102 protein-coding genes and 2 pseudogenes (2 of these 104 cut by a window edge) are annotated in these 113979 nt (G+C 68.0%); 48 read left to right on the top strand and 56 right to left on the bottom strand.

What is annotated here, in order from left to right; genetic code table 11:
* Together POL67_RS04095 and POL67_RS04090 are read left to right on the top strand one after the other, a co-directional pair.
* Nucleotides 1-918, top strand: the end of a protein-coding gene (locus POL67_RS04095; protein WP_308789505.1) for a serine/threonine-protein kinase. Its footprint begins 1122 nt before the window's first position; 918 of the gene's 2040 nt are visible here — the last part of the coding sequence; its start codon lies off the left edge, out of view; its stop codon occupies nt 916-918.
* Nucleotides 915-2183, top strand: coding sequence for an FHA and sigma-54 interaction domain-containing protein (locus tag POL67_RS04090; RefSeq protein WP_271915713.1), 1269 nt, complete (start codon nt 915-917; stop codon nt 2181-2183). The genes POL67_RS04095 and POL67_RS04090 overlap by 4 nt, the downstream gene beginning before the upstream one ends.
* Nucleotides 2184-2187: 4 nt before the next feature.
* Here the strand turns inward: POL67_RS04090 and POL67_RS04085 are convergent, their stop codons facing one another.
* The 3 genes from POL67_RS04085 to POL67_RS04075 all read right to left on the bottom strand — a co-directional run bounded on the left by POL67_RS04085 (nt 2188) and on the right by POL67_RS04075 (nt 4029).
* Entirely contained in the window at nt 2188-3039 is an 852-nt protein-coding gene (locus tag POL67_RS04085; protein ID WP_271915712.1) for a viperin family antiviral radical SAM protein, read from the bottom strand.
* A gap of 201 nt (nt 3040-3240) precedes the next feature.
* On the bottom strand, nt 3241-3708 hold the full coding sequence (locus POL67_RS04080; protein WP_271915711.1) for an SRPBCC family protein: 468 nt from the start codon (nt 3706-3708) through the stop codon (nt 3241-3243).
* Nucleotides 3709-3711: 3 nt separating this feature from the next.
* Nucleotides 3712-4029 (bottom strand): ArsR/SmtB family transcription factor, encoded by a 318-nt coding sequence (locus POL67_RS04075; RefSeq protein WP_271930732.1) that lies wholly within the window; start codon nt 4027-4029, stop codon nt 3712-3714.
* Nucleotides 4030-4244: 215 nt separating this feature from the next.
* On the opposite strand from POL67_RS04075, the gene POL67_RS04070 reads away from it, so the two are divergent.
* From POL67_RS04070 to POL67_RS04050, 5 genes are all read left to right on the top strand, one after another.
* Nucleotides 4245-4676, top strand: a complete 432-nt coding sequence (locus tag POL67_RS04070) for a YciI family protein (protein ID WP_271915710.1) — start codon at nt 4245-4247, stop codon at nt 4674-4676.
* A 65-nt stretch (nt 4677-4741) separates the two neighbouring features.
* The gene (locus POL67_RS04065) at nt 4742-5170 is read left to right on the top strand and encodes a YciI family protein (protein ID WP_271915709.1); all 429 of its coding nucleotides are present in this window, start codon (nt 4742-4744) and stop codon (nt 5168-5170) included.
* Between the two features lie 48 nt (nt 5171-5218).
* Entirely contained in the window at nt 5219-6499 is a 1281-nt protein-coding gene (locus POL67_RS04060) for an RNA polymerase sigma factor (RefSeq protein WP_271915708.1), read from the top strand.
* Nucleotides 6500-6513: 14 nt separating this feature from the next.
* Nucleotides 6514-6786: a DUF2277 domain-containing protein gene (locus tag POL67_RS04055; protein WP_271915707.1), complete on the top strand. Its 273-nt coding sequence runs from the start codon at nt 6514-6516 to the stop codon at nt 6784-6786.
* A gap of 97 nt (nt 6787-6883) precedes the next feature.
* On the top strand, nt 6884-7909 hold the full coding sequence (locus POL67_RS04050) for a M23 family metallopeptidase (RefSeq protein WP_271915706.1): 1026 nt from the start codon (nt 6884-6886) through the stop codon (nt 7907-7909).
* A gap of 3 nt (nt 7910-7912) precedes the next feature.
* Here POL67_RS04050 and POL67_RS04045 read toward each other — a convergent pair whose 3' ends face one another.
* Complete coding sequence (locus POL67_RS04045; RefSeq protein ID WP_271915705.1) at nt 7913-10027, bottom strand: serine/threonine protein kinase; 2115 nt, start codon at nt 10025-10027, stop codon at nt 7913-7915.
* 185 nt (nt 10028-10212) lie between these two features.
* Between POL67_RS04045 and POL67_RS04040 the strand changes: the two genes are divergently transcribed.
* From POL67_RS04040 to POL67_RS04030, 3 genes are read left to right on the top strand one after another with little or no spacing between them, the layout of a single operon-like run.
* Nucleotides 10213-11343: a hypothetical protein gene (locus tag POL67_RS04040; protein ID WP_271915704.1), complete on the top strand. Its 1131-nt coding sequence runs from the start codon at nt 10213-10215 to the stop codon at nt 11341-11343.
* Between the two features lie 20 nt (nt 11344-11363).
* Complete coding sequence (locus POL67_RS04035; RefSeq protein WP_271915703.1) at nt 11364-12419, top strand: NAD(P)H-dependent flavin oxidoreductase; 1056 nt, start codon at nt 11364-11366, stop codon at nt 12417-12419.
* 9 nt (nt 12420-12428) lie between these two features.
* Entirely contained in the window at nt 12429-13262 is an 834-nt protein-coding gene (locus tag POL67_RS04030; RefSeq protein ID WP_271915702.1) for a hypothetical protein, read from the top strand.
* Nucleotides 13263-13310: 48 nt separating this feature from the next.
* Here the strand turns inward: POL67_RS04030 and POL67_RS04025 are convergent, their stop codons facing one another.
* Nucleotides 13311-13958 (bottom strand): YdeI/OmpD-associated family protein, encoded by a 648-nt coding sequence (locus tag POL67_RS04025; protein WP_271915701.1) that lies wholly within the window; start codon nt 13956-13958, stop codon nt 13311-13313.
* Between the two features lie 120 nt (nt 13959-14078).
* On the opposite strand from POL67_RS04025, the gene POL67_RS04020 reads away from it, so the two are divergent.
* A complete protein-coding gene (locus POL67_RS04020; protein WP_271915700.1) occupies nt 14079-15644 on the top strand; it encodes a hypothetical protein in 1566 nt (521 codons plus the stop codon).
* A gap of 43 nt (nt 15645-15687) precedes the next feature.
* On the opposite strand, the gene POL67_RS04015 is transcribed toward POL67_RS04020, so the two are convergent.
* Together POL67_RS04015 and POL67_RS04010 are read right to left on the bottom strand one after the other, a co-directional pair.
* A complete protein-coding gene (locus POL67_RS04015; protein ID WP_271915699.1) occupies nt 15688-16362 on the bottom strand; it encodes a tetratricopeptide repeat protein in 675 nt (224 codons plus the stop codon).
* 10 nt (nt 16363-16372) lie between these two features.
* On the bottom strand, nt 16373-16711 hold the full coding sequence (locus tag POL67_RS04010) for an NHL repeat-containing protein (protein WP_271915698.1): 339 nt from the start codon (nt 16709-16711) through the stop codon (nt 16373-16375).
* 319 nt (nt 16712-17030) lie between these two features.
* On the opposite strand from POL67_RS04010, the gene POL67_RS04005 reads away from it, so the two are divergent.
* Genes POL67_RS04005 through POL67_RS03995 form a run of 3 tightly spaced genes read left to right on the top strand, consistent with a single transcriptional unit; the run spans nt 17031 to nt 18652 of the window.
* Nucleotides 17031-17618 (top strand): zinc ribbon domain-containing protein, encoded by a 588-nt coding sequence (locus tag POL67_RS04005; RefSeq protein ID WP_271915697.1) that lies wholly within the window; start codon nt 17031-17033, stop codon nt 17616-17618.
* Nucleotides 17619-17678: 60 nt separating this feature from the next.
* Complete coding sequence (locus POL67_RS04000; protein WP_271915696.1) at nt 17679-18302, top strand: glutathione S-transferase family protein; 624 nt, start codon at nt 17679-17681, stop codon at nt 18300-18302.
* Between the two features lie 56 nt (nt 18303-18358).
* Nucleotides 18359-18652 (top strand): DUF6496 domain-containing protein, encoded by a 294-nt coding sequence (locus tag POL67_RS03995; protein WP_271915695.1) that lies wholly within the window; start codon nt 18359-18361, stop codon nt 18650-18652.
* Nucleotides 18653-18655: 3 nt separating this feature from the next.
* On the opposite strand, the gene POL67_RS03990 is transcribed toward POL67_RS03995, so the two are convergent.
* On the bottom strand, nt 18656-19066 hold the full coding sequence (locus POL67_RS03990) for a hypothetical protein (RefSeq protein ID WP_271915694.1): 411 nt from the start codon (nt 19064-19066) through the stop codon (nt 18656-18658).
* Nucleotides 19067-19182: 116 nt separating this feature from the next.
* Here POL67_RS03990 and POL67_RS03985 point away from each other — a divergent pair, with 116 nt between their 5' ends.
* From POL67_RS03985 to POL67_RS03975, 3 genes are read left to right on the top strand one after another with little or no spacing between them, the layout of a single operon-like run.
* Nucleotides 19183-19656 carry an ATP-binding protein gene (locus tag POL67_RS03985; RefSeq protein WP_271915693.1) on the top strand — a complete coding sequence of 158 codons (474 nt, stop codon included), beginning with the start codon at nt 19183-19185 and terminating at the stop codon, nt 19654-19656.
* Nucleotides 19657-19668: 12 nt separating this feature from the next.
* A complete protein-coding gene (locus POL67_RS03980) occupies nt 19669-20040 on the top strand; it encodes a hypothetical protein (protein WP_271915692.1) in 372 nt (123 codons plus the stop codon).
* Between the two features lie 22 nt (nt 20041-20062).
* Nucleotides 20063-20881: a hypothetical protein gene (locus POL67_RS03975; RefSeq protein WP_271915691.1), complete on the top strand. Its 819-nt coding sequence runs from the start codon at nt 20063-20065 to the stop codon at nt 20879-20881.
* A gap of 1 nt (nt 20882) precedes the next feature.
* Here POL67_RS03975 and POL67_RS03970 read toward each other — a convergent pair whose 3' ends face one another.
* Nucleotides 20883-22031, bottom strand: coding sequence for an STAS domain-containing protein (locus tag POL67_RS03970; RefSeq protein ID WP_271915690.1), 1149 nt, complete (start codon nt 22029-22031; stop codon nt 20883-20885).
* A 214-nt stretch (nt 22032-22245) separates the two neighbouring features.
* On the opposite strand from POL67_RS03970, the gene POL67_RS03965 reads away from it, so the two are divergent.
* The gene (locus tag POL67_RS03965; protein WP_271915689.1) at nt 22246-22833 is read left to right on the top strand and encodes a nuclear transport factor 2 family protein; all 588 of its coding nucleotides are present in this window, start codon (nt 22246-22248) and stop codon (nt 22831-22833) included.
* A gap of 9 nt (nt 22834-22842) precedes the next feature.
* On the opposite strand, the gene POL67_RS03960 is transcribed toward POL67_RS03965, so the two are convergent.
* Both POL67_RS03960 and POL67_RS03955 read right to left on the bottom strand, forming a co-directional pair.
* The gene (locus POL67_RS03960) at nt 22843-23898 is read right to left on the bottom strand and encodes a hypothetical protein (protein WP_271915688.1); all 1056 of its coding nucleotides are present in this window, start codon (nt 23896-23898) and stop codon (nt 22843-22845) included.
* A gap of 61 nt (nt 23899-23959) precedes the next feature.
* Complete coding sequence (locus POL67_RS03955; RefSeq protein WP_271915687.1) at nt 23960-24751, bottom strand: class I SAM-dependent methyltransferase; 792 nt, start codon at nt 24749-24751, stop codon at nt 23960-23962.
* A 48-nt stretch (nt 24752-24799) separates the two neighbouring features.
* On the opposite strand from POL67_RS03955, the gene POL67_RS03950 reads away from it, so the two are divergent.
* Nucleotides 24800-25360, top strand: a complete 561-nt coding sequence (locus tag POL67_RS03950) for a pyridoxamine 5'-phosphate oxidase family protein (RefSeq protein WP_271915686.1) — start codon at nt 24800-24802, stop codon at nt 25358-25360.
* Nucleotides 25361-25384: 24 nt separating this feature from the next.
* On the opposite strand, the gene POL67_RS03945 is transcribed toward POL67_RS03950, so the two are convergent.
* Both POL67_RS03945 and POL67_RS54085 read right to left on the bottom strand, forming a co-directional pair.
* Entirely contained in the window at nt 25385-26377 is a 993-nt protein-coding gene (locus tag POL67_RS03945) for a tetratricopeptide repeat protein (RefSeq protein WP_271915685.1), read from the bottom strand.
* Between the two features lie 64 nt (nt 26378-26441).
* Nucleotides 26442-27163: pseudogene (locus tag POL67_RS54085) on the bottom strand (MerR family transcriptional regulator).
* A 148-nt stretch (nt 27164-27311) separates the two neighbouring features.
* On the opposite strand from POL67_RS54085, the gene POL67_RS03925 reads away from it, so the two are divergent.
* The 3 genes from POL67_RS03925 to POL67_RS03915 all read left to right on the top strand — a co-directional run bounded on the left by POL67_RS03925 (nt 27312) and on the right by POL67_RS03915 (nt 37608).
* Nucleotides 27312-29090, top strand: a complete 1779-nt coding sequence (locus POL67_RS03925) for a vWA domain-containing protein (protein WP_271915684.1) — start codon at nt 27312-27314, stop codon at nt 29088-29090.
* A 346-nt stretch (nt 29091-29436) separates the two neighbouring features.
* The gene (locus tag POL67_RS03920; RefSeq protein WP_271915683.1) at nt 29437-32238 is read left to right on the top strand and encodes a YncE family protein; all 2802 of its coding nucleotides are present in this window, start codon (nt 29437-29439) and stop codon (nt 32236-32238) included.
* A 201-nt stretch (nt 32239-32439) separates the two neighbouring features.
* Entirely contained in the window at nt 32440-37608 is a 5169-nt protein-coding gene (locus POL67_RS03915; protein WP_271915682.1) for an AAA family ATPase, read from the top strand.
* Between the two features lie 79 nt (nt 37609-37687).
* Here POL67_RS03915 and POL67_RS03910 read toward each other — a convergent pair whose 3' ends face one another.
* Together POL67_RS03910 and POL67_RS03905 are read right to left on the bottom strand one after the other, a co-directional pair.
* Nucleotides 37688-40486 carry a YncE family protein gene (locus POL67_RS03910; RefSeq protein ID WP_271915681.1) on the bottom strand — a complete coding sequence of 933 codons (2799 nt, stop codon included), beginning with the start codon at nt 40484-40486 and terminating at the stop codon, nt 37688-37690.
* A 229-nt stretch (nt 40487-40715) separates the two neighbouring features.
* Complete coding sequence (locus tag POL67_RS03905) at nt 40716-41264, bottom strand: YaeQ family protein (protein WP_271915680.1); 549 nt, start codon at nt 41262-41264, stop codon at nt 40716-40718.
* 215 nt (nt 41265-41479) lie between these two features.
* On the opposite strand from POL67_RS03905, the gene POL67_RS03900 reads away from it, so the two are divergent.
* The 6 genes from POL67_RS03900 to POL67_RS03875 all read left to right on the top strand — a co-directional run bounded on the left by POL67_RS03900 (nt 41480) and on the right by POL67_RS03875 (nt 48575).
* Nucleotides 41480-41920 carry a BlaI/MecI/CopY family transcriptional regulator gene (locus POL67_RS03900; protein WP_271915679.1) on the top strand — a complete coding sequence of 147 codons (441 nt, stop codon included), beginning with the start codon at nt 41480-41482 and terminating at the stop codon, nt 41918-41920.
* The gene (locus POL67_RS03895; protein WP_271915678.1) at nt 41917-44016 is read left to right on the top strand and encodes a M56 family metallopeptidase; all 2100 of its coding nucleotides are present in this window, start codon (nt 41917-41919) and stop codon (nt 44014-44016) included. The genes POL67_RS03900 and POL67_RS03895 overlap by 4 nt, the downstream gene beginning before the upstream one ends.
* A gap of 205 nt (nt 44017-44221) precedes the next feature.
* Entirely contained in the window at nt 44222-45016 is a 795-nt protein-coding gene (locus POL67_RS03890; RefSeq protein WP_271915677.1) for an SDR family NAD(P)-dependent oxidoreductase, read from the top strand.
* Between the two features lie 97 nt (nt 45017-45113).
* Nucleotides 45114-46868 carry a cation:proton antiporter gene (locus POL67_RS03885; protein WP_271915676.1) on the top strand — a complete coding sequence of 585 codons (1755 nt, stop codon included), beginning with the start codon at nt 45114-45116 and terminating at the stop codon, nt 46866-46868.
* 168 nt (nt 46869-47036) lie between these two features.
* Nucleotides 47037-47720, top strand: coding sequence for a hypothetical protein (locus tag POL67_RS03880; protein ID WP_271915675.1), 684 nt, complete (start codon nt 47037-47039; stop codon nt 47718-47720).
* A 3-nt stretch (nt 47721-47723) separates the two neighbouring features.
* Nucleotides 47724-48575, top strand: coding sequence for a PP2C family protein-serine/threonine phosphatase (locus POL67_RS03875; protein ID WP_271915674.1), 852 nt, complete (start codon nt 47724-47726; stop codon nt 48573-48575).
* A gap of 9 nt (nt 48576-48584) precedes the next feature.
* On the opposite strand, the gene POL67_RS03870 is transcribed toward POL67_RS03875, so the two are convergent.
* Nucleotides 48585-50747: a right-handed parallel beta-helix repeat-containing protein gene (locus POL67_RS03870; RefSeq protein ID WP_271915673.1), complete on the bottom strand. Its 2163-nt coding sequence runs from the start codon at nt 50745-50747 to the stop codon at nt 48585-48587.
* 149 nt (nt 50748-50896) lie between these two features.
* Between POL67_RS03870 and POL67_RS03865 the strand changes: the two genes are divergently transcribed.
* Complete coding sequence (locus POL67_RS03865; RefSeq protein WP_271915672.1) at nt 50897-51352, top strand: hypothetical protein; 456 nt, start codon at nt 50897-50899, stop codon at nt 51350-51352.
* 24 nt (nt 51353-51376) lie between these two features.
* Here the strand turns inward: POL67_RS03865 and POL67_RS03860 are convergent, their stop codons facing one another.
* Nucleotides 51377-51523 (bottom strand): hypothetical protein, encoded by a 147-nt coding sequence (locus POL67_RS03860; protein WP_271915671.1) that lies wholly within the window; start codon nt 51521-51523, stop codon nt 51377-51379.
* A gap of 94 nt (nt 51524-51617) precedes the next feature.
* Nucleotides 51618-51893, bottom strand: a complete 276-nt coding sequence (locus POL67_RS03855) for a zinc ribbon domain-containing protein (protein ID WP_271915670.1) — start codon at nt 51891-51893, stop codon at nt 51618-51620.
* Between the two features lie 159 nt (nt 51894-52052).
* Here POL67_RS03855 and POL67_RS03850 point away from each other — a divergent pair, with 159 nt between their 5' ends.
* From POL67_RS03850 to POL67_RS03840, 3 genes are all read left to right on the top strand, one after another.
* Nucleotides 52053-53486, top strand: coding sequence for a vWA domain-containing protein (locus tag POL67_RS03850; RefSeq protein ID WP_271915669.1), 1434 nt, complete (start codon nt 52053-52055; stop codon nt 53484-53486).
* Nucleotides 53487-53553: 67 nt separating this feature from the next.
* A complete protein-coding gene (locus POL67_RS03845) occupies nt 53554-54342 on the top strand; it encodes a dienelactone hydrolase family protein (protein WP_271915668.1) in 789 nt (262 codons plus the stop codon).
* 73 nt (nt 54343-54415) lie between these two features.
* Nucleotides 54416-54682 (top strand): hypothetical protein, encoded by a 267-nt coding sequence (locus POL67_RS03840; RefSeq protein ID WP_271915667.1) that lies wholly within the window; start codon nt 54416-54418, stop codon nt 54680-54682.
* 9 nt (nt 54683-54691) lie between these two features.
* Here POL67_RS03840 and POL67_RS03835 read toward each other — a convergent pair whose 3' ends face one another.
* Together POL67_RS03835 and POL67_RS03830 are read right to left on the bottom strand one after the other, a co-directional pair.
* Nucleotides 54692-55075, bottom strand: a complete 384-nt coding sequence (locus POL67_RS03835) for a response regulator (RefSeq protein ID WP_271915666.1) — start codon at nt 55073-55075, stop codon at nt 54692-54694.
* 236 nt (nt 55076-55311) lie between these two features.
* Nucleotides 55312-56289 (bottom strand): methyltransferase, encoded by a 978-nt coding sequence (locus tag POL67_RS03830; protein WP_271915665.1) that lies wholly within the window; start codon nt 56287-56289, stop codon nt 55312-55314.
* Between the two features lie 101 nt (nt 56290-56390).
* Between POL67_RS03830 and POL67_RS03825 the strand changes: the two genes are divergently transcribed.
* Nucleotides 56391-57557 carry an acyltransferase family protein gene (locus POL67_RS03825; protein WP_271915664.1) on the top strand — a complete coding sequence of 389 codons (1167 nt, stop codon included), beginning with the start codon at nt 56391-56393 and terminating at the stop codon, nt 57555-57557.
* A gap of 6 nt (nt 57558-57563) precedes the next feature.
* Here the strand turns inward: POL67_RS03825 and POL67_RS03820 are convergent, their stop codons facing one another.
* From POL67_RS03820 to POL67_RS03805, 4 genes are all read right to left on the bottom strand, one after another.
* The gene (locus tag POL67_RS03820) at nt 57564-58409 is read right to left on the bottom strand and encodes a carbohydrate ABC transporter permease (protein ID WP_271915663.1); all 846 of its coding nucleotides are present in this window, start codon (nt 58407-58409) and stop codon (nt 57564-57566) included.
* A complete protein-coding gene (locus POL67_RS03815) occupies nt 58406-59329 on the bottom strand; it encodes a carbohydrate ABC transporter permease (RefSeq protein WP_271915662.1) in 924 nt (307 codons plus the stop codon). Before POL67_RS03815 ends, POL67_RS03820 begins: the two co-directional genes overlap by 4 nt.
* Before the next feature lie 11 nt (nt 59330-59340).
* On the bottom strand, nt 59341-60693 hold the full coding sequence (locus POL67_RS03810) for an ABC transporter substrate-binding protein (RefSeq protein ID WP_271915661.1): 1353 nt from the start codon (nt 60691-60693) through the stop codon (nt 59341-59343).
* Between the two features lie 63 nt (nt 60694-60756).
* Nucleotides 60757-61773, bottom strand: a complete 1017-nt coding sequence (locus POL67_RS03805) for a diacylglycerol/lipid kinase family protein (protein WP_271915660.1) — start codon at nt 61771-61773, stop codon at nt 60757-60759.
* A gap of 87 nt (nt 61774-61860) precedes the next feature.
* On the opposite strand from POL67_RS03805, the gene POL67_RS03800 reads away from it, so the two are divergent.
* Together POL67_RS03800 and POL67_RS03795 are read left to right on the top strand one after the other, a co-directional pair.
* Complete coding sequence (locus tag POL67_RS03800; RefSeq protein ID WP_271915659.1) at nt 61861-62880, top strand: radical SAM protein; 1020 nt, start codon at nt 61861-61863, stop codon at nt 62878-62880.
* A gap of 5 nt (nt 62881-62885) precedes the next feature.
* Nucleotides 62886-63623, top strand: coding sequence for a hypothetical protein (locus POL67_RS03795; RefSeq protein WP_271915658.1), 738 nt, complete (start codon nt 62886-62888; stop codon nt 63621-63623).
* A 9-nt stretch (nt 63624-63632) separates the two neighbouring features.
* Here the strand turns inward: POL67_RS03795 and POL67_RS03790 are convergent, their stop codons facing one another.
* From POL67_RS03790 to bla, 15 genes are all read right to left on the bottom strand, one after another.
* Nucleotides 63633-64538 (bottom strand): hypothetical protein, encoded by a 906-nt coding sequence (locus tag POL67_RS03790; protein WP_271915657.1) that lies wholly within the window; start codon nt 64536-64538, stop codon nt 63633-63635.
* Nucleotides 64535-66592: a TonB-dependent receptor gene (locus POL67_RS03785; RefSeq protein ID WP_271915656.1), complete on the bottom strand. Its 2058-nt coding sequence runs from the start codon at nt 66590-66592 to the stop codon at nt 64535-64537. The genes POL67_RS03790 and POL67_RS03785 overlap by 4 nt, the downstream gene beginning before the upstream one ends.
* The gene (locus POL67_RS03780; RefSeq protein ID WP_271915655.1) at nt 66589-67458 is read right to left on the bottom strand and encodes a hypothetical protein; all 870 of its coding nucleotides are present in this window, start codon (nt 67456-67458) and stop codon (nt 66589-66591) included. The genes POL67_RS03785 and POL67_RS03780 overlap by 4 nt, the downstream gene beginning before the upstream one ends.
* A 14-nt stretch (nt 67459-67472) precedes the next feature.
* Nucleotides 67473-68801 carry a hypothetical protein gene (locus tag POL67_RS03775; protein WP_271915654.1) on the bottom strand — a complete coding sequence of 443 codons (1329 nt, stop codon included), beginning with the start codon at nt 68799-68801 and terminating at the stop codon, nt 67473-67475.
* Nucleotides 68776-69057, bottom strand: a complete 282-nt coding sequence (locus POL67_RS03770; RefSeq protein WP_271915653.1) for a hypothetical protein — start codon at nt 69055-69057, stop codon at nt 68776-68778. The genes POL67_RS03775 and POL67_RS03770 overlap by 26 nt, the downstream gene beginning before the upstream one ends.
* On the bottom strand, nt 69054-70253 hold the full coding sequence (locus tag POL67_RS03765) for a hypothetical protein (protein ID WP_271915652.1): 1200 nt from the start codon (nt 70251-70253) through the stop codon (nt 69054-69056). The genes POL67_RS03770 and POL67_RS03765 overlap by 4 nt, the downstream gene beginning before the upstream one ends.
* Nucleotides 70250-71101, bottom strand: coding sequence for a helix-turn-helix transcriptional regulator (locus POL67_RS03760; RefSeq protein WP_271915651.1), 852 nt, complete (start codon nt 71099-71101; stop codon nt 70250-70252). The genes POL67_RS03765 and POL67_RS03760 overlap by 4 nt, the downstream gene beginning before the upstream one ends.
* 180 nt (nt 71102-71281) lie before the next feature.
* Nucleotides 71282-75988: an MYXO-CTERM sorting domain-containing protein gene (locus POL67_RS03755; RefSeq protein WP_271915650.1), complete on the bottom strand. Its 4707-nt coding sequence runs from the start codon at nt 75986-75988 to the stop codon at nt 71282-71284.
* A gap of 136 nt (nt 75989-76124) precedes the next feature.
* Complete coding sequence (locus POL67_RS03750) at nt 76125-76916, bottom strand: hypothetical protein (protein ID WP_271915649.1); 792 nt, start codon at nt 76914-76916, stop codon at nt 76125-76127.
* Between the two features lie 2 nt (nt 76917-76918).
* A complete protein-coding gene (locus tag POL67_RS03745) occupies nt 76919-77686 on the bottom strand; it encodes a hypothetical protein (protein WP_271915648.1) in 768 nt (255 codons plus the stop codon).
* On the bottom strand, nt 77683-78426 hold the full coding sequence (locus tag POL67_RS03740; RefSeq protein ID WP_271915647.1) for an ABC transporter ATP-binding protein: 744 nt from the start codon (nt 78424-78426) through the stop codon (nt 77683-77685). Before POL67_RS03740 ends, POL67_RS03745 begins: the two co-directional genes overlap by 4 nt.
* Nucleotides 78423-79094, bottom strand: a complete 672-nt coding sequence (locus tag POL67_RS03735; RefSeq protein ID WP_271915646.1) for a TetR/AcrR family transcriptional regulator — start codon at nt 79092-79094, stop codon at nt 78423-78425. The genes POL67_RS03740 and POL67_RS03735 overlap by 4 nt, the downstream gene beginning before the upstream one ends.
* 102 nt (nt 79095-79196) lie before the next feature.
* The gene (locus tag POL67_RS03730; RefSeq protein ID WP_136966128.1) at nt 79197-79529 is read right to left on the bottom strand and encodes a hypothetical protein; all 333 of its coding nucleotides are present in this window, start codon (nt 79527-79529) and stop codon (nt 79197-79199) included.
* Between the two features lie 190 nt (nt 79530-79719).
* On the bottom strand, nt 79720-81681 hold the full coding sequence (locus POL67_RS03725; RefSeq protein ID WP_271915645.1) for a chloride channel protein: 1962 nt from the start codon (nt 81679-81681) through the stop codon (nt 79720-79722).
* 102 nt (nt 81682-81783) lie between these two features.
* Complete coding sequence (gene bla / locus POL67_RS03720; RefSeq protein ID WP_271915644.1) at nt 81784-82785, bottom strand: class A beta-lactamase; 1002 nt, start codon at nt 82783-82785, stop codon at nt 81784-81786.
* A 126-nt stretch (nt 82786-82911) separates the two neighbouring features.
* Here bla and POL67_RS03715 point away from each other — a divergent pair, with 126 nt between their 5' ends.
* Entirely contained in the window at nt 82912-83409 is a 498-nt protein-coding gene (locus tag POL67_RS03715) for a hypothetical protein (RefSeq protein WP_271915643.1), read from the top strand.
* Nucleotides 83410-83419: 10 nt separating this feature from the next.
* On the top strand, nt 83420-83872 hold the full coding sequence (locus POL67_RS03710) for a DUF421 domain-containing protein (protein ID WP_271930730.1): 453 nt from the start codon (nt 83420-83422) through the stop codon (nt 83870-83872).
* A 25-nt stretch (nt 83873-83897) separates the two neighbouring features.
* Here POL67_RS03710 and POL67_RS03705 read toward each other — a convergent pair whose 3' ends face one another.
* Nucleotides 83898-84725 carry a hypothetical protein gene (locus POL67_RS03705; RefSeq protein ID WP_271915642.1) on the bottom strand — a complete coding sequence of 276 codons (828 nt, stop codon included), beginning with the start codon at nt 84723-84725 and terminating at the stop codon, nt 83898-83900.
* Nucleotides 84726-85090: 365 nt separating this feature from the next.
* Between POL67_RS03705 and POL67_RS03700 the strand changes: the two are divergent.
* Nucleotides 85091-85522: pseudogene (locus POL67_RS03700) on the top strand (transposase family protein); the annotation flags it as partial.
* A gap of 29 nt (nt 85523-85551) precedes the next feature.
* Here the strand turns inward: POL67_RS03700 and POL67_RS03695 are convergent.
* Nucleotides 85552-87102 (bottom strand): IS1182 family transposase, encoded by a 1551-nt coding sequence (locus tag POL67_RS03695; RefSeq protein WP_271930727.1) that lies wholly within the window; start codon nt 87100-87102, stop codon nt 85552-85554.
* Between the two features lie 276 nt (nt 87103-87378).
* Between POL67_RS03695 and POL67_RS03690 the strand changes: the two genes are divergently transcribed.
* Together POL67_RS03690 and POL67_RS03685 are read left to right on the top strand one after the other, a co-directional pair.
* The gene (locus POL67_RS03690) at nt 87379-88401 is read left to right on the top strand and encodes a methyltransferase (protein ID WP_271915641.1); all 1023 of its coding nucleotides are present in this window, start codon (nt 87379-87381) and stop codon (nt 88399-88401) included.
* 61 nt (nt 88402-88462) lie between these two features.
* Nucleotides 88463-89704: a cytochrome P450 gene (locus POL67_RS03685; protein WP_271915640.1), complete on the top strand. Its 1242-nt coding sequence runs from the start codon at nt 88463-88465 to the stop codon at nt 89702-89704.
* 3 nt (nt 89705-89707) lie between these two features.
* Here POL67_RS03685 and POL67_RS03680 read toward each other — a convergent pair whose 3' ends face one another.
* Entirely contained in the window at nt 89708-90742 is a 1035-nt protein-coding gene (locus POL67_RS03680) for a Rieske 2Fe-2S domain-containing protein (protein WP_271915639.1), read from the bottom strand.
* Between the two features lie 45 nt (nt 90743-90787).
* On the opposite strand from POL67_RS03680, the gene POL67_RS03675 reads away from it, so the two are divergent.
* Entirely contained in the window at nt 90788-91837 is a 1050-nt protein-coding gene (locus POL67_RS03675; RefSeq protein ID WP_271915638.1) for an AraC family transcriptional regulator, read from the top strand.
* Between the two features lie 4 nt (nt 91838-91841).
* On the opposite strand, the gene POL67_RS03670 is transcribed toward POL67_RS03675, so the two are convergent.
* From POL67_RS03670 to POL67_RS03645, 6 genes are all read right to left on the bottom strand, one after another.
* Nucleotides 91842-92468, bottom strand: coding sequence for a hypothetical protein (locus POL67_RS03670; protein WP_271915637.1), 627 nt, complete (start codon nt 92466-92468; stop codon nt 91842-91844).
* Nucleotides 92469-92592: 124 nt separating this feature from the next.
* Nucleotides 92593-94449: an IgGFc-binding protein gene (locus tag POL67_RS03665; RefSeq protein ID WP_271915636.1), complete on the bottom strand. Its 1857-nt coding sequence runs from the start codon at nt 94447-94449 to the stop codon at nt 92593-92595.
* Nucleotides 94449-94922 carry an MYXO-CTERM sorting domain-containing protein gene (locus POL67_RS03660; protein ID WP_271915635.1) on the bottom strand — a complete coding sequence of 158 codons (474 nt, stop codon included), beginning with the start codon at nt 94920-94922 and terminating at the stop codon, nt 94449-94451. Before POL67_RS03660 ends, POL67_RS03665 begins: the two co-directional genes overlap by 1 nt.
* 26 nt (nt 94923-94948) lie before the next feature.
* Entirely contained in the window at nt 94949-95929 is a 981-nt protein-coding gene (locus POL67_RS03655; protein ID WP_271915634.1) for a P1 family peptidase, read from the bottom strand.
* Nucleotides 95930-95945: 16 nt separating this feature from the next.
* A complete protein-coding gene (locus POL67_RS03650; RefSeq protein WP_271915633.1) occupies nt 95946-97160 on the bottom strand; it encodes a DmpA family aminopeptidase in 1215 nt (404 codons plus the stop codon).
* Between the two features lie 73 nt (nt 97161-97233).
* Nucleotides 97234-97893 (bottom strand): TetR/AcrR family transcriptional regulator, encoded by a 660-nt coding sequence (locus POL67_RS03645; protein WP_271915632.1) that lies wholly within the window; start codon nt 97891-97893, stop codon nt 97234-97236.
* A 162-nt stretch (nt 97894-98055) separates the two neighbouring features.
* On the opposite strand from POL67_RS03645, the gene POL67_RS03640 reads away from it, so the two are divergent.
* Entirely contained in the window at nt 98056-99321 is a 1266-nt protein-coding gene (locus POL67_RS03640) for a monooxygenase (protein ID WP_271915631.1), read from the top strand.
* 10 nt (nt 99322-99331) lie between these two features.
* On the opposite strand, the gene POL67_RS03635 is transcribed toward POL67_RS03640, so the two are convergent.
* Together POL67_RS03635 and POL67_RS03630 are read right to left on the bottom strand one after the other, a co-directional pair.
* Complete coding sequence (locus POL67_RS03635; RefSeq protein ID WP_271915630.1) at nt 99332-99973, bottom strand: response regulator; 642 nt, start codon at nt 99971-99973, stop codon at nt 99332-99334.
* Nucleotides 99970-101118, bottom strand: coding sequence for a sensor histidine kinase (locus tag POL67_RS03630; protein WP_271915629.1), 1149 nt, complete (start codon nt 101116-101118; stop codon nt 99970-99972). The genes POL67_RS03635 and POL67_RS03630 overlap by 4 nt, the downstream gene beginning before the upstream one ends.
* Nucleotides 101119-101237: 119 nt before the next feature.
* Here POL67_RS03630 and POL67_RS03625 point away from each other — a divergent pair, with 119 nt between their 5' ends.
* On the top strand, nt 101238-102479 hold the full coding sequence (locus tag POL67_RS03625) for an alpha/beta hydrolase family protein (RefSeq protein ID WP_271915628.1): 1242 nt from the start codon (nt 101238-101240) through the stop codon (nt 102477-102479).
* Nucleotides 102480-102486: 7 nt separating this feature from the next.
* Here the strand turns inward: POL67_RS03625 and POL67_RS03620 are convergent, their stop codons facing one another.
* A complete protein-coding gene (locus POL67_RS03620; RefSeq protein ID WP_271915627.1) occupies nt 102487-102846 on the bottom strand; it encodes a hypothetical protein in 360 nt (119 codons plus the stop codon).
* Between the two features lie 90 nt (nt 102847-102936).
* Here POL67_RS03620 and POL67_RS03615 point away from each other — a divergent pair, with 90 nt between their 5' ends.
* A complete protein-coding gene (locus POL67_RS03615; protein WP_271915626.1) occupies nt 102937-104022 on the top strand; it encodes a class I SAM-dependent methyltransferase in 1086 nt (361 codons plus the stop codon).
* A gap of 47 nt (nt 104023-104069) precedes the next feature.
* The gene (locus POL67_RS03610; RefSeq protein WP_271915625.1) at nt 104070-106073 is read left to right on the top strand and encodes a WD40 repeat domain-containing protein; all 2004 of its coding nucleotides are present in this window, start codon (nt 104070-104072) and stop codon (nt 106071-106073) included.
* Here POL67_RS03610 and POL67_RS03605 read toward each other — a convergent pair.
* Both POL67_RS03605 and POL67_RS03600 read right to left on the bottom strand, forming a co-directional pair.
* Entirely contained in the window at nt 106046-107992 is a 1947-nt protein-coding gene (locus tag POL67_RS03605) for a M56 family metallopeptidase (protein ID WP_271915624.1), read from the bottom strand. The two genes, POL67_RS03610 and POL67_RS03605, sit on opposite strands and share 28 nt — an antisense overlap.
* The gene (locus POL67_RS03600) at nt 107989-108375 is read right to left on the bottom strand and encodes a BlaI/MecI/CopY family transcriptional regulator (RefSeq protein ID WP_271915623.1); all 387 of its coding nucleotides are present in this window, start codon (nt 108373-108375) and stop codon (nt 107989-107991) included. The genes POL67_RS03605 and POL67_RS03600 overlap by 4 nt, the downstream gene beginning before the upstream one ends.
* Before the next feature lie 328 nt (nt 108376-108703).
* Here POL67_RS03600 and POL67_RS03595 point away from each other — a divergent pair, with 328 nt between their 5' ends.
* Nucleotides 108704-109327 (top strand): glutathione S-transferase family protein, encoded by a 624-nt coding sequence (locus tag POL67_RS03595; RefSeq protein ID WP_271915622.1) that lies wholly within the window; start codon nt 108704-108706, stop codon nt 109325-109327.
* 3 nt (nt 109328-109330) lie between these two features.
* On the opposite strand, the gene POL67_RS03590 is transcribed toward POL67_RS03595, so the two are convergent.
* A complete protein-coding gene (locus POL67_RS03590; protein ID WP_271915621.1) occupies nt 109331-109630 on the bottom strand; it encodes a LysR family transcriptional regulator in 300 nt (99 codons plus the stop codon).
* 106 nt (nt 109631-109736) lie between these two features.
* Between POL67_RS03590 and map the strand changes: the two genes are divergently transcribed.
* Nucleotides 109737-110519 carry a type I methionyl aminopeptidase gene (gene map, locus POL67_RS03585; protein WP_271915620.1) on the top strand — a complete coding sequence of 261 codons (783 nt, stop codon included), beginning with the start codon at nt 109737-109739 and terminating at the stop codon, nt 110517-110519.
* Nucleotides 110520-110571: 52 nt separating this feature from the next.
* On the opposite strand, the gene POL67_RS03580 is transcribed toward map, so the two are convergent.
* Both POL67_RS03580 and POL67_RS03575 read right to left on the bottom strand, forming a co-directional pair.
* Nucleotides 110572-110904 carry a hypothetical protein gene (locus tag POL67_RS03580; RefSeq protein ID WP_271915619.1) on the bottom strand — a complete coding sequence of 111 codons (333 nt, stop codon included), beginning with the start codon at nt 110902-110904 and terminating at the stop codon, nt 110572-110574.
* Between the two features lie 121 nt (nt 110905-111025).
* Complete coding sequence (locus tag POL67_RS03575; protein WP_271915618.1) at nt 111026-113203, bottom strand: catalase; 2178 nt, start codon at nt 113201-113203, stop codon at nt 111026-111028.
* Nucleotides 113204-113480: 277 nt separating this feature from the next.
* On the opposite strand from POL67_RS03575, the gene POL67_RS03570 reads away from it, so the two are divergent.
* A protein-coding gene (locus POL67_RS03570) for an NHL repeat-containing protein (protein ID WP_271915617.1) crosses the window boundary here: on the top strand, nt 113481-113979 show its 5' portion. The gene runs 401 nt beyond the window's last position; the window shows 499 of its 900 coding nt (coding positions 1-499); it begins with the start codon at nt 113481-113483; its stop codon lies off the right edge, out of view.

Raw genomic sequence — 113979 nt, 5'->3', positions numbered from 1 at the left:
GAGCACGGGGCCGCGCTCGCGTCGGTGCTGAAAACGGGCGCGCCTCCGCCGAGCCGGCGCGCGCCGCACGGCGCCCTTCCCTCGCGCACCGAGCCCCACGCGCCGGCCGCAGCACCGTTCGTCCCGCGCACGGAGCCCATGGCCCCGGTCGCGAGGACGGCTCCGATGCCAGCGCCGCGGCATTCGTCGGCGCCTGTGCGTCGGGACCAACCCGCGGGGCGCGGGGCGCGGGGCGCGATGTACGCACTGGCGGGGGCGATCGCGCTGCTCGCAGGAGCCATTTACATGAAGCCCCCCGGGAAGTTCGCCGCAGACGACGTTCCGCTGCTGTCGCTGCCGACGTCGAGCCCCAGCGCGACGCCGCTCGTGCAGTCGCCGCCCCCGAAAGCCGTCGAGCAAGACCGCGCCGGCGTCTGCTGCGGCGGGCCCGATTGCAATCCCGCGAGGAAGGACACGCGCGGGACATGGTGCGAGAAAAATCCAGATCAATGCGCGCAATGCAGCTCGGACCGGCCCTACGTCCCCGGACGCTGCGCGGAGATGTTACCTCACGCTCGGCCGTTCCTGCTGCGGCTCGCCCATCTCGGCGGCGGACAGGCGGACCTCTCGGTCTGCTTCCGCCGCGCGGACGATCCTCGAAGCGAAGTGCAATGTATCGCCGCGGCCCAAGGTGCGGACACTTCGCGAGACGGGACAATCGCCCGGGAGCGACGTCTCTCCGTGACGGCCGGCCAGCTCTCGCAGAAGCCGGGTCTGGAGATCACGATCAAGGATTCACGGGGCGAGACGGTCGCCCAAGGGAACCATATCTTTCACCCGAAAGGGCTCTTGACCTCCGCGCTGTGTGTCGGGACGGAGTTCCGTATTGGCGACAGGCAGATCCCCGTCGCGTTTTACCTCGACGATCCATCGCCATGAGCCAGACCACCACGGAAGAGCATCGACCGCCAGCGCGGGGCGATGGTCCGGGCGGTGAGCCTGTCCTGCTCGCTGCGTTCCCCACGCTCGCCGCCCTTCCACTGCCGGGCCCGCGTGAGCCTATGGGCCGCGCCTTCCTCGCCCAGCGCGGCCTGATCGACGGGGAGGTCTCGGGCCAGCACCTTCGATTCTCGCGACCCGGAGGACGCATCCACATCGAGGACCTCGGCTCCCGCAACGGGACGTTCATCGGCGGCCACGCGCTTCGCCCACGAGAAGCCGTGCCGCTCGAGGACGGCGCCGTCGTGCGAATCGGCCGCACGCTCCTCGTCTTCCGGGAGCGATTCGAAGGCCCGCTCGCCCCGGAGGCGCCGCTCGGGGCGCTCGTCGGGCCGTTCGGATTGCGGGGCGTGCGCAGAGACCTCGCGCGGCTCGCCCATCGGCCCATGCCCAACGTGCTCATCCTGGGCGAGACGGGAACGGGCAAGGAGCTCCTGGCCGAGCAGGTCACGGGCGCGCTCGGCCGTGCGGGGAAACCCTTCGCCGCGGTGAACGTCGCCGCAATGCCGGCCACGGTCTTCGAGGCGCACCTGTTTGGCTGGAAAAAAGGCGCGTTCTCGGGCAGCGCGGACGGGGGTGAGGGCATCCTGCGCGCCCACGCGCGCGGCACGGTTTTTCTGGACGAGCTCGGCGAGCTCGCGCCCGACCTGCAGCCGAAGATGCTTCGCCTCCTGGAGAACCGGGAGGTCTTGCCCGTCGGCGAGAGCAAGCCGCTCAAGGTGGACGTCCACCTCGTCGCCGCGACGAACCGCGACATCGAGGACATGATCGAAGCCGGGACGTTCCGGCGAGACCTGTATGCGAGATTTCTGGCGCGTATCGAGATCCCACCGCTCCGCGAGCGACCCGAAGACCTGTTTGCCATTCTGGAACATCTCTTTCGCAGGCGCGGGGTCATGCTCGATCCGCGACGGGTGGAAGTGGAAGCGCTGGAGCGGCTGATGCTCGCGCCCTTCCACGCCAACGTGCGCGAGCTCGACCTCCTCGTGACCTACATGGAGCCGAGCGGCGGAATCACCCTGCGCGCCGTCGCCGAAATCCTTGGCGGGGCCGCGGGAGACGCCGGCGCGCGGCCGCTCTCACGTGATCTGGTCAATCGCGTGCTCGCCGAGTGCAAAGGAAACAAGTCCGAAGCCGCGCGGAGGCTCGGGGTGGACAGGGCGAAGCTCCTGCGGCTCCTGCGCAAGATCGCCGAGGAGGGATGAGGCCTCAAAAGGCATAATCTCCCCCGCGCCCCTGGAACCGAGCGAGCGAGAAACGAACGCTGTCCCAGGCAGCCTCCAAGCCGACGTCGAGGATCGGGCGGCCGTAATGGTGCACGCTGTCCATGTCGTCGAAAAAGCGGCCGGCAGGATCCACCATGGCGTAGCTGCCGAGGATGTCCTCGTGGTCCTCGGGCACGAGGGTGATGCCGCGCTCCTGCACGCGCTCGTGCCGCGCGACGAATGCACGAAATACCTCGGCGGTGCACAGGAGCGGCTCGACGCGCCCGGCGTTCTGGCCGTCGATCGGCAGCACGCGCAAGACCTTCCATCGCTCCGGACGGAGGGCGAGGATCAAATCGGACATGTCCTCATCGGCATGGAGCGCCGTGACCACGGTGTTCACCTTGATGCGCATTCCCAGCGCGCGGGCTCGCTCGATCATCTCGACGTACCTCGTGGTGGGAATGGCGTTGCCTCGCACGGCGCGCCCGAGGGCGACGTGTGTATCCTCGGAGGCGCTGTCGATGCTCAACGTGAGCCAATCGAGCCGTCCCTGGAGCGACGCGAGAACCTCGTCCGCGAGGCGGGTACCGTTCGTGACGAGCATGGTCACGGCCCCACGCTCTTTCGCGACCCTGATGAGCTCCGGGAGCCAAGGGCAAAGCGTTGGCTCTCCCCCGGCAAACGTGATCTTGCGGAATCGTTCTGCGAGGAGCTCGACGACGCGGATGGAATCGGCACGAGGCAAGTGGCCGCGGGGCAGGTCCGTCGCTGCGATGTCGTCGAAGGTCGCAAAACAATGGCGGCACCGCATGTTGCACGGCTTCCACAGGTGGTAGTTGACGGAAGGGGGCATGGGTCGAGGCATGGCACCGGGCGTGCGGGGGCAAGAACGCACGCGGGCCCGGACGAGCGAAGGGCATGCCATCCCCATCAGCAGGAGAAGCGCTTGATATTCAACGCGTTTTTGCTTGGGCCGTGTGGTCGCGATCAGGTGGGCGGGCGCGCCTTTCCGATCGCGATCACAACGCGCCTCGACCGCACCGCCTGCGTCCTGTCAAGCGGCGGCGTGCGTCTCGCGCTCGAGCCCCTCGACGAGTTTGTCGAGGACGACCTTCGTCCCGTGCTCGCGCCCCTCCGGCGCGTCGTGTCCGTCGAGGAAAGCGCCCTGCTCCGTGAAAACGAGCCGCGTCCCTTTGCCCTCGGCCTTGAGCTCGATCGTCACCACCGACACCGAGATCCGCGTCTCGTCGCGGAGCATGTCGTACGTGTAGACGATACGCTGGTTCGGAACGATGTCCTGAAAACGCGTCTCATTCGTGTAGATCGGTCCGCCTTTCGGGCCGCCTCGATACGTCTCGCGGCCTCCGACGCGGAAATCGAGCTCGTGGGTTGCGCCCTCATGACAGCCGAACCACTTGCGCTTCTGTTCCGCCGTCGACCAGGCCGCGAAGACGCGCGCCGGCGAGACCTGGAAAAACCGCTCGATGACAAAAGTCGTATGCGTGACAGATCGTTCGGTCATGATTCAATCCTTCGATTCGGGTTCGTCAGGGTGCTCGGCGAGGTAATCGCCAAGCCGGTCGAAGCATCGCTCCCAGCTCGCGCGTCGTTCGGCGATCCATCGCTCGGCCGCCCGCAGCGCCGCGGGCTCGAGCCGACACGTGCGCACTCGCCCGGCCTTCTCCGAGCGCACGAGGCCGCTCGTCTCCAGCACTTGCAGGTGCTGCATCACGGCGGGAAGCGACATGGAAAGCGGCCCGGCGAGCTCAGTCACCGAGGCCGGTCCGCGGCTCAAGCGCTCGATCATGACCCGACGGGTCGGGTCCGCGAGCGCCTGAAACATACGATCGAGGGACGCGCTTTGGTTAAGCACGTGCCTAAGTATCGTTCCCGGGTCGGGGTTGTCAAGAAATAGTTTCGTAAACGGTTAAGTGTTTTGCCCGACAGACAAAAATAATTTTGGGGGCGTGTCGATCTGGCCTGCCCTGGTTCGTCGTGGCCATGAAGCCCGGTCGGGGAGCCCAGTCCGACCAAGCAGAGAAACAAGGAGACCCAACCATGCGATTCATGATCTGCGCCGCCCCCGACCCGAACGCCCCGAAGACCGAGGGAGCCCCGCCGAGCGACGAGCTCATCGCCGCCTACATGAAATTCAACGAGGACATGACGAAGGCCGGCGTGCTCGTCACGGCCGAGGGCCTGAACCCGGCCCAGGAGGGCGCGCGTGTGGCGAACAAGGGCGGAAAACGCGTCGTGCTCGACGGCCCGTTCGTGGAGTCGAAGGAGCTCGTCGGCGGGTTTTACCTGATCGACGTGAACAGCCGCGAGGAAGCGATCGAATGGGCCCTGCGCTGCCCCACGGGGATCGGCCACGACGACATCCTCACCATTTTGCCCATGACGGGCGCGGAGGACATTCCGCCCGAGATGATGGCCATCGTCGAGAAGGCCGCCCCGACGTGGCTTCGCACGTTCTGGAAAAAAAAGTAGAGGAGCGTGTCGATCCCAGGGACGTTCGTTCGACGTGTAGCTGAAGGCAAGAAGGAGAAACGACGATGAAGTTCATGATTCTGGTCAAGGCCACCAAGGACAGCGAGACCGGCGTTCTTCCGAGCGAGGAGATGCTCGCCGCGATGGGGAAGTACAACGAGGAGCTGGTGAAGGCCGGCGTGATGCTCGCGGGCGAGGGCCTGCACCCGAGCTCGAAAGGCGCGCGCGTCCGGTTCTCGGGGAATAGCAGGACCGTGATCGACGGGCCCTTCGCCGAGACCAAGGAGCTGCTCGCAGGCTTCTGGCTCTGGCAGGTGCGGTCGAAGGAGGAGGCCATCGAGTGGGTCAAGCGCATGCCGAACCCCATGCTCGAGGAGAGCGAGGTCGAGATCCGGCAGGTGTTCGCCACGGAGGACTTCGCGCCGAGTGATCCCACGGGCGAGCTCCGAGCGGCGGAGGAGCGCCTCCGCGCCCAGGTCGAAGGGAAGAAGTAACGGGACAAACCCTTGCGCGGGCGGAAGAAGATGCTCTGATCGGGGGCCGTGACGGCCTCCGCTACGCACCGAGCGATCGACGCAGTCTTCCGGATCGAGTCGGCCAAGCTCATCGCAGGTCTCGCGCGCATCGTGCGCGACGTCGGCCTCGCCGAGGAGCTCGCACAAGACGCGCTCGTCGCCGCGCTGGAGCGGTGGCCAGAATCGGGCATCCCGGACAACCCGGGCGCCTGGCTCATGGCCACCGCGAAGCACCGCGCGATCGATCTCGTGCGGCGGAGCAAGCGCATCGAGCGCAAGCACGAGGAGCTCGGCCACACGATCGAGGCCGATCGACATGCGGCCGTGCCCGACCTCGAAGCCGCGATCGACGAGGACGTGGGCGACGATCTCCTGCGCCTCGTGTTCACGGCCTGTCACCCGGTGCTGTCGACCGAGGCGCGCGTCGCGCTCACGCTCCGCTTGCTCGGCGGATTGACGACGGAGGAGATCGCGCGCGCATTCCTGGTCCCGGAGCCGACCGTGGCGCAGCGGATCGTCCGCGCGAAACGCACCCTCGCCGAAGCGAACGTCCCGTTCGAGGTCCCGCGCGGCGAGGAGCTCGGCGCCCGTTTGTCGTCGGTGCTCCAGGTGATTTATCTGGTCTTCAACGAGGGGTATTCGGCGACGGCCGGGGACGACTGGATGCGGCCCGCGCTCTGCGAGGACGCGCTGCGCCTCGGCCGCATCCTGGCCGAGCTGCTGCCGAAGGAGCCGGAGGTCCACGGGCTCGTCGCGCTCATGGAGATCCAGGCCTCGCGCGCGCGGGCGCGGGTCGGTCCGAAGGGCGAGCCGATCTTGCTGCTCGATCAGAACCGCGCGCGCTGGGACCACCTCTTGATCCGCCGGGGTCTCACGGCCATCGCGCGCGCCGAGGCGCTCGGAGGCGCGCTGGGACCGTACACGCTGCAAGCCGCGATCGCTGCCTGCCACGCGCGCGCGCGGACGGCGGAGGAGACGGACTGGAAGCGCATCGCGGCGCTCTACACGGCGCTCGTCGAGCTCACGAACTCGCCCGTGGTCGAGCTGAACCGCGCCGTCGCGTTCTCCATGGCGTTCGGCCCGGCCGCAGGGCTCGTGCTCGTGGACGCGCTGGTCTCGGAGCCCTCGCTCGCGAGCTACCACCTCTTGCCGAGCGTCCGCGGCGACCTGCTCGCGAAGCTCGGCCGCGACGCCGAGGCGCGCGTGGAGTTCGAGCGCGCCGCGTCCCTCACGCGGAACACCCGCGAGCGCGCGCTCCTGCTCGAACGCGCTGCCACCTGCGCGCGCACCTCGGTTCGTACGGATTGACCCTGGAGATCGCCATGTGCCGGAACATCAAGACCCTGTTCAACTTCGAGCCCCCCGCCACCGAGGAGGAGATCCGCGCGGCGTCGCTGCAGTTCGTCCGCAAGCTGAGCGGCTTCAACAAGCCATCGCGGGCGAACGAGGCGGCCTTCGAACAAGCCGTGGAAGACGTCGCCGCTGCCGCGCGCGTGCTGATGCAATCCCTCTCCACGACGGCGGAGCCGCGCGATCGCGCGATCGAGATCGAAAAAGCGCGGGAGCGCTCACGGCAGCGGTTTCACCGCGATTGAATATTTTTCCTTCTTTTGCCATTGCGCCCCGGACGACCGGGCGCAGACGTCGTGCTCTTGCCTCGTGCCCGTCCACGGGCTCTGGCACGATGCCCTCATGCGAATCACCGCTCTCCTCGCCTGCACCCTCGCCCTCACGGCATGCGAGCGCGGTGGTCCTTCGGGATCGCCCGCAGATTCGACGGCAGCGCCGCCCCCGAGTTCGGCCGCACCGGTCGTCTGGACATCGCCGTCCGCCTCGACCGAGCCCGCCGCCGCAGCGGCGCCCACGGCCAGCGCGAGCGCGGCCCCTTCTGCGGCCCCGGCCGCGGCGAGCGCCGAACCTCCGGACGCAGGCGCGCAGGACGCCGCCCCGCAGGCCGATCCGAGCCGCCTCACGCTCGAAGGGCGCGCCGTGCAAGGCGGGCTCCTCCGCGCGAAGCTCGACGGAAAATTGGGCAAAATGGCGTTCCCCGGGCATCGGGCCATCGTCAGCGACGAGGGCGACTTCTTGATCGCGTTCGGGCGCAACGCGCCGAAGCAGGAGAAGATCACCATCACGTTCGAGGACGGTCAGGTGCTCGAACGCGTGTTCGACGTGGAGCAACGCACGTTCGAGACCGACAAGATCGACAACCTGCCGAAGAACATGGTCGAGCTCGACATGCCCACGCGAGTCAAGCTCACGCAGGCCGAGCAAAAGCTCGACGCGGTTCGCAAGAAGTACACGAAAAAAACCTGCTTCAAGGAGCCGTTCATCTGGCCCTCGAAGGGCAAGGTCACCTCGCGGTACGGGCAGCCGCGCCTGCTCAATGGCACGGACGGCGGCATCCACTGGGGCGTCGATATCGCCGTGCCCACCGGGACGCCGGTGCGCGCGCCGGCCTGCGGTACGGTGGTGTTCGCCGAGAAAAACCTCCCGTTGAGCGGCGATACGCTCATCATCGACCACGGGCAGGGTTTGACCTCGACCTTCATCCACCTGAACGGCTTCGCCGCCAAGGTGGGAGACGAGGTGAAGCAGGGTCAGACCGTCGCGCGCGTGGGGATGACCGGCCGCACGAACGGCGCACACCTCGATTGGCGCATGAATTTCTTCGAGGTCCGGATCGACCCCGAGCTTTTGGTCACCTCCGAGAAATGACCGTCACCGCTTCGGGAACCGCGTCCGGAGGTCGTAAATGACCTTCTCGACGTTCGGGTTCTGAGGGAAACACGCGCGCCCGAGCGTCTCCAGCACGAGGCGCGCGCGGAAATCGCCGTCCTTTTGCGCGCGGTCGAGCAGGGTGAGTTTGTCCACGCACGTGGCATTCCGCAGGTCGAGCGCGATGCGCATCGCCGGCGACGCCTTCGTGAGCCGCGTCTCGTCCTGCAGGAGTTTCCCGGAGGCCACGGCGATCGGCGCTTTTCCTTGTCCCTCGACGAACGCGTAGAGCATGTCGAGCCCGTCGCTCCCGAGGTCGTTCGCGAAGAGATCGAGGAGCTCCGCGTCCGCGTTCTCCCGCGAGAGCTGAATGGCGAGGCCCTGCACGAGCTGCGAGAACTCGCGATCTTTGAACGCCTCGGGCGCGCTTTTGCCGAGATCGATCACCACGCGGCTCGCGCCCCTCCAGTCCTGGTACCGGAATGCGTCCTTGAATTTTCTCTTCGCGCCGTCGATGGCCTCCGCCGACATCGTGGACGCGGGGACCGCCGCGGACGCGGCCGGCTCGGGCGCGGCCGACGCCGTCGCCGCGGGGGCGGCCTCGGTCGCCGACGGCGCCGGCGTGGCCGTGGACGCGGTCGGCTTGGGCGCGGCCGACGCCGTCGCCGTCACCGTCGCTTGCGGCGTGACCGGCGTCGGCCCATTCCGCTTTTGCATCACGAGGGCCGCATACGCAGCGCCGCAACCGAGCGCCACACCCACCACGATGGTGAGCACGGTGGGCGCCTTCGACTTCTTCTTTCGCGCGGGCGACGCCGGCGCCTCCGTGAGCTCGATCGCGTCGGGCGGCGGCGGCTCGACTGCCCTTTCCTTCACCGGTTCGTCGGGCAGCGGCTGCGCCAATGGCAGAATCGGCTTCGGCATCGACGCCGCCGGCTTCGAGACGGGCGCGTCCATGCCTTCCGAGGGCAACGTCGGCGAGGCAGGCCTTTGCGATGGCGCGGGCGGCTTTTGCGACGACGTCAGCGCGGGCGGCCTTTGCGACGGCACGGGCGGCCGCATCGAGGGGACCGACGTGCGCATGCTCGGCTCGCCCTCGTACCCCTCGCTCATCGGGGGCGCGTCGTCCTCGCCTTCGGCCGGGGGGCCCATCTCGCGCAATGCCTCGTCGATCGCCCCCGCGAGCTCGAACCCCGACTGATATCGATTGTCCGGCTGCTTTTCGAGCAGCTTCCGCACGACGGCTTCGAGGGGCGCTGGCACCGTCACGCCCGGGCAGCGCTCGGAGATCGCCGGGGGCGGCTGAAAGCGGTGCTGCATGAAGAGCTCGACGGGGTTCACCGCGGTGAACGGGTGTTTGCCCGAGAGCATCTCGTAGAACATCAAGCCGAGCGCATACAGATCGCTGCGCGCGTCCACCGCGTCCATGCCGTCGGCGGCCTCCGGCGAGAGATACGCGATCGTCCCGAAGATCGTGCCGGCCACGGTCAGGGTGCCGTACTCGTCTTCGTCGCCGATCGAGGCGCGCGAATCTTGCCGCTCCCTGTCGCCCGCGGACAGCTCGTTGACCTTCACCTTCGCGAGGCCGAGGTCGATGATCTTCACGGTCTCGGCCGGACCGTCGACGATCATGATGTTGCGGGGCTTGAGGTCGCGGTGGACGATGTCGAGGCGGTGGATCGCGTCGAGGGCCGAGGCGAGCTGCCGCGTCAGGCGCGCGGCGCGGCGCGGCGGGAGCGGCCCGGCTTGCAAGAGCTGATTGAGCGTCTTGCCCTTGACGTACTCGAGGACGAGGAAGTAGCTCCCGTCCGGCAGCTTGCCGAAATCGGTCGCGCTCGCGACGTTCGGGTGCTGGATGTGCGCGCCGGCGATCGCCTCCCGCTCGAAACGCTTGACGAGCTCCGGGAGGTTTTCCGTCTCCGGGTGGAGGATCTTGATCGCGATGCGCTTCTTCAGCAGCAGGTGCTCGCCGCGGTAAACCGCGCCCATCCCGCCCATCGCGATGAGCTCACGGATGCGGTACCGATCCGAGATCACACGATCGATCAGGCCGCGTGCGCGGTCTTGGGCCGCCCGGTCCGCCTGCGCTGTGCCGCCTTGGGGTTGCTTGGAGGTCATGTCGGGGAGCGAGATCGAGCGTGGGGAGCGACCTCGGGGGTCGAGGTCGAGGATACGGTACCTGCTCGGCGCGCGGCCGCCTAGAGGGATCACGGTAGGGCGACCGTCTCGAACGATCCCGCCGCGCCGGGAGGCTTCCCGAGGAGCCCTGGTCGGCCTACCATCGAGCCGCTCTCCCCGCGCCCATGCCTGCCAATACCACCGCGTCCCTCGGCATCCTCACCGTGACGGCCTTCGTCGCCGCGTGCGCGAGCGCGCCGCATCCCGAGCGATCCCCGATCGCGAGCGCGCAAACCGCGCCGCCGCACGCGGCAAAACGCAGCGCCCCCGAAACGCCCGCGGGCCCGGGCGCCGCCGCGAACCCCCCGAACGCGCCGCTTGCGGAGGATTCGCCGTCGGGCACGTTCCGGGGCGCGAGCCCGTTCGAGGCGCCGCCTTCGGGGCCGCAGCCCTTGCTCTCGCCCACGCCCCCGCGACCTCCGGGCACGGACCCGACGCCCAAAGAGCAGGCGCAGGCCGCGGCCTCGTGCGGGGCGATCACGCAGTGCGGCGTGTGCAACAATTGGGGATATTGCGGCTTCTGCCTGTCGACGAAGCAATGCGTTCCGAAAGACCGCAACGGGCCCTATCCGGGCTCATGTGCGGTCGGCTTTTCGCCGTCGGATTGCCCGATGGCGCTTTACCTCGAAAAGGACGAGGTGGACATCCGCGAGCGCCTCGCCCGCCTCGTCGGCACGCTCGCGCCCGAGGGCATGCCGCTCGATCGGAAGGCCGAAAGCGTCTCGGTGTTGCGCATCCCCGTGCATCGAGGCCGCTGTTACGGGCTCGTCTTTCGAGGCAGCTACGACGTCGACGGCGCGATCGACGCCGAAGCAGCGGTGGAGGCGAAGTTTTTCGATGACGGCGGGATATGGGTGCCCGTCTACCGCGAAGTCTCGGCGATCACGCCTTTTTGCCCCCAGGAAGACGGGCGCATCCTTCTCCGCGTGACCCCAAGAAACACGACGAAAGGCACGTGGCGCGCCCAGCTCTTCAGCACGTCGATCACCGAGGAGACGCTCGAAGCGCAAAGGGAGCGTTACGAGGCCGAGCGCCGCGCCCTCGCCCTGCGGTATTCCTGCAGCTATTGCGCGCGGGTCCACCTCGGCTGTTTTCTCTCGGGCGAGCCCCAGTGCGACAACCGGTACGTCGTTTGTCTCGGCGCGTTCGGCTACACGCCGGACGATTGCGAGCGCGGGGACGTGCCCAAGAAAAAACCCGAACCGAAGCCACTCGAAGCGCTCCAGATGTGCTCACCGGACGAGCCCAAGGGTTGAGGGAACACGTGAGGGGACCGATGCGAATCCGCGATTTGCTGGGAATCGAGCACGACATTCTCCAGGCCCCCATGGCCGGCGTCCAGGGGAGCCGGCTCGCCGTGGCCGTGTCCAATGCGGGCGGGCTCGGCGCCCTCCCCTGCGCGATGCTCGGCCCCGACGCCTTGCGCCGCGAGCTCGAGGCCCTCCGCAGCGGGACGAGTCGGCCTTTCAACGTGAACTTTTTCTGCCACACGCCGGTCACGCCGAGCGCCGCCGAGGAGGCCCGCTTCCGGGAAAAACTCGCGCCGTATTACGAGGAGCTCGGCATCGATCCGAACCTCGCGCCTGCGGGCGCTGGGCGCGCGCCGTTCACGCACGACGTCGCCGACATCATCGCCGCATTCGCGCCGCCCGTGGTCAGCTTCCATTTTGGATTGCCAACGGCCGATTTGCTGGCCCGGGTCAAAGGTTGGGGCGCCAAGGTTCTCTCGTCGGCCACGACCGTGGAAGAGGCGCGCTGGCTCGAAGCCCACGGCGCGGACGTGATCATCGCCCAGGGCCTCGAAGCGGGCGGGCACCGTGGCCACTTCCTCCGCGCGGACGTCACCGAGCAAATGGGCACGTTCGCGCTCCTGCCGCAGATCGTCGACGCGGTGAAGGTCCCGGTGATCGCGGCCGGTGGCATCGCCGATGCCCGCGGTGTCCGGGCGGCGATGGCGCTCGGCGCGGCGGGCGTGCAGATCGGGACCGCGTATCTCCTCTGCCCCGAGGCCGATACGAGCGCCGTGCATCGAGCCGCCCTGAAGAGCGCCGCGCGCCATCACACCGCCCTCACGAACCTGTTTTCGGGAAGGCCCGCCCGCGGAATCGTGAATCGACTCATGCGCGAGCTCGGCCCCATGAGCCCGGACGCGCCGCCATTCCCGTGGGTGGTCGCCGCCGTCGCGCCGTTACGCGCCCAGGCCGAGCGCAACGGTAGCGGAGATTTCTCGCCCCTCTGGGCCGGTCAGAATACGAGCACCATCGCCGAGGTCGACGCCGCCACCTTGACGCGTGCGCTCGCCCCGCTCGACGCCCACCGGGAGATCGGATAGCCTCGAATCATGCAAAGCAGAAGCGTTGGTTCGATTTCGCGCGCGCCTCGGTACGCAGGCGTTTTCCTCGCGGCCGCGGCGTTCGTGTCGTGCTGGAGCTCGCTCGCGGCGGCCGAGCAGTTCGTCGTGGTCGACGAGACGTACGAGCACACGGCCGACATGCCGGACTCCCATTACCGCGTCGAGCCGCGCGCCGGATCGCCCTCGAACTGGAAGAGCCCGATCGATTACACGACCGGCACGGCACACATGCACCTCGAGGTCTACACGAAGCCGACGGAAACGCCCACGCGTTTCCAGGCCTGTTTCGAGGCGCAGCCGACGTATGCATGCGTCGGGCAGGCGCCCGCCTACACGACCGTGGGCGTCTACGACTGGGAAACGAAGTTCTCGGATTTCTGGTCGCCGCCCGGCACCGCCGTCGACTGGTCCCTCGGGTCGGGTAAAATTGCGCTCATCCTGAAGGACACGCAGAACGGAAAGCCGTCGGCGGACAACGTCGGTGCCGAGACGGCTGCGCAGTACACGCCCACGAAGGTGCGGTTCGTCGTGACGATCGTCTCCGCGGGGAGCACGTACGTGCCGCCCTCGCCGGTGGAAATGGACGCGGGCGTCCCCGACGACGCGGGCGCGGGCTCCTCCACGGGCGCAGGTGGCAATGGCGGCAGCGGCGGCAATGGCGGCAGCAATGGTGGCACGGGCGGCGATCCCGTGAACATCCATCCGGCGAATGATCCGGGATGCTCGCTCTCGACGACGAATGGCGCCGCGCAAGGTGCCTGGCTCCTCCTGGTGGCGCCGGCACTTCTCGCAATCCGGTCGCGCCGCAAGCGGTCCCGGTGAATCGACGCCGATCCCGGGCCTTCCGCGCCGCCGCCGCCCGAAGGCGCCTCAGGGGTGGAGCTTTTCGTGCTTCGCCAGCATCTCGACGAATTGCGTGATGCGCTTCTGACGCGTCTCGGCTTTCTTCGCGGTCTGGACGCGGAACAGGATAGCGTAGCGGTTCGTCGCGTTGAGCGTTGCGAAGAACGCGGCGGCGCGAGAATTTTTCGCCAGGGCGTCCGATAGATCGGGAGGCACGGTCGCGCGACTCGGGGAATCGTAGGCCTGGTCCCAGCGGCCGTCTTGTTTCGCGCGCTCGACCTCCACGAGGCCCGACGGCTGCATTTGCCCGGATGCGATGAGGGCCAGCGCCTTCTCCCGATTGATCTTCGACCAGATGCTCTTCGGTCCGCGCGGCGTGAACTTCTGGAGCCATGCCGCCTCGTCGAAGCTCTTCTTTTGCCCGTCGATCCAGCCCCACACGAGCGCGACGTCGAGCGCCTCCGGATAGGTGACCGACGCGACGCCGGAAGCCTTCTTCGCGAGCTTGAGCCACACGCCGCGTGACGAGGCGTGGTTCGAGGCGAGCCAGGTCGACCACGCGCGCGGATGCTCGAAAGCGACGATGGGTGCTTCCCCAGCGGAGGTCGCCTTCGCCGTCGTCTTCGTGGGCGCCGTCGTTTTTCCCGTCGTCTTTGTCGTTCCGGTCTTTTTCATGCAAATCGTCCCGCTCCCGCGCGCAGCGCCCCGACTCTACAGGAGACTGGGTTTGGAGGACAAGACCTGGCGGGCGGATCAGGATAGCCTTCCGCAGAAAGGTCGACTAGATTCGTGGCGATGCCTCCGGCCCGAGCCTCGACGATGTGCGCGCTGCTCCTCACTGCCGTATCGTGCGGGAAGCAGCCGCCGGCTTCGGGGCAGCACACGCCGACGTGGAACGAAGCGCCCGCCACGCCGACCTCCGCGGAAGCGCCCGCCACGGCGAAGCCAATTCCGAAGACCGAGCGTCCGTACGGCCCGCTGTCGATCACAGCACGGGTCGCCGAGACGCCATGGGCCGAGAGGAAACGCGCGATGCGGCGGAATGACGAGCGGCTCGTCGACCTCGCAGCGATGCGCGAGGACATCGCGGCGCTCTCCACCGCCATCGACCTCTTTTTCGTCCCGCGCACACCCGATCGAAAAGAAGCGCTGGCCTTCGAGCAGCAGCACTTCGGCTTGCTCCTGAAGCTCGCGCCTTATGCGGTGGACAGCACCCACCACGCCCTCCTCTCGATCGGCGAGCGCGTCGGCTTCTGCGCGCGTCCGCCCGACGAGATGTGGCATTGCGATCCGTACTTCACGCCGAGGCCGGCCGCTGATCCGACGAGCGCGCCCTACGAGGTCGGCGTCGCGCCGTCAGGCATTGCAACGCTCACGATCCGCGACCTTTCGAATGCCTACGATCCAGCATGGGCGCGGCTCTCGACCGACCTCACGCAAGGGGCGCGCGCGAGCGGCATCGTGATCGACATGCGCGCGGCGTGGGGCCACGATCCTCGGCCGCTCCTCCCGTGGCTCGAAGGTCTCACGGGACGCACGCCCCTCGCTCCTCTCCGCGAGATCCGCCGCCCCCCCGCGCTGACACGATATGTCGATGCCTATCGAGCGAAATACCGGGCCGAATCCCGGGATCCGGCCGTATGGCAGGCGCTCCTCGAAACACCCGCCACGACGAGCGCCCCGACGCCCCCGCCGATCGCGGTGGTGGTCGGACGGCATTGCGAATCGGCGTGCGAGCTCGTCGCCCGCGTGCTCGAGACGTACGCGGGCGCGTCGGTCGTGGGCGGCGTCGGCAGGAGCGGCCGGCTCCACCACGACGAGCCGGCAATGCTGACGCTCCCGCACTCGCGTATCGATGTGTATTTCCATGCGACCGAGTACCTGCTCTCCCCCGAGATCGAGGCGAAGACGGGCCCGACACACGCCTGGCGCTCCCTCGGGGCCGATCCGGTCGATTTTGATGGGACGGCGTACGCGACGCGCGAAGTCGAGATGCGTATCAAGAACCCCGCCGGGTGGCCCGCGCGTTGTGATGGGTATCGCGAATACCGGCAAAAGGAAGCGCTCCCCGAGCCATTCCGGAAGAAAATCCAGGGAGCGTTTTACCTGGACGCCCCGCGTTGCAGCGAGGGCTCCCTTTCGATCTCCGTCACGACGGACCTCCCGGCCAGCGCGATGCGCCGCTTCGTCGAGACCTGCCCGCCGCCGACGCCGAGGCTCGAGAGCTACGTGCTAGGCCAATTCGACATAGGCGCCCCCGCGAAGGACCTGTTCGCCGTCGTGTCCAGGCTGGCGCAGAGCGAGGTCGTGCAATCGATCCGGATTCAGTGCACCCGTCCTCCGAAGCCCGACGGAAGGTGAGCCCCCGAGCGCGTGGCGCGCGAGAGGCTCGAATCGTTCGCGTTTACCTGCGCTTGTCGCGCTCCTTGCACGCTTCCTCGTCGCCTTCCTGGCAGGCGCGGTCATACAACTTGCGCGCCTTCTCCGGATCCTGCGCGACCCTGTCGCCCTCCGCGAACGCCTTCGCCGCCGTGTTGCAGCCTTGCGTCGCGCCGAGGGCGCAGGCGCTCTCATAATAACGGATCGCTGCGATCCAATCCGCCGCAACATCGCGCCCTTCCTCGTAGGCCATGGCCACGTGCAGGCACGCCGTGCTCACCTCGCCCTCGCAGGCTTTTTTGTAGAGCTCCATCGCGCGACCGACATCACGGGCGACGCCCATTCCCTGGATGTAGATCACCCCGAGGCCGTTGCAGCTCGGCGCATATCCGCCCTGGCACCCCTTCTCGAAGGCCTCGAATGCGCGCTTGTTGTTGTGCCCCGCCTTGTCCTTCGGCGTCATCAGGGCGAGCCCGAGCGCATGGCAACTCGCGAGATCATTTTTCTGACAGCCTTCCTCGTGCGATGTGATCCCGTCGGCATTCTGGCCATTGCCGGCGCCATGAATGAACACCATCCGGCCCTTCTCCGACGCCGCGTCGGGCGCAGGCGGCGGAGGCGCGGACGGCGGGGAAGGGTCTGCGCCACAGCCGTTCAACAGGGTAGCTGCGGAGAAGAGGAACAGGAAGCGCAGGGTCACAGCGGTGAATCTACCAACCCCCGAGCCGCGTGGAAAGAGGCACCGGCAGGAATCGAGGCTTCACATTTTGGGGCGAAACTTCTGCACACGTCGCCCCCACCTGCTCGACCACGTACACGCTGCCGTCCGGCCCGACGGTGATATCGTGCCCCGTGTCGAACTGCCCTTCCTCGTGGCCAAAGCCGCCCCAACTCGTGATCACCTTGCCCTCGCGGTCGAGCTCGAGCGCGCGCCCCGACGGCGCGTCTTCGAGCGTTTCGCCGCCGTCGATCGCGAACACGTGCCCGTTCGGGGCCACCTCGACGCCCCAGGGGCGCCGAGGGTCTGTCCGGCCGGCAGCTTCAGCCATTGGGGCACGACCTCGTAGCCCGCGGCGGCGGCGCCCGTGGCGCGCGGGGTGGGCTCGTCCGCGCAGCCCACGCCCGCGACGAGGCTCCCGACGAGCGCGGCGAACACGAGCGCACGGTGGGTTGTGCGTACCTCTCATGAACGATCGACCTCCTCCGGGCAGAGGAGCAGACCTCGACGGCAGGGGCCATCTCCCGCTTGTGAAGTCAAGGCATCCTCGGTACGCTCCTCCGCGCTCCGCGTCGCATGGGTGGCGCGGGGAGGGCGACGCAGGCCGGTGCTTGCGCGCTTTTCTGCGAATCCCCCGAGGAGGTTGGTGCGTGTTCTGTCCGACCTGTGGTACGCCAAACGCCGATGGCGCGCCCACGTGCATCAAGTGCGGCAATCACCTCCAGGGAGCAGCTCCGCCCCAGGGGTGGGGCGCGCCGCAAGGGTATCAGGGCGCGCCGCAAGGGTATCCCGGCGCGCAGCAACAAGGGTGGGGCGCCCCTCCGCAGCAGCAGGGATGGGGGCCGCCTCCGCAAGGGTTCGGGAACTACACGGCCCCCGCGCAGTTTGGCCTGGCGCCCGCGGCGTACAGCGGGATGGCCGGCCCGAAGGGCACGACGCGGGACCCGGTGATGGTCCTCGTGTTCAGCTTCTTTTGCTTCTACGGCGTGTACGTCGCGTGGGCCATGCTGAGCGAGCTGCAGGCCTACACGCAGGACGAGAACTTCAAGCCGTGGAAGATCTTCATTCCAATCTACAACCTCTTCTTCTGGCACAGCGAGGTGCCGGAGCAGGTGAGCAAAGCCAAACGAATGGCAGGCTGCCCGAACCCGTACGCGAACGGGTTTTACGAGCACGCCAACGTGGCGCTCTACTCCCTCGCCAAGGACCTGAACGAGATCTGGAAGTGTAGCCCCTAGCGCACGGCGCCAACGTGCGGCGCGCTTGCATTGACCGTCGATCCGCGCGAAAACGCGCCCATGTTGACGATTCACGGATGCAAGGGGTGCGGCTCGGTGGTGATCGAGGCCGCGTGTGAGCTCCTCGGTGAAACCTACGAGCGCCGGGAGGTCGAGCCCTGGACGCCCGGCCCTGCGCTCGACGCGCTGCGCGCGCTGAACCCCCTCGCGCAGGTGCCCACGGTCGTGCTCCCGGACGGCCAGGTCCTCACCGAGAGCGCGGCCATCCTCCTCTGGCTCCTCGAACGCCACCCAGAAACGCACCTCGCCCCGCCGCCCGGCGACCCGAAAAGGCCGGCGTTCTTGCGCTGGCTCGTCTATTTCGTGTCCAGCATCTATCCGATGTACACCGTCGGCGATTTCCCCGCGCGGTGGGTGAAGGACGAGGGCGCGCAAAACGAGCTCAAGGCGGCGACCGTGCAGCGGACGCTCGATTGCTGGCGCTCACTAGAGCAGGGGATCTCGCCCGGGACCTATTTGCTGGGCGAATCCATGACGATCCTCGACGTCTACGCGGCAATGATCTCCCGCTGGCGCCCCGGGCGCGAGAAGATCCGCGAGGTCGCGCCGCGCTGCATCGCCGCGGCGGAGCGGGCCGAGGCGCACCCGATCGTGGCGCGCGTCTTCACGCAATTTCCGGCGTGAGCGGGTCGTGCCTTGCGGGCGCCGGCGCCGGGCCCCACGCGATAGGTGGAGGTCCCATGCCCGAGAAAAAGACCATCGAGCGAGCTCGGCAGGATCAGCGCGAGGGCAAGGCGCCCAGCACGCAGGCCTGCGAGTTTGTCCGCGAGGAGATCGAGCACGTCAAGGAGGGCAAACACGGGGTGAAGAACCCCCGACAGGCCATTGCAATCGCCCTCTCCAAGGCGCGCCGCGCCGGCGTGGCCGTGCCGCCGCCCGCTCCGGGCAAAGCCAAGGAGCGGACGCGGCGGCAGGCGAAACGTGATCTCGAAAAAGGGAAAAGAGAAGGCCCGCTCCGCAAGAAGGCGGCCTGACGATCACGCGATCGCCGCCCGACCCTCCACCCCCTTCGCGCCCGCGCCGATCCGCGCGCTCCGCAGCACGCCCACGGACACCACCAACGCGACCAGGGTCAAGAGCAGCCCGCCCAGCGTCCCGGGTCGGCCGGCCTCCTTCAAGCCCGTGAGCAAGATCCGCGTGATCTCCGCGTCGGGCACACGCGCTGGATCTTCGAGGAAGGACATCACGGCGCCGACGTTCGTCCACACGCCGGCGATCGTGGCGATCACCGTCGTCACGGAAAGGGCCGCGGTGAACGCGAGTTTGCCGCGGTCGGGGGCCGCCGCATATCGCACGGCCGCGCCAAGGGCCGCAGAGCCGGCTGCGAGAACCATCCACATCCCGAATCCACCCTCGCACATGAACTGAACCAGGCTGAAACCACTCATGGCTCGCTCCTCTCGTTTCATTCCGGACAGCGTCTTCGCCGTCCTTTCATGAGCAGAGAACCCGAGCCCCCGGCGGGCGTGACAGAACGAGGTCGATTTTTTTTCGAGGCGTCGGGTTGTGGTACGATGCGGACACGATCCCGCGGGGTGAGGCGATGACCGGCTGCTACGAACAGACGTTTTCCATGGCCGTGGAGAACCCCAGGAAGACGGCCATCGCCTTCTCGCTGACCATCGATCCGCTCGAACACATCACGGGCGACGTGGCGGGGCTCGTCGCGAATTTCGTCTTCGAGCTGCTCGGGATGTTTTTCGCACGGTCGATCGCCTCGAAGGCCAACGTGGCCGTCATCGAGATGGTCACCGACGTGATGGAGCATGGCTCGGACCGCCAAGGCCCGCTCGGCGTGCGCGTCCGGATCGAAGGCGACACGCTCGAGGTCACCGTCGCGGGCCCGGACGTCGAGCGGATCACGAACGTCGACGATCCGCGAAAACCGCTGGCCGATGCCGTGCACAAACGGAGCGTCGACAAGACGGATGGGGGCCTCGGGTTGATGCGTCTTATCAAGGCCTCGAAAAAAGGGTAGCCTCGGGGAACCATGTCCATCGATCCGGCCCGCCTCGCACGCATCCGGGCGCGTCTCGTCGCCGCAGCGGCCATCACCACGGCGGCGGCCGGCTGCGCGAAGCCGATCATCAACGATCGGATGGGCGGGCCGCCCGAGGAGACGATCAACCAGCCGCCCCGCGAGGAGCAACACCCGATCAACGAGCGGATGAAAGAGCCCCCCGCGGCCCCGACGACGGAGCCCGTAGAGCCCGTGCAGCCGCAGCCCAGCGCGACGACGCCCCCCGGCCGGAGCCCCATCCCGCCCCATCACGTCAACACGCCGAAACCCCCGGACGGCGGCGCCAAGTTCAACCCGCCGGATCCCGGCCAGACGATCAACACGGCGCCCGATCAGCGCTGACCCCGACAAACCCGAGCCCCCCATGCGAACGCCGGTTCCCCTCGGCACCACGGAGCGCCTCTTCGACACGCTCCACCGTCGCATGCTGGATCGCGGCTACGAGGTGCCGCCCTGGGATCGTTTGAGGGCCGACGATCTCGACGCCGAGGACGTGGAAATCGCCCGAAGCGCGTGGGCCGCGCGGACAGTCGCCGAGTACCGGTCGATGATCGTGTTCGGCGAGCTCATCGCGCGGTTCGGCGAGGTGGGCCTGCCCCTCGAAGTGACGACCGCCGCGTCGCGCCTGCTCTCCGACGAGGCCCGCCACACCGAGCTCTGCGCGCGCGTGGCCGACGCGCTCGGCGGGCACGAGGGCATTGCTTTGACGCCCAACGATCTCCGCCTGCACCGCAACGACCTGCCCGCTCACCTCTTCGTGGCGCGCTGGACGACGTCGATGTTCTGCGTCGGCGAGTCGGCCTCGGTCGCCATTCTGCGGGTCCTCCTGGCCCACGCGAAAAACCCATGTATCGAGGCGGTGCTCCGGATCCTGCTCCGCGACGAGATTCTGCACGACCGCTTTGGCTGGGCGCTTGCGCGCCTCGTGCTGCCGCGGCTCACGGACGACGAGCAGGAATGGCTGGCCGCCGACCTCGCGCACACGTTCGCCCACTACGATCGCGCGCACGGCGCCTCCGATTCCGATACCGGGGACGCAGCTCTCCGCGGCGACCTCGGCCTCGCGCCCGCGCGCGCACGCAGCGACGCTTTCCACCACCGGATCGATACGGTGATCCTCCCGTCGCTCGCGGGCCTCGGCGTACCCGCCTACGAGGCCTGGATGCTGCGGTCCGAGGTCTGAATCACTTTCCGCGCATGCAGATCTTGATGGCCTCGCGGAGGTTCGAGACCGTCCGCGCGCCGGCGAACCCTGCGCCGAGCGAGATCAAGGTCTGCGCCACGGCCGGCCGAATGCCCGTCACGATGCTCTGCGCGCCGAGGAGCTGGATCGAGCGAATGATCCGCACCACGTGATCGGCCGTCGCCTCGTCGACACTCTCCACGCCGGTCAGATCGAGGATCGCGTAGGTCGCCGCGTGCGCCACGACGGCGGAGAGCATACGCGCGGTAATCTCGGACGCGCGCGCCTCGTCGAGCATCCCCACCACGGGAAGCGCGAGCACGCCGTCCCATACCTGGATGATCGGCGCCGACATCGCGTGAATGGCCGAGCGTTGCTCCTCGATGATCGCGAGCTGCTCTTGCAGCTCGAGCTCACGCCGCTTGAAATCGTCGATGTCCTGGAAGGCCCCGACGAGCCGGACCACATTTCCGTCCTCGAACACCGGATGGCCCGAGGCACGCACCCACAGGCGTTTTCCCTTCGCTGTGAGGATTTGCAGTTCGAGGTCATACGCCTCCCCCCGCATGCAGCCCTCGACCGCGGCTGAAATGACGGGGATCGCCTCGGGCGTATAGAAATCGATGGCCGTCTCGATGACCGGCCGAAACCCCGCCGGCACCTCGTGAATGCGGTAGGTCTCCTCGGTCCAGGAAAGGTTTCCGGTCCGGTTGTCGACCTCCCAGCCGCCGACCCGGGCCGTCGCCTGCATCTTCTGGAGCACCTCCTCGCGCCGTCGGGCCGCGTCCGTGCTCTCCTGCGTGTATACCTCGCGCCCGGTCACGTAGATTGCTTTGTCCGCGGTCACGCGCCGGAGCGAAAGAGCGACCGCCCGGACGCCGAGGTCGCGATGCAGGAGCCGCTTCGTCACGCGGAGCGTTGCGTCCCCGTCGCCCTCGAAAAAGGCCCGCACCTCGGCAGCGTCGTCGGGGTGCACGATCGCGGAAAACGACTGCCCGATGAGCGCCTCCTCCACATATCCGAGCACGTCGCGGAATGCCCGGTTGCCCTGCACGAAGCGCCCGTCCCAAGCCAGCACGCCGAGCAGGTCGCCGGAGGTCTGGAAGAAGCGCTCGTAGGACGGCACGCGTACGTCTTGGACGGTTTCCATGCGTCGATGGACATTGCGCCGACGGGAGAACCGTTGTCAATCTAGGCGTTTCGAAGACGGCCTGGATTCGCGCCTGCTGTCGCACGAGGAGGCACGCCAACCATTTGACGCCCGAGCAAGGCGAAAGCTCGCTTTCACAATACGGCTCTTGTGTCGAGCACGGAAACAGGGCTATCTGGAAAACTCGGGGCATACGTTCCTAAAGGAGACCTCTATGATTAAGACCTCATTCACATCCGTAGGTCGGCGCGCGAAGGTAGCTCTCACGGTAGCTGGGGCAGCGGCGGCCGTGGCGCTGTTTGCAGGATTCATTACCCCCACCCCGAACGGGTGGAAGCTCGCGGCCGAGCTGGAAATCGCCAAACTGCCGGTCTGTTACGCGCTCGGGACCGACGCAATCGGGCGCGGGGATCTGCAGGCGGGCAAAAACATCTACGCCCCCTGTTTCAAGAGCGACACGGAGCTCGCGGTCTATTTCCCGGGGACCCCCTTCACTGGTCCGCCGAGCTCCACTGCGGTCGGCGCGAACGCCTGGGCCGACTTCGTCGAGGGCGTGTTCACCACGAGCGGCTACACGTCGACGCAGCACCTCATCGGCAGCATCGACATCAACGTGATCGACGAGGACGAGGCCACGATGACCTCGTACCTGCACGCGACGCACGTCCTGCCCGACGGCACGATCGACGTAGCCAATGGCACCTACGAGGACGAGGTCATCCGCGTCAATGGCGCCTGGAAGATCAAGCGCCGCACGCTGAAGCTCATTACCTTCCTGAACCTCGGCACGCCCACCCCCTGAAAATCGCCTTCAAGGGGAGGCGTGGGGCGGCGGCGCGGCGCCGATCGGCTCGGCGTGGACCCGCGTGTGCACGACGCGCCGCTTCCTCGCTCCGATGTTGGTGACATCGAAATCGAACTGGAAGCCGATCATGATGGCGTCCGGGGGCAGGTGCGTGGTCATGAGGCTCGACAACCGATCGTCACGCACGCCGGGGAGCGTGACGATGCTCGTGTTGCCACCCATCAGGGCGGGTCGGGGATTCGAGACGACGTCCTTCGTGCCGGCCGGCAAGACGAGCTGGCTCTTCACGCTGACGAACACGCGCCCGCCGCCGGCGAAGGCGGTCGGCATCGGGAACACGCGGCCAGCGAATTGATCCTTCACGGCGCGGGCAATTCGCTCCCATTCTTTCCGATCGCCGCCCTTTGCCGCGACGACGTCGACGGAAGCAATTTGTCCACGCGTGTCGAGCGTGAGAAGGAACGTGCTGTCGGAATCGGAAGGCGTGCTCGAAGACCGGACCTGCTCCGTGACGGCCGACGCCAGGGTCCCGGCCGCGGGGAATCTCGCCTGCTCGGCGCTCCCTGCGAGGACGGCCTGCGCCGTCGGTCGAATGGGCGCGGGCGTCGGGGCCGCCTCGCGGGGCATGGCGCCCGGGACCGCCCATACCGGCGGACCGGCGAGCGCCGGGAGGGCGCCTGCGCGCGGGGGTTCGTCCGGGGGGCCGTCGTAATCGGACGCGCCGGCCGGGGGCGGCGCAGAGCTCGGAGGAGGCACAGGATTCGGCTCGGGCGGCGCGGGCGCCTGCGAGGTCGTACGACGCGGAAGGACCGCCGCGAGAGGCGCGGGCTCGGGGGCCGACGGGGGCATTTCCAGGGCGCCACGCGGAGGCTCCGGGGACGAGGCGATCTCCAGGGGGCGGAGGTCGATCCAGAGCTCGGGTGCTCGCTCGAAGGCATGCCCGATCGTCGACAGTTCGAGGGGGCGGGGCGGGACGGCGCGCACGAGCAAGAGCCCCGCCGCGTGCAGGACGAGCGCGGCGAGCAGCGAGAGCGGAATCCGGCTGCGTGCGGTGGGGCTCAAGGTGGATGATCCGTGCGTTGCGAAAGCCTGCCCGCGTATTCACACAGGCGCAAGGATCCCGTTATCGAAAGGCCTCCGTCGTGGCCGTGACGCACCGCACCCCCATCGAGCAGGGCAGCATTCCGTCCGGCCGCAGGAGGGCCTGCCAATCCGCGCGCAAGGCTTCTTCGATCACGGCGACGCGCGCGGAAGCGATTCGAGCGGCATCGTAGGTCTCCCAAAGCGAGGCCGCGACCTCGTCGGGCGTGCCCGACAGCTCGACGAACATCGACTCGATCCGCACGTTCACGAACGACTGGAGCAGCTCCCGGAGCCCTTCCTCGCTGAAGGCTCGCCGGTCGCCGAGCGACGGTCCGTCGAACGGCTCCTCGCGGAGCCGCCGAACGAGCAGCGTCCACGCATTTTCAACCGGCGCCTCCATGCCTCTGCCGCCCACCACGGCCGCGAGGATACCGCCGGGCCGCAAGACGCGACGCACCTCGGCGAGGACCTCCTCCACGGGGCGCATCAACATGAGCGCGAGGTGGCACGTGACGAGGTCGAACGAACCCGCCTCGAAGGGCAGCGCCTGCGCCCGTCCCTTCACGAGGTTCGCCTCCGGGCCGAGCCGCGCGCGCGCCGCCGAAAGCTCGCCCTCGCTCATATCGATTCCCACCGCACCCTGAACGCCGCGGGCACGCAGCCGCGCGAGCAGGATGCCATCCCCGCACGCGAGATCGAGCACGCGATCCCCCGGCCGCGCGTGGCCGGCGAGCCATTCGTAGGTCGAGGGTTTTGCGCGCAAGAACGCGCGCGACGTGGCCCCGGGGCATCGATCGTGCCAGCGCCGGAGCCAGTCCTCGGAGGGATCCATGGCCTCTACGTAGCATGGGGCGCGCGGAGTCTGCTACCCTTGTCGGCCGTGGGAAAACTCTATGACAGCCTCGATGACGAGCTCATCGGGTTCATCCAGCGACAACACGTCTTTTTCGTCGCCACGGCCCCGCTCGCCGGCGACGGCTTCGTGAACCTCTCGCCCAAGGGCTACGATACCCTGCGCGTGTTCGGTCCGCGCACGCTTGGGTACCTGGATTTCGCGGGGAGCGGTGTCGAGACGATCGCCCACGCCCGCGAGAACGGGCGCATCGTGCTGCTCTTTTGCGCCTTCGAGGGCCCGCCGCGCATTCTGCGGATTCACGGCCGCGCCGAGGCCTTCGAGCCGGACGACGCGCAATTCCCCGCCCTGCGCGAGCCCTTCGGCCCGCCACGCGCGGGCGAACGGGCCATCCTGCGCATCGAGGCGACGCGGATCGCGACGTCGTGCGGCTACGGCGTGCCCCTCTACGAGTTTGTCGGAGAACGTGCGCAGCTCACGGATTGGGGGGAAACGAAAGGGGCCGAGGGGATGCGGGAGTATATGGAAAAGAAAAATATGACCAGCCTCGACGGGCTGCCGGGCCTGCACCTCGGCAAGTCCCGCTGATCGGTCCCTGGAAAAGCGAAATCCCTAGCCGAGGCGCTCCCGCGCGAGCGCCGCCGTATACGACTCGGGATCCCTCTCGATCACGAGCCTCCATACCTCGGCGGCCCGCTCGGCCCGCCCGAGCGACGCAAGCGTGTCGCCCCACGCGAGCAAGCCATCCCCTCCCTGTCCGCGGAAGACGTGCCTCGCGCCCTCCTCGAACCGCGCAAGCGCCTCCTCGAAACGGCCCTCGCGCGCCGCGATCCGGCCGAGCAAAAAGAGCGCATTGCGCCGCGACGACGCGCGCTTTGCGACCGCATCCCCGCGGAGGACCGCGCGCCGCGCGGCCGCAGGGTCCCCCTCGGCGAGGCGCAAGAAGGCCTCGGCGAAATGGTATTCACTCCGGAAATCACCGGGGAGATCGTTCTCGCACGCGCGTTCGAACAGGGCGCGCGCCTCCCCGGCGCGCTCCTGCGAGGCGAGCACCCACGTCCCGTGCAGCGCCGCTCCCGTGCGGGCGAGCGCGTCGCCGGTTTCGAGGGCCCGCCGTGTATGCGCGAGCGACGCCTCCCAGCGGCCGAGGTTTGCCAGCGCCTCGGCCTCGTTGATGCATAAAATGGCGTCGTTCTGCGCGAGCGACCACGCCGCGCGACGCGAAAGCGCCCGCTTGTAATACCCCGCGGCGACATCCACGCAGACGAGCAGGTTCACGACGTAGAGGGCAAACTCGCCGCTCGGCTCCTCGAACACGGGGATGTCGTCGATCGCGCGGCAAGCCTCCTCCACCCGGCCCTCGTAATAGAGCGCCATCGCGGTCTCGGCCTGCACGTAGGCCGCGGGCATGCGGGCGCTCGAAACCGCGAGGAGCAACCTCGACGTCGTGAACCACCCGCGGCCCCGTGCCTGCCGCGCATGCGAGCTCAGCTTGGTGGCGGCTTCGTACGAGATGAGCCGATCCCCTACGAAGGCCCCGGCCGCGACGAGCCCGACAAAGAGCCAGGCCCCCACGAAGAGCTCGTAAAACCCATTCTCGTCCATGCTTCGCCCCGCGAGGGAGCGCCAGGATACGGCAGGTCGTGCGGCCGGGACAAGCTATTTTTCGTCAGACGCTCGTGCCTCCCTTTCGCGCGGCCTGCGCCCGGCGCACGTAATCGTAGAGCGCCGGGTCGTGGCCCTGCTGCGCCGCGAAGCCAGGCTCGTTCTTGTACATGTTTTCGAGCGACTGCCGAATCCCCGGGTTTCCCCCGGTGAACATCTCGACGAGCTCCATCCAGCGCCCGGCGAGCGCCTGCACGGCCGGATCCTCGGCGGCGTACCCTTCTCCATTTCCGCGCGGACCTTCGCGATCAGCGCCGGCCATTCCGCCTGCACGGCTTGCATCGCCTCCTCGCCGAACGCCTGCCGCCGCGCCTCGAGCTCCGCGAGCTGCTCCTTCGTGTAGTATTTCTCGATCATGTTCATCACCTCGATCGTCTTCAAAAGTTCATCGGCCGATACGCGCTCGCTCTTCGTAAGCCAGGCGGCGAGCACCTCCAGGCGGCCGAGGAGCTTCCGGGTGAGCTCCATTTGTTCCTGCAAACGCGTGATGTGCATGTGGACGATGGAGAGCGGCGAGAGGTCGGGCCGCGCGAGCAGGTCCCGGATCTCGTCGAGCGACAGGCCGAGCTGCCGCAGCGATAAAATCTGCTGCAGCCTGGCCACGTCCCCCTCCCCGTACAGCCGATACCCCGCCCGTGAATGGTCGGACGGCGAGAGGAGCCCAATCTCGTCGTACCAGTGGAGTGTCCGGATGGACGTCCCCGTGGCCTTCGCCAGCTCTCCCACCTTCCACGTGCGCTTCTTCGCGCCCTTGTCCTTGCGCTCTCCAGCAGCCACGAACGGGACTCTAGGCCCTCACGTGACGTGAGGGTCAAGGGGCCTGCGAAAAAAAGGAGGGGTAGTCGGGTCCCCACGGCCCGAGGTACCCTTTGCCATGATCTCCCGCATCCTCCTTGGCTCCCTCGCGCTCCCTCTCCTCGCCGTTTCCCTCGCCGCGTCGTGCAGCGGCAATGGTGGCAGTTCTTCCGCCTCCTCGAACGCCACCGCCTCGGGCGGCACGGGCGGCTCCGGCGGCACGGGCGCCGACCCCGGGACCGGCGGGTTCGTCTCCGTCGGCGGCTCCGGCGGCGGCGGGCCCGACGTCTGCGATCCGCCCGACGTCCTCGTCGTCCTCGATAGGACCCTGACGATGCACAAGACCCCGGAGGGCGGAACACCGAGCGACGGGCCCGATTACAAGAGCTCGAAATGGTCCCAGGCGATCACCGCCGTCGAGCAGCTCGTCGCGCCTCCCCTCGACAAGGGCATTCGGTTCGGCGTCGAGCTCTGGCCCAAGGACCCGGGCGGCGGCGCCTGCATCACCCTCGCCGAGCGCGTGCTCAATACGAAGCAGGCGACGAACCCGGCTTGCCAGGAGGGCGAGGTCCTGATCACCCCGGGCCTCGATCAGGGCATGGCCATTCAAGCGCTCCTCGATCCGGCCACCACCACGCTCTGCACGAGCACGCCCACCGGCAATGCCCTGCTCACGGCCGAGCAGCACCTCCAGGGAATCGCCGTCCCCGGGCGCGAGCAATACGTCGTGCTCGTGACCGACGGCGCGGACTGGGACCAATCCTGCCCGGAGCCCAATCCCTTGCCCATCGCGCAGGCCCTCATGAAGAAGGGCATCAAGACGTACATCGTTGGCTTCTCCGCGACCGGCGACATCCAGCCCGGCGGCGTCGGCGCCGAGTTCCTCAACAACATGGCCTGCGCCGGCGGCACCGCGAAGGGGTTCCCGGCCTCCTGCACCGACGACGGCAATGGCAACTACACGTCCACCGATCCCACGGGCGCGCCGCTCTACCTCAAGGCTGGCAACGCGGCGGAGCTCGCCCTCGCGCTCAAGTCGATCGGCGGCAAGCTCTGCTGCAATTGCGGCGATACGTGTGATCCCCCCGAAATCCTCATCGCCCTCGACCGCACGCTCACCATGCACAAGACCCCGAACGGCGAGACACCCACGGACGGGCCCGATTACAAGAGCAGCAAGTGGCACCAGGCGCTCACCGCGATCGAGAAGATGGTGGCCCCGCCCCGCGACGCGCATGCGCGGTACGGCCTCGAACTCTGGCCGAGAGATCCGGGTGGAAACACGTGTATCACCCTCGCGGAGCGGGTCACGGACACCAAGCAGGCGACGAACCCATTCTGCGAGAACGGCGAGATCGTCGTGCCCCCGGCCCTCGGCAGCGGCCCCGCCATCCAGCAATACCTCGATCCGGCCACCACCCGCCTCTGCATCAGCACGCCCACGGGCCAGGCCCTCTTCACGGCGACGGACCACCTCCTCAAGAGCGTCACGCCTGGCCGCGACCAATACGTCGTCCTCGTGACCGACGGCGCGGATTGGGACCAGTCTTGCCCCGATCCGAATCCGCTGCCCATCGTACAGCAGCTCTCGGCTTCGGGGATCCGCACATTCGTGGTCGGCTTCTCCGCGGAGGGCGCCATTCAGCCGGGCGGCGTCGGCGCCGCGTTCCTCAACGACATGGCTTGCGCGGGGCAGACGGCCAAGGGGTTCCCGGCGGGCTGCCAGGAGGGGCCGGGCGGTTTCGTCGCCAAGGATCCGAACGGGGACGTCCTCTACCTGCAAGCAAGCGACTCCGCGGGCCTCGACAAGGCGCTCGCCGGCGTGGCCGACGACCTTTGCTGCGACTGCGTCAAATGACGCAGGGCCGCCAGACGGCCATCCCCTCCCTCCTTCCTATCGACATCGCCTGAGCCCCCCCCCTCGCGGTCCCACCGACCCGAGTTCAGTAAAAGCAGAATCCACCCATCCCCCCTCCGGGCGAATCCCTCGCTGCGCCCCGGAGATGGCGCATGCACGTCGAAAATTCGTCATCATGCAATTGACTCAAATTGCTCTTGAAAGGCGAACCCATTTATGTAGGATACACTTGGGCTCGGCATTTGCTCATGCCCGGATTGCACGGTCGCACCTGGCGAACGTAACAACCTCCTTTTGTGTCGATGGGACGATCTCGATTCGATCGCCCCATCGAGAAAGAGGCCTCATGTCCACGAAGCTCCCTCCGGGCGAACGGCATTCACCTTCACAGGAGAACGAGGCGCGGATCCCGGTTTTGCGTCGCCGCCTCGGGACGACCCTCGGTGTTGCGGCCGCCCTCGCGACGCTCGCGGCGCCGGCGGCTGCCGAGGCCTCCTCTTTTGCGCTCTTCGAGAGTGGTCAGGTACGACCCCTCGCTCTTTCTCCGGATGGGAGCCGGCTCTATGCCGTCAACACCCCCGACAACCGTCTGGAGATTTTCCACGTCACGATCCTCGGCCTCATCCACCTCGGCTCCGTCACGGTGGGCCTCGAGCCCGTCGCGGTCGCGGCGCGGAACAATGACGAGGTGTGGGTCGTCAATCATCTCTCCGATAGCATCAGCATCGTCGACGTGAAGCCCGGCTTTGCGCCGCGCGTCGTGCGGACGTTGCTCGTCGGCGACGAGCCACGCGACCTCGTCTTTGGCGGCCCCGGCAAGAACCGCGCGTTCATCACGACGGCCCACCGTGGTCAGAACATTCCTTTTGATCCCAAGCTCACGACCCCCGGCGTCGGCCGGGCCGACGTATGGGTCTTCGACGCGACGAACCTCGGCCCGAACACGCTCGGGGGTGCTCCGCTCAACATCATCACGCTGTTCACGGACACACCGCGCGCGCTCGCCGTGAGCCCGGACGGGTCACACGTGTACGCCGCCGGCTTCCATACCGGCAATCGAACGACGTCCCTTCATCGGGACCTCGTGGCGCAGCTCGGCGGCCTGCCGGCGCCGAGGACCGATTCGCTCGGCGTGGAGCAGCCGCCCACCGCGCTCATCGTCAAATTCGACGGACAGCACTGGGTCGACTACGACGGGGAACCCTGGGACGGGGTCGTCAACTTCACGCTCCCCGACAAGGACGTCTTCGTCATCGACGCCGCGGCGAACCCGCCGGCCCAGCTCCCGGGCGCATCGGGCGTTTATGCCGGTGTCGGGACGATCCTCTTCAACATGATCGTCAACCCGGCGAACGGAAAGGTCTACGTCACGAATACCGAGGCGAACAACCTCCAGCGGTTCGAGGGCCCGGGGACGTTCGCCGGTTCGACCGTGCGCGGCCACCTCCACGAGTCGCGGATCTCGATCCTCAAAAATGGCGCCGTGAGCTCGCGGCACCTCAACAAGCACATCAATTACAACGCCCCCGTCGCGCCGCTCCCGAACGCCACGAACGAAAAGAGCCTCGCGACCCCGGTCGGGATGGCCATCACGCAAAACGGCAAAAAGCTCTATGTCGCGGCGCTCGGATCGAGCAAGATCGGCATCTTCGACACGGCGCAGCTCGAAAACGACACCTTCGTCCCGAGCGCGTCGAACCACATCGTCCTCGACGACGGCGGCGAGCCCGTGGGTCCGACGGGCCTCGTGCTCGACGAGGCCCGCAATCGCCTCTACGTGCTCACGCGCTTCGACAACAAGATCGCGGTCGTGAACCCCACGACGAAAGCCGTGCTCGCGCGCGTCCCGATGTACAACCCCGAGCCCCCGAGCATCACCGAGGGCCGCCAGTACCTCTACGACGCCCGGTTCAGCTCCAGCAACGGCGAGTCGTCCTGCGCGAGTTGCCACGTCTTTGGTGATTTCGACAGCCTCGCCTGGGACCTCGGCAATCCGGAGGAGACCACGATCCCCTTGCCGGGGCCGGTCGCCCTCGCGCTGCCGGAGTTTTTCGAAACGTTCGACAACCTCGACGCCCTCAAGGGCCCCATGACCACGCAGAGCCTGCGCGGAATGGCGAACCACGGCCCGATGCACTGGCGTGGCGACCGCACCATGGGCAACGCCGAGCCGAGCGCCCAGCCGAACGACGGCACGTTCGACGAACGCGGCGCCTTCGCGACGTTCCAGGGCGGATTCGTCGGCCTGCTCGGGCGCACACAGCCCATTCCGCCCGACGACATGGAGGCCTTCACGGATTTCGTGCTCCAGATCATGTACCCGCCGAACCCGATCCGGCGCCTCGACAACTCGCTCACGCCGGATCAACAGGCCGGGCGCGACCATTTCTTCACGCCCGATGCCGCCATCCTGGCCTGCGAGGACTGCCACCGGCTCGCCCCCGACGCGAACGCCGCGTTCGGCGAGCCATTCCCGGGTTTCTTCGGCACGGACGGGCGGTACGTCCTCAACGAGGTCCCGCAGCCGATGAAGGTCCCGCACCTGCGGAACCTCTATCAGAAGGTCGGGATGTTCGGCATGCCCGCGGTGCCGTCGATTCTCCCGGGGCACAACGAGCTCACGGGTGATCAGGTCCGCGGGTTCGGCTTCCTCAATGACGGCGCCGAGGACACGATCTTCCGCTTCATGCACTCGCCCGGATTCGACCTCCTGAGCGGCTTCAGCCCGAACGGGTTCGACGATCGTCCCGGCGGCGACGGTGATATCAAGCGCCGCCAGGTCGAGCAATTCCTCCTCGCCTTCGATTCCAACCTTGCGCCGATCGTCGGCCAGCAGGTCACGTGGACGAGCCACAACGGCGCCGCGGCGAGCGGGCGCCTCGACCTCTTCCTCGCGCGGGCGGACGAGGGCGAGTGCGACGTCGTGGCGAAGATGCAATTCGCGCTCGAAGAGATCGGCTTCCACTACGTCGGCGCGAACCAGTTCGTCTCGAGCAAGCAGTCGTTCGGCCCGCTCTCGCGGACCATGCTCGTGCTCGTCGCGAACCTCCTCCACACCGAGATCACCTTCACCGCCGTCCCCCCCGGCTCCGGCGAGCGAATCGGCATCGATCGCGACGAAGACGGCATCCGCGACGGCGACGAGTGAATGCAGCACCGCCGCGCAGGATCGTTGTGACACGAACTACACCACGCTACCTGCGCGGCGTACCTCCCAAGATCCAGCGTCGACCGATTGACGATGACGCAACGGCAGAAAAACGACGCGACGGGAGCACAAAGCCTTGTTACAGACCGCCGCACCGGATAGCTTCGTGCTCTTGCGGGGGGACATGTCCAGGGAGCTGTCATGTCCGCCGAGCCCATCCATCGCGCAGCCGATGACGTCCAGGGGGTCTCCTTCGAGGGTTTCACCGCGCTGACGCCCATCTACGAAGGGGCCGAGACGCTGGTGTTCCGTGGGACGAGAATCGCCGACGGCGCCCAGGTCGTCCTCAAGCAGACGAAAAACGAATATCCCACCGTCCGGGAGGTCGGCCGCCTGCGGCGCGAGTTCACGATCCTGCGCGAGCTCGGCGTGGAGTGCGCGCCCGAGGCGCTCGCGCTCGAAGAACACGGCCGTGGCGTCGTCCTGATCATGGCCGACATCGGCCATCCCACGCTGCGCGAGATCCTGGAGAGCCGAAGGCCCGATATCGAGACCGCGCTGACGATCGCCCTTTCGATCTCGAATGCGCTCGCCGCGGTCCACCGGAAGGGAATCCTTCACAAGGACCTGACCCCACGAAATGTCTTGATCGAGGCGTCGACCTGGACGGCGCACCTCATCGATTTCGGCATTTCCGCGCGCATCTCCCGCGAGCTCCACGCGCCCACGGGGCCGCGCTCGCTCGAAGGGACGCTGCTCTACATGGCCCCCGAGCAGACGGGGCGCATGAACCGGGCCGTCGATTCCCGGACCGACCTCTACTCGCTCGGCGTGATCCTCTACGAGATGCTGACGGGCTCAGTGCCATTCCCGCAGCGCGAGCTCGCGGAGATCGTCCAGAGCCACCTCACACGCCCCCCCGTGCCGCCGCAAGAGCTCGTCCCCGCGGTGCCCGCGCCGCTCTCCGACCTCGTGATGACGCTGCTCGCAAAGACGCCGGAGGAGCGATACCAGAGCGACGCCGGGGTCCGGGCGGACCTCTCCGAATGCCTGCGGCAATGGAAAGCCTCCGGGACCATCACGCCCTTCCCGCTCCGGCAACACGACAAGGCGCCCGAGCTCCGCCGCGCGCAGCGGCTCTACGGCCGCGACCGTGACATCGAGGCGCTCCTCCAGGCGTTCGGCCGCGCCCGCGCGCGCGGCCCGGAGCTTTGCCTCGTCGCCGGCTACTCCGGCGTGGGCAAATCGGCGCTGGTCCACGAGATCCACAAGATCATCGCGCGGCACGGCGGCGGTTTTTTCGCCGCCGGCAAGTTCGACCAGATCTCGCGCGACGTCCCGCTCGCGCCCGTCGTGCAGGCGCTCCGCGAGCTCGTGCAGCAGATCCTGACGGAGCCGCCGGAGACGCTCGCGGCATACAAAAACGACCTGCTCACGTCCCTCGGCGGCAATGGCGCGCTCCTCGTCGAGCTCGTCCCCGAGCTCGAGCTCGTCCTCGGCGCGCAGCCCAAGGTCTCCGACCTGCCGCCCGATCAAGCGAAAAACCGCTTCGAGCTCACGCTCCAGAACTTCCTGCACGTGTTCGCGAGCGAGGCGCACCCCCTGGTGATCTTCCTCGACGACCTCCAGTGGATGGATCCCGCCTCGCAGCGGCTCCTGCACCTGCTCCTCACGGACGCGTTCAGCCGGCATCTGCTCATCATCGGCGCGTATCGCGACAACGAGGTTTCCCCCGGCCACCCGCTCTCGACCCTGCTCGACGAGCTCGTGAGCTCGGGGTTTTCGCCCGCGAGGATCCACCTCGCGCCCCTCGATCGCGACATGGTCGGAAGCCTCGTCGCCGACACGCTGACGAGCAAGCCCGAGGAGGTCCAGACGCTCGCGGACCTCGTCTACGAGAAGACGCAGGGCAACCCGTTCTTCGCGCACCAGTTCATGGTCGCATTGTACGAGCGGGGCCTGCTCCGCTTCGACCCCGAGCGCGGCGCGTGGCAATGGGACGACACGGCCATCCGCGCCGCGAACGTGACCGACAACGTGGTCGACCTGATGGTCGGCGTCCTCCGCCGCCTCTCGCCGGAGACGCAGCACGTGCTCAAGCGCGCGGCGTGCATCGGCCATTCCTTCGATTTCGGCTCGCTCGCGACGATCGCCGAAAAGCCGGCGACCGAGGTCTCCGCGGCGCTGTGGGAGGCGCTCCGGGCGGGGCTCGTCGTGTCGCTCGACGGCGATTACAGGTATCTCGAAGCCGGGCTCGGGGGCGGCGCGCGGGAGCTCTCGGCGTCGCTCTTCAACGTCCGCTACCAGTTCGTCCACGACCGCGTCCTCTCAGCCGCCTACACGCTCGTCGAGCCGGAGCAACGAAAGCAGCTCCACCTCTCCATTGGCCGCCTGCTCCGGAAGCGGTCGGGCGAGCGCCCGCGCGACGACGAGCTGCTCGACCTCGTCCACCATTTGAACCTCGGCGCCGCGGCCATCACCGATCGGGCCGAGCGGCTCGACCTCGCGGAGATCAACCTGCGCGCCGGGCAAAGGTCGAAAGCCGCGACAGCCTATCACGCGGGGGCCATTTACACGCGCGCGGGCATCGACTTGCTCGACGTGGCCGACTGGGACGAGCGTTACGACCTCTGCTTCTCGCTCTACATCGAAGGCGGCCAGAATGCGTACCTGAGCGGCGACGCTGCGGGGGCCGAGGCGCTCTTCCTCGAACTCTTGCGCCGCGTGAAGACGGACGTCGAGCGGGCGACGGTCCAGAGGCAACGCATCTACAACAACGTCTCGCACGGCCGCTTCGTCGAGGCGGTGCGGACCGGCAGCGAGACGCTCGCGTTCCTCGGGCATCCCTTGCCGATGGAGGAGCTCGGTTCGCCCGCGGTGATGATGTCGGAGCTCGAGAAGCTCACCACGAACCTGCGCGGGCGCGGCATTCTCGACCTCGCCGACGCGCCGGAGGCCTCGGATCCGGTGATCCGATCGGTCCTCTCGATCCTCGACGCCATCTCGGACAGCGCCCACCACATCAACCCCATTGCGTTCTCCGTCATCAACCTCCGGGCTGTGAACGTGGGCCTCGTGCATGGCCACACCGAGCTGTGCCCCTTCCCGTATGCGTGCGTCGGTTACGTGCTCGCGGGGATGTTCGGCCGCGTGAACGAGGGGATGGAGTTCTGCAAGCTCGCGGAGGCCATCAACCAGAAATGCCCGAGCGCGATGCAGCTCTCGCGGCTCCACATCCCCTGGGGGAGCTGCGTGCACATGCAGCACCCGATGCGCCAGGCCAACGAGAACTGGGCCATCGCGCGACAGAAGGGCCTGGAGACCGGCGAATACTACATGATCGGCACCGCGTGTTTCCTCGAGACGATGGGGAACGTGTTCGCGGGCAATCCGATCGAAGAGCTCGTCGAGGAGGCCGAGAAGCACCTCGCCATCATCCGCCGCACGCGCATGCCGGCGAACCTGGCCACCATGACCGTCGTCAGGCAGACCATCGCGTGCCTCGCGGGCAAGACGCGGGATCGCACGTCGCTCGACGACGAGACGTTCCACGAAAATGAGTTCGTCTCACGCCTCGATGACGAGCATTTCGGCAACGCGAAGATCCACCACGCGATCCTGAAGACGCTCGTCTACCTGATCCACGGCCAGTACGAGGATGCCTGGACGTGGTCCGAGGCCGCCGAGCGGAGCATCGGGTTTGCCGGCGGAAACCTCGCCTCGAAGGTCCATCCCTGCCTCCGCGCCCTCGTGCTCCTCGGCCTGCCTCGCGCCGAGGCGCACGAGGAGGCCGAACGACAGGCGGAGATCCTGCGCAAATGCCGCGCGGAGGTCGCGCAGCTCGCCGCCTGGTCCCCGAAGAGCTTCGCGCACCTCGAGGCCATGGTGAACGCGGAGGCGGCGCGCACGGAAGGGGACCTGGAGGGCGCGATCCGCCTCTACGAACGGGCCATCACGCTCTGCCAGGAGAACAAGGCCCCGCATTTCGAGGCGCTGACCGGCGAGCTGTGCGCCAAGTTCTACCTGAGCATCGGCGCGCCGACCGCGGGCGGCGGCTACATGAAAAACGCTTACCGTGCCTACGCGCACTGGGGCGCAGTGCCGAAGGTCGTGGCGCTGGAGAACGAGGCCACCCACATCTGGCCTTCGCTCCGCGAGGTCTCGCGCACGCGCGGGGCGTCGACGACCGCCAGTTCGAGCGCATCCCTCGCGACCCGAACCCTCCTCGGACAAACCAGCCTCGGCAGCCTCCGCGACGCCGCGCTCGTCGTCCGGGCCGCCCAGGAAATCGCGAGCGAGATCGACCTGCCCCAGGTCGTCGATCGGCTCGCGAAGCTCGTGCTGGAGAACGCGGGCGCCGACCACGGCTTGCTCATCCTCGCGCGGGACGGAGAGCTCGTCGCCGAAGCGACGTTCCGGCCGGCCGGCAGCACGCTCGACGTGGGGCGCGGCCAGCCGCTCGAAGACGTGCAGGCGTGCGCGAAGAGCGTCATCCACTACGTCACGCGCACCCTCGAACCGGTCGTCCTCGACAACTCGCGCAAGGCCTCGCGGTTCTCGGACGACCCGTACATCCAGGCGTTCGCGCCGAAATCGATCCTCTGCCTGCCCCTCCTCCACCAGGGCCGGCTGAGCGGCGCGCTCTACCTCGAAAACCGCATGACGGCGGGCGTCTTCGACGCGGCGCGTGTCGAGCTGCTCACGCTCCTCTCCTCGCAGGCGGCCATCGCGATCGAGATCGCGCGCCTCATCGAGAACACGCACACCGCGAACGAGCAGGTCAAGCGCGCGAACGAGCGGCTGGAGATGGAGGTCGCGCACCGGACGGAGGAGCTGCGCCGGGTCAACGACAGCCTGTTCGACATGAACCAGGCGCTCGAAATGGAGCTCGGCCAGCGCCGCGAGATCGAGCATGAGCGCGCGGCGCTGCACGAGCAGGTCGTCGCGGGGCAACGCCAGCGCCTGGCGGAGCTCTCGACGCCGCTCTTGCCGATCACGAAGGACATCGTCGTGATGCCGCTCATCGGCACGATGGATACCGAGCGCGCCGAGCAGGTGCTCAGCGTGGCGCTCGACGGCGCCCAGCGCCTCGGAGCCCGGGTCGTGATCCTCGACGTCACGGGCATGAAGCACGTCGACACACACGTCGCGGGCATGCTGGTGAACGTGGCCGCCGCGCTCCGGCTGCTCGGCTCCGAGACGGTGCTCACGGGCATCGCGCCGCGGATCGCGCAGACGCTCATCGCGCTCGACGTCGATCTGAAATCGTTCGTCACGATGGGCACGCTCCAGAGCGGCATGGAGTACGCGCTCCGGCGCTGCCGTCACGTCGACCTCGCGCCCGCTCGTCGTGGCGGCCCGCACCGCTGAAACAAGGGCCACCGCCCGCCCCGACGTTCACGCGGGGCGGGCGGCTACCTCTACCTATCTCGTGGGAGGAATCCGACCCTCAGGGCGCGGCGCAGAAATCGCCGCCCTTGGCGCCGGGCATGGCCGGCAGATCGATCGGCGTCGTGTCCTCGTCGATCGAGAGCACGAAGGCCACGAGGTTCTCGATGTCGTTCGGGCCGGTGAGGTAACTCGGCGCGGCGAGCGCCTTGTTGTGGGCGACGAACGTATTCGAGAAGAGCTCCTCCAGCGTCCGCGCGTTGCCTGCATGGAAGAACGGCGCGCCGACCTGCATGCCGAGCAGGGACGGCACGTTGAAGCCCTTGCCGATGGCCTCGTCGCCCTGGGCCTTCGCGATCATGTCGGCGCGCACCTCGATCACGTTCACCGCGGCCGGCGAGATCCCGAACGTGCCCACGGGGCGGAGCACGCACTGGATCTGGTCGAGCCCGGCGTTCTTCGGGCTCGGCGAGCGCATGAACTGATTGCCCGCGGTGGCCGGGAGCAAGGCCGCGGGGAAGCCGGCGGCGAGCAGCGCGTCGCCCTCGTACGCCTTCGCGAGCAGCGCCTCGTTCGTCGCCGCCGACGGCGTGTAGAAGCGCTTCGAGAGCGTCCACTTCGCACCGCCGTGGCAGCCCTGGCAGCTCCCGCCCTCCATGAACAGCGTCAAGCCCGCGGCGACCTTCGCCGGGTCGAGATTCGAGGGCTTGCGCGGCGAACGGAGGCTGCGCGCGTACGCCTCGAAGTCGTCCCAGTCCTTCCGCACGCTGTCCGTGTCGTGGATCTCCTTCGTCGAGCCGTTCAGGCCCACGGCGCCCGCGGGCGCGTATTTCGCCGTGTCCGCGAGGTTGATGCGATCCGTGTTGGCCGGCGGGTTGCTCTCCGTCGTCACGAGGGCGCCGACGCCGCCCTGCGTGCCGCGCGCGCTGTTCTCGAAGTCGTGCGCCTCTTCCTGGAACGCCGTCCAGCCGAAGATGCGCTGGTCGGTGGGATCCTTCGAGGCGTAGCTGCCATCGAGGCTCGTCGCTTGCCGCGGGCCGCGGGCGAAGTACCAGGTCACGTTGTCGCTCAGGCCGTCGATGTGGCACGACTGGCAGGAGACCCACGCCTGGCCCCGGAGCGACCAGCGCCCGAGCCCCGTGTTGAAGATCCGCTTGCCGCGCAGGACCGACATCCCTGCCGCGTCGGCGGGCATGGGCGCGGTCTGGACGACACGCGCCGTGCCGAGATCGGAGCCCGCGACGACCTGCTTGCCCGGATCGATCGCGAGGGACGACACGTTACGACTGATGTCGTTCGCCACGAACGCGAACGGATGCGTGTTCGCCACGGCGACGCCGATCGGGCCCACGCCCTTCAGGCTCTCCGCGAGCGCCTGGGGCGCGAGGTCGATGAACTTCTTGTCCGTGGCGCCGACGCTGGTGACGGCGCCGCTCGTCTCGTTAAAGCTCACGCGGAACACCGCGTCCGCGCCGTTCGCCGGCACGTACGCCTCGCCCGTCGCCCCGACGAACGCGATGTCGTTCGCGACCAGCGGATACCGACGGCTGGCGTCGTCGGCCACGTTCGCCGCGACGTACGCGTCGCGGAAGGCGCGGTTCAGGTTCGTCGGCGCCGCGGCGACGGCCGCGTCCGTCTTCGTGTCGAGCACGTTCACGACCGGGTGCACCACGGTCTTGTTGTTCGTCGGGATCGCCCGGCACGCGCCGTTGCCGAGCGGTCCGGCGCCCTGGCACGACCCCGCGGGCGCGTCGCCGCCGCAATCGGCGTCGGTCGAGCAACTGTACGTGCAGGAGCCGACGGTTGTATTGCATGTGCTGACGACGTTCACGTTCGTGCATTGCGCGTTCGTCGTGCAGGCGTTCTTCTGGAACGGACCGACGGGGCCGGCCGGCGAGACGCAGATCGACGTGACGTAGGCGAGATCCTTCTGGATCGTGATCGACTGGAGCTGGTTCGGGAAACAACCCGTGGCTTGTCCCTTGTGATCGACGAAGCCCGTGTCGTCGATCGACGGCAGGGCGATCGTGGCGACCGCGCCGTCCGCGGCCTTCACGCTGTAGACGATGCCTGCCCAGTTCGTGTCGACGTTCGACACGCCCTGCGCGTTGATCTGCTCGGGCGCCGTGCGCTGCGCGAAGAACTCGGTCGCGTAGATCTTCTCGTCGGCGTCGTCGGCGTCGCCGTCGTTCGTGATCGCGAGCGAGCGCGGGTGCGCGAGCGCGGGCCGCGCCTTGTCGGCGGTGACCGAGGGGCCGAGCAAGCCCGTGCCGGCGAGCGGCCCGTTCAGATCGATCGTCTTCGACAACGTGAGCGACGCGAGGTCGATGAGCGAAAGCGTGCCGTCGACCCAGTTGGCGACGTAGAGCGACGTGTTGTTCGGCGTGATCGCGATGGCCGTGGGCTCCGAGCCGACGGCGATCTCCTTGCCCATGACGGGCGTGCCCTTGAGATCGCGGATCTCCACGACCTTCTGGTCCTTGCGCAGCACCACGTAGGCCTTGTCGCCGCAGCCGTCGATCGCGACCTGCCAGGGCTCGCCCCCCACGACAATCTCGGCCTTTTTCGTGAGCGCCGGCAGGTTGTCCACGGGATTGTATTCGACCGAGAGCACCGTCACGCTGCCCGCATCGCGGTTCACGGCGACGACGGTCGTGTCGTCCGCCGAAATCGCGACCGCCGCGCCGCGCGTCGCGCCGGGCGCGGGCGTCGTGCAAAGCTCGGCGCCGCCCATTCCGCCTTGCCCGCCCATTCCGCCGCCGCCCATTCCGCCTTGCCCACCGGCGCCGCCGCCGCCGGTATTCCCGCCGCCGGTGCCGCCGCCCGCGCCGCCCGTGCCCGAGCTCGAGGACGAGCTCATCGTCGTGGATGGATTCGTCGGTTCGTCGCTGCAACCGGCCCCGGTCACGGCGCTTCCCAGGAACAGTGCGCATACACCAGCGAACACGCCTCCCAGACGACGCCGCACGGGCCTGCTCATCGAAGCTCTTTGCATCGTATCCCCTTCCTTTTTTCGATGTGCGCCGGCACCCCCCATGGCCGGAGACGCATCAAGGTGGAGACTACGCTCGAGCCGACATTCGGTTTCGTTATTTTTCGACGAGCGAGCAACGTGTGATCGTCCCCGTCACGACATTGTCGCCCACGGTGGCGTAGAGCTGCTCGTCATCCCGCAGGAGGTCCAACTTCGTATTCCGATCGACCTTGGCTTCGAGGGCATCGAGGAATGTCGGTTCGATTCGCCACACCTCGATCGCATCGACCTTGTGAATGACGCGCGACGACGCTTCGCGCTGCAGCAGCGCGAGCGGCGCGTGTGTGAAGAGCGCGACCCGGCGCGCCGCCTTGGAGGCCTTGTGCAGCCGCTCGGCCGAGGGGGATCCGATATCGATCCATGCGACGAGCAGCCCCGTGGGATCACGAAGGACCACCGGCGGCTCCTCCGTGGAGCAGAGGCCCTCTTTGCTGAACGTAATGCCTTCCTCATAGCTGAGGCAGTAGGCGATCGTACGCGTGAGCAGATAACGCATGCTCTCCGACGGGTGGCGCGCGAGGCGGAGATCGAAGGTCTCGTAAACCCCGCGATCGACGTCGGAGAGGTTCACCTGCAAGTGGTAGATGGTCGCGGTCAGGGCCATGGGCGGCCGCAGGATAGCGGAACCGGGGCGGCGCGCGCGGGGGACGCGCCGAGGACACGCGCGGCGCATCGACGAACACGCCTGCCGCCGAGGGCATACGCCCGCCGCCGTGGCCCGGCCGAGCAGGATCCCGACGTTCCAGGTTCCTTCGATCTTCCTTGCCCTCCATCAACTACCTGGGTAGTATTACTCGAGTAGTAGCTGACGAGGAACACGTGTCGAACAAGGACAAGGGCAAGGACGCATTCGAGGACGAAGCCGAGGGGGGGCAGAAGCTCACGCACCTCGGCGCTTTGCAGCTCGCGATCATGCGAGTGTTATGGGAGCTCGGCGAGGCCACGGTCACGGACGTGCACCAGGCCTTGCTTTCGGAGCGTGGCCTCGCGCCGACGACCATCGCCACCATGCTGAAGAAGATGGAGGAGAAGGGCGTCGTGGCGCACCGCGCAGACGGCCGAAAATTCATTTATCGGCCCACGGTGAGCGAGGATCAGGTCACGCGAGGCATGGTCTCCGACCTGACCGAGCGTCTCTTCCGGGGAGATCCCGTGGCGCTCGTATCGCATCTGATTGCGCGCCACGAGATACGCGCCGACGAGCTGTCCGAGCTCGAACGAATGATCGCCGCGGCCAAGAAGAAGGAAGGGAAGCGATGAACACCCTCGTGGGATGGTTGGTCACGTACCTGATACACAGCACGGCCCTCCTCGGGGGCGCGTGGCTCTTCGACCGTTTGTCGCGGAATCGCCCCGATTGGCAGGAACTCGCGTGGCGCGTCGCCCTCGTGGGCGGGCTCGTCACGGCCACCGTGCAGACGGCGGCGTCGCTCCGCCCCGTGGGCGGGACCTTCTCGCTCGCGGAGCCCGCGCCCACGGCCCGCGTGATCGACCGCGAATTGCCCCGCGCGACCGAGATCGTCGTGACGACGGACATGGGCCCCGCGACCCACGTCGTCGTGACCTCGACGAAGCCGAGGGCCTTCCTGCCCAAAACGAAGGCCAAGCCGGCCGCGAAGCCCTCGCGCGCGTCCTTCCTTTCGTGGTCCAAGGTCCTCGTGGCCGGGTGGGCGCTCGGCGCGCTCTTCTTGCTCGGCTCGCTCGCGCGCACGTGGATGGCCCTGCGCAAGCGCCTCGAAGGCCGGCGGAGGCTCGAAGGCGGTCCGCTCGGCGACGTCCTCGCCACGCTCGCAGCGCGTGAACCCGTTTGCATGCGGGCGCCCTTGCTCAGCGCGTCCGAGAAAGTGAATGTTCCCATGGCCCTCGGTATTCGTCGTCCTGAAATCTGTCTGCCCGAGCGCGTGACGAAGGAGCTCGGCCCGGACGCCCAGGAGAGCGTCCTCGCGCACGAGCTCGGGCACGTGGCGCGTCGGGATCCGCTGTATCGGCTCGCGACGAGCATGTTTTGCCGCGTGTTCTTCTTCCAGCCCCTGAACTGGCTCGCGGCGCACCGCCTCGCGGCATGCGCGGAGCTCTTGGCCGACGATTGGGCCGCGCGGCGCACGGCGCGTCCGCTCGACCTCGCGGAGTGCCTGACGAAGGTGGCGCGCTGGGTTCATCGGCCGATGACGGGCCTGCCCGTGCCGACGATGGCGGCGGGGACGAGCGAGCTGCGGCAGCGCGTCGAGCGCCTCGTGCGGGGCGAAGGCATGACCGCGGAGCCGCGCAAGCCGCTGTGGGCCGCGCCGATCGTCACGTTCGTCCTGACCGCGTTCACGTTCCTCGCGCCTTGCGCCTGCGGCGTGGCCGAAGCGAAGGGATTGCCCCCGGCGACGCCCATCGCCAAGAACGCCGCGCCCGCGAAGCCCACGCCCGCCGCCCTCGTGGACGAGGATGCGGATGAGGATGCGGATGAGGACGAAGAGCCCGTCTGCGAGGGCCCGAAGCACAAGCGAAAAGACAAGCACCACGCCGAGGCGGCGAAACACCGCAGCGAGAAGCACGCGCACAAGCATCACGGTCGTCACGGGCCCATCGCGCAGGACGATGAGGACGACGACGACGACGACCAGGACAACGACGACGGCGACCAGGACAACGACGACGACGACCAGGACAACGACGTCGCGGTCCAGGACAACGACGACGACGACCAGGACAACGACGACGACGACGACGACGACCAGGACGAGGAGAACGAAGTCGCCGTCGCGCGTGGACCGCGCATCCGCATCCACATGCCGGCGCCGCGCGTCGATATCGACTTCGAGCAGATCGAGCGCTCCCTCCCCTCGCAGGAGCAGATCGACGCCGACCTCGATCGAGCCCTCGCCGACGTGCGCAGGAACGTCCGCGACGAGGACGCGCGCAAGAACGCCGAGCGTGAGATCAAGCGGGCTCGCAAGGACGCGCGCAAGGGGCTCGAAGACGCGCGCAAGGAGCTCGAAGACGCACGCGAAGAGGTGCAGGAGCGCCTCCGCGAGATCCGCGAGCAGATGCCGGAGATTCGCCGCCGGGCCATGGAGAGCGCCCGCGAGGCGTCCGACCAGGCGCGCGAGGATGCGCTCGAAGAGGCACGCGAGGCCGAGGAAGAGGCCGCGAAGGCACAGCGAAAGGCCCGCAAGGCCCGCAAGAAGGCCAAGCACGCTGTACCGCCGGTGCCGCCGGCGCCGCCTCCGCCGCCTCCGCCGCATGCCGCGCCCCATGCCATGCCGCACCCGTCCCCGATGCCGCACGTGCCGCCCATGCCGCCCGTGCCGCATGGCGCGCCGAGGCCCCCCATGCCGCCTGCGCCGCCGCCTCCGCCGGCGCTCTGAAAAACCCGGACGCTGGCGAATCGACAATCTGCACCACGGCCCCGGAGAGCAGTCTCCCTCCCTGCTCTCCGGGGCTCTTTTTTGAGGGGTCGGACGCCCGAGGCAGGGCCTTTCGCTCGCGCCCGAGGACGGACCGGCAAAACCGTCGAGCTCGCTGCGCGTGGCCGCCGCGCGCGCTAGCATCCGCCCGAACAAGGAGGAAGACATGGATCTCGGATTGACGGGGAAGCGGGCGCTCGTGACGGGTTCGACCGCAGGAATTGGCCTCGCCGCCGCGCACGCCCTGGCGAGCGAGGGTGCGCTTGTCACGGTGAACGGACGGACCGAGTCCCGCGTGCAGGGCGCCGTGGACGCGCTCCGGCGCGCGCTGCCCGGCGCGACGATCGACGGCATCGCGGCGGATCTCTCGACCGCGGCCGGATGCCAAGCGCTGGTCTCGAAGCTCCCCGACGTCGACGTGCTCGTCAACAACATGGGCATCTTCGAGCCCAAACCCTTCGAAGAGATCCCGGACGAGGACTGGCTCCGGTTCTTCGAGACGAACGTGCTCAGCGGCATCCGCCTCTCGCGCCATTACGTGGCCGGCATGCGGGCCCGGAACTGGGGCCGCATCGTCTTCGTGTCGAGCGAATCGGCGCTCCAGATCCCGACCGAGATGATCCATTACGGCATGACGAAGACCGCGCAGCTCTCGGTCGCGAAGGGCCTCGCCGAGACGCTGCGCGGGACCGGCGTCACCGTGAACAGCGTCCTGCCGGGTCCGACGTCGTCCGAGGGCGTGGGGGCGTTCGTCTCCCAGCTCGCGGCGGCGCGCGGCGTGGACGCCGCCACGGTCGAGCGCGAATTCTTCGCGACCGCGCGGCCGACCTCGATCATCCAGCGCTTCGCCACGCCGGACGAGGTCGCTTCCATGATCGCCTACGTGTGCAGCGCGCGCGCGTCGGCCACCACAGGCGCGGCCCTCCTCGTGGACGGCGGCGTGGTGCGCTCCATCGCGTGAACCACGCGCCGAGCGAGCGGGCGAAAACGCCCCCAAGATGCTCGCTCGTCGGGTTCCTCTCCGCGGGTCCGCCTCCTGCTCTTCGTCCTCTGGACGAATGCATGCCTACGACCTCATCCTCACGCTGACGGGCGGGCTCGTCGCGGCGCTCCTGCTCGGCATGGTGACGCGCCGCCTCGGCGCATCGCCCATCCTCGGCTACCTCCTCGCCGGCATCGTCGTCGGCCCGCGGACCCCTGGGTTCGTGGCGAACCTCGAGCTCGCCGGGCAGCTCGCCGAGGTGGGCATCGTCCTGCTCATGTTCGGCGTGGGGTTGCATTTCCAGCTCGGCGACCTCCTCAAGGTCCGGCGCATCGCCGTGCCGGGCGCGGTCGTGCAGAGCCTCTTCGCCACCGCGCTCGGAGCCGTGGTCGCGGTCGCGTTCGGGTGGTCCACCTCGGCCGGCGTCGTGCTCGGGATGTCCGTGGCCGTCGCGAGCACGGTCGTGCTGATCCGGATGCTCACCGATCACGACGCGCTCGAAACGCCGCACGGGCACGTCGCCGTCGGATGGCTGATCGTCGAGGACATCTTCACGGTCGTCATTCTCCTGATGGTCCCGGTCCTCGCGGCTTTGCGAGGCACGCAGGCCTCCCCTGCGCAGGCGGTCGGGATTATCGGCATTGGATTGCTCAAGCTCACCGCGCTCATCGCGATCGTCCTCGTCTTCGGCGCGCGCGCCGTCCCCTGGTTTCTCACGCGTGTCGCGCAATCACGCAGCCGCGAGCTCTTCACGCTCGCCGTCCTCGCGGTCGCGCTCGCCGTCGCCACGGGCTCCGCCGTCATTTTCGGGGCGTCGATGGCGCTCGGCGCGTTCCTCGCGGGCATGGTCGTCGGACAATCGAAGGTCAGCCACCAGGCCGCCGCGGATGCGCTCCCGATGCGGGACGCCTTCGCGGTGCTCTTCTTCGTCACCGTCGGCATGCAGTTCGACCCTCGCACGCTCATCGCGCAGCCCGGGCTCGTCCTTTCGGTGCTCGGAATCATCCTCCTCGCCAAACCCCTCGCCGCGCTCGTCGTCGTCGTGGTGCTCGGGTATTCGGTCCGGACGGCGCTCACGGTGGCGATCGGGCTCGCGCAGATCGGCGAATTTTCGTTCATCCTCGCGGACGCGGCGAACAAGGTCGACCTCTTCCCCACGGAGGGGCGCAGCGTGCTCGTGGCGTGCGCGATCGCCTCGATTGGCCTGAATCCATTGCTCTTCCGGTTCATCGATCCCCTCGAAGAATGGCTGCGCGGCCGCCCGACGCTCTGGCGAGGGCTCAACCGCCGCGCAGAAGCGCGCGGGGAAGCGCTCCGGGAGCAGGTCCAGAAAGAGCCGACCCGCGCATGCGACGTCCGCGCGATCGTCGTGGGGTATGGCCCCGTCGGCCGTACGGCCGTGGACATCCTGGATCGATTCAACGTCTGCTCGGTCATCGTGGAATTGAGCATCGACACCGTCACCGAACTGACGAACATCGGCCGAATCGCCGTGTACGGCGACGCACGCAGGTCCGAGGTCCTTCATGCGGCGGGCATTGGTACCGCCGACTACCTCGTCGTGACCACGCCGAACCCGGAAACGCGGGCTGCGGTGGTCAACGTGGCGCGCAGCCTCCAGCCCGACCTGCCGATCTTTGTGCGGGCCCATTACATCAGCGAGCGTCAAGCGCTGGAGACGCACCGCGCGACGGCGGTTTGTTACGAAGAGGCCGAGGTCGCCGTCCGGCTGGCGGAAATGCTCCTGACAGAGATCGGCGTCGAGACGGAGCAGATCGAGGCCGAATCGCTCCGCATTCGCCAGGAGCTCGGGCCCGGCGCAGCACCGTGACGCGGCGCGTCCGCCGGGATGCGTAGACGTATTCGGCTTGCAGCCCGTGACAAGCCCGGGATACGATGCCTGCACGGTGCGCGGATCACGCGCCCCGGGCGGGAGGGAACGACATTGAGCTCGCATTTCACGAGGCCCCAATACAGATACACGAGGCACCTCGGCGCCGTGTCGCTCGGCGTCGGATTGCTCGCCGCGCCGGCCACGTCGGCGGCGCAGTCGCAAAAGGCGCCCGCTGCGCCGCCTCCCCCGGCCATGGCAGCGCCGGCGCCGCCGGCCCCCCCGCCCCCCGGTGCGGCGGCGCCGCTCCCGCCCGGGACGCCGCCGCCGGGCGTGCAGCCGGGCCCGTACCCATACCCGTACCCCTATCCTTATCCGTACGGGCAACCGGGGTATCCGTATCCGCCTCCTCCCGGGTATGGGCCTCCCCCCGTCGACACGACGGAGATGAAGCCCGTCATGCCGTACAAGGGAGGCGTCGTTCCCCCGGGATACGTGCTCGAAGAGCGCATGCGGAAGGGCCTCGTCATCGCGGGCAGCGTGGTCTTCGGGACGTTTTATCTCTTCACGGCGATCGGCGCGTCGGCGGCCGAGTCGAATCGGGCCCCCTGGCCGGCGCTGTTCGTGCCCGTCGTCGGCCCCTTCATCGTCGCCGGAGCGGGCAATTTCAGCGGGAGCGACGAAATCGCGAGGCCCCTGCTCGTGCTCGACGGCCTCATCCAGGCCGGCGGCGCGGCCATGTTGATCGCGGGGATCGTCGCCAAGCAAAAGGTCCTCGTGCGGGAAGACCTCGCCGCGCGTCCCGAGTTTTTTGTGGGGCCGCGGTCCGTGGGAATGAAAATGAGCTTCTGAGGGATGTCGCCCTCGCTCGCGTTCCACGCCGCTGCGCGCACACGGATGAGCACGCGCTCGTTTGCGAGCGCGCACGGCGAGAACGACGATCGATGGCGAATCGACGAGCGCCGGGGCCTGTTCCTCGTCGCGGACGCCTCGGGCCCGACCTACGGCGGTTATTACGCGCCGTTCGGCGTGGACCCCGGCCTCGCGGCCCTCGCCGAGGCGCTCGACGGCGAAACCGGCGAGGACGGCGAGGCCCGGCTCCGGGCGGCTTTGTGGGCGGCGCATTCGAAGATGCGGTCCATGGAGGACCGGCAGGCGGAGCTATCCAAAGCCATGCAGCAAACGCGCGGCGGCGCCCGGCTGGATGCATCTCTCGACGCCTCGGATGCGCTGCGGGATCGCCGCCGCTGGCCCCATCGCGTCTTTTCGCACCACGCGGCCTCGTGTACGGCGCTGTATACATGGCGTGGAGATCGCGTGAGCGTCGCGCAGGTCGGCGTTTGCCGGGCTTACCTTCTTCGAGGTCATACGATCGAGAGGCTCCTCCGCGACCACACCCTGCGCAGCCAGGTGGAGGCGCAGGGCGGTCCGACGGAGTTGCTTGAGATCCACGGCGGCGTTTCCACCCGAATGCTCGGATACCTCCAGGGGCCCGAGCAAATCGACACCCGGACCGTCGAGGTCGAGCCCGGGGATTGCTTCGTGGTATGCACCGATGGCCTCTGGTCCTTCCTCGACGAGGAGCGAATCCGGGACATCGTCGCCCCAAAAACCCCCTCCCCCGACAGCGTGGCCGAGGCCTTGCTCCAGGCCGTCAACGGACCGGACGGCGACGACGCCACCGTCGTCGTGGTCGTGGCTCGTTAGTCTTTCGCGTCAGCCTCTGCGCCGCCGACGCGAAAGCCCCCACGCGAGCGCGCCGAAGGCATAAAGCCCGAGCCCCGGCGCAGCGCCGTCCCCGAGCCGGCACCCACAACCGCCGTCATCCTCGGCGGAACCGCCTCCGCCATTGCCGCCGGCGCCCTGGCCATCCCCACCGCCCCCGCCCACGCCGCTCGACGAAGCCCCGGATCCGCCGTCGGGCAATCCGCCGTCCGGCAGCGGCCCCACGCCTCCTCGCTCGAACGCGCCGAGATCGGGCGCCGCGCCGACCACGAATCGATCGTTGATGCCCTCGATCACGACGCCGACGTCGACGAGCCCGCTCCCCTCCACCGGCGTGAAATCGCCACCCTCCGCGTCCTCGTATTTCGGCTCGATCTGAAAGCCGTGGCTCTCGATCGTCCCCGAGGCCGCGAGCTCCGCGATGCTCGTGTACTTCACGTCGAGCCATTTCACGAACCGCGGCGTCCCGTCGAGGATGTCCGTGAACAGATCGTCCCAGTCGAGGTCCACGGGCCCGCTCGGCGTGATGCTGCTCTCGATGACGTAGCGGTGCGAGGTCCAGATGTTGTTTCGCGTGATCAGGTTTGCAAAAGGAATCGTGGGGGCGATCGCCTGCGCCTCTGCCACACCCGCGGCCGGTCGGCTCGTCGTGTGATACACGAGCATGAATCCTTGCGAGCCGTTGTTCACCTTGAGCGCGTGCTCCTTGAAGCCGTCGATGACGTTGCGCACCACGAAGAGCGGACCGACCTCGATCGGCGCGAGCGACACGCCGTTCAGCACCCCGCGCATGTGGTTGTTCCAGAAACGCACGTTCACGCAGGCGCCCTCGGGTTCGAGCCCGTCATCGCCGTGCTCGACGAGCACGTTCTCGTACACGTCCGTATCCGGGGCGACCGACTCCGAGGAATCGTCGAAGCTGCCGATGTACACCCCATTGAACGTGCCGGTGAGCTGATTTCTCCGGACGACGTTCGCGCCGCCGCCGGTGATGCTGATGGCGCTCGCCTCGGGGGTATGGTTTTTGACGGAGCTCCAGGGCCACGACCAGATGCTCGTGTCACGGACGACGTTGTCCTCGATGACGTTCTCCGCCGCGAGGGGCCTGCGCACCCGGACGCCGGCGTTCATGTGGTGGATGTTGTTTTTCCGGACCCACGCGCGCGCCGTGTCGCGCACGTCGATGCCCGCGCCCTCGGCGTCGGCGCCGAGATGACGGATCTCGAAGCCCTCGACGACGACGTCGGTGACGGTGTCGAGCAGAATGCCGACGTTCCGGATGGCCACGTGAATCACATGCCCGGTAGGGGATCCGCCGTCGGGCAGCTTCAAGTAAATCCGCCCTGCGGCGGCGTCCACGTAAAAGCCGCCGGCGAGGCCCGCGGCGGCGGATTGTAGGTCCGCGAGGGAGCTGTAATCGTAGATGCGCGTATCATCCACGGCCACATACTGGGACGCGCCGGAGAACGGCGCCGAGTAGATCCCATTGCCTTCCGATTGAAACACCGAGCCATCCTCGAGCGCAGGATCGGAGCCGTCGATGATCGCGCCAGGCTCGGCGACGAACCAGACGGGGTTTCCCGCGGCGCCGCCGTGATTGCCCTGGACCGTCACGGTCTCGCGATAAACGCCGGCTGCGACGTGCACGACCGTCCCCGGCCCGGCGGCCGCCGCGGCGGCGCCGATGCTCTTGAAGGGCGAGGCTTTCGAGCCGTCGTTTCCATCCGAGCCGTTTTTTGCATCGACGTAAAGCTGCTTGCTTCCCTGCGGCGGAGGCGCGTCCTCGCGCGTGCGGATCGTCCCGGTCGCCTCCAGAGGCCCGCCGTTGTCGGGATCGTCGAGCGTGACGCGCACCTCGTATTCGGTCGCGGGCTCCAGGAACAGCGCGCTCCCTCGGCGCCCGCCGGACGTGCGGAGGAGCGGATGACCGGGGGTGAAGCTCGCATCCCCGACCTTGCGGAACGCGAGCTTGACGGTGGCATCCCCATCGTCGTCCCCCGTGACCGCGGCCGTGACGCCCACAGCGTGAATCGTGGGCCGGAGCGTGAGGCTCCCGAGGGTCGACGTATCCGCGGCGCGGGCGGGACCGGCGCTCCCGGCGACGAGCAGAAACAGGGAAGAGGCGAGAATCTGGCGTGGAGAGTATCGAAGCATGGGCCGGAATCCTACGCGCAACCGGGACGGAGCGAAAAGATATTTTTCAGTCCGTTCCGGGCGCACCGCAAAAAAGCGGGAATTCCCGCATTGCGGTCCACGCGCAGGCCGGGTATGAGCCTGAGAACGACGGAAAAGGAGACCACGCCATGACGAATGCAATGCCCGCCATGAACATGCCGATGCAGATGATGCCCTCGTCGATGCCCATGCAGGGGATGCCCATGCAGGGGATGCCCATGATGAACATGATGCCCGGGATGCCCGGCATGATGCCCGGCATGATGGGCATGATGCCCGGCATGATGGGCATGGGCATGATGCCCGGCATGATGAACATGATGCCCATGATGGGCATGATGCCCGGCATGATGGGCATGGGCATGGGCATGGGCATGGGCATGATGCCCGTGATGTGTCGTATGACCTATGAAATGACGAAGGACGGAATCACCTGCAAATTGACCCCAGGCGAGGGCATCTCGATGGACATGATGAAGGAGCGCTGCGAGGCCATGGCTCGCATGATGTCCGTCGGCATGCCCATGATGATGATGTGCGGCGGAATGCCGATGATGATGTGTATGCCCAGCACGACGAAGTAACCCGCCCGGCGGGTCACTTCCCGGTCACATCGCGGGCCAGACGGGCACCCAGAACCAGACGGGCACCCAGACGAGCACGACCGACTCCGACTGCGCCTTCTGGCGCTGCTCGTCTGCGCGCCTCCTTCGCACCTCGTCGAGATCGATCACACGAGCGCTGCGCTGGTTCATCGAACGACCCTCCAACAAAGCGTGACGTCGTCCAACATAACGGACGTCATCCGTTCGATCAAGCCCCACGGAGGATCTAGCGCCAAAGCCGAGCTCAGCCGAGGCCAAGCTGCTTTTCCAGCGCATCCACGGCGTTTTTCGCGTCGAGGAGCGAGGATTTTCGCGCTTCTCGGTAGAGCCGGATCGCCTCGAACTTGTTGCCGGCGCGCAGCGCCTCGACGACCCCGGCCGGCATCCCGCTGGGCCCGCTCGCCTGCGCCGCGCCGGCGGGCGCGCCGGGCCAGGCGAGGACGGCGCGGCAATAAGAACAGGTGGCGCTGCCTGCCTGCGCAGGCGCCCCGCAGTTCGGGCAATGAACGGTGGAGACCATGGCGAAAGCCTACCCGATTTGCGCGGAGGGCACGAGGCGGAGTACGTCCCAGCACACACGCCGCGCGGGCCTGCCTGTCACGACGGAGCGCAGCGCCTCGATCACGCCGCCAAATCTTCCCGGGGCTTCGCACGTCTTAGGCAGTCTTCGGAGTCCGCCATGAGAGATCTCGCGTTTCGCACGTCGATACCCCTCCTCCTCGTTGCCGCCGTCCTCTTCGTCCTCGGCTGCGGGCCGGCCGCGTCGCCTACCGGCGCGCGCGACCCCAATGCCGTCCGCGTGGAGGCGCTCCTCGGTTCGCCCCTGCTCCTCGCGAACGGGGACAGCACGGTCTACGCCGTGCTTCGTATTTCCACGGCCGCGCGTCCCGCGCGCGAGCGTGGCCCCGTGAACGTCGCGCTCGCCATCGACACCTCGGGCTCGATGGAGGGCGAAGCCATCGTGGCCGCGCGCCGCGCGAGCCTCCAGGTGATCGACGCGCTGAAGGACGGCGATCGGCTCGCGGTCGTCGTATTTCATTCGAAGGCCGAGCTGCTCGTCCCGTCGACCGAGCTCGACGCCGAGGTGCGCGAAGAGGCGCGGCAGCGCATCGCGGCCATGGAGGCGCGCGGCACGACCGAAATGGCGGACGGGCTCCAGACCGCGCTCGACCAGGTGCTGGCGAATCACAATCCGAATGGCGTGAACCGTGTCGTGCTCCTCGGCGATGGGATCCCGAACCGGGCGGCAAACCTCGAATACACCGCAAAGCGCGCGGCCGACCGCGGCGTCGCCGTCACGACCCTCGGGCTCGGGCTCGATTACGACGAGACGCTCATGGGGAGACTCGCGGACCTCTCCGGCGGGCGATACAGCTACATCGAGAGCGCAGACAAACTCGCCGGCTTCTTCCGGGAGGAGCTCGATCGCCTCGACACGGTGTACGGCCGCCAGGCCTCCGTGACCCTGAACCCCGGCCCCGGCGTGCGGATCGACGCGATCGTCGGGACGCAGATGATGTCGCCTGGGAGCGCCGCCTCCATGCCGCTCGGCGACATCGTGCGCGGCGACACCCGCGACGTCGTCGTTCGAATGACGGTGACGCCTCGAAAGGCGAACGTGCCGATCGAGCTGCTCGACGCGGTGCTCACCTTCGACGACGCGCTCGAACAGGCCGGCCGCCTCGAACGCCGCCTTTACTTCGGCGCGCGGACCACGCTCGACGAGGGCGAGGTCGCGAAGGCGAAGAACCCCGCGGTCGACCTCTCGGCCGCGCTTGCCGAGGCCTCCGCGACGACGCTCCAGGCGCTGGAGTTCGGCAAGCAGGGCTCGTACGTGCACGCGCGCGGGCTCCTCGAAAAAGGCGCCGCGGCGGCGCTCGCGCAATCGAAGCGCACGCCGAGCTCCGAGCTCGAAAAACTCGCGGCGAACATGACGTCCGTGGCCAAGGACATGCCGGAGGCCGATCGCCCAGCCCCTCCGTCGCCCTCGCCCTCGGGCTACGAGTACGAATTCTCGGACGACAGCATGGCCACCCCCATGCCCTCGGAATCACCGTCCGTCGTTCGCAATCGCAAAGAGGTGCACCAGAAGGCGGTCAAGGCCCTCCATTGAGCAGTGCTCGGGCCGACGAGGCCTTTCGCTTGTCGGCGGGCCGAGGCTCGCGCTACCATCCGCGGCCATGTCCATCGAGCTCGACGGTTTCAAGCGCGGATCCTTCACCCACGACGGCGCCGAGCGGGACGTCTACCGCCGCGGCAGCGGGCCCGGCGTGGTCGTCATGAGCGAGATTCCCGGCATCACGCCCCAGGTCATTCGTTTCGCCGAGCGCGTCGCCACCGAGGGATTCACGGTCTTCATGCCGCAGCTCTTTGGCACGCCCGGAAAACCGCCCACCCCCGCCTACGCGGCCTCTCAGCTCGCGCGCGCGTGCATCTCGCGCGAGTTCGCGGTACTCGCGGCGAACGAATCGAGCCCCCTCGTCGATTGGCTGCGCGCGCTCTGCCGCCACGTGCACGCCGAGCTCGGCGGCAAGGGCGTCGGCGCGATCGGCATGTGCATCACCGGCAATTTCGCGCTCGCGCTCATGGTCGATCCGTCGGTCGCGGCGCCCGTGCTCAGCCAGCCGTCGCTCCCGCTCGGCCTCGGCGCGGCGCGACGCGCGGGCATGCACATCTCGGAGCGTGATCTCGCCACCGTGAAGGAGCGATGCGCGTCCGGCGCGCAGGTCCTCGCGATGCGATTCACGCACGACCCTCTTTGCCCGGGCGAGCGCTTCGTGTCCCTGCGCAAGGAGCTCGGCCCCGCGCTCGAATCCATTGAAATCGACTCGGGCCCGGGCAACACTTGGGGCATCCAGCGGCTCGCCCATTCGGTCGTGACGAACGACCTCGTCGACGAAGCCGGTCACCCCACGCGGCAGGCGCTCGACCGCGTGCTCGCCTTCTTCGGCGAGCGCCTGCGCGGGTAACGTTCAACGCCCCGTTCGCCGCCGGACGAGCCGCAGCGCGAGGAACCCCATCGCCACCACAACCCCAGCGCCGATGGGCCCCGGCTCGTCGCCTGCTTCGCCCACGCGACCCCCCGCGCATCCGCCCTGCGGCGGCGCGGGCGGCGGCCCGGCTGCATTCGTGTCGGTCGGCGACGGAGACGCGAAGGTCGCGGGCGGCGGGGTGCACAAGGGCGGCTGTGCGAGTTGCACGACGGCGAGCTCGCGGGATGGCCTCGAAACGAGCTTCGGAGCCGTGGCGACTGCGGTGGTGATGGTGCTCCGGCGCGCCTCCACGCGCTCGAAGCGCGGCGCGACCTGATCACGACACCTACACGAAGGAGCGCCTCTGGAGCGCCGCGCGTAGCTCGACGACGAAGCCCTCGTCGGTGACGTCTTTCGGCACCGACCCATGGGCACCCAGCGATCGCGCCATCCGAGCGAGCACGTTCGCCTCCATGTTGCTGCAAAACAGGACGCGGACCTCGCCGAGCCCAATCGAATCGCGGATCATGCGGATCACGATCGAACCGTCGAGCTTCGGCATGTTCACGTCGAGCAGCACGAGGTCGCAGCGCATGTCGCGTATGGCCTGAAGGACGCCCACGGGCCCGTTGTGAAATCGAGCCTCGAAGCCCATCTCCGCGAGCCTCTGCACGGCGCTCTCGCCGAACCTCGTGTCGTCGTCGATGACGAGGACACGCGTACGCCTCATGAGGCCGCTGCTGCCCCTTCCCGAGCGCGGGGCGCCCTCCTCCTCGGACCGGCTGTACGACGGGAGGACGCTCGCAAAACCGCTCGGGGTGAAGCTACGTGAAACGCGTTTGGTATCATTCATGGGATCCGGGGCGCTCGGGCCCCGTGACGCCCGTTGTAGCCCGCCCCATACAGGCCGGCCATGAGACCAAGGTCCCATGGCCCGTGCGTCGACACACAAGCGCGCGTACGACGTCAGGCCGCGACGCCCTCCACGATGGCGATGGAGTTCGCGGTCGGGATCACGCGGGCGATCTTCAGCCCGGCGGCCAGAAAAAGCGCTGCGAATTCGGCCTCGGTGCGCTCGCGGCCGGGCACGACGGTCAGCATGCAGAGATCGAGCGCTTTGCTCGGGTGATCCGTGTTTCCTGGAGGCACGAGCGCATCGACGACGAGCACGCGCCCTCCGGCGGCCATTGCGCGTCGGCAATGCATCAGGATGTTCACGCACGTATCATCTGCCCAATCGTGCATGATCCGCTTCAGCACGTAGACGTCCGCGCCGTCCGGCACGGAGGTGAAGAAATCGCCAGCCATGCGATCGACGCGCTTGTCGAGCCCTGCCGCCGCGATACGCCCCGGCTGCCCGACGACCTCGGGTCGATCGTAAAGCACGCCGCGCACCGAGGGATATTTTCGCAGCACCTCGACGAGCAACCCGCCGAGGCCCCCGCCCACGTCCACGACGCGCGAAGCAGCACCGAAATCGTAGGCCTCGGCGATCGCCCGGTTGTCCGCGTCCGAGACGCCGGCCATCGCCTTGTCGAAGACCTCGCCGATCAACGGATGCTTGCTCATGTACTCGAAAAACCCCACGCCGTGGCGAGCGTCGAACGCGCACTCGCCGGTCTTCACGGTATGAGGGATATGGAGCGCGGCCTCCATCGTGGGTGGGAGCGTGCCGAGCTGCACTGTGCCTTGCAGGGAGAAAGGCACGCCCGTGCGAAGGAGATCGGCGGCCGGCGTGAGGTGGAATCGCCCGTCATCGTCCTCGGCGAAGACGCCCTTCGACGCGAGCACGCGGAGGACGCGGTAAAGCGACAAGGAATGGGCGTTCGCCTCGACCGCGAGCTCCTCCGCCGTCTTCGGTCCCGACACGAGCCGGTCAGCGATTCCGAGCTGCATGACGGCGTTGAGGGCGCCGGCATAAAAGCATCCCCAACTGAGATCCATGATGATTCCAACAGGAGATTGCGTGGATTCCATGGCATTCAGCGTATCAAGCGCGTCGGACCCGAGCAAGGAACGCAGCCGACGGTTGACACCCTCGCGCGATGCCGGATACCGTGCGGACGTTGGCCGTGCATCTGGATAAAAACCGTCCCGGCTCCGATGGCTCGGCGTTGCCCGGGCTCGACGGGCTTCGTGCCGTTGCCGTCGTCCTGGTCCTGCTTTATCACCAGCAGCTCGTGGGCTTTGGATGGGCAGGCGTTCAGATCTTCTTCGTGCTCTCCGGGTATCTCATCACGAAGATCCTCCACCGCACGCGATCGGCTCCGCTCTCGCAGTACCTCCGCAACTTTTATGGACGCCGGGCGCTCCGGATTTTCCCCCTCTACTACGCCTATCTGCTCGCGCTCGGGCTCGCGGCCGCGTTCGGCGTCGCTCCTCCCGATCTCCGATCCGGCCTGCCGTTCGCGGTGACCTACACGTACAATTTTTATCATGCGGGCTCCGGGTTCGTGCATTCAAAGCTCTTGACCCACCTGTGGTCCCTCTCGGTGGAAGAGCAGTTTTATCTCGTCTGGCCGCTGTTTCTGTATTTCCTCGAGCCGAACAAACTGCGCCGGGTCCTCTGGGGCCTCGTCCTCGCGGGTCCTCTCATTCGCGCGCTTCTTTTTCAGGGCCTCCGTCTGTCGGGCACGTCCATTCTCTCGGACACCGAGATCGCGCTCTACGTCTGCACCCCTTCGCACGTCGACGCCTTCGCGCTCGGCGCGCTCGCGTCGCTCTTTCCCTTCGGAACCGGCCGGAGGGCGCTGCTCGTGGGTCTCGGGCTCACGCTGGCCCTCGGCCTTTTGATCCTCGTCGTTTACGGTCCGGCAGGGCTGCGCTCCTCGATTGGATACCCGATAGGCCTGAAACACGGGTATGCCTACATCTGGGGCTACTCGCTCATCAACGTGTCGAGCGTGCTCCTCATCGAATGCCTGGTGCGCGGCGTTTTTCTACCCCGATTCTTCGAGCACCCCGCCCTCGCCTACCTGGGCCGTATCTCCTATGGCGTCTACGTCCTGCATTTTCCCGTGCAGGCCATGGTCGAGCGCGTCCTCCCGGCTTCGTCCGTCCTCGTACGGATGGCCGTGCAGCTCGTGTGTACCCTGGCGAGCGCGAGTGTGTCCTATCACGTCTTCGAGCTCCGGTTCCTGCGATTGAAGGACCGGTGGTTCGGCAACGAGAAGCCACGGTCCGAACGAGAAGTCTTCGCGCAGAGCGAATGAGCCCGCTCACCCCTTCACGGCCCCCGCCGTGAGCCCTGCGATGATCCGCCTCTGGAAGACGAGCGCGAGCAGCACGAGCGGCGTCGTCACCAGCACGGAAGCGGCCATCATCTGCCCCCAGGGCACCTCGAAGGCCGAGCTCGTCGTCGCAGAGAACGAGAGAATCGCATGGGTCACGGTCCGTTTGTCCGGGGTCTGCATGAACGAGAGCGCGAACAGGAGCTCGTTCCATGCGGCGATGAAGGAGAGCAATCCCGTCGTGACCATCCCGGGGGCCGCGAGTGGCAGCATGATTTTCGCAAAGAGCTGCAACGGGGAAGCGCCATCCATGTAGGCCGCCTCTTCGATCTCGACGGGCACGGCTTCGAGAAACCCGGTGAGCACCCATATGGTGAAGGGCAACGTGAAGACGAGATACGTCAGCGTCAGGGCTGGCAGCCGGTTGTAGAGGCCGAGCGCATTGACGAGCTGGAAAAGCGCGCCCAGGACGGCAATCTGAGGAAACAGGGTCATCGAGAGGATCACATAGAGCACGATGCTCCGGCCGCGAAAGCGGTACCGGCCGAGCGCGAACGCCGCGAGCGCGCCGATGGCGAGGGAGACGAGCGTCACCGAACTCGCCACGAGGACGCTGTTCAGCGCAGCGCGGAGGAAGTCGTCGTTCGCGAGGACCTGACGATAATGTTCGAGCGTCGGGTGCTCGGGCCAGAATCGCGTGGGCGTCGAGAAGAGCTCGGCGTTCGTCTTGAACGAGGACACGAGCGCCCAGCCGAATGGAAAAACGAGATACACGACGAGGAGAACCACGGCCATCCCGAAGGCCGCTCGCCGCGCCACGCCCCGGACCTTCATGTCTCCCTCCGCTGGAAAAGCGCAACGTAGATCATGATGAAGACGGCGATGACCAGGAAAATCGCGGTGGAAACGGCCGATCCGTATCCCACGTCGGAGATGCTGACGAGGATCTCGTGGGCATACGTGGCCAGGGTCTGCATGTCGGGCCGGCTCCCGAACATCACGTAAAAGACGTCGAAGACACGCAATGCGTCGAGCGTCCGGAACACGAGCGCGACGAGGAGGGCCGGCCGAAGGAGCGGCAGGGTGATCCGCGTGAACGCTTGCAGGCGCGTCGCGCCGTCCACGCGCGCGGCCTCATAAAGCTCGCGCGGGATAAGCTGCAGGCCGGCGAGCAGGAGCAACGCGACGAAGGGCGTCGTCTTCCAGACGTCGACGAGGACGGCCGCGGGGAGCGAGGTCCTCGGGTCCGCAGTGAATGCGATTGGCTCGGAAAGCAGGCCCAGTCGATTCACGAGGACATCGTTGAAGACGCCATACACGTCATTGTACATCCATTTCCACATCTGCGTGGACACGGCCGTGGGGATGGCCCAGGGGACGAGCATGGCGGCGCGCACGGCGGAGCGCCCCTTGAAACGTGCATCGAGGAGCAGTGCAATGCCGAGACCGAGGGCGAGCTCGAGCACGACGGTGATCACGGCGAAGAAGACGGTGAGAAGCAACGCGTCGAGGAAAAACCCGTCGTGGGCAAGCTCCACGTAATTCGACAACCCCACAAAGCGCGCGGGCTCCTCGCTGCCGAGCCGGGTATTCGTGAGGCTCAAATACAGGGTGTCGCAGAGCGGATAAAGCGCCACGAACGCCGTCACGATCAGCGCCGGTGTGAGGAACGCCCACGCGACCCTGGCGCGCCTCTTCGCGCGGATCCCTGCGACCTCCGCTTGCTTCTCCGCCTCGCCCGTCGTCGTGCTCATCCCGTGTCCCCTCACCACAACGAGCGCCGGATACGCCGAGCGATCTGCTCCAGCGCCTTCTTGGGGTCTGTCCCGTAAAGCGCCTTGCTCACGCCCTGGTAAAATGCGATCGAGACCTCGTTGTACCTCGCGCCCGCCTGGTTCGACGGCCTCGCGACCAGCGTCGCTCCCCGCACCCGCTCGAGGAAAGGCAACACCCGCGCGACGTCCGGATCGCTCTGCACGGCGGGAATCGTGGGGATGTATCCGCCGACGAGCGCCCGGAAGCGCTGCACCTCGGGCGAGCAGAGATACCCGACGAACGCCACAGCCGCGTCGGGAAACCGCGAATATCTCGAAACGCCGAGGGTCCACCCGCCCAGGGTTGCGCTGCTCTCGTACCCGGGCTCGTGCGGGAGCGGCGCGACGTCGAAGCGCCCCTCGATGCGCGACCCCTTCGTGTTGCCGGCCGCGTACGCATACGGCCAGTTGCGCATGAAGGCCGCGTTTCCGCCCTGAAACACGTTGCGCGCGTCCTCCTCCTCGTATCCCGTCACGCCGATCGGCGAGATCGTCCCGACGAATCTGTGAAAGCGCGCGAGCGCCTGCGCGGCCCGGGGATTCTCCACCGTAGGCTCACGGCCCTCCAGGATCGCGCCCCCGCCGTACGAATGAATCCATTCGAGCGCATTGCACGTGAGCCCCTCGTACGCCTTGCCCTGCCAGACGAACCCGGCAAACGAGCGGCTCCGCGCGCGCTCTCCTCCCTGAATCATCCGCGCCATCTCTTCGAGCTCGTCCCACGTCGTTGGGGGTGCGCTGTATCCGTACTTCTGGAGCAGATCACTCCGGTAATAAAGCATGCCAAAATCGGTAAAATAGGGCATGGCCACGAGCCGTCCTTGCACGGTGTCGTTCTTGATCGCGGCTTCGAGGTGTGTCGCAGCGAGGTCCCCGAGCGCCGCGCCGAGATCGAGCAAATGCGGGGCGAAAATGCCGGGCCACACGATGTCGAGCGAAAGGACGTCCACGTCGGCGGAGCGCGCCTGAAAGAGGCGCTGGTAACTCGCATATGTCTCAGTCGCGTCACGCGGGCGCAGGACGACGTCCACGATGGCGCCCGTGTCCAGCGCAAACCGCCGCGCGAGCGCGCGGTCGATGGCGGCGCCGATACCGACCGACTCCGCGTAAAACACGAGCCGCGCACCCGCATGCCGCTCAGCCCTGGGCACGCGCGGCGGAGGCGTGCGCACCTCGGGGAGGTCTTCGGCCATGTCCTCCGCGGACGGCGCGCGACGACAGCCGGGGATCAGCGCAGAGAGCGGGAGAACGGCCGCGGCCGCGAGGAACGAACGTCGGGTCTGCTCGCCTCCTCCCATGGACATGACGACATCGTTCCCTGATCGGGCAGCGGCGTCAAATATTTTGTCCTCAAACGGATTGATCGCTCATTTGTCCGGAACGATCAGCCGCAAGGCGCGGGCGATGACCTCGATCGAAGCGCGCTCAACGCGCGGGAACTCCTCGCCATCGAGCTGGCAAGGCGGAGGCGCGCCGCCTTCGAAGACGCGGAAGTGGACGTCGATCCGAGAAGCCCTGCGCGTACCGGGAGGCGCGGTAGGCGCGATGAGCCTGGCGCGCGCGAGCGGTCCGACGGAGAGGCCCACCGTGGCGCGCCGGAGCCAATCACGTCGCGTGGGAAATGGGAACACCTCGAACAGGCCGTCATCGTGGCGTGACGTCGGATCGACCACCCATCCCCCTGCGTAGACGCGTGTCCCTCGAATCAAGAGTTCCGTGAGCCGCGCCTCCGAGCGGGCGCCGTCGGCGACGACCTCGGCCACGAAATCGACGTCCGGGCTCTGCGATGCGACGAGCGTGCGAATCAGGGCACCGGCGTACACGAGCTCGTCGCGATACAGCGCGAACGCCTTCCCACGCCGCTGCACCCGATCCCGGTCCACGTTGCGCGCCGCAATCACCGCGGCGCCGATGCCAAAGCCCACCGAATCAAAAAACGTCGCGCGCGCGACCGTCCTGCCGGCGCCGTCCATCGCATGGAGCTTCCCCGCGTCGAGCCGCGTCTCCCGCCCAGCCCCGAGGACGCGCACGTTCCGCTCGAGCGCGCGCTCCCCGGCGCGCAGACCGAAGCTCCGACCATGGTTGTTTGCGGTGCCCGCGGGCAGCATTCCGAGCGCAACCGAATCCCGGCGCGGGCTTTCGAGCAGCCCTTCGGCGACCTCGCGGAACGTACCGTCACCGCCCATGGCAATGACGCATCGATAAGGCTCTTCCGCGAGCGCATCCCGCACCGCCTGCACGGTTCGTCCGCCGGGCTCCGTCGGCAAGAGGCGGGCGGGAAGCCCCGCCGCGCGAAGCAAGCCCAATGCGACGTCGATGCGCGTCGCATTGCGCCCGCTCTGAGCCATGGGGTTCGCGACGAGGAGGTGCGTGGGCGCCATCATGCGAGGCCGAGTTTACCCGAAGCGCACGGGTGTTTCACGCGCCCAGGTCCCCTTCCCCTGGCGCCTGCGTTCGGATAGCCTCGGGGTGTGCTCCCGCGCCCCGAAGACGAGATCCCGCTACCGATGGCGCTCGCGCCGATGCGGCGTTTTGCGCTCGACGGCGCGCTCCTTTGCTTCGATCGACGCACGGGGCTCACGGCCGTCTGCGAGGGGCCCGAGACGGAGCATCTTCGCATGCGCACGCCGCGCGTCGTGCAGTTCTCGATCACGAACGCTTGCAATCTCTCCTGCACGTTCTGCTCGCGCGACGTCACGGCACGAAGCGCCTGGACCGCGGAGGAGGCGTTCGTCCTCTTGCACGACCTCGATCGGGCCGGCGTGCTGGAGGTCGCGTTCGGGGGCGGCGAGCCGCTCGTGTTCAAGGGATTCCCAGCGCTCGTGCGGCGCCTCGACCTGGAGACGCGGCTCTCCGTCAGTTTGACGACCAACGGTACGCGCCTCGACGACACGACGATCGCGGCGCTCGCGCCCCACGTGGGGCAAATTCGGCTTTCGGTCTACGATGACGTCGACCATCGACCCATCCTGGCACGACTCGCCCATAGCGGCGTGCGTTTCGGCGTGAACTGGCTCGTGACACCCGCGCGCCTCCCGGGGCTCACGGCGTTCGTCCTCGACCTCGTGGAATCGGGTTGTCGGGACATCCTCCTCCTCTCCTACAATGGCCCGGATCACACCTTGCACCTCGATCCGGCCGAGGCGTCGGAGTTCGCCCGCGTCGCGCGCGTGCTCGGGCGCGGACTCGCGGGGCGCGCGACGCTCAAGCTCGACATCTGCTGGGGCGAGCGCATGGCGACCGTTCCGCGCCTCTTCGGCGGGCGTCCCTGCTCCGCGGGCCGTGAATTCATGGTAATAACGAGTGAAAAGCAGGTAAGCCCTTGCAGCTTCCATCACCTGCGTTTCCCCGCGGAGACCGCCGAGGACGTTCTCCGCGTGTGGGAAACCCACGGAGACGCGCTCGCCGCGCCAGCGCGCGAGCTTGGGTGCGCGCGGACGCAGGGATTCGGCCTCGACGGCTCCCCAAAACGATTACCGATGATGGGATGACTCCGATGCGCATCTACCTTTACCAGGCATTCGCCAGCAACAACAGCGGCAGCTACACCCTGGTCGGCACGTTCAAAGACGAGGCCACGGCCGAGGAGGTCGCGCGCCTACTCGCCGAGGTGAGCGCGGCGCATTCCGCGTGGCTCGAGCGTACCGGCGGGGTCGACGACGGTCCTTCCCCCCTCGACGAGCTGGTGAAGCGCGAGGGCTTGCGGGGGAACAAACAAGGCCGCAACGATGACTGGCCCTATTACGATGACGCCCCTCGAGTCGTTGCCGCAGGCCTGCAGGTGCTCTTTCACAGCACGCACACACTGACGATGCCGGCCGCCCTCGGAGAGCTTTTTTATGCGCGAGGCGGCCGCGTCCAGATGGAACTCGACCATGCGCACGCGGAGATCGCGGTGGAGTTCGATTTCTGGCTCCCGCACGGACAATTCAAGGACAAGGACGCTCGGCGGGAGAAACTCGACGCCTTCGAGATGCGGCTCGAAAAGGAGCTCCCCGCCTGGACGACGCGTAGCGAAGCTGATCCCCGCCCGCAGATCGAGCCGGCGTGGTATCACGGGGAGTGGGGCAGCCGGCACGTGGCCGTGGTCTTCGATGATCTGGTCGAGGGCGTGCAGGGCGTGCGAACCCTCGCGCGGGACATGGCGGTGGAGCTCCGTTTCAAGATATGGGAATGCCCCCATGGAGTCCCCGATCCGTTCACTTTGCTTCGCGGGCCCACGATCGAGGAGTAGGCGCCCGCCCTAAGGCGGAGACTTCACGTCGAGGGTATACCTCGCGAAATCGGTCCCGCCACGCCCATCCCGCAACACGAGCCACACGAACACCCGCGAAGGCTCGTCGGGCGCGCGCCATCCGTTCGACACCGTCGGCGCCAGGTCCTCGCTCGCCCGCCCCGTCACGTCGCTCTCGAAGGCCCCGGCGGTCGCATACCAGGAGACCCGCAACGCCTCGCGTTGGTCCACAAGCGCCTGCTTTCTTGGATCGAACGCAGGGTACGCCTCGGCGTCATAGGCGCTCCAGCCGACCTCGAATCGCACGTCTCCGCCCGCGGGCAAGGCGTCGAGCGACGCGGGCGCGCCGTTCACGAACGCACGCAGCGGGACGAGCGTCGGGTTTCGATTTAGGGCGCGCCGCTCTGCGAACTCCACTGCGACGTCGAGGGGCGCATTCGGCAAGTTGCACGTGATCCGCTCCAGGACGAACGCGGTCTGCCCTGTGGCTTCCACGCGGACTGGCTGGTAAAACCCGCCTGTCCCATCTGGGTCCCTCGGGCGGAAATCACCGGGGGGCGTCTCGGGGCCGAAGAGCGAACAGGTATCGGTCGGCGTCGGCGCTGTCACGCTCACGGTAGTGCCCACGATGGGCCGCACGGCGCCTTCGAGACACGCGGCGCTGATAGGGCTGTTTTCCGTGAACGGCTTCGGCGCCGCGCAAAAGGCCCAGCGCACGGCGGTGCCCTGGAGTTCACCGTCCGGTGTCACCACAAGCGCCTTGTATACGACGGACGCACCGGGCTTCGATTCGGGCGGCTCGCTGCGCACCGCGAGGATACGCGGGCCCGTCACGAGCGACTCCCGCTCGGCCTCGGCAGGGAGGCAACCCGCCACGACGAGGAACATCGTTGCCCACGAAATGCTGCCCTTCACAGCTCGACCCTCGCACCCAGAATGGCCAGCACCGGCAACCCTGAAATGAAGCTCTTGCGGCTGAAATCGTAGTTGTAAACGAACTCCTCGGGGTTGTCCTGGTTCGTCGCGTTCGTGACGTCGAGCGAAAGGACCACCGAGGCGCTGCGCACGGAAATCGCCTTCTGCACGCGGAGGTCGAGGGCCTGGAAGCTCGGGAGGCGTGTTCCATTTGGCGCGCCGAAGATCGGCTGGAAACGGCCGGCCGTCGTATCATAAAAAGAGCCCACGACAGGCGTGCGCGGCGCGCCCGTGGCGTGACGGAACCGAACGCCGAAATTCCATCCACGCCATTCGTAGCCGGCCATCGCTGTGAGCACGTGCGTCTGATCGTGATCAAAAAGCCGCGTCGACGGATCCTCCACATAACGCCGTTCGCTACGGCTCGCGGTGTAGGCGATCCAGCCGTAAAGCCCATTGCAGAGCTGCCTTCGCGCGAGGACCTGCACGCCGAAACTCTCGCCCTCGCCTTCCTGCGTGAGGGCGGCAGCGAGCTTCGGGGTGGGGAGCCGGCTGCGGACCACGAGGTCGTCGAGCGCCACGAAAAAACCGGTCACTTCAACGTCGAGGCCCGCGGGCAAGCGCACGGACGCGCCTGCGCTCGCGTGCGCCGCGCGGGAGAGCATAAGGTTTGGCGCGCCGAACACCGGTCCGAGATCCTCCGCCGACGGCGGCTGGTGGTAGAGGCCGCCGCTCGCGGAGATCGTCACATGGTCCACGGGGGAAACGCTCACCGAGAGCCGTGGATCCAGCGCTGGCAAGAGCCGGGACGAGCCGATGCCGGGAGTTTGTCCCACGCGCGGCGTGCTTCGGGATCCCTCCACCAGAAACAGGTCGGCGCGCAGCCCCGGCGTGACGAGAAAGGGGCCGAGCCGCAACTCCGAGACGAGGAAGGGGCCGACGTCGACGATGTTCGTAGTCCACTCGTCCGCATTGACGTCGCTTCCTGGGGGCTGGCCAAAGACGTAAAGATCCCCTTCCCTCGGAGGCAACGTGAGCGAACCCTGGCGGAACAAGCTCGCGCGGGACGCGAGGGCATCCACGCCGGCCGTCACGACGATGTCGCGCGTGAGCGGCGCGCGATACGAGGCACGCAGCCCATACCGCCACGTGAGCGTGTCCCGCGCCTGCGGCACCCCGCCGAACGAGGCATCCCGCCGATCACGATCCCGCCCGAAAAACGGAACGATGGCGACGTTCGCGCCGTCGGGCAGGGCGCGCGTATAACGCAAATAAAATCTTTGAAACGAGCTCTCGGTCGATTCGACACGCGTGTTCGCGGGGTCGGACGATGGCTGCGTGCGCGTGAGCGCGTCCCCCGCACCGAGGAGCACCGCCGAGATCGCCTCGTCCTCCCGGAGCGCGAGGGAGACCTTGAGCTGATAATCGTGATACCGCGGAATGGGCACGACGTCGAGGACGCTCGGCGGGGCCACGGCGGCGACGAGCCGATCGAAATGGCTCGCGCGGGCCGCGGCTGCGACGCGCACGCGATCCCCCACGGCAGCGCTCACCATGCCCGCGGCATCGAGGAAATCTGCGCCGATCGATCCGTGAATGCCCTTTGCCGGGAGCTCTCGCGTGGTCACGCGGACGAGGCCGCCGAGCGCGCGGCCGTATTCGGCGCCATACGCGCCGGGCGCGAGGTCGATCGCCTGCACGAGGCCCGAGGGAAGCACACCACGAAGGCCATTTCCGTGATAAAGTACCGGAATCTCGACGCCGTCCACGGTGACACGGCTGTCGCCCGGCGCGGCGCCCCAAAGAACGAGCCCTCCCCCGAAAAACCCGCCCCGCGCGACGCCCGGCAGGCTCTCCACGATTCGAAGCGCATCGTCCCGTGTCCCTGCCACGCGCCGGGCCTCGTCGGCGCGAACGGTCGCACGCCCCGGATCACGCTTGCGTGGCGCCGCGCGGACGGTCACCTCCGCGGGTCGTGGTTCGTCGGAATGGGCCACCGTGGAAAACGAGTACGCGGCCAGCACCACGGCCATACACACCGCGCGGCCCCTCACGGAAGATCGAACTCCACCGCGAGGACGCCGGCGCCCCTGTCGTGCGGCATCGCCTCGTCCGTGGGCCCGCCCTGTCCCGCGGACCGCGCCAGGGAGACGCCGCTCCGGAGCACGTCCACCGACCAGTTCGCGAAGCCCTCGCCGCAAAGGGAAAACGTATCGACACGGACGATGTAATGGCCGGGCGGCGGGTCGTTCTTCCAGATGACGTTTTCCATGCGCTTGCCGTCGATGACGCATCCCGCATTGGAGTCGAAATCGAGGAGCGCGCCGGACTGCCACGCCGTGGGATTCACTGGCTGCCCGGACGGCGGCAACTCGTACGAATTAATGTTGCGCTTGTAGATCTCGACCCCGCGCGGATCGACGACGTGCAGGTCGAGGTCGGCCTCGCGATCCCAGCGAAGCGAGACGACGAGGTTTCCCTCGGGCGCGGTGATGGTCGTGGCCTCGAGCGCATGACGGCTCGTGGTGCCGAAATGCCCATCCACATCGACGGCGTGCACGAGGAGCTCGTACGACCCCGCGCGCATGTCGGGCGAAAACGAAAGCGATACGTCGAAGGTGGGAAATGCCGGCGATTGCACGTCGGGCAGGCCCGCAGGGACGATCCAGTATCCTGCATCCCCGGAGAGGCCGAGCGCGACCGCGGTCGCATCCGGCGCGAGGGCCCCCCGCATGGGTTTGTCGATCTGCCCCGTTCGCACGCGATTCGTGCCGAGGTCCACGGCGACGACGCCGGGCCCGCCATTCTCCTGCGGCATCGGCCCCTTCACGTACACGCCGGGCGCGACACGCATGTCCGCAAAGAGCCCCGGATCGGACGATACGCCGCCGCAGCCGGTGAATACCGAAAACATAAGCAAGAGCGCAGGCCGCCTCAAAACGACACCTCCCCGCGAATCGCGAACGAGTCGTCCCCGAGCGTGGTCGGCAGACCGCCCGCGGTGCGGCCGAGCGCGTTGTTCCGGTGATCGTATTCAAGGACGACGCGCAGGGCGGGAAAGGGGTTGTCACGGGCGAACGTCCGCGTTGGGGGCGTGTACCGGAGCGCAGCGGCGATGGAGACGGTGGAGTACGTGCTGTCGCGGGGCACGAGGTCCTTGCCGCGTTGCTCGCTCGCGTCCTGGTCGGGGTTGTACCGATCGTAACGCACGCCAATCATCACATATCGGCTGAGCTCCTGGGTGATTCCGACGTGAAAGCCGAGTTCTCGGAGATCACGGCCTGCGCCGATCGGGTCGGCAGGCTCGACGCCACGATCGATGTTTTGCGCGCGCACGATTTCTCCGAAGAGGCACGATTCGCCGACGACGGGCAGCTTCGCCGTGACGCGCAGGTCGGCGCCGAGCGCGAAGCGGTCAAAGTTCTCGGACGGCGTGGCCGCGGTCCCCGGAATCGCGCGGATCTCGGTCCCCTCCACAAGGCCATTCTCGTTCTCGTCGCGCCACACGAGTACGTCCTTCGTGCTCGGCGTGCCCCGGTGTAGCCCCGTGCCGGAAAGGGCGGAAAACCCGCCCTGCACGCGCAGCCTCGCGAGCGGCCTCGTATCGACGCCGATGCGACCGAGGACGTCCTTGCCTCCGTTCGGATCCCGCGCCGGGAAAAACACCTGCCCGACCGGCTCGCCGTTCATGAGGGCCACGGCATACCGGAGGACACGATACCCGCCGGAGAGGCGCAGGCCGAGGTCATAGTTGCCCGGAAACAGCGCGCGGCTCGTCGTGGTTCGTTCGAGGAAGAGGCGGCTCCGCTCACGCTCCGGTCCTTCGACGCCAAAAGGAATTTTGAAGAGGCCGAGCGTGGCCATGACGTAGGGCGGCGCCTCGGCATTCGCGCCTTGCCAGCGCGCCGAGACCTCGGCCTCGATGACACGCGCGGCGGGCCCCTCCACGGTGTTTGCGTCGAGCTCGAGCGCGCCGCTCACGATGTGCGCGCTCACATCGGCGCGGAGGCGCGCCCGCGTGATCGTGAATCGATCCTCGTTGAGCGGCGCGCCGGTCGCCGGGTTGATTTCGTCTTGCGACGATTGCCGATACGCCACAGCGTCGGCCTGCACATAGCCCGAGAGGCGGAGGCGCACGGGGGGCTCGGGTGGCTTGGGCTTGGTCTCGGCCCGCGCAGACCCGATCGCGCTCCCGGCGAGCAGGCTCGCGAGCACGACGAGCCGCCGAAATGCCCGGTCAGGGCAGCGGTGGGAGCGAGCCATCGGCATTCAGGAGCGGCAGGTTCACGACCTTGTCCACCTTCTCCGCGTCGGTGCAGGCGTTGATGATCTCCACGTGGCTCGTGGGGTCGGAGAAACATCCGGGCCCGCTCCCGCCGGCTCCGCCAGCTCCGCCCATGCCGCCCGCGCCGCTGCTCGACGAGCTACCCGAGGGGTTTGCCGGCGGATTCTCCTCGCCGCACGCGCTCGCGAGCAGGACGAGGACGAAAAGACCCTTGAAGAAGTATCGCGTGTTCATTTCGCCTCGCAGAAGCCGTGCCGGCACTTGCCACCGCCACATTCGCCATCCCCGCCGCATGTCGTGCACGTCGCGCTGGGTTGTCCCACGCGGCTCTCGAAAAAGCAGCCACACGGCTCGGGCGGGCTATAGAGCGAGAGGTCACCGCCCTCGAAGGACCGCGTGACCGTCATTGCGCAATCGGGGACGAGCCCCTTCGAGATGACGATGTCGAGCGGATCGAAATCCGGCGCGGGAGTGACGGTCTTCGCGAGGATCATGTCGACGAGGGAACGAACGCGCGCGTTCGTCACGGTCCCCTGCGCGTCGACGTGCGCGAGATACACCGTGGGGGACCAGATCGTGTAATGACCGTCCCGCACGTTGCGTTTGTCGAAGGAGGTCGCCGTGGAGTCGGGGTAATAGGCGTGTTTCTGCTTGAACGCCTGGAACGCGAGCGCTTCGACCTTGTCCCGGTTGCCGTCGTAAATCTCGGCGCCGAGGATGCCGATCGTCTTCTCGGGGCTCGGCGAGGTGGCGACGCCGTTCAAGACCTCGGAGGATTTGTCGAGCATCGCCCCTTTCCATTTCGCCCCTGGCACGCCGATGGCCGCAGCCATCGTGAGCAGCGTGCTCTTTGTCGTCGTGCGGATGAAATAGAGCGACTCGTCCGTCCAGGGCTCGACCTTCCCCTGCGCGCCGAAGCCGAAAACGAAATACGCCTCCTCCGCTGTGATGGCGCGCTGCGAGCTCGCCTCCGGGACGATGAAGACATACGGCTGCACGGGCCCCTGGAACAGGCCGATCCCGGCGGGCGGCGGCGAGGGATCGCAGGAGCTCACGAAGAGCGCCGAGATGGCGAGGTCGAGGGGGACACCGTTCGGATCAATCGTGCACTGAGGCGCGGGCTTGCTCGGGTCCCACGTCGGATCCTCGGCGGCCGAGGGGATGTAACGCGGATTCGTCGCGAGCTTCGTGCCCTGGTACATCGCTTCGATGTTCGTGCACGAGCCGCTCGTCTGGTAGATGAGCGTCATCGGGGTCGTCTGCGAGGCGCGGAGCTTCTGGCCGAGCCCCTTGAGGAGCGGCTCCTGCGTGTCCCCGCTCTGGATGTAGACAGGGTTTGGCAAAGCGCTGCAATCCAGGGCGAGCGCCGCGCGCGGGGAAAGGAGCGCCGCGAGCGCTCCCAACATCATGGTTTGTCGGATCAATTTCAAGCGATACTCCTTCCAAACTGCAGATGCCCAGCGCTCGTCGCGTCGTACCCCGCGTGGCAAGCGAGCCGCGCGCGGAATTTCCCGCTCTGGACGAGCTCGCAGAGCGCGAGGACGCGGGGGTCGCCGAGGTGCTCGGCGCGAAACACGAGGCCATACGCCTCCGTCACGACGGGCGTGAACCCGAGCCCGGCGTGCGCGGCCCACGCGCGGGAGGCGAGCGCGACCTCGGCGTCCCCACGTGCGACGGCCATGACCGCGTCCCTGTGGGAGCGATATTCCTCGGCGTGCGCATAGGCGCGCTCGGGCTCGACCCCCTCGCGGGACAAAGCCTCGTCGATATGGTGGCGAATGCCCGCGGTCCGCGGCCGCGACGCGAGCCTGCGCCCCGCGATGCTGGAGAGCCTGCGCAACCGCAGGCCCTTGCGATGCGCGAGCCCGAGCTCACGGACGGCGAGGTGGATCCATGCGAGCTTCTCCCCCCCGAGCGACGCAGGAACATGGTCCCCGTGGCAGCCCGCGCCGAGCACGGCGCCACGCTCCAGCCGTACGAGGCCGGTCGCATGATCGGCGAGGATGAGGCCTACGAGCGGGGCGGCTCGATCACGGGCCTCGTCGAACAAGGCCTCGATCGCGAGATCTCCGTTCGCCGCGAGCAGGGGCGGAGGTGAGGTCTCGGGCGCCTCCGCCGACGCGGCGACAGGCGCGCCCCGGCTCCATGCGAGCACGTCGGCCTCGTCGTAACGCCACTCGTCGCCGACGCGGCGCGCGGGAAGCCCTCGTTTGAGGAGACGGTAGACGTGCTTCGGATGCACGCGAAGCAGCGCCGCGACCTCGTGGGTCGTGAGCAAGGCTGTAGGCCGTCGGGGAGGTGCGTCGTTACCCAAGGTGGTCGGATGTTACCTAATGTTACTCGTGAGGAACAAAAGATCGCGACGATCGGGTCGGGCGGGACCTCGGGTTCCGGTTCGGCTGGGGGATGCCGCGCCCCGGTCAGGGCGCGGCGGGGAGGGAAAACGAGAGGGAGAGAATCAGGCCGACCGACGGCGACGGCGCAGCCCGAAGGCCGCCACGACAATCAGGGCGCCCATGCCGCCGGCCGTGGACGATTCCGGCGCCGTCCGGCAGCCGCAGCCGCCGCTGTCGGTCGTTTGTCCGCCGCCCGCGCTGCCACCGGCGCCGCCATTGCCACCCGCGCCGCCGGCACCACCGGCACCACCGGCGCCACCATTGCCACCCGCACCACCGGCGCCGCCATTGCCACCCGCACCACCAGCGCCGCCATTGCCGCCCGCGCCACCGGCGCCACCATTGCCACCGGCACCACCAGCACCGCCATTGCCGCCCGCGCCCATGGAGGGCACACACCACTGCATGGCCGGATCACACTCGTACGCCGGGGCGCACATGCTGTCGTCCGTGCAGCTCGTGGCGCACTTCGTCCCGTCGCACGCATACCCGGGCACGCACTGCGTCTCCGTGCCGACGACGCACGTCCCGCTGCCGTCGCACTGGGACGGGTTCGTCTGCAAGGTTCCCGTGCACTTGCCCGGTGCGCATTCCGTGCCGCTCGCGTGGAGCGCGCACGCGCCATTGCCATTGCACTGGCCATTCTGGCCGCAGGTCGAGGGCACCTGGGCCGCGCACTCGTTGTCCGGATCCGTGCCGTTCTTGATCGGGCCACACGTGCCGTCCGCGCCCTGGCCCTTCTTCGCCGTGGAGCAAGCCACGCAGCCGCCGTTGCACGCCGCGTCGCAGCACACGCCGTCGACGCAGAAGCCCGAGCCGCACTCCGACGCATTCGCACAAGGCGTGCCCGGCGAGCCCGCCGGCTTGCAAGCGCCCGCCGTGCAGACGTTGCCCGGCAAGCATTCGTTGCTGTTCGTGCAGGGGTTCTTGCACGTGCCAGCCGAGCAGACGTACGGCGCGCAGTCCTGCCCCATCGCGTCATTCACGCACTGGCCCGACCCATTGCAGATCTGGCCCGTGACCACGCTACCCTGGCAGGTGCTCACCCCGCAGGAGGTGCCCTGCGGGTGGAGCTGGCAGGCACCCGTGCCATTGCAAACGCCCGTTTGTCCGCAGCTCGACGCCGCCTGCGTCGCGCACTCGTTGTCCGGATCGACGCCGAGGGCGATCGGCCCGCACACGCCGTCCGTACCGTTGCCCTTTTTCGACACGGTGCACGCCTGGCAAAGGCCGCCGCACGCCGTGTTGCAGCAGACGCCGTCGACGCAGCTCCCCGACTGGCAATCGGAGTTCGCCGTGCACGACTCGCCGTTGCCAAGCAGGCCCACGCACGCGCCGTTGACGCACGAGAAGCCGGACGCGCAATCCGCGCCCGTCGTGCACGACGACTTGCACATGTTTCCGGCGCACGCGTACGGCGCGCAGTTCGTCGGCATGCCGCTCGCCGCGCACGTCCCGGCGCCGTCGCAGGTCTGCGGCTGGAGCGCGCCGCCATTGCAGGTCGCGCCGCAGCTCGTGCCCGAAGCGTAGAGCTTGCACGCGGCCGCGCCGTTGCAGCTCCCGTTCGTGCCGCACGAGCTCGCGCCCTGGTCGGAGCACTCGTTGTCCGGATCGGTGTCGACCTTGATCGGGCCGCAGACGCCGTCGGTGCCCGCGCCCTTCTTCGCCGCGGAGCACGCCTGGCAGGTGCTCGTGCAGGCCGCGTCGCAGCAGACGCCGTCCACGCAGAAGCCGCTCACGCATTGCCCGCCGACCGAGCACGCCACGCCGTTCGCGCCCGGCGAGGCGTCCGAGAGGACACGCGCGCGGGCCCGCTCCGAGCCGTACGGCTGCTGCGGATCGAACCGGTAGTACACTCCGAGGACCTCCTGCGACTTGCCCGCCGCGAGCTGCGGCCGGAGCTCGAGCTGGAGCGCGTCGTTCGCCACGACGAACCCGCTCGGATCCTTGTTCGTGCCGCTGCTCGAGATGCGCGCGCCGTAGACGTCTTGATAGTTCACGATCGTACGATCGTCCTGCCAAACGACCCAGTACTGCGTGCCGTCCCAAGCTGTGGCGGGGAAGTTCTGGGTGTTCGCCGCGCTGCTCACGCTGATACCTACGACGTCGAGCACCGTGCCCGCGGCGTTGACGCGGGCGCCGCGCACGTCGGAGACGTCGTTCCAGGCGACGAACCAGTCCACCCCGTTCGACGCGACCGAGGCGTTCGTCTCCGCCGCGCCCACGACAGCCGACACGGGGATCGCGAGCGCGCCCGCGTCGAGGACCGCGCCGGCGGGCGTCACGCGCGAGGCGAAGATGTCGTTCGCGTTCGTCGGCTTGGTCCAAGCGACGAGGTAGTTCGTGCCGTTGTACGCGATCGCGGGCAGCGAGCCGCCGCCGGTCGAGAGCTTGATGCCCGCGGGATCGAGCACGTTCGATGACGGCGCGACGCGAGCCGCGAAGATCTCCGTGCTCGTGGCGTCGCGCCACGTGACGAGCCAGTTCGTCCCGTCCGCGGCGACGGCGGGGTTCGTCTGGTGGCCGGCCGCCGTGTTCACTGGGATGCCGCCGGCGTCGAGCACGGCGCCGGTACTGGAGACGCGCGCGGCAAAGATGTCGTCGTTGCTGCTGCCATTACGCCGGTCCTGCCAAGCGACGAGCCAGTCGACGCCGTTCGCCGCGACCACAGGCACGAACTGCGAGTTCGTCCCCTCCGAGATCGCGAAGCCCGCAGCATCGAGCACGGCGCCCGTGCTGGAGAGGCGCGCGCCCCAGATGTCGTTCGTGGATCCTGGGCGCGCGTCTTCCCAGACGACGAGCCAGTTCGTCCCGTTGAAGGCGGCGCGCGGAGAACGCTCATCGTTCGCCGCGCGGGAGAGCAACGTGCTCGTGGCGTCGATCTTGACGAGCGCGTTCGACAAGCGGAGCCCGTAGATGTCGTCCAGGTTGTTCCCTGCGACGCCGCGCGTATCGCTGAAGGCCGCGTAGAAATTCGTCCCGTCGTGCGCCGCCCCGACGGAGCTGCGGGTGCCCATCTCGTTCGTCAGCGGCGTGGCCGAGACGAGCACCGCGCCGCCCGAGCTCACGCGAGCGCCATAGACCTGGTTCGAATCGTCCCAGAACACGCCATAGCCGTTGCCCGCGAAGGTGACGGTGACCTTCATGGGGTCGGTCGAAGCGACGCCGTTGCCGATGGTGAAGCCGTTCCCCGCGTCCATGGGCGCGCCGGCCGACGAGATGCGCTGGCCAAAGATGCTGTTCGCGCTGCTGTAGTTGTCCCACGCGAGCAGCCAGTTCACCCCATCCGACGCGATCCCGAGCTGCGAGTAGGGGCAAACCGACGAGCCGTTGCAGGCGACGATGTCACTCGCGTCGAGCACGGTGCCGGCCGGAGATACGCGCCGCGCGGCAACGCGGTAATAGGTCGCCCCCGTGTAGGTGTTGAACGCGACGAGGTAGTTCGTGCCGTTCCAGGAGACCACCGTGTCGTTCGGACTGTACGACGGCTGCGCGATGGCCACGGTCGATGAGTTCACCGTGCCGTTCGTCCCCACGAAGTTGCCGCGAATCTGGTTCGAGAGCGTGTGCACGACGAAGTAGTTCGTGCCGTCGAATGCGATCGACGGGTAGCTCTTGCCGCCGCCGCTCGTGACAGCGATCCCGTTCGGATCCTGCAAGACACCGGCCGCGGTGACGCGCGCGGCGTAGATGTCGTCCGCGTTGTTCCGGCTGTCGACCCAGACGACCATCCAATCCGTGCCGTTGTTCGCCACGGCCGGCTGCGATTGGGTGGACTTCGCGACCGCGATCGGGATGCCCGACGTATCGAGCACGGTGCCAGCCTGCGACACGCGTACGCCGTACACGTCCGCCGTGCCCTGATAACGCTCGTCCGTCCAGACGACGAGGAAGGTGCCGCCCGCGAACGAGACCACGGTATCGTACTGGAGTCGGTTCGCCGCCGCATACGCCGGCGTGTCGATCGCGATCTCGGGCCCGATCACGGGATCGAGCACAGCCGGATACGCGCTCGCGTCGAGCACCGACGCAGGCACGCGCAGCACGATGCGCCCGTCCACGAAATCCGCGTCGATGTGGGTGCGCACGCCGTTCGCGTCGACCCACGTGGCCACGCCGTACCGCACGCCGAGCCCTGTCGCGGGATCCGCGAAGTGCAAGCCGCCCTCGGTCTCGCCGAGGAACGCCTCGCCCGTCACTGCGATCTTGACCTCGAGATCGCCCTCGCCCGCCGGACGCTCGGCGAACTCAAAGCTCTGCTCGACGCCCTCTTCGTCGTTTTCGAGGTGCTCGACCACGGCGCCGCGCTGGATGCCGAGGCTCGCGTCGGGCCGGACCGCGGCCTTTCCGGAGCGCCCCTCCGCGATCGACCTTCCGCCGCGGGTGATGCTCTCCAGCGACGCGACGAACGGCGCCGTCGCGCCCTCCTCCGGCGCGGCGAGGTCACTCTCGCTCGGCCACACCGTGAGCGCCTCGGGGCTCGCCTTGACGGCGTACGTCGCGTGCCCCGCCGAGAATACGCCGCCCTCGGCGCGATACCCGAAGTGCGTCCGCCGCATGACCGTGTCGAGGTCGATCGCCTCGGTCTGGTTTGTCGCGGCTGCAGCCGGCGCCGTCGCGCCCGCGTTCTCCTGCGGGCCCGCGTTGCTCGCTTCGCTGCTACACCCTGCAAGCGCGGCGAGGATCAGGCCGTGACAAAACCAGCCGATCGTCGCGCCGCGGAGCCTTTGGCGCACGGCGCGCGTGAATGGAACGGATCGAGATTGCATGCTTCCCACCAGGTGAATGCTCGCCCCGCGATACATTGCCGCGGCTCGAACAAGCCGGGACCGTCCGGGGCGGCCGCATCGGACAGCACCGGACGGCGCACGTCAAGGACGCGGAAAGGCATTCTTTTGCGTCACGTCACCGGGTGTCGGTCCGTTCGAGCACGCGTCCTGCGATCCGCACGAAAAGCGCGCAGAGCGGGGCCGCCAGTATGAGCACCAAAGGTCCGACCCACGCAGCCGCCGCGTCGTGCCAGACGAGACTCGGCAACGTGATCGCGGATCGCAGGGCCGCGCGGCCCTCGTAGACGTCGGGCCGATAGATCATGACGGCCGTCGGCGTGAGAGGCAGAAGCCAGACGAGGGAGCCGACGAGAAGCGCGTGGAAGGCGTCGCGCATACGCACGAGAAGCGGCAGGAGCAGCGCGAGGAGGAGCAGCGCGAGCGCGGTGAGGAAGAGCCCTCCGCCGAGCGCGCCGGCGGCGCTGACCATGTCGCCCGACGCGAGGTGCGGGAGGATCGAGAGCCCCGTGACGATCGCGACGGCCGTGCCGGTGAGCGCCGCGGCGCCGAGAATGGGCCCTACGCGGGCGGCGAGGAGCACGCGGGCGTGGATCGGCTTGGCGAGCAGGACTTCGAGTTGCGCCTCTTCCCGTGCCGTGACGATGGCACCGAGTAGGCCTGCGAGCCCCACGAAATATGGCGCGAAATAGGCGGCCATCAGATCGTTGATGAGCAGGACCGCCGCGAGGCCCCGGAGGTCGAAGGCTTGTTCAAGAAAGTGAAGCGCGCGCGGGGGGAAACGCACGAGGAGGGCGTGGGTCCCGAGCACGCCGAGGCCGCCGACGAGCGCCGCCACGATCGGCGCGCGGCGCGGCGCGTGCCGTGCTTCGAGGAGAAAATAATCTCGGAGCGAAGCTGTCTCGGTCATGGTCAAGCCTCCATGCGGCGCACGCCGGCGGCGCCGATCGCGATCGCGGCGAGCGAGAGGAGCGAGAGCGCGAGCATCGGGGGCGCGAGGTCCTTCGGGCCGAGGTGATCGAGGTTTCCGAGGGCAAGCGCGCCGAGCGACATCGGGTTCACGAGCGTCAGGTTCCGCCACGCGGGCTGGTAAAACCCGATGAGCGACAAACCGAGGAGCAGGCCGAGCACGGCGAGCCCGATCAACGCGGAGGCGCCGCGGTGCTTGACCCAGCCGGCGATCGCCGCAGAAAAACAGGTCGCGAAGATCGCCGCGAAGAGGTGCGGGGTCATCGCGGCGAGGAAGGCCAAGGGCCGGAAGCCCGGCACGCGCACGAAAAAGTACACGAGGCCGAGGAGCTGCGCGCCCACGTGGAGCGTGGCCATGACGGCGCACGCGCTGACGGCGCGAAGCGCGAAATACCTCGGCATGGAGAGGGGTTTGGCCGCGAGGATCGAGAGCACGCCGACGTCACGCTCGCGCAGGACGATCCCGCTCGCGAGGACGACCGGGAGAAACGCGATCACCTTGTTCATCGCGAGGTCGATCCACACGTACATGAAGATCACGAACGGGCCGCCGTGGCCGAACCACGTAGCGATCGCTTCCCGCACGTGCGCGGGCGGGCGCGCGAGGAGGACCGGAATGGAAAGCACCGCATAGAGGAGCATGGCCCCGCAGAGCCACGTCTTGCGCTCGCGCAGCGTCGCGAGATAGTCGAGCCACTGGAGCCGGATCATGCCGCCTCCTTGCGCACGAGCGCGAGGTAGAGGTCATCCATCGTGCGTACGCCGTGCTGCGCTTTGAGGTGCTCGACGTCGCCGAATGCGACGAGTCGTGCGCGATGCAGGACCGCGACGCGACGGCAAAGCGCCTCGACGTCGGAGAGGATGTGCGACGAAAAGACGACGGTAACGCCCTTGTCACGCGCGAGCTCGCGGAGCAGTTCGAGCAGCTCGTGGCGGCCGAGCGGATCGAGGCCCGAGGTCGGCTCGTCGAGCAAGAGCACGCGCGGCTCGTTGAGGAGAGCCTGAGCGAGCCCCACTTTTTGCGTCATGCCCGTGGAGAAGCCGCGCAGCGCTCGATCCGCGGCACGCACGAGGTCGAAGCGCTGGAGGAGCGCCTCGGCCCGCGCCGCGACGACGCCGCGCGGGAGGCCGAACATGGCGCCGACGTAATGCAAGAACTGACGGGGCGTCATGTCCGGCGGCAGCGTGTAATGGGCTGGCAAATACCCGGCGGTGCGGCGAATCTCGATCGTCTCGCGCCCGACCTCGCGGCCGAGCACGCGCGCTGAGCCGGACGTGAGCGGCGTCAAGCCGAGGAGCATGCGCAGCGTCGTCGTTTTGCCCGCGCCGTTGTGGCCCATGAACCCGAAGACCTCGCCGGGCTCGACCGCGAACGTGATCTCGTCGACGGCCGTGACCTCTCCAAACCGCTTCGTCAAGCCCTCGACGTCGATTGCATGCGTGGTGGTCATCGCTTGGATCTCCTTTGGGGTGTGGGCCCGGCGCGTTTCGCGGGCGGCGGGCTTTTCGGCGCGGCGAGCCCCGCGCGGAAGACGTCGACGATCGCGTCGAGCGCGCGCTCGGTCGAAAAGAGGCCGAGCTCGGCTATCATGCCGAGGTGCTGCGGCGCGAAGCGCAGGACCCCGATCACGATTGGCACCGCGTCGCGATCGATGTCGGCGCGAATCTCGCCGCGCGCGATTCCCTCATCGACCCAGCCGCGGATCATGGCGAGCTGCGCCTTGCCTTCCTCGACCTTTTGCGAATCGGAGGTGAGCCCGAGCGCGCGGAAATCCGGGTCCTCGCGGAGCAGCTTGCCGAACATCGGGTCGGCGAGGAGCTGGCGATACGCGAAACGCAGCGTGGCCACGAGGCGCTCGAGCGGTGACGCGATCGACATGACCTCCTCGGCATAACGAGCGCCGATCGCCGCGAACGACTGCTCGACGACCTCGCGCAGGAGCGACTCCTTGTCGGCGAACTCGAGGTAAAGCGCGCCTTTCGCGCAGCCCGCCTCGGCCGCGACCGCGTCGAGGTTCGTCCCCTTGAAGCCGTGCTGGGTGAAATGCCGTCGCGCCGCTTCGAGGATGCGCTGGCGTCGCGCAGGATCGCGGGGCTTTTGGCTACGTCGTGCGACCATCAAGACCAGGTTGACTCATCTGGTCGTATGAGTCAACTTCGAACATGCGAGAGCGAGCCCGCGGGTCCCGCGAGCTCGCTTCGCGGGGCGCTGGGGCTCCGCTCAGTCGATCTTCTCGCCGCGAGCCACGGTCTTGCCGTCCGCTGTCACGGCGACCTGCAGCTTCTCTTTCCCTTTTTTGATCTCGGCCTTGTAGTGGATCTGGCCGTCCTTCAGCGTGAGCTGCTCGACCTTCTTGATCTCGCCGCCCTCCGCCCAGGTTCGTATGGCGTTCTGCGCCGCGGTCGGCAGGTTCGCGAACGCGACCTCGGTCTTCTTGGCGTCCTTGTATTGCTCGCTGAGCGTCTTCTGTGCGTGCTCGTCGACCGCAAGGGCGGGCGACGCGATCAGCCCGATCGCGAGCGAGGCGAGCAGGGCCCGGAACATACGCTTCATGATCGTCTCCTTCCGGTTGAATGCCTGCCGCGGTCTCCGCGGAAGGCACCCGCCCCGCACATGCGAGTCCGATGCCGTTTGCCGCGTGAACGTGACGCGCAGCAATCGCGTCCCCGCAAAGCTCGGGGAACGAAAGGGGAGCGGAGCGAGGGCCCCCTCGGGCCTCGCCGCATCCCCGGTCAAACCAGGCTCAAGCCGCCCGCTCCTCGCGCGCGGTCGCGTCGAGATAGGCGCGCCCTACCTCGGATTCATCGAGAAAACCCACGATCCTGCCCGCGTCGTCGACGACGGGCACTTCCCGCACGCCTTGCGCGAGCAGCACCTCGGTCGCCTTCCTCAAATCGTCGTCCGGCCGCACGGTCACCGGCGGCTGCATGGCGTCGGCGGCGAGGGCGAATGGTTCGAGGTCCCGCTCCGTCGCGAGCAGGCGCACGACATCGCTCGTGATGACCCCAGCCATTTTCCCCTGCCCGTCGAGCACAGGAAACACGTCCTGCCAGCCCGTGTCCGAAGCGAGGCGAAGGACCTCGGGCACCGGCGTCGCGAGGGCGAACTGCACGTAAGGCCGGCCGGCGATCATCACGTCGGCGACCTTGAGGGAGCCGAGCACGTCGAGCACGCCCGGCGGATGCGCGGGGGAGTCGCGCTGCGTGGGGACCTGCGCCGAATAAAGCGAGCGATCGCGCAGCGCCACGAATGCAATGCCCTCGGCGAGCATGAGCGGGACGAGCAAGTCGTAGCTGCCGGCAAGCTCGCAGACCATGACGAGCGAGCCGAGCGGCACGTGCGCGACGCCCCCGTAAAACGTGCCCATGCCGACGAGCGCGAACGCGCCGGGATCGATACGCGGGTCGCCGATCGAGAGCGCCGCGATGCGGCCGAACGCGCCCCCGACGAGCCCGCCGATCGCCAGCGAGGGGGCGAAATCACCCGCGCTGCCGCCCGTGCCGATGGTGAGCGAGGCCGCGACGATTTTGATCGCCGCGAGCGCCACGAGCAGCTCGACGGCCTGCCATCCGTCGGGCAACCACGACGCGCCCGTGATGGCCACCTGCGCGGCGCCATAACCACCGCCGAGCACGCCAATCCCCTGCCCCTCGGGCACGAGGTGCCGCCCGCTGAGGAACAAGAGCAAGGGCACGGCCACGAGCCCGAGCGCGAGGCCACCAACGCCGGGGCGCGCCCAATCCGGGACCGGCAGGCGCGCGGACGTGCGCTTCACGAACGCCATCACCTTGAGAAAAACGATGGCGCAAAGCGCGACGAAGATCGCGAGGAGCGCATACAGCGGAAGGTGCGCCGGGACAAACGGATACCGCGGCGCGTGCGCGAAGAGCGTGGCCTCGCCGAAGACGGAAATGAAGACCGAATATGAGAGGACGCTCGCGAGCAGCGCGGGGATGAGCGCGTCGCTCTCCACGTCGTCGCGATAAAGGACCTCGGTGGCGAGCAGGGCTGCGCCGAGCGGGGTCCGGAAGATCGCGCTCATGCCGGCCGCGACGCCCGCGATCATGAGGAGCCGCCGCTCGCGCGCGGAGACCTTCAAGGTCCCCGCGACGAACGAGCCGAAGGCCGCGCCGATCTGCATCGTGGGCCCCTCGCGCCCACCCGCGCCGCCGGTCCCGAGCGTGAGCGCGGAGGCTAGCGCCTTCACCCATACGACGCGCCGCCGGATGATCCCGCCGTGGCGATGGAAGGCCTCGATCATCGCGTCGCCGCCGCCGCCGCGGCATTCGGGCGCGAGGCGCGTGAGCAGGCCGCTCGCGAGGCCGCCGAGCGCGGGCAGTATCATGAGGAGCCAGGGACGAAAGGCCCCCATGCCGTGCTCGCCCAAAAAGGACTCCCCCGCGGCGCGGAGCGCACGGTAGCCGGCGAGGCCCGAGAGAAAGAATCGATCCAAAAGCTCGATCGCCGCGAAAAACACGACCGCGACGACGCCCGCCCCGACCCCAACGAGCGCCGCGTGGAGCAAGGTGCGGCCGACGAGGCGAAGGTCGATGGGCGAGGCGTCGACGAGGAGCGCGGAGAGCAGGCCCTGCGCGCGCTGCGACGGGAGGGGCGTCCGTGTGGCGGAAACGCCTGGTTTTTCCGGAGATGGATCCATTTCGCAGCAGTTCGCCTGGAGTGCGGCCGAGTCTAGCACGAGGGCCACGAAGCGTCCGCGCCTTCGTACCAGACATATATGCACTCAAACGAACATCGTACGAAATCGTACTTCCTGGAGCGACGGACGTTGGGCCCGAGCAGGACCGCCTCATCGTGGGCTCGCCATGGCCCCCACGGCGGCCCGCGCGACGTCGGCCAGGGCCGCCTCGCGCGTCTCCTGCGGCGCGCTCGAATCCGTCAAGAGGGCCACGATCACGAGCTTTCGCCCGTCCGGCAGCGTGGCGATCCCGATGTCGTTCGTCGCGCCATTACGTCCCTCGGTATCGTCAGACGACCCGGTTTTATGCGCCAAACGCGCGTCCGGCGGCAGACCGGCGCGAAGCCGGCGAGGACCGGTTTTCGTGCCGTGCATGATGTCGAGCAGGACGCGCGTCGAGGCCGGCGTGAGCATCTCCCCGCGCTCGAGCTTCAGAAGGAAATCCGCGGCGGCCTCGGGCGTGGTCGTATCACGGGGATCTCGCAGATAGGCGTCGAAGGCGCGCACGTGTTCGTCCTTCGGCAACCGCTCGACCGCGGCGTCCATCCCCTTGCAGGTGGACATGGCTGGCTCGTACGCGGCGAGCCCGTGGAACTGGAGCTGCAAGTCCCGCTCGTAGCGATCGACGTGCATCGCGGTCACGCCCGATCGGGCGAGCAGGGCATTGACGCTCTCGGGGCCGCCGATCTCGTGCATGAGGACGTCCGCGGCCGTATTGTCGCTCACGGCCACGGATTGCGTGAGAAGGTCGAGCACCGAGAACGATTGCGCTTCGCCCTGAAACGCCTCCGCGAGCGGGCTCCAGCAGACGCTCAGTTCGTCGCGACGCACCTCGATCTTCTTGTCGAGCGAGAGCGCGCCCGCGTCCACGCGCGCGAGCACCGCCGCGGCGAGCGGCGCCTTGAACGTGCTTTGCAGAGGAAATCGCTCGCCGGCGTGATGCACCCAGCGCTGCCCCGAGCTCGGCTCGACCACGGCGACGCCGAGCCGGCCCCCCGAACGCGCTTCGGCCGCGGCGACGTCCCGTTCGAGGCGCGTCACGTCGAGCGCGCGGGGCGGCGCAGCGCAAGCACTGAGGAGGACAGCGGCGGAGAGGAGCGTCAAACGTTGCATGATCCGCGACGAACGCACGAAGCCCGCGCCGCATTCCCGCGCCGGCGTACGTCGAGGACCCCCCCGGACAAACCACACGACTGACGCGCGCGCGTCCGGGTCCAAGGTTCAGCCGCAGGGGGAGTCGTGGTCGAAATCAAGCGGACGGGCGATCTCGAAACGAGCGAGGACCTCGCATTCGAGCGCACGAGCATGCGCGTCCGTCGCGTCGGCAGGGCCGTGCTCTTCCTGTTCGTGCTGCTCGCCGCGCTCGGTCTCTTCGGGGAAGGTCCGTTGAGCCACGCCACCGCCGGCGACGCATCCGGGTTTTTCGTCCGGTACGAGCGTTTCACCCGCGTGGACGGCGCGACTCGCTTCGAGATCCGCCCGCGCGCGCAGAGCTCCGCCGCCCCGCGCCGCCTCTTCCTCTCGGCGTCCCTCTTCGAGCGCGGTCACATCGAGCATTTCGTGCCCGAACCCTCGTTGGTCGAAATTCACGCAGATCGAAGCGCCATCACGTTCCCGCGCGTCGAGGCGGGGGCCTCGTCGTGTTCGTCCTGCGCCCCACGCGCCCCGGTCTCCTCCGCTTCTCCCTCGGTGAGGAGGGCAGCTCTGCGGTCGCTCTCGCTGTTCGTGTACCCGTGAGGCCGTGGCCATGAACCTCGTCGTGCGCGCCGTCTGCGTCTACATGGCCCTCCTGGTCGTCTTCCGCATCGCGGGCAAACGCGCGCTCGTGACCGTGACGACCTTCGATTTCCTGCTCCTGCTCATCATCAGCGAATGCACGCAGCAAGCGCTGCTCGGGCAGGACTATTCCATCACGGGCGCCATCATCCTCGTGGGGACGCTCGTGAGCCTGGAACTAGGTTTGTCATGGCTCAAGTGCAGGAGCACGAGGTTCGAGCGCTGGCTCGACGGCACGCCGCTCGTCATCATCGAGGACGGCCGCATTCTGCGCGAGCGTCTGGCCTGGCTGAGCGTCGACGAGGAGGACATCCTGGAGGCGGCGCACGTGCAGCACGGCATTTTGCGCCTCGATCAGATCCGCTACGCGATCGTCGAGCGCAACGGCGAGATCGCCATCATCCCCTGGAAGGAAGGGCGTTAGAGCTCAAACCTGACGTCCCACAGGCTCATTCCGCGCCGCCGAGCGACTGGAGCGTTTTGCTCCACTTCTTTTCGGCCGCGATCTTCTTCGGCGACCGCTTGTCGTAGTCCGGTGTCGCGGACCCGGACCAGCCCGCGCTCATCAGGAGCGTGACGTTCTTGGCCGCCTCGTCGTCACTCTTGCCGAAGTGCACGGCCTCCCATACCGCGAGCTCGCCGCGGGGGCACGCGTCGGGCTTGATCCCGTGGTCGATCGCCGTCTTGGTGAATTCGTAGCTCCGACCGACGAGCGGACAACGGCGGTGGGCCTCGGGCCGGGTCGATTCGCGCATGTCGGCACCCGCTTCGAGCAGCAGGGCCAGGGCGGCAGCATTGTTGTATTGCGCAGCGCGGCTGACGGCCTCGTCGAGCGCAGAACGATCAGGCTTCCCGGCGAGCTCGGCTTTGACGTCGTCGAGATCGCCGTCGGTCGAATAATACGCGAGCATGCTCCCGTAGGTCATGGTAAGTATGACGATCTGAAGGCCGCGGCCGACCATAACGAGCAAGGCGAGCGCGCCGAGGAGGATGCCGGCCCGCACGAGCGGCTTGCCTTGGGCCTCGGTAAACTTGCGGCGCACGAACCCGCCGAAGACCGTGAGCGCGACGATGAGCACGCCGGCCGCCGCGAGGCCGATGACCTCGTCCCAGTGCTTCGGCAGCGGCGTGCTCGTGCCATACACCGAGAGCGCGAGATTGAGGTCGAACGCGGTGTTGAGCACGCCGACCAGGGCGATGAGCACGCAGGCTCCGCCGATGAGGATCCCCAAGAGCCCGACAATGCCCACGTCCGATGATGACTTCGACTCCGCCATACGCTGCTCCTCGTTCGTCGAGCGGTACTTATCACAGAAAGCCACCCCGATGGGAACAGGGAGCGCCGCGGCAACGAAGGTATGAGCGAGGGTGGAGGACACCGAGGGGGTACGCGGGTGCAGGTGTTCCCAGGGTCCACATGCTGGCCGCATGCGGCGTTTCCTAGAGCGCCGATCAGTTCCAGTTCCCCGATCATTTCAAGTACTTGCGCGAGGGGGATCGACAAGCACCGTCGGGCATGATCCACTGCACGCGGCTCGCCCAGCCGACGGAGTGGATCCCTGTGTCGACGACCGTACCTCGCTGGACCCTGAGCACGATTATCACTGCCGAGGAGCAGGAGATGCTGGACCGACTTGGCAAACGCCGTCGGTTGTTCGCTTTCCTGCGCCTTCACGGCGCGGAGCTGTTCGACGAGGCCTTCCAGGCCGAGCTCGCCGGGATGTATCGCGATACCGGGGAGGGCAAAGCGCCCGTGCCACCCGCGCTCGTGTGCATGGTATTGCTCCTGCAAGCGTATACGGGCGCGTCGGATGCCGAAGCTATCGACTCGATGGTCGACGACCGCCGGTGGCAGCTCGTGCTGGGCATGCTTGACGCCAGGAAGCCCGCCTTCGCTCAGGGTACCCTGCCGAGCTTTCGTCAGCGGCTGATTCGTCATGACATGGATCTCCGTCTCCTCGAGCGCACCGTCGAGCTCGCCAAGAAGACGAAAGCCTTCGACTGGAAACAGTTGCCAAAGACGCTGCGGTTGGGAGTCGATTCGCGGCCGCTGGTGGGCGCCGGGCGCGTCGAGAGCGCCGAACAGTTCGAGCCACCCATGAATTACGCGGCCTTGGCCAAGCCGCTGTGACGCAGGATCGTCTCCAGATTCAGCACGACGGCGTGGCGCCGCAGATCGAAGAGGTTCTTGCGTAGGCCTCGGAAGCGCGCTCGCTGCCCCTGTTTGGACGCAAGGTGGGCGAGGCGGTGCTCCACACCTACGCGCTGCCGAAGGGCTTCGCGCCCTTTGGTCGTCCTGACGAGCCTGCGGAATCTCTGCTGCTTTTGCTCGTCCGGCGCGATCCGCACGGTCCGCCCCGCGTCATTACTAGCTCTCGTGCAGCGCGACCGCAGAGGGCATACGCTGCACTTCGCGGGGTCGAATTCAACAGTCTCACCGGGGGAGAATCCCTTGGTCTGGCCTGCCGGGCACGTGATGGTCCGGAGGCGGAAATTCAGCTTGAAATCGGTCTTCTTGAAAAGCTCGCCGTTCGTCGCGTTCCACGGCTTGCAGAAGACCGTCGCGCCGTTCTCCATCGAGGCTTCGACAAGCTCGCTGTTCACGTACGCTCGGTCGACGAACACCTCGCCGATGGCCTCTTGCCGTGGGGAGCGCGCGAGGTCTTCTTGCAGGTCAACCGCGCCTTCTCCCTCGGGGCGGTTTGCCGGCGTGACGGCGCACGCCAGGATCAGCTCGGTGTCGAGGTCCGCGGCGATATGCTGCTTGTAGCCGTTGAATCGCTTGCTCTTGCTCTTGCGCCCGTGACGTATATCGGGGTCCTCGATGGAAACGCGGCGATCCTCGGCGACTCCTTTGCGGATGCGCGGTTTACCGCCGTCCGGCGGCTCCGGATCCAGGTCTTGCTTGCGGAGCTGCGCGATGAGCTCGAGCAGATCCTTGAGCGGCGGCTCCTCGGCGGCCTTGCCGGCCTGTGCGCGAATCCAGGCCTCGAGCGCATCGATTTGCCGCACGAGTTCGCCAATCGCGTCCGCCTTCTGCTCGGGATCTGTCCAGTCGATGTCGAGTCCCGCCTTGATGCTTGGCGCCAGAAACACGGATGCCCCCGCACAAGCTGCAATCTCTTCGGCTTTGCGTCCGAGCACCATAGCGGTGGCAGAAAGCAACTTGGCTGCGGCGTGACCGAGCAAGTTGAAGGTGTCCTCGACGCGCCCGGCGCCCACCAGCGGCCGCGAATCGACTCCCAACCGTAGCGTCTTTGGCAACTGTTTCCAGTCGAAGGCTTTCGTCTTCTTGGCGAGCTCGACGGTGCGCTCGAGGAGACGGAGATCCATGTCATGACGAATCAGCCGCTGACGAAAGCTCGGCAGGGTACCCTGAGCGAAGGCGGGCTTCTTGGCGCCAAGCATGCCCAGCACGAGCTGCCACCGGCGGTCGTCGACCATCGAGTCGATGGCTTCGGCATCCGACGCGCCCGTATACGCTTGCAGGAGCAATACCATGCACACGAGCGCGGGTGGCACGGGCGCTTTGCCCTCCCCGGTATCGCGATACATCCCGGCGAGCTCGGCCTGGAAGGCCTCGTCGAACAGCTCCGCGCCGTGAAGGCGCAGGAAAGCGAACAACCGACGGCGTTTGCCAAGTCGGTCCAGCATCTCCTGCTCCTCGGCAGTGATAATCGTGCTCAGGGTCCAGCGAGGTACGGTCGTCGACACAGGGAGCCACTCCGTCGGCTGGGCGAGCCGCGTGCAGTGGATCATGCCCGACGGTGCTTGTCGATCCCCCTCGCGCAAGTACTTGAAATGATCGGGGAACTGGAACTGATCGGCGCTCTAGCTTGACAGTCAACTTGGTTTTCCGCTTAGCTCCTCCGTTATTGCGGATGACAGCCGCGCTACCGCAAAGCTCCAGCGCCTCCCTACGAGTCAGCCATGAACAATTCTTTAGGAATGAACGACCTGTCGATGCACATGCGCGCCTTGAGCGTCTACAACATGTGGATCTCGCGGATGATCTACGTCGCGGCCAAGCTGGGAATCGCCGACCTGATCGAGGAGGGTCCGCGGAGCAGCGATGATCTCGCGGCCTCCTTGGGGGTCGACGCGGGCGCGCTCCATCGGATGCTCCGGGCCCTCTCCGGGGCAGGGGTTTTCACCGAGCTACCGGAGAGGCGGTTTGGCTCGACGCCCCTCGGCGCGACCCTGCGCACCGGCGCCCCCGGCTCCATGCGCGACTTCATCCTGCTGTTCGGCGGCGACGTCTACGCGCGCGCTTGGCTCGATTTGCTCTCCAGCGTGAAGTCCGGAAAAACGGCCGTCGAGCACGTCTTCGGTGCCCCGCTTTATCCTTATCTCGCAAGCCACCCCGAGGACGCCGAGCTCTTCGACAAGGCGATGACGAGCTTCACCTACGTCGATACCAACGCGGTCGCCGCCCGTTATGACTTCTCTGCGTTTCGCGCGGTGGTCGACGTCGGCGGCGGTCATGGCAGCCTCCTCGTCGCGGTCATCGAGAACAACCCGGGGCTTCGGGGTATCCTTTTCGATCAGCCGCACATCATCGAAGGGGCGCGGGCGCGGATCGCCGCGAGCACGAGCGCGGCGCGTTGCGAGGTGGTCGCCGGTGATTTCTTCGAGGCTGTCCCCAGCGGCGACGTCCACATGCTCAAGCACATCATCTGCAACTGGGACGACGACGCGGCGATCCAAATCCTGAAGTGCTGCCACCGCGCGCTCCCGCCGGGCGGGCGGCTCCTGATCATCGAGTCCGTGATTGGCCTCTCTGCGCCCGCCGAGCTGCTCGACGTCCACCTGCTCACGGTGGTCGGAGGGCGTATGCGCACCGAGCAAGAGCACCGGGCTCTGATGGCCGCGGCGGGCTTCCGTCTGACGCGCCTGCTCCCCACCGACGTCGGCTTGCAGCACGTCGTCGTCGAGGGGACACGCGAGCCATAAACCGGCCGCGCGGCGAAGGGGGAACATCACGAGAGAAACCCTGTACGTGCGAGGAGGGACCGTGGACCTATCCTTCGACCCGCGTCATCCGGACTTCATTGAAAATCCTTTCCCAGCGCTCCTCCACCTCCGGGAGCACGAGCCCGTCTTCTGGAGCGAGAAGCTCCATGGATGGGTGCTCACGCGGCATGACCACGTGCGCGCGTCGCTGCGCGATCCGCGGCTGTCGGCCGATCGCGTGCGCCCGTTCCTCGCCCATTACAAGGGTCCGGAGCGCAGGGTGGTGCAGGACCTCGTCGAGTGTCTCTCGATGTGGGCCTCGTTCAACGAGCCGCCGGTGCACACCAGGCTCCGCAGCCTCATGAACAAAGCCATGACGTTGCAATCGGTCCTGGCGCTGGAGCCACGCGTGCGCGCGCTCGCCGATGAGCTGATCGATGCGGCGCTCGAGCGTGGTGAATTGGACATGATCGCCGACTTCGCTTATCCCCTCTCCGCGACGATGATCGCCGAGCTCTTCGGCGTACCGCGCGCAGACGTCCCCTTGCTGAAGAAGTGGTCCGACGAGCTGGGCGCGTTCATCGTCCAGTCGCGCACGCTCGCCAATAAATATGCAATCGCCGCCGACGGGCTCCACGCCATGACATCCTATTTCGAAAGCGTCGTCGCGGAGCGGCGACGGCGCCCCCGAGAGGACATGCTCTCGCGCCTCATCGCGGCCGAAGAGAAGGGCGATTTCCTGAGCGCAGAGGAGCTTTTCGCTTGCTGCGCGCTCCTCTTCTTCGCTGGGCACGAGACCACGACACACCTGATCGGCAACGGCATGATCGCGCTCCTCCGCCATCCCGAGGCGCTTACCGAGCTCCGGGATCGGCGCGCCGACACCACGCTGATGAGCTCTGCCGTCGAGGAGATGCTGCGCTGGGACGGGCCGCTGCTCATGATGGCGCGCGTCGCCGCGGAAGACGTCGAGCTCTTGGGCAAGCGCATCCTCGCTGGCTCGCGCATCTTCCTCATGATTGCCGCGGCAAACCGCGATCCACGGGTGTTCCCGGATCCGGATCGCTTCGACATCCACCGGCAAGACAACCGGCACATCGCCTTCGGCAACGGCATTCATTTTTGCATTGGAGCACCGCTCGCCCGCCTGGAGGCGCGCGTCGCCTTCCCACGCCTGCTCGAGCGCCTGCTCGGGCCCGAGCTGACCACATCGAAGCTCGTGTGGCGGGACGCTTTCGTGGTGCGCGGGGTCGACCAGCTCCCCATGCGTTTCGCGCGACGAACCCCTGCACCAAAACCTTGAACGCTACCCCTGCCCCTCACCCGGGACGCGCGCCGCATCCGTACCGCGCACGGCGCGGAAAAACAGCTTGTGCCATTGCGCGATGCCGAGGTCCGCGCGAACGAGTTTTTGATCACGAACGTCCGGCTCGCGGGGCGTCGTCGACATCAGCATGCGTTGATCATCCGGCTGCACCAGCGCGAACTCGGCCCACAAGGAGAGCGCCGCGAGGAGTTTTCCCACGACGGGCAGCTCCACGAAGTATCGCGCGAAGATCCACGTCGCCTCGCGATCGACCGGCGTGCACGCGACGATACCGGACAAACGCGGTCCGAAGCGGAGGAACACGAGCCCAGGCAGCCGCGCATCGATCCGAGCGCTGAAGCCACGCTCCGGGCCGTCTCCGGGTCTCCGCAGCGCGCCGAACGTGCTTACCGTGCCCCCCTCGACTTTTACCTCGTACGGGTCGAGCCGCGTTCCAATGCCACGCAGATACCGGCCGTGCGCGAAGGGCACGTGGTGCAGGTCGAGCATCCCCTCCATCACGCGGAGCTGCGGCAGCGGCCACACGGTCTCGTGGTCCCACGCATGTCGATCCGTTTCGGGTAGGTCCTCGAACCAAGGCAGCGGAGGCCGGTCCGAAGCGCCATCCCCATGCCATAGCCACACCAGGCCGCGGTGCTCACGCACCTCGTATCGACGAATGGAAAGATCACGTCGGCTCGGCTTGCCTTCGGGCTCGCAGGGCATCGCCGTGCATTCGCCGTCGGTCCCGAAACGAAACCCATGATACGGGCATGCGAGCTCGCCCGAGATCACGCAGCCAAGGCCGAGGTCCGCCCCGCGATGGGGGCACCGCGCGTCGTGGGCCACGATTTTGCCGCTCGCGTCGCGCCAGAGGACGACGAACCGGCCCAGCCGCCGCACGGTCTGCGGTCGCTCGCGGACGAGGCGCGCGGACGCGATGGGATACCAGCAATCACGCGGGAGCGGAGGCTCCCCGCCTTCGAGCATCGGAAGCGAGTGTCTTTCGCCGCGCGTCCGTTGTGGCATGTTCATGAGCTCCTCGATGGTCGAGGATGCGCACGCCGAGGCCCCTCGTCAGTGACATCGGACGCCAAAAACGCTGACTTCGCGCGACAACCGACCCACAACGCGCGCCTCGCAGGCCGCATCGTCGACGTCGCCGCGGCGAGCGGGGCAGATACCGCGGCCCTCTGCCGCGCGGCAGGTCTGTCGGGCGTGGACCTCGGGTCGCCGGAGACGCGCGTGCCCCTCACCTCGATCTACACGCTCGTGGAGAACGCCGCCGTCGCGGTCGGCGAGCCGCTCTTCGGCGTGAAGGTCGCGTCCGGCGTCGATGTCGAAATCTTCGACGTGCTCGGCTTCCTCGTGCTCACGAGCCCCACGTTCGGCGTGGCCATGGAGCGCATCCTGCGGTACCAGCGCCTCTGGAACGACGGCGAACGGTATTCGCTCGTCGTCGCGGCGGGGCGCGCGCATCTGCGGTACGAGCCCTTCGGCGCAGCACGACCGGCGCACCGCCTCATGGCCGAGATGTTTGCCTTCGACGTCGGCGTGAATGCGCCCAAGCTCGTCGCCGAGCCCGTCTCCCCCGAGGTCATACGATTTCGAGGCGAACCACCTCCCGACCACGCAGCCTATAGAGCCGTATTCCATGCGCCCGTGACCTTCGGCTCCCCGATCGACGAGGTGGTCCTGCCCGCGGACCTTTTCGAGAGGGCCATGCCGCTCGCCAACGAGGCCATGCACGCGTACTTCCAGCGCCATGCCGACGCGGCGCTCGCGCGGCTTGGCCCCGAGACTTCGCTCCTCTCTCGATTGCGTACGTTCGTCGCCGATCGCCTGCCCGAAGGCGGCGCATCCCTCGCCGCGGCCGCGGCCTCTCTCGGCATGAGCGGACGTACGCTGCAGCGGCGTTTGCGCGCGGAGGGCACGTCGTTCGAAGACCTCGTCGACGGCGTCCGCCGCGCACGCGCCATGGCCTACCTCGACGCGCGCGTCTCCCTTGCGGAGGTCGCCTATCTCCTGGGGTATGCGGAGCCGAGCGTGTTTCACCGCGCATTCAAGCGGTGGACGGGCATGTCCCCCGAAACGTGGCGGGCGGCGAACACGCGTGAAACGTCGCGCTGAGGGCTCAGCTCGGCGGCGGGCCCTCGTTCTCGAGGTGCTTCTGCAAGAGCCCGAGCTTGTTCCGCGCAGAGAGGACCTGCTGTCGCAGCGACTCCGCCTCGCGCGAGAGGTCGTGCGCTTCGGCCTCGCGGGCGTCGTGCATAAGCTGCTGCGCGCCCTCGACCACCGCGCCGAGCCCTTCGAGCGCCTGCGCAATCGAGGCCCGGAGCTCCGTGCGATCGGAGCCGTCCCCGGGCTCGCGTTTGACCCCCGCGGCGCGCTGCATGATCACGTTGACCTCGGCCGCCCGCGCGCCGAGCTGCGCGAACCGCTCACGCAGCTCCAGGAACTTCGCGGCACGCGCGTCGATCTCGACCACGCGGGCGTTGATCGTCGCCGCCGCCGCGGCCTGCCGGTCGCGCGCGGCGTTCACGGCCTCGACGAGCGACTTCAGGTGCTCGGCGAAGCGCGCTTGCGAAGCCGCGGCGTCACTCGTGGCCCGCGCCGCCTGCTCGAGCCCCTTCTGCGAGTTCAGCGGCGCCCGCCCGACGCCCGCGGCGAGCTCCTCGAAGCGCCGCAGCTCCTGCTCCAGGGAAAGTGCTGCGGCCGAAAGCTCACCTCCCTCGTCACGACGACGATCGTCCTTGCTCATACGATGAGCATACCCACGCGGGCGTGCGGCGCGCCATAACCAATACGCACCACGCGCGCGCGAGGACGCGGGCGGGCCCGCCCTTGCCGGTCGTCGGGGCCGGACGAACGCTCTGCGCGTTCGTTCATTTGGGCACGGGCGGGATCACCACGTCGGTGATGGTGACGGCGTATCCACCGGCGGGATACGCATACGACGAATAGCTGTCGAGGCCCCATACCACGAGCCCGAACGGCCCGTCGCTCTTGGCCGTGTGCCGGCCGTTCTGGCAGCCGTTCACGCCCACCTCGGCGCGCATCAGATCCACCGTCGTCACCTCGAATCGGCCGTCCGAACCGGCCGGCTTCCACCCGGAGATGGCGCCCAGGCAATCGACGGTGACCTCGGAAAAACCCTTGCTCGTCTTCACCCGCGTGAGCGAGAGGTTCGTCGTCGGATAGGCGGGGTCCGTGAAGAAGACGTAGTTCGAGAGGAACTGCTCCGGCGGCAGCATGATCACGAATTCCTCGTCGCCGAGGTTCTTCTCGAAATTCGGCGCCGTCGCGCCCTCGCGTGTGCCGCCCGGGATGTTGCTGGTATCCATGATCTGCGCGATCGAGAAGGGATGCGCCCCGTCCTGGCTCGACACGCGGAACGGGCCTGTCGCCTGGAAATCGGCAATCTGGCCTTGCGCGAGCGCCTGGGGCGCGCCGGCCACGGGCGGATCGAACGTGAGCGTCGTGCCGTCCGCGACGCCGACGATGCGATAGTGGATGTTCTCAGGCTGGAGATCCTTCCTGCGTGTCTCGTAAGGCGCGGCCACGTATTCGTTCGCGAGCGCCGAGACCGGCAAGATCTGCTGGTGCGTGGCCTCGCCGCCGGGCGCCGGCACGGGCTGCAGCCGGAAGAAGCGGTTTCCCGTGATGACGGCGACGGGTTTGTCGCTGAGCACCACGCTCCCGGACGGATCCGGCGAGCTCGTCGGGAGCTCCCATTGCAAATACTCCCCGGCCGAGAGCGTGAAGCTCGCCGGCATTCCCTTCGGCGCCGCGGGGAAATCAGCGCCCGCGGGCAGGTCGACGGTCGGGAGGAGGTCAACTTTCGTATTGTCCTCGGTCGCGAGGACGTGCGCGAAGATCGGCCCCGGCGGCATGGCCGTGCCCTTGGGCGTGGCCATCACGATGTAGTTCGTGCCCCACGCCGAGGTCGGGAAAAGAAGCTGCGCGCTCGGGAAAAAGGACTCGGCGCCGCCGTACGGGAGAATGTCGTACGCGCTCACGGGCGTGTCAGAGACGATGTGGAACGCCTCGCCGCGCCCCGTGCCCGGGACGAGCGTCGGCGCCTCGATCGCGGGCGGAACCGGGCAGGTCAGCGATTTGCCCGTCTCCGGCATGATCGAATTCGGATCGTGCGAGAGGAAAAGCACCGCGACCTCGCCCTCCGGAATGCCCTCCGCGGGCACCGCGGGCCACGACGATTCGGGCATGCCGTTCTTGGGGATCCGGCCGAAGCCCGTCACGTCGAACGATTGCCCGCCGCGCGTGACGGACACCTTCGCGGGCCGAGGCCAGGTGTTCGTCAAGAAAACCGCAAAGCAGGGCGGGAGCGCCGGTGGATAGGAGCCCGGGGTCGTGACGCGGAAATTGCAGCCGACGTTGCCTTTGCTCTCGGCGGCGGCGTCGCAGGCGGGCGCGCACGCCCCATCGAGGCAACCTTGATCGGCGGGACAAACCGAGACGACCTGCCCGGCCTCGTCGACGATCGAGCGCAGATCGGGGCTACAAGCGAGGGCGCCGTTCGCGTCGGGCCCGCCGTCGAAGAACACGGCCCCTTCGCCGCCCGTACCGCCGGTGCCGCCCGCGCCGCCGTTCGCGCCGCCGCCCGAGGCCCCGCTGCCCTGGGTATCCTGGCCACACGTCCACGTCGCGAACGCGACGCAGAGGGCGAGCGTGCCCTGGACCGCCGTCACGCCCGCTGCCCGCATCTTCGACACCGTCCTCATCACCGCCTCCGCTCTGAATCTCCCGAAGCGCCCGTCGCCCTGGATATCCGACGACGCCGCGTCCACGCAATCCCCAAGCCGGCCGCGAACACGAGCATCCCAGCGCCCTCCGCGGCCCCCGCCGTCGTGCACCCGCCGCAGCCGCCGCCGACCACGCGTGTCTCGGGCTTCGCGCCCGCCGGGCAGAAGAAGACCACATCGCCGGCTCCCTGCTTGTGGCGACAAGCCTCCGCGAGCCCTTTTTCGCGAAGGGGACCAGCGCACCGATCGAATTCCGGCTGATCACCAGGGTCCCGACCATAGGACCAGTAGCATTGCTGACAGCCGAGCCCTTCGACGTCGCAAACGTTGTGGGGCCCCGCCACGTCGGCCACAGCAACGGCGGTGAAGGTCGAAATCAAGGTGAGAAGGACGGTCGAGAAGAAGATGCGCACGTGCGCCTTGTAGCCCATGGCGTGGGAACTGTCGATCACCTCTCGGACTTACACGCGGCTTCCGGTCAACGCCCAGCGAATGCAAGGGACGCCACGATCTCGGCATGCGCCTTTTCGACCGTGCGCCCCTTCCGCCCCGTCACCGCGGTCGCTTCTCCGAGCGCCTTTCCCAGCGCCGCCCGCGACGCGCGGGCCGCCGCGTCGAAGAGCGGGCCGAGCCCGTCGTCCCCGAGCCTGCGCGCCTCGTAAAGCCGCCCCGGCGGCGCCGTGAGTGATCCGTCGATCGTATTCGCCACCGAAAACGCGAGCGCGAGCCGCCCCTCCTCGCCGCCAATCGTCACGGCCGCGTCGATCCCCCGAATGGCCGCTTCGCCAAGCAATCGAAGCTCCGCGGGAAACAGCGGCGCGTCCGTCGCGACGATCGCCACGAATCCGGGCGAAACCACGCGCACGGCGCTCGTCCCGCGTGGCGCCCCCCCATTCGCCGCGAGGAGCACGCCCACGACGAATGCATCGCTCCCGACGCGCGCCGCCGCCGCAGCGTCCCCCACGCCGCCCTTGAACCCGAGGGCCACGAGCCCGCGGCCCACGCCCACGCTCCCGCAGGCCGGCGGTTCGCCTCGCGCCGCTTCGCAGGCCGCGAGCACGTCGTCGTGTTTTACCCGCCGGCGCCGGAGGTCATTCAAATACCCATCGTCGATTCCCACCACGATGGGCGGCCATCCATCGTCGACCGGCAGCTCCGGGTCCCGCTTGTGCCCCCGCGTGATCAACGCGTCGTAGGCCGCGCCCACGCTCGTCGCATTGCAAAGCACGATCGGGGATGCGAACGTGCCGAAGTCCTCCGCCACCTCCACGCCCGTCCACGAAAGCCCTCCGCCGGCCGCGTAGGCGCCGAGGGAAAACTTTCGATGCCACACGGACGGCGGGCACGGCATCACCACGGTCACGCCCGTCTGCACGTCGCCCTCGGCCACGGTCAGGTGCGCGACCTCGACGCCGGAGACGTCGGTGATCGAATTGCGTAACGTGCGCTCGGCCGGCATGGTCTCCGTGTGGCTCCTAGCGCCCCGGAATCGGGCGCCCGTACTTGCGCATGATCTCCGGCAACCGGTCGAGCGGCAATGCGTGGGCCGTGTTTCCGTGAATCCCGTTCATCGTCCGGGCCATCGCGAGGGCATTGAGCACGGCCTCCTCCGTGGCCTCGACCGCCGCCTCGTGCGCCACGCTGATGTGCTCGTCGTTCCAGACGGACGCCACCGTCGAGGCTGCTCCGCGCCGGACGCGGACGCCCGTCGAAAAGAAAAGCAGGAGATCCCCCGATCCGTGCATCGAGACCGCTCCGGTCCGCGCGAGCCCGAGCGCCATCCGCTTCGCGAGGCGGCCGAGCTGCAACGGTGTCATCGGCGCGTCGGTGGCGCCGATGATCAAAATCGATTTCGACTTCCGTCCCTCGTACGGCATTCCCTCGGTGATCTCACGACCCACCGGCACCCCGTCGATCCGGAGCTGCGCCCTCCTGCCGTGGTTCGTCTGCACGAGCACGCCGAGCGTGTAATTCCCCATCGCGGCAGGCAGGCGCCGCGACGCGGTTCCGATCCCGCCCTTGAACTCGTAACACAACATGCCCGTGCCGCCGCCCACGGCCCCCTCCTCGACAGGCCCGCTGCGCGCCGCCGAGATCGCCTCACGCACGTGCTCCTCCGTGAGGTGTCGGCCCTCGGCGTCATGAAGAAACGCCGCCCAGGTCTCGCCCACGACCGGCGTGGGCACAGGCGCGCTGTCGCCGATCTCCGGATACCTGTCGAGCATCCACGCGAGCGCACCGTCCATCACGCGGCCGATGTTCGAGGTGTCGGTCAGGAAAATCGGCGTCTCCAAAAGGCCACGCCGATCAAGCGTGGAGACCCCCGTGAGCTCACCATTGCCGTTCAACGTGAAGCGTGCCGCGGGGACATTGTCCCGCCAAACGTCGTCGCCGGGCATGATCACGGTCACGCCGGTGCGGATCGGCCCGCGGCCGGGCACGAGCGGGCCTTCGCCTTCGATACGCGTCACGTGCCCCACGCGCACGCCGGGCACGTCGGTGATCGCATTCCAGCGGCCGGGCGTGAGCGAGCCGATGGCGATGCCGAGGTCCCGGATCCTCCGGCGGGCGGGCGGCGCGCGAGGCGCCTCGGCCGGTACGACGCTGCATCCTGCGCTGATGGCGGCGAGCGCGCCGCCGGCCAGGAGCGCGCGGCGCGAGACTCTCCCGGTGTCGCTCTTCACGGCCATCAGCGCGAGTATGGAGGTTCGAAGCGCCGTTGGGAAGCGCTTCGTGCGCGTCGCGGATGACCTCCCTCGCCTTTCAGGCAGGGTCGCGCCGCCGCTTGCGGTCTCGGGGGCGGCTCTGCGCTTCGGGGCGATCGCCGAGGAGCTGCCGGACGAGCAGGCGCGCGAACGGCGCGGCCCCCGCAGGCGCGTGAAGGGCGTGGGGGACGAACCCCTCGCAAAGGCGCGGCGCGAGGCAAACCATGTGAATGGCGGACCAGAATGCGGCGACGCGGAGGCGTTGCTCTTCCTCCGAGCCCGCCGGCAAGGCGGGGCGTACGCGACGGAAAAACCCTTCGAGGAAGTCGCGATATTGCTGGACGGCCTTGCCCGTGTAGTCTTGGCGGACGATGGCGTCGTGCAGGTGCGCCGCGCTGAGGCGCGGGTACCGGACGGCGTCCGGGAAAAACGCCGGCACGAAGCGCTCGAGCGCCGCGCGAACGTCCCCGCCCTCGGCCTCGACGAAGGTGTCGAGCTCGCGGAGCTGCTCGCCGAGGCCATTCTCCAGCGTGCGCGCGAGCACCTCCTCGACGAGGCGTTCTTTGCTCCCGAAATAGTAGTTGATCGCGGCAACGTTCACGCCCGCTTCCAGGGCGATCGCGCGCACCGTGAGGGCCTCGATCCCTTCCCGCGCGACGACCTCGATCGCGGCCTCGAGGATCCGCTCACGCGCGCCGCCTTGCTCGCCGTCCCTCACGGCCCTGGTCTTAGCCCAGATCCCGCGAGGCGGTCGAGTCCCCTCCCGCGGTCGGCGTCGAAATCCTGCTGCTCGTTGAACGAACCGGTCACCTCAAACAACTGTTTGAAACAACCGTTTGAACCGCCGCGCCGTGGAGCGCGCAGGCGGGAGAGGTGCGTCATGAGGGAAGGAAACGCCTGGAAAAAGCAGGCATCGAGGATCGTCTTTTTGGGAGCCGTGGTCGCGTTGGCGCCGGCATGCGGCGCCGAGCCGACGCCCGCGCCCACGTGGTATCGGGACATCCAGCCGCTGGTCGATCGATCGTGCGCCGCGTGCCACGACGGGAGCGGCGTGGGCCGTTTGAACCTGCAGGACGCTGCGACGGCGCGGGCGCTCGCCCCCACGATGGCCGCGCGCGTGGAGGCAGGCGAGATGCCGCCCCCCGCGCTCGACCCTTCGTGCCGGCCTTATGCGGACGCGGAGCGGATGTACCTCGGCGCGGAAGATCGCGCGCGTTTTCGCGCCTGGGCCGACGCGGGGGCGCCGCTCGGCGATCCGAGCGAGGCCACGGCAAAGCCGGGAAACGTCGCGCACATCGACGACCCGGACCTCGTGCTCGAAATGCCCGAGGCGCACGAGGTCGCCCCAGACGACGACGGCAACGAATACTGGTGCGTGGTGCTCGACAATCCGCTCGCGACGCCCACGTGGATCAAGGCGATCGAGGCTGTGCCCGGCGACCCGCTCGTCGTGCATCACATCGGGCTCTACCGGGACGCGGGGCACGACGCGGGCGCGGGGTACGGCGTGCCGCCGGGCACGAAGGGATTTTCGTGCCGGGATCCGGTGCTGGAGCTCGATTGGCAGCTCCTGCATGCGTTCGCGCCGGGCGTCTCCGTGATGGAGCTCCCGAAGGACACGGGCATCCGGCTCGACCCCGGCGAGCAGATCGTGATGCAGATGCATTATTACGCCCCCAAACCGGGCGCGCTCGATCGGTCGGCGTACCGGATGCGCCTCGCGACGGAGGCGCCCGCCGCGGAGGTCTTCATGGACGTCTTCGGCCCGGTACCGTTCACGGTCCCCGCGGGCGTCTCGCAGCACGTCGAGCGGAGCGTGATCACGAACGAGGGCGCGCCGACCACGATCTACGGCCTCCTGCCACACATGCACCTGCTCGGTCGCTCGTACGACGCATGGATCGAGGACGACGCGGGCGGGCGGGCGTGCGTCGCGCGTGGGGATTTCGATTTCCACCACCAGGCGCTTTACGTGTTCGACGAGCCAATGCAGTGGCAGCCGGGGCAGCGGCTCGTCACCGAGTGCACCTGGGACAACTCGGCGACTGGAAAAGGACAAACCCATTTCCCGCCGCTCGACGTCGCCTGGGGCGAGGGGACGAACCAGGAGATGTGCTTCCTCGTGGCGTACCTGTCGCGGCCTTGAAGCGCTCCCGCTAGATGTAGCCGAGCTCGATCGCCCGGAGCACGGCCTTCGTCCGATCACGCACGCCGAGCTTCGAGAAGATGCTCGACGCGTGGTTTTTCACGGTCCCCTCGGCCGTGCCCAGCATCTCGGCGATCTCGCGGTTGCTCGCCCCCGAGGCCATGAGGCGCAGGACCTCGACCTCGCGCGCCGTGAGCGCGGTGGGCGGCTCGATCACGGTGACATCGGGCTTCAAGCGATCGAGCCCGCGCAGCACGCGCTCGGTGATCGCCGGGTTCCAGAGCGTCCCGCCCGAGGCGACCGCGCGGATCGCCTCGGCGAGCTGCTCGAGGCCGATGTCCTTCAGCAAAAATCCCCGCGCGCCGAGCCGGATCCCCGCGGCGGCGACCGCGTCGTCGTCGAACGTCGTGAGCAGGATCGTGGGCGGCACCTTGGGCTTTCCGCGGAGCGCCGTGAGCACGTCGAGCCCTGTCTTCCGCGGCATTCGTACGTCGAGCAGGAGCACGTCGAGCGCGGTCGTCGCCACGATCGCGAGCGCCTCCTCCCCGTCGCTCGCCTCGGCGGCGACCCGGATGTCGGGCGTGAGCGCGAGCAGGCTCTTGATGCCCTGCCGCACGAGCGTTTGATCGTCCGCGAGCAAAACGTGAATCACGGCGCAGCCATCGTCCCCGCGCGCGGCGGGACGACCGCGCGCCATTCAAAACCTTTGCCCGGACCGGGCGTCACGGTCAAGGCCCCGCCGAGCGCCTCGATCCGCTCGCGCAAACCCGAAAGGCCGCTGCCCTCGATGGCTCCCTCCGCGCCGCGCCCGTCGTCGCGCGCTTCGAGCACGAGGCCCTCCGGCCCCGCGGCGAGCCGGATCCACAAATTCTCCGCGCCGCCGTGGCGCGCCGCATTGGTGATCGCCTCCTGCACGCCACGGAAGAGCGCGTGGGCCAGGGCGTCGTCGTCAATCACGAGCCCCTCGGCGAGATCGACGTGCACCTGCGGACGCGGCACCCCCGCGGCGAGCGCCTCGATCGCGCGCGGCAGGTCGAGCGTGCGCTCCTCGCGCATCGCGCGCACGACGCCGCGCACCTCGGAGAGCGTGCTCTTCGCGAGCTCGTGCGCCCGCGCGAGGGCCTCTTCGCCCGGCGAGGTGCGGCGCGCGAGCTCCAGGTGGATGCTCATCGCCGTGAGGTGATGGCCCACGGCATCGTGCAACTCGCGCGCGATGTGCAGCCGCTCGGCCGTGCGCGCGCTCTCGGCGAGCATCACCTGCGCGGCGCGAAGCTCGGCGTTGACCCGCGAAAGCTCGGCGCGCGCGGCCGCCTCGTGCCGCGCCACCGTCCCGATCGTGGTCGCGAAAAGCTGAAAGCCGAGCACGCCCGCCGTCCAGAACGCCGCCTGCGGCACGTCGGCACGCCCGACGTAAAAGGGGAAGATCGCCACGGTCTGCACCGCGACCCAGCCGAGCGCCGCGCCTCGCGACAAGAGGAGCGACGCCTGCGCCGCGACGATCGCCAAGAGGCCCGCTTCGAGCCACAGGTTCCGTAGATGAACGAGCACGAGCGCGGAGATCGATTGCACGGCGAGCAGCACGAGCCGGCTCTTGGGCCCGAGCCTGTCGAGCCGCGACGCGCTCGTCACGAACGCCCCGAGGTACGCCGTGTGCGCCACGAAGCTCGCGGCCACGGTCGCATCGCCCAGGCTCGCCGGGTCCCGCGCGAGTGGCAGCAGGAACGGCTGGGCGATCGCGGCCCACGCCAGCGTCCCCGCCACGAAAAGCAGCATCCGGGTGGGCGGCGGCCGGTCCATGCGCGGGGCATCGTAGCGCCTCCCACGCTCGCCTGTGCCGAAAGTCATGGTGGAAATCGACCAAGGACCATGACCAGCGGCACAGGCCCCCTCTTCTTTCGCGCCCCACGATGGAGGTCATGGCGAACGTCACCTCGCTCCTCTCGACCTCGAACGAACCCCACACCACGGACGGCGCCGCGCCCTGCTACGCTGCCGGCGCGATGACCGAGACGAAGGCGGCGGAGGCGCCTCGCAAGCGGCGGCGAATCGGGCGAGGGGTGCTCCTCGTGCTGCTCGCGGCGATCGTGCTCCTCGCGCGTCCCGCGGATCGGCACCTGCGCGCGGCCTCGCTCCTCTTGCGCTTCGCGGACGAACACGCGCAAGGGTTCTTGCCGGAGTACGGAAAACACACGCTGGACGAGAGCCTGACCGAGGTGCCCTCCGCGCGTGGCCCGGTGCGGGCGCGCGTGTATTCACCCGTGGGCGTCGCGAATGCGCCGGGCGTGGTGATCGTGCACGGCGTCCATCGACTCGCCATCGACGAGCCGCGCCTCATGCGGTTCGCCCGCGCGATCGCGGCCTCGGGCGTCGTCGTGCTCACGCCCGAGGTGAAGGAGATCGCCGATTATCGCATCGATGCGGCCTCGATCGAGACGCTCGGCGCAGCCGCGCATTCGCTGCGCGAGCGCCTCGGCGACAGGCCCGTGGGCCTCATGGGCATGAGCTTCGCGGGCGGGCTCGCGCTCCGCGCGGCGTCGGATGGGGCGTTTGCCAAGGACATCGGGTTTGTCGTGGCGATCGGGGCGCACCACGACATGCGGCGCGTGCTCGAGTTTTTCAAGAAGAACGAGACCTCGTGGCCGGACGGGCACAAGGAGGCGCTCACCGCGCACCCGTATGGCGCGCTCGTCCTGCTTTATTCGCACGTCGAGGCCCTGGTGCCGCCGGCCGACGCGGCCGCGGCGCGCGACGCAATCCGGCTCTGGCTCTGGGATGATCGCGAGGCCTCGAAGGCGAAGCTCGCGGAGCTCAGCGCCGAGGCGCGGGCCAAGGTGGAGGCTCTGCTCGAAGGAAAGGCCGACGTGCCGGCGCTCATCGACGAGATTGCAAAACACCCCGAGCAAGCGCTCTCCGTCTCGCCCGCGGGGCACCTCGGCGAGCTGCACGCCCCCGTGTTTTTGCTTCACGGCGCGACGGATTCGGTGATTCCGGCGTCGGAGACCCAATGGCTCGCCCACGACGTCCCGCCGGCGCTCCTCCGCGCCTCGCTCGTGACGCCGGCGGTCGAGCATGTCGAGCTCCGCGGGGAGCCGTCGCTCGCGCAGCAATGGGAGCTCGTCCGGTTCATGGCGGGCGTGCTCGACGTGGCGAAGGAGTGAGGGCTGCTTACTGCGTGCAGGCCAGATAGACGCGCAGCGCTTCGAGATCGGTCTCGTTCAGCTTGCCGGTCGGGGGCATCGCGCCTGCCGCGGCCTCGCTGTACATCTCCGCCGCCTCGGCCCTCACCTCGTCCGCCGACGAGAAATCGATCCCCCCCGCCGGCGTACCGTTCGCGTAATTCGGATTGTGGCATACCGTGCAGGAATTGGCGAGCACGCTCAGGCCCGCCGTCTGTTGTGCGGACGAGTCGGTCGGGCACGCACCGAGCCCCTCGCTGTCGCTGCCGCAACCCGCGAGGGCGCCAAACGCAGCCAGGGAGAACGACAGGAAGCACACAAGCGTCTTCATATCTGTAAGTGTGGACATAATTTCCACTCTACGGGGATGGCGCGACGTGGCAACACGAAACTGCGGCCCCGTTGCCTTCCTGTTTCCGTTGGGGCAAGGATGCGCCCCATGAAACGACGACTGCTTGCGCTGGCCCTCCTGGCCATGCCGATGCTCGCTTGTGGCCCCTCCACGCCGGAGGCGGCAACCCCCGAGGGGACGACCACCGAGACGCCCCCCGCGACGACCGCCGCTCCCACGGCCACGCCGGAAGCCGCGCCCACGGCGACGCCGACGGCCGCGCCCGCGGCCGCGCCCTCGCCCGAGGAGCTCAAGAAGGCCAAGGCGGCCCAGGAGCTCGCCGCCGACCGCGCGAAGTGGGAGGCCGAGGCCAAGGCCGAGGACACGCGCTTCACGCCGGAGATCCACGCCGAGGCGAAGAAGCTCGCCGAGGCGAAGTACGCGTCGCTCGACGCCGCGCTCAAGGCCGTGCTCGCGGGCAAACACCGCGTGCCCAAGAACCTCGAGCGCGACAAGTACCGCCACCCGACGGAGACGCTGAAGTTCTTCGGCCTCACGCCGAAGCTGACGGTGCTCGAATACGGCCCCGGCGAGGGCTGGTGGACGGAGCTGCTCGCGCCCACGCTGGCGACGCAGGGCAAGCTCCTGGTCACGACGACCGACCCGAAGGGCCCGGCCGACGCGCGGAGCACGTTCTACGGGCAGCGCCTCGCGCGCTTCCTCGATCGCGCGCCCGAGCTCTACAGCAAGGTCGACCGCATCGTGATCGACGGGAAGAACCCGAAATTCGGCCTGGAAAACAAGGTCGATCTGGTGATCGTGATGCGCTCGCTCCACGGCCTGCACCGCGACAAACTCCTGCCCGGCTTCCTCGGCGAGGTGTTCAAGGCGCTGAAGCCCGGCGGCGTGCTCGGCATCGAGCAGCACCGCGCCAAGGCCGACGCGGACCCGGACAAGAGCGCGGAGCAGGGCTACCTGCCCGAGGCGTTCGTGATCAAGCAGGCCGAGGCCGCGGGCTTCAAGCTCGAAGGCAAGTCCGAGGTCAACGCGAACCCGAAGGACACGAAGGACTACCCCGAAGGCGTCTGGACCCTGCCGCCCACGCTGGAGCTCGGCGACAAGGACAAGGACAAGTACATGGCCATCGGCGAGAGCGATCGGATGACGCTCAAGTTCGTGAAGCCGAAGAAGTAATTCCCTCGCACGACCCAAGAACGGGGGCGCATCGGACAAAAAGGACCATGCGCCCTCGTTCGCTTTTGTTTCCAGCGCTCGCTGCTGTCTTGCTCGCCGTCGGATGTGCGGGACGGGATGCGCAAAAAGCCGCTGCGCTTTCGCCTCGGGCTGCGCCGAAGAAGAGCGCGCCGGCGATGCCGGACGCGCCGCCCTGGCGCGGAAACCCGGGGTTCCTGCACGATTTCAATGAAATTGCCGGGGTGGCGATGTCACACGGGGGCACGCTCGTGGCCGTCGCGGACCATACCCACGGCTCCTTCGGGTGCTTCGCCTATTCGAACTACCGCGTCGCAGTGTATGAAAGCGCGACGCGGCAGGAGATCGCCTCGCTGCGCGGGCATCACGAGCTGTGGCTCGATGCAATGGCATTCACGCCATCCGGCGAAACCCTCGCCATCCTCGCGCACGGAGAGCCCTGGTTCGGACATCCACGCGCGGAGATCGCGCTCCTCAACCCACGCACGGGCGACGGCCACACCTTCGAGGTCGAGCCGCCCGGACCCACTGGCCACCTCCGGCTCTCCGTCGCGAACAGCGCGGTGGCCGTGGGCGTCTTCCCGGAAGGAAACGTCCACGTATGGAAAGTCCCCTCGGGCGAACCGCTCACGACGACCCGTGATCCTTCCGCCGTCGCCATGGCACTCTCCGAGGACGGGAGCATGCTGGCGCTCGTCACGAAAGACAACCGCATCCGATGGCAGCGTTTGCCTGAGGGGCGCGTCGCCTCCGACCTCGCGAGCCCGTCCGGAGCGCCGCGGAGCCTTCGTTTCCAGGGAGATCGCCTGATCTACGAGGCGAAAGATGGCGAGGTCTGGGCCGTCCCCGTCTCCGGGGCCGCGCCGTCGCTCATCGGAAAGGTTCGTCCCGACGCAACGTTCATCGGCGTCAACGCAAACGGCCAGGTGGTCGACGTCTTGCAAAAGGAGGGAGTGGCTACCGTCGCCGAGGGCCCACGCGCCCATGCTCTGCCGTGGCACGGAACCGCGCCCGATATGTTCGACCTCATGAGGCGGCGCGATGAGGCGCATGCCGATGCCGTGGCCGCGCTGTCGCCCGAGGGCGCTCGTGTCGTCGCGGCGCGGGGCTCGCACGTCTTCGTGCGGCGGACGGGCGATGCGGCCGAAGAGACGACGTTCGGTCGCCATCTCCGCGGCACCCCGCGTGGCATAGGCCCGCTCGCCGACGGCGCCGTTCTGCTCGGCGCGGTGTGGAACGACGGGACGGCGCGGATCTGGAATGTACTGACAGGACAACCGGTCGTCCCGGAAAACGGCGCGCTCCCGCCCCTGGTCTCGATGGAGTTCCACATCCTAGGCGCCGTCGCCACGCTCGGCAAGGACGGCACGGCGGTCGTGTGGGAGCGGCAGGGCACGACGTTGAAGCAGCGCCATTCCCTGCGTACGAACGGGCCCGCGAGCGTGGTGAGGTTCGACGCCCTGGGACTTCGGCTCCTCGTTGGGACGAGGCGCGGCGAGGTCGTCGTGGTCGATGTCACGACCGGGAAAACCAAGCGTGTCGTACGCACCGGCGGCAAGGCCATCACCGAGATGGAACCCGAATACAAAGGAACCGTGCGGATCTGGGTCGCTCCGGAGCGCGCCCTCGTGCTCGACCTCGAAACGGGCAAGCTAAGGCCCGACAGCAACGAGGGCGTCATCGACTTGCTCGACGGAGATCCGAATGCACCGACCGAGCCCTGGAGGCCGTGGTTCCACGTCGACTGCTGGGACGCGGAATGCCATCTGTTGCAGGAGAACGGGCCCGATGCCACGGAGCCTCGCCTCCTCCTCGGAAGCTTCGGCGTGCTTGATCAGCCCGGCGCGGCGTTCGTCAGAGCTCACGGGCAAGTGGACACGCTGGCTACCCCGTCCGCCGAGTTTTTCGTATGCCGGAAAGGCGGACGAACCTACCCGTTCTCCCATTGCCGCGACCTCGTCGAGACGCCGGGGCTGCTCGGACGCGTGCTCGACGAGGTTTGTGCTCAGGGCGCCGCGGTTTGTCCGAGATAACGCGCCGGGTCGATCGCCTCGCCATTGTCGCGCACCTCGAAGTGGACGTGCGGACCGCCCTCAGGCGCGCCGACCTCGCCGAGGACATCCCCACGCGTCACGGCCTTGCCCACTTCTGCTTTCACGTTCGCGAGGTGCCGATACCGCGTCTCGATGCCGCGGCCGTGCGCGAGGACCAGCACGAGCTCACCTTTCGTGTTCTTCTCGATGCGGTCGACCGTGCCGTCGAGCGGCACGAGCACGGTGGTCCCGGGCGCGGCCGCGAGGTCCACGCCTTCGTGCGGCGCGCTGGTTTGTCCGGGCGTCGCGCCGCCGAAATGCAAGGTCACGCGGGCGCCGGGCAGCGGGTGCGCCGAGCGGGAGGCCATCTTGCCGCGCACGCGCTCGCGCCACGTATCGTACGTCGTCGAGCGCGCCGCGTGCCGCTCGTTCCACATGCCCGTGGCGAGCGCGCGGTATTTCTCGGTCTCCTCGGAGAGCTCGGCCTTGCCGTCGAGCCACGCGCGCACGCGACCCTCGCCGCCGTTGTACGCCGCGGCCGAGAGCTCGAAGGCGCGCGTCGGGTCTTTCTTGCCAAACTCGACGAACTGCTTGCCGAAGTACGAGGCGCCGAGCTCGAGGTTGTACGCCGGATCGAGCAGGCGCTCGTCGGCATGATCGGCGATGCCGAGCTCCTTGGCGACCGTGACCGCGGTGCCGGGCATGAGCTGCATCAGGCCGAGGGCGCCGCTCGGGCTCTTCGCCTTCGGATCCCCGCACGATTCGACGATCGTGAGGATCGCGATGGCCTCGGGCTCGACGTTGTGCTTCCGGGCGGACGCGGCGATGGCCGATTCCCAGCGCGCGATGGCGGGTGGAAGCCAGGGAATGCCGAGCGCGGCGGCCTGGGCCTTGGCTTCGGTGAGGCCGTGGTTCTCCACGGCGGCCGGTTGCTCTCCGCCACAAGCGGCGAGCGTCGCGAGGGCGAGCCCGAGCGTGCTCGCGAGGGCGAGCGCGGGCGCGGCGAGGGCGCGGCCCGTGGGCGCTTGGGGCGTGGTTCCATCGATCAGACGTCGAATCCTCATGACGAGCGAACCTCCATTCGATCCGAGCGCGAGCTCGGGCGTGCGTGCGCGCATCCCCTCCAGCGCGGCGAGAGCGCGGGCATAACGAACCGGGTCTCCGACGGCCGCCACGGCGTCGTCGTCGCAGAGGTGCTCACGCTCCCTCCGCGCGACGCGGGAGACCCAGTGGACGGCGGGGTGATAGAACAACGCTGCCTCGACGATCGATTGTAGGATGTTCGTCATAAAATCGAACCTGCGCACGTGCGCGAGCTCGTGCGCGAGCAGGGCCGTGAGGCAAGACGGCGGAAGATCGGTGAGCGCGGCGAGCGGCACGAGCACGACGGGCCGGAGCCAGCCGATGACCATGGGCACGTCGACACGATCGGAGCCGAGCAGCCGCACGCCGCTCCGGACGCCGAGGCGCCGGGCGAGTTTGTCGAAGCGAACCGTGAGCGCCGAGGAGACGGGCACCGTGTGATGGCGAATCAAGGACGAGAGGCGCGCGAGCCCCACGGCGATCCGGGCCGACATGAAGAGCGCGCCGGTGACCCACGCCATCACGACGATTGCGGGCCAGAGGGGCGGATGGCCGCCTTCCGCAGGCGCGGAGAGCATGGCCCAGGCGTTCGGCGGGACGAACGGATCGACGGCGAGGGCCGCGTGGAAATAGGCGAACGTGAGCGGCGGCGCGAGCGCCATGAGCGCAAGCGCGGCACAGGCGGCCGTATAACGCGCGGCGGCGTGGCTGCGTGGCAGGCTCGCGAGAGTCGCGGCCAGAAAAAGGGCGATCACCGCGCCTTGCCAGAGGAAATGCAGGAGCGCGAGCCCGAGCGCCGCGACAAACGGCGAGGAGGCGAGGTGTGCGAGGCTCATTTCGACCTCTTTCGCTCGATGTCGTCGAGCAGCGCGCGAATCTCGGCGAGCTCCTCGCGGGAGGCACGCTCGGTCGAGAGCGCGCGCATCACGAGCCGCGACGCCGAGCCGCCGAAGGCCTTTTCCACGAGGTCGTGCACGAGCCCTTTCTGGGCCTGGTCCTCGGGAATGATCGCTCGATACACGTGGCTCTTGCCCGCCTCGTCGCGCTCGACAAGCCCTTTTTGGGCCATGATCTGCATGAGCTTGAGCACCGTCGTGTACCCCGTGCCCTGAACGGGCGTGAGATCCTCGTGGACCTCACGCACCGTCGAGGGGCCGCGGCGCCAAAGGACGCGCAGGATCGCAAGCTCCGCGTCCGTCGGGAGCGACCTGTTCACCATGGGCCCGATGATGTACGAAGCTCTTCGTAGATGTCAAGCGACACGCTGTATTTTCTCCGGGACGTCAGAATCCGTCCACGATGCCCACGACCACGCGGGGCCGCATCGCGGGCCGTGCGCCGTCCACCCCGGCGGCGGCGTGTTCACCGCCGGAGCAATCCCCGCCAAACTCCACGGCTTTCGGGCGGAGGACCACGGGGCCGCGACGGCGTGACCCACGCCGATCGACCAGGCCCCGGTTTTTCCCGGTCGACGCGGGCGTTTTTTTCTCTTGTACTGATCATCCGTTCATGTCAAGTAGCGGGGGCCCAGGGAGGTACTCAAAGAGATGTCCATCAAGTTTTATTTCTCGCCGTACTCCAGCGCGGTCCGCACCCATTGGGCGCTCGAAGAGCTCGGCATCCCGTATGAAGGGGTGCGGATGGATCTAAAAGCGGGCGATCAGAAGAAGCCCGAGTTCCTGAAACTGAACCCGAATGGCAAGGTCCCGACGCTCGTCGACGACGGGGTGCCGTATTTCGAGTCCGCGGCCATCAATATCTACCTCGGGGAGAAATACGGCGTGGCGAAGGGTCTCTGGCCGAAGGCCGGCACGCAAGCGCACGGGCGCGCGATGTCGTGGACGGTATGGGCCGCCGCGTCGCTCCTCAATGCCGGGACGCGGGTCATGATCAATACGTCCCCGGAGGTCCCGGACGAGCAGAAGAACGCGGCGCAGGGCGAAAGCGCGCGCAAAGAATTCGAAGGGCTGCTCGACCTCCTGGACGCGGAGCTCAAGGACAAACCCTACGTGACCGGGGACTCGTTCACGCTGGCGGACGCGCTGCTCGCGGCCGATCTCTGGTGGTACCAGATGGGGGTCGTGCCCTCGCTGGCCCGCTGGCCCCACATCCAGGCGTGGACGGGCCGCTGTATGGAGCGGCCGGCGTTCAAGCGGATCTCGACCGGCTGAACGTCAGCGCGGCGAATCCACGGCGGACGCTCCGGAGAGCACCGGGGCGCCCGTCTGCACGGCCACCACGGCCGCGTCGACCTGCGCCAGAATCGCGCGGGCGTGCGCGAGCATCGTCTCCCCCGACGGCAAGAGGCGCACGCCGCGTGCCGTCCGCTCGAAAAGCGCGACGCCGAGCTCGTCCTCCAGGCTGCGGATCTGCCGGGTGAGCGGCGGCTGCGCGATCCGGAGGCGCGTCGCCGCGCGGGTGACGTTCCCTTCCTCGGCCACCGCCACGAAGTACTTGAGCTGCGCCAGGCTCATGCAACGATCGCTACCACGACTCGCGCCCGGATCCAAGCGCTCCGCGTGAGCCATATCGAAACGGTATTGGATCTCGTCGGCGAGCGCCAGCATCCTCGCGCGTACCATGCCGTCCATCGACATTCAGACGCCCCGCTCCGTCGAAGCCATGCGCCTGGCAGGCCGCGCTGCCGCCGCGACCCTCGCGACCGTGGCCGCACGCCTCGCCCCCGGCGTGCGCGCCGACCAGATCGATCAGTGGGTTCGAGAAGACACCGCACGCCGCGGCGGACGTCCGAGCCAGCTCGGCTACCACGGCTTTCCCGCCTCGGTCTGCGTGAGCCGCAACCACGTGGTCTGTCACGGCATCCCGACCCCTGCGGAGGTCCTCGCCGACGGCGATATCGTCAATGTCGACGTGACCACGGAGCTCGGCGGATATCATGGCGACACGTCGGCGACGTTTTTCATCGGCCGTCCGTCGCCCGAGGCGAGGCACGTCGTCGATGTCGCGCGCCGCTGCCGCGACGCGGGAATCGCGCAGGTCCGCGATGGCGCGCGGCTCGGCGATATCGGCGCGGCGATCGACGAGCTCGCGCGCCGCGAGGGATGCTCGGTGGTGCGCGAATACGGCGGGCACGGCATCGGCCGCTCCATGCACGCCGCGCCCCACGTGAGCCACGTCGGCCGGCGCGGCACGGGGGTCAGGCTCCGCGCGGGAATGGTCTTCACCATCGAGCCGATGGTAAACCTCGGGGGCGCAGAGGTGCGGCTGCTCGGCGATGGATGGACCGTGGTCACCGAAGACGGCTCGCTCTCGGCGCAATTCGAGCACACGGTGGTGGTGACGCGGAAGGGCTGCGAGATCCTCACGCCCGAGCCGGAGATGGCCCTGGCCGCTGCGCTTTAGGCCGCGTGACGGGGCGGCGCCGGCGTCGAGGCCGGCGCCCCACGCACCTGCTTCAGTTACACTGCTTCGCGAGCTGCTCGACGGCCGCGGTGCAGCCCTTGATGAGGCCGTCCTTCGTGGCCGGGTTCGCCGCGAGCGGCTTCCAGGCCTGCGCGCTCTGCTTCATCGCCGGCTCGAGCATGGGCTTGAGCTCGGGCTTCTTGCCCATGCATTCGGCGACCTTCTTGAAGTACGCGTCGCACTCCGGGACGCCAATCGATTCCGCCGCCGGCGCCGCCGCGCCCGCGGCCTCCGTCGGCTTGGTCTCGGTGGTCTCCTTGTTCCCGCAAGCCGCCGCGAGCAACATCCCGCCCACCATCACGAACCCAACCGCGAGTTTCTTCATCTGCGTCTCCGTCCTTTGTCGGCGCGTGCGCCGGGAGGCGGCATCCTGCCACAGGCGCGCGCGACGGATCGAGAAACCGGACGCGTTCGCGCAGAGGGCTGCGATTTCAGCCGCCTCGGGCTCAGGCCGGCACGGCCTCCTTCTCGGCGCGGTTCCAGTGCCGGTGCTGCGCGATCGCCTTGACGAAGCTCTGGATGAAGACCGTGAGGTCGCTCGCGCCGCGCACCGTCACCACCCCCTCGGCCTCGAAGGTTTGTCCCGCCGCCTGCGCGCTCGCCACGGTCACGCCCTTGATGTTCGAGGCGAGGAGCAGCTCCACGCCCTCGCCCGTCGCCCCGATGGGCTTGTTGTGACGGAACGCCTCATTGACGAAATGGATCGGATCCCCGAGCTTTTTCATCACCTCGACGCTTGCCGCCCCGCCGGGCACGAAGACCGCGTCGTAAAGAATGGAGCCGACGTGGATGCTCGCCTGATCGACCTCGACGTCGCCGCCCTCCGCGGCCTCGATCGTGCCGAGCCTCGACGAGATCACCTCCACCTCGGCTCCTTCCGCGACGAGCGCATTGCGCACCGCCGAAAGCTCCGCGAGGCTCACGCCCTTCTCCGCGAGGATGGCGATGCGGCGCGTGCGAATCGAAGTCTTCATGGTGTTCTCCATGCTGAGCGCGGGCGACGCGCCCACCGTGCGTTTCGTCGTGAGCTTCTGCGCCACGGCCTGCGCGGCCTTCTTCACGGTCGCGCCCACGCCCGCGGGCGCCGTGAGCCCGAGCCCGGTAGCGACGGCCTGGCCAAAGGCGACGTCGACGCGCGTGAATCGCTCGACCATCCGCTCGCGGATCGCCTTGCTCGCGCACTTGCCAAGCTCGAAGACGGCCGCTTTCACGAGGTGCTCCTTTTCGGGCATCGACATGCTGTTCCAGAACAGCGTCGCCTGGGTGAAATGGTCCCCGAAGCTCTCGCTTCGCGCGCGCAGCTTCATCCCGGAGAGTTTTTCCGGGTAATGCGTGAACGTGCCCGCGCCGGGGCCCGCGACCATCGGGCAGCCGCCGCCGACGGAGTTCGGCGTGTAATGCGCGCGCCCCGTGGGGACGCGGTGCTGGTGGAATCCGTCCTCCTGGTGGTTGTCCACCCGCGCGATGGGCCGGTTGATCGGGATTTGCGCGAAATTCGGCCCACCGAGCCGCGTGAGTTGCGTGTCGAGGTAGGAGAAGAGGCGCGCGTGCATCAGCGGGTCGTCGGTGAAATCGATTCCGGGGACGACGTTCTGCACGCAAAACGCGACCTGCTCCGTCTCGGCGAAGAAATTGTCGGGGTTCCGGTTCAAGACGAGCTTGCCGACGCGCCGCACGGGCACGAGCTCTTCGGGGACGATCTTCGTCGGGTCGAGCAAATCGAAATCGAAGCTGTCGGCCTCGTCCTCCTCGATGACCTGCAAGCCGAGCTCGTACTCGGGATAGGCGCCCTTCTCGATGGCGTTCCAGAGATCACGCCGGTGAAAATCGGGGTCCTTCCCGACGATCTTCTGGGCCTCGTCCCAGACGAACGAATGCACGCCGAGGAGCGGCTTCCAGTGGAATTTGACGAACCGCGATCTCCCTTCCTCGTTGACGAGCCGGAACGTGTGGACGCCGAAGCCCTCCATCATGCGGAAGCTCCGCGGAATCGCGCGGTCCGAGAGGATCCACATGAGCATGTGCGTGGTCTCGGGCACGAGCGACGCGAAATCCCAGAACGTGTCGTGCGCCGAGGAGGCTTGCGGGATCTCACGGTCCGGCTCCGGTTTGACGGCGTGGACCACGTCCGGAAACTTGATCCCATCCTGGATGAAGAAGACCGGGATGTTGTTGCCGACGAGATCAAAATTGCCCTCCTCGGTATAGAACTTGGTCGCGAATCCCCGCACGTCGCGGACCGTATCGGCGGAGCCGCGGGAGCCGACGACCGTGGAGAAACGCACGAAGACCGGGGTCTTCACGGAGGGATCCTGGAGGAACCGCGCGCGGGTGAGGTCCTTCAGGGATTGATAGACCTGGAAATACCCGTGCGCCGCTGAGCCGCGGGCGTGGACCACGCGCTCGGGGATGCGCTCGTGATCGAATCGCATGATCTTCTCGCGGAAGTGAAAATCCTCGAGGAGCGTGGGACCTCGGGCGGAGACCTTGAGCGAGTTATCGGTATCGTCGATGCGGATCCCCTGATCGGTTGTCAGGTACGTACCGGCCGAATCTTTCCGTTCGGGTTCCAGGTCGCGAATTTTTGCCTGTTCGTCGATCGGAGTCGTCTTGCTCTGCGCCATCGTGCCCTCCCTCTTTGCAGCCTCGACATGACACAGAATCGTCCGCCGAGCATGTCCGTTCGGTCGAAATGGCGAATTCCATCGAAATGAGGAAAGGAATGGCGTTCGTCCCGGACGCGCCCCGCGCGAACGCGTGTGAATGCTCACAGGCTAGCGATTTCGTGCCTGACGGATGTCGATACGGCGGGAATGCTGTAGAATTGCGCTCGCTCGGCGGCGGCCTGCGCGGCGACACGCGGGCGATCTTCCTTCGTCGTCGCCGGGCGGAGGAGGACACGTGCTTCGATTGGCTTGGACTTCGATTGCATTCGTGGTGGCGGCGGCTCTGGTAACGGGTTGCTCAGCCTCCGGGACCACGCCGAGGGGAACCGGCAGCGGCGGCGCAGGTGGCAGCGGCGGCGAGGGCGGCGGCCCGCTCTTCGACGGCGGAATGGAGGCCGACGGCGGCAAGGATTGTAACGAGCGGGCGGAGCTCGTGTATCTGCTCGCGCAAGAGAATGCGCTCTACAGCTTCTCGCCGCCCACGCTCACGTTCCAGAAGATCGGCGTGGTCTCTTGCCCGGCCACGCAGGGCGCGTCGCCCTTTTCGATGGCGGTCGATCGCGACGCAACGGCGTACGTGCTTTACGACGACGGACATTTGTTCCGGGTGAGCACCGTGGATGCGTCGTGTGAAGGCACGTCGTTCGTCCCGAAGACCGGGGCGTTCGGGCGGTTCGGAATGGGCTTCTCGACCGACGGACCGGACGTCACGAAGGAGACGCTCTACGTGGCGG

This window comes from Polyangium mundeleinium (assembly GCF_028369105.1).
Lineage (GTDB): Bacteria > Myxococcota_A > Polyangia > Polyangiales > Polyangiaceae > Polyangium > Polyangium mundeleinium.
The sequence above is the reverse complement of the archived record's forward strand: the minus strand, read 5'-3'. Positions and strand labels throughout refer to the sequence as shown.

Excerpts from the sequence above, each read along its gene's own strand:
- POL67_RS04090 (WP_271915713.1), top strand. The coding sequence starts at position 915 with ATGAGCCAGACCACCACGGAAGAGCATCGACCGCCAGCGCGGGGCGAT.
- POL67_RS04085 (WP_271915712.1), bottom strand. The coding sequence starts at position 3,039 with ATGCCCCCTTCCGTCAACTACCACCTGTGGAAGCCGTGCAACATGCGG.
- POL67_RS04080 (WP_271915711.1), bottom strand. The coding sequence starts at position 3,708 with ATGACCGAACGATCTGTCACGCATACGACTTTTGTCATCGAGCGGTTT.
- POL67_RS04075 (WP_271930732.1), bottom strand. The coding sequence starts at position 4,029 with ATGTTTCAGGCGCTCGCGGACCCGACCCGTCGGGTCATGATCGAGCGC.
- POL67_RS04070 (WP_271915710.1), top strand. The coding sequence starts at position 4,245 with ATGCGATTCATGATCTGCGCCGCCCCCGACCCGAACGCCCCGAAGACC.
- POL67_RS04065 (WP_271915709.1), top strand. The coding sequence starts at position 4,742 with ATGAAGTTCATGATTCTGGTCAAGGCCACCAAGGACAGCGAGACCGGC.
- POL67_RS04055 (WP_271915707.1), top strand. The coding sequence starts at position 6,514 with ATGTGCCGGAACATCAAGACCCTGTTCAACTTCGAGCCCCCCGCCACC.
- POL67_RS04050 (WP_271915706.1), top strand. The coding sequence starts at position 6,884 with ATGCGAATCACCGCTCTCCTCGCCTGCACCCTCGCCCTCACGGCATGC.
- POL67_RS04045 (WP_271915705.1), bottom strand. The coding sequence starts at position 10,027 with ATGACCTCCAAGCAACCCCAAGGCGGCACAGCGCAGGCGGACCGGGCG.
- POL67_RS04040 (WP_271915704.1), top strand. The coding sequence starts at position 10,213 with ATGCCTGCCAATACCACCGCGTCCCTCGGCATCCTCACCGTGACGGCC.
- POL67_RS04035 (WP_271915703.1), top strand. The coding sequence starts at position 11,364 with ATGCGAATCCGCGATTTGCTGGGAATCGAGCACGACATTCTCCAGGCC.
- POL67_RS04030 (WP_271915702.1), top strand. The coding sequence starts at position 12,429 with ATGCAAAGCAGAAGCGTTGGTTCGATTTCGCGCGCGCCTCGGTACGCA.
- POL67_RS04025 (WP_271915701.1), bottom strand. The coding sequence starts at position 13,958 with ATGAAAAAGACCGGAACGACAAAGACGACGGGAAAAACGACGGCGCCC.
- POL67_RS04020 (WP_271915700.1), top strand. The coding sequence starts at position 14,079 with ATGCCTCCGGCCCGAGCCTCGACGATGTGCGCGCTGCTCCTCACTGCC.
- POL67_RS04010 (WP_271915698.1), bottom strand. The coding sequence starts at position 16,711 with ATGGCTGAAGCTGCCGGCCGGACAGACCCTCGGCGCCCCTGGGGCGTC.
- POL67_RS04000 (WP_271915696.1), top strand. The coding sequence starts at position 17,679 with ATGTTGACGATTCACGGATGCAAGGGGTGCGGCTCGGTGGTGATCGAG.
- POL67_RS03995 (WP_271915695.1), top strand. The coding sequence starts at position 18,359 with ATGCCCGAGAAAAAGACCATCGAGCGAGCTCGGCAGGATCAGCGCGAG.
- POL67_RS03990 (WP_271915694.1), bottom strand. The coding sequence starts at position 19,066 with ATGAGTGGTTTCAGCCTGGTTCAGTTCATGTGCGAGGGTGGATTCGGG.
- POL67_RS03980 (WP_271915692.1), top strand. The coding sequence starts at position 19,669 with ATGTCCATCGATCCGGCCCGCCTCGCACGCATCCGGGCGCGTCTCGTC.
- POL67_RS03975 (WP_271915691.1), top strand. The coding sequence starts at position 20,063 with ATGCGAACGCCGGTTCCCCTCGGCACCACGGAGCGCCTCTTCGACACG.
- POL67_RS03970 (WP_271915690.1), bottom strand. The coding sequence starts at position 22,031 with ATGGAAACCGTCCAAGACGTACGCGTGCCGTCCTACGAGCGCTTCTTC.
- POL67_RS03965 (WP_271915689.1), top strand. The coding sequence starts at position 22,246 with ATGATTAAGACCTCATTCACATCCGTAGGTCGGCGCGCGAAGGTAGCT.
- POL67_RS03955 (WP_271915687.1), bottom strand. The coding sequence starts at position 24,751 with ATGGATCCCTCCGAGGACTGGCTCCGGCGCTGGCACGATCGATGCCCC.
- POL67_RS03945 (WP_271915685.1), bottom strand. The coding sequence starts at position 26,377 with ATGGACGAGAATGGGTTTTACGAGCTCTTCGTGGGGGCCTGGCTCTTT.
- POL67_RS03925 (WP_271915684.1), top strand. The coding sequence starts at position 27,312 with ATGATCTCCCGCATCCTCCTTGGCTCCCTCGCGCTCCCTCTCCTCGCC.
- POL67_RS03920 (WP_271915683.1), top strand. The coding sequence starts at position 29,437 with ATGTCCACGAAGCTCCCTCCGGGCGAACGGCATTCACCTTCACAGGAG.
- POL67_RS03915 (WP_271915682.1), top strand. The coding sequence starts at position 32,440 with ATGTCCGCCGAGCCCATCCATCGCGCAGCCGATGACGTCCAGGGGGTC.
- POL67_RS03910 (WP_271915681.1), bottom strand. The coding sequence starts at position 40,486 with ATGAGCTCGTCCTCGAGCTCGGGCACGGGCGGCGCGGGCGGCGGCACC.
- POL67_RS03905 (WP_271915680.1), bottom strand. The coding sequence starts at position 41,264 with ATGGCCCTGACCGCGACCATCTACCACTTGCAGGTGAACCTCTCCGAC.
- POL67_RS03895 (WP_271915678.1), top strand. The coding sequence starts at position 41,917 with ATGAACACCCTCGTGGGATGGTTGGTCACGTACCTGATACACAGCACG.
- POL67_RS03890 (WP_271915677.1), top strand. The coding sequence starts at position 44,222 with ATGGATCTCGGATTGACGGGGAAGCGGGCGCTCGTGACGGGTTCGACC.
- POL67_RS03885 (WP_271915676.1), top strand. The coding sequence starts at position 45,114 with ATGCATGCCTACGACCTCATCCTCACGCTGACGGGCGGGCTCGTCGCG.
- POL67_RS03875 (WP_271915674.1), top strand. The coding sequence starts at position 47,724 with ATGTCGCCCTCGCTCGCGTTCCACGCCGCTGCGCGCACACGGATGAGC.
- POL67_RS03870 (WP_271915673.1), bottom strand. The coding sequence starts at position 50,747 with ATGCTTCGATACTCTCCACGCCAGATTCTCGCCTCTTCCCTGTTTCTG.
- POL67_RS03865 (WP_271915672.1), top strand. The coding sequence starts at position 50,897 with ATGACGAATGCAATGCCCGCCATGAACATGCCGATGCAGATGATGCCC.
- POL67_RS03860 (WP_271915671.1), bottom strand. The coding sequence starts at position 51,523 with ATGAACCAGCGCAGCGCTCGTGTGATCGATCTCGACGAGGTGCGAAGG.
- POL67_RS03855 (WP_271915670.1), bottom strand. The coding sequence starts at position 51,893 with ATGGTCTCCACCGTTCATTGCCCGAACTGCGGGGCGCCTGCGCAGGCA.
- POL67_RS03850 (WP_271915669.1), top strand. The coding sequence starts at position 52,053 with ATGAGAGATCTCGCGTTTCGCACGTCGATACCCCTCCTCCTCGTTGCC.
- POL67_RS03845 (WP_271915668.1), top strand. The coding sequence starts at position 53,554 with ATGTCCATCGAGCTCGACGGTTTCAAGCGCGGATCCTTCACCCACGAC.
- POL67_RS03840 (WP_271915667.1), top strand. The coding sequence starts at position 54,416 with ATGGGCCCCGGCTCGTCGCCTGCTTCGCCCACGCGACCCCCCGCGCAT.
- POL67_RS03835 (WP_271915666.1), bottom strand. The coding sequence starts at position 55,075 with ATGAGGCGTACGCGTGTCCTCGTCATCGACGACGACACGAGGTTCGGC.
- POL67_RS03830 (WP_271915665.1), bottom strand. The coding sequence starts at position 56,289 with ATGGATCTCAGTTGGGGATGCTTTTATGCCGGCGCCCTCAACGCCGTC.
- POL67_RS03825 (WP_271915664.1), top strand. The coding sequence starts at position 56,391 with ATGCCGGATACCGTGCGGACGTTGGCCGTGCATCTGGATAAAAACCGT.
- POL67_RS03820 (WP_271915663.1), bottom strand. The coding sequence starts at position 58,409 with ATGAAGGTCCGGGGCGTGGCGCGGCGAGCGGCCTTCGGGATGGCCGTG.
- POL67_RS03815 (WP_271915662.1), bottom strand. The coding sequence starts at position 59,329 with ATGAGCACGACGACGGGCGAGGCGGAGAAGCAAGCGGAGGTCGCAGGG.
- POL67_RS03810 (WP_271915661.1), bottom strand. The coding sequence starts at position 60,693 with ATGTCCATGGGAGGAGGCGAGCAGACCCGACGTTCGTTCCTCGCGGCC.
- POL67_RS03805 (WP_271915660.1), bottom strand. The coding sequence starts at position 61,773 with ATGATGGCGCCCACGCACCTCCTCGTCGCGAACCCCATGGCTCAGAGC.
- POL67_RS03795 (WP_271915658.1), top strand. The coding sequence starts at position 62,886 with ATGCGCATCTACCTTTACCAGGCATTCGCCAGCAACAACAGCGGCAGC.
- POL67_RS03775 (WP_271915654.1), bottom strand. The coding sequence starts at position 68,801 with ATGGCTCGCTCCCACCGCTGCCCTGACCGGGCATTTCGGCGGCTCGTC.
- POL67_RS03770 (WP_271915653.1), bottom strand. The coding sequence starts at position 69,057 with ATGAACACGCGATACTTCTTCAAGGGTCTTTTCGTCCTCGTCCTGCTC.
- POL67_RS03755 (WP_271915650.1), bottom strand. The coding sequence starts at position 75,988 with ATGCAATCTCGATCCGTTCCATTCACGCGCGCCGTGCGCCAAAGGCTC.
- POL67_RS03750 (WP_271915649.1), bottom strand. The coding sequence starts at position 76,916 with ATGACCGAGACAGCTTCGCTCCGAGATTATTTTCTCCTCGAAGCACGG.
- POL67_RS03745 (WP_271915648.1), bottom strand. The coding sequence starts at position 77,686 with ATGATCCGGCTCCAGTGGCTCGACTATCTCGCGACGCTGCGCGAGCGC.
- POL67_RS03740 (WP_271915647.1), bottom strand. The coding sequence starts at position 78,426 with ATGACCACCACGCATGCAATCGACGTCGAGGGCTTGACGAAGCGGTTT.
- POL67_RS03735 (WP_271915646.1), bottom strand. The coding sequence starts at position 79,094 with ATGGTCGCACGACGTAGCCAAAAGCCCCGCGATCCTGCGCGACGCCAG.
- POL67_RS03730 (WP_136966128.1), bottom strand. The coding sequence starts at position 79,529 with ATGAAGCGTATGTTCCGGGCCCTGCTCGCCTCGCTCGCGATCGGGCTG.
- bla (WP_271915644.1), bottom strand. The coding sequence starts at position 82,785 with ATGCAACGTTTGACGCTCCTCTCCGCCGCTGTCCTCCTCAGTGCTTGC.
- POL67_RS03710 (WP_271930730.1), top strand. The coding sequence starts at position 83,420 with ATGAACCTCGTCGTGCGCGCCGTCTGCGTCTACATGGCCCTCCTGGTC.
- POL67_RS03705 (WP_271915642.1), bottom strand. The coding sequence starts at position 84,725 with ATGGCGGAGTCGAAGTCATCATCGGACGTGGGCATTGTCGGGCTCTTG.
- POL67_RS03695 (WP_271930727.1), bottom strand. The coding sequence starts at position 87,102 with ATGCTGGACCGACTTGGCAAACGCCGTCGGTTGTTCGCTTTCCTGCGC.
- POL67_RS03690 (WP_271915641.1), top strand. The coding sequence starts at position 87,379 with ATGAACAATTCTTTAGGAATGAACGACCTGTCGATGCACATGCGCGCC.
- POL67_RS03680 (WP_271915639.1), bottom strand. The coding sequence starts at position 90,742 with ATGAACATGCCACAACGGACGCGCGGCGAAAGACACTCGCTTCCGATG.
- POL67_RS03670 (WP_271915637.1), bottom strand. The coding sequence starts at position 92,468 with ATGAGCAAGGACGATCGTCGTCGTGACGAGGGAGGTGAGCTTTCGGCC.
- POL67_RS03665 (WP_271915636.1), bottom strand. The coding sequence starts at position 94,449 with ATGAGGACGGTGTCGAAGATGCGGGCAGCGGGCGTGACGGCGGTCCAG.
- POL67_RS03655 (WP_271915634.1), bottom strand. The coding sequence starts at position 95,929 with ATGCCGGCCGAGCGCACGTTACGCAATTCGATCACCGACGTCTCCGGC.
- POL67_RS03650 (WP_271915633.1), bottom strand. The coding sequence starts at position 97,160 with ATGGCCGTGAAGAGCGACACCGGGAGAGTCTCGCGCCGCGCGCTCCTG.
- POL67_RS03640 (WP_271915631.1), top strand. The coding sequence starts at position 98,056 with ATGAGGGAAGGAAACGCCTGGAAAAAGCAGGCATCGAGGATCGTCTTT.
- POL67_RS03630 (WP_271915629.1), bottom strand. The coding sequence starts at position 101,118 with ATGGACCGGCCGCCGCCCACCCGGATGCTGCTTTTCGTGGCGGGGACG.
- POL67_RS03625 (WP_271915628.1), top strand. The coding sequence starts at position 101,238 with ATGGCGAACGTCACCTCGCTCCTCTCGACCTCGAACGAACCCCACACC.
- POL67_RS03620 (WP_271915627.1), bottom strand. The coding sequence starts at position 102,846 with ATGTCCACACTTACAGATATGAAGACGCTTGTGTGCTTCCTGTCGTTC.
- POL67_RS03615 (WP_271915626.1), top strand. The coding sequence starts at position 102,937 with ATGAAACGACGACTGCTTGCGCTGGCCCTCCTGGCCATGCCGATGCTC.
- POL67_RS03610 (WP_271915625.1), top strand. The coding sequence starts at position 104,070 with ATGCGCCCTCGTTCGCTTTTGTTTCCAGCGCTCGCTGCTGTCTTGCTC.
- POL67_RS03605 (WP_271915624.1), bottom strand. The coding sequence starts at position 107,992 with ATGAGCCTCGCACACCTCGCCTCCTCGCCGTTTGTCGCGGCGCTCGGG.
- POL67_RS03600 (WP_271915623.1), bottom strand. The coding sequence starts at position 108,375 with ATGGTGAACAGGTCGCTCCCGACGGACGCGGAGCTTGCGATCCTGCGC.
- POL67_RS03595 (WP_271915622.1), top strand. The coding sequence starts at position 108,704 with ATGTCCATCAAGTTTTATTTCTCGCCGTACTCCAGCGCGGTCCGCACC.
- POL67_RS03590 (WP_271915621.1), bottom strand. The coding sequence starts at position 109,630 with ATGAGCCTGGCGCAGCTCAAGTACTTCGTGGCGGTGGCCGAGGAAGGG.
- map (WP_271915620.1), top strand. The coding sequence starts at position 109,737 with ATGCCGTCCATCGACATTCAGACGCCCCGCTCCGTCGAAGCCATGCGC.
- POL67_RS03580 (WP_271915619.1), bottom strand. The coding sequence starts at position 110,904 with ATGAAGAAACTCGCGGTTGGGTTCGTGATGGTGGGCGGGATGTTGCTC.
- POL67_RS03575 (WP_271915618.1), bottom strand. The coding sequence starts at position 113,203 with ATGGCGCAGAGCAAGACGACTCCGATCGACGAACAGGCAAAAATTCGC.